Origin of the sequence: Altericroceibacterium indicum (assembly GCF_009828105.1) — a bacterium.
GTDB classification, from domain to species: Bacteria; Pseudomonadota; Alphaproteobacteria; order Sphingomonadales; family Sphingomonadaceae; genus Altericroceibacterium; species Altericroceibacterium indicum.
In genome coordinates, this window is the sequence record NZ_WTYQ01000001.1 from 454,696 (window position 1) to 568,935 (window position 114,240).

Annotated in this window: 109 protein-coding genes and 1 tRNA gene (2 of these 110 cut by a window edge); 71 read left to right on the top strand and 39 right to left on the bottom strand. The window is 55.8% G+C overall.

Going from position 1 to position 114,240, the window contains the following annotated elements:
* Together purB and radC are read right to left on the bottom strand one after the other, a co-directional pair.
* A protein-coding gene (purB, locus tag GRI39_RS02295; protein WP_160738067.1) for an adenylosuccinate lyase crosses the window boundary here: on the bottom strand, window positions 1–760 show its 5' portion. It extends 551 nt beyond the left edge of the window; only the first 760 of its 1,311 coding nucleotides appear in the window; its start codon is at window positions 758–760; its stop codon lies off the left edge, out of view.
* Window positions 761–858: 98 nt separating this feature from the next.
* On the bottom strand, window positions 859–1,566 hold the full coding sequence (gene radC, locus GRI39_RS02300; RefSeq protein ID WP_160738068.1) for a RadC family protein: 708 nt from the start codon (window positions 1,564–1,566) through the stop codon (window positions 859–861).
* A gap of 104 nt (window positions 1,567–1,670) precedes the next feature.
* Here radC and GRI39_RS02305 point away from each other — a divergent pair, with 104 nt between their 5' ends.
* From GRI39_RS02305 to GRI39_RS02340, 8 genes are all read left to right on the top strand, one after another.
* Entirely contained in the window at window positions 1,671–4,883 is a 3,213-nt protein-coding gene (locus tag GRI39_RS02305; protein ID WP_160738069.1) for an intermembrane phospholipid transport YdbH family protein, read from the top strand.
* On the top strand, window positions 4,880–5,125 hold the full coding sequence (locus GRI39_RS02310; protein ID WP_246204831.1) for a YnbE family lipoprotein: 246 nt from the start codon (window positions 4,880–4,882) through the stop codon (window positions 5,123–5,125). The genes GRI39_RS02305 and GRI39_RS02310 overlap by 4 nt, the downstream gene beginning before the upstream one ends.
* Window positions 5,126–5,163: 38 nt before the next feature.
* Window positions 5,164–5,565, top strand: coding sequence for a YdbL family probable chaperone protein (locus GRI39_RS02315; protein ID WP_160738070.1), 402 nt, complete (start codon window positions 5,164–5,166; stop codon window positions 5,563–5,565).
* 137 nt (window positions 5,566–5,702) lie between these two features.
* Window positions 5,703–6,020 carry an AtpZ/AtpI family protein gene (locus GRI39_RS02320; RefSeq protein WP_160738071.1) on the top strand — a complete coding sequence of 106 codons (318 nt, stop codon included), beginning with the start codon at window positions 5,703–5,705 and terminating at the stop codon, window positions 6,018–6,020.
* A 55-nt stretch (window positions 6,021–6,075) separates the two neighbouring features.
* Window positions 6,076–6,864, top strand: coding sequence for a F0F1 ATP synthase subunit A (locus GRI39_RS02325; RefSeq protein WP_343033274.1), 789 nt, complete (start codon window positions 6,076–6,078; stop codon window positions 6,862–6,864).
* Between the two features lie 47 nt (window positions 6,865–6,911).
* A complete protein-coding gene (locus GRI39_RS02330; protein ID WP_160738072.1) occupies window positions 6,912–7,139 on the top strand; it encodes a F0F1 ATP synthase subunit C in 228 nt (75 codons plus the stop codon).
* Between the two features lie 88 nt (window positions 7,140–7,227).
* Window positions 7,228–7,722: a F0F1 ATP synthase subunit B family protein gene (locus GRI39_RS02335; RefSeq protein ID WP_160738073.1), complete on the top strand. Its 495-nt coding sequence runs from the start codon at window positions 7,228–7,230 to the stop codon at window positions 7,720–7,722.
* Window positions 7,715–8,290 carry a F0F1 ATP synthase subunit B family protein gene (locus GRI39_RS02340; protein WP_160738074.1) on the top strand — a complete coding sequence of 192 codons (576 nt, stop codon included), beginning with the start codon at window positions 7,715–7,717 and terminating at the stop codon, window positions 8,288–8,290. The genes GRI39_RS02335 and GRI39_RS02340 overlap by 8 nt, the downstream gene beginning before the upstream one ends.
* Before the next feature lie 122 nt (window positions 8,291–8,412).
* Here the strand turns inward: GRI39_RS02340 and gloB are convergent, their stop codons facing one another.
* The 3 genes from gloB to rpsA all read right to left on the bottom strand — a co-directional run bounded on the left by gloB (window position 8,413) and on the right by rpsA (window position 11,389).
* Window positions 8,413–9,177, bottom strand: coding sequence for a hydroxyacylglutathione hydrolase (gloB, locus tag GRI39_RS02345; protein WP_160738075.1), 765 nt, complete (start codon window positions 9,175–9,177; stop codon window positions 8,413–8,415).
* Window positions 9,174–9,593, bottom strand: a complete 420-nt coding sequence (locus GRI39_RS02350; protein ID WP_160738076.1) for a GFA family protein — start codon at window positions 9,591–9,593, stop codon at window positions 9,174–9,176. Before GRI39_RS02350 ends, gloB begins: the two co-directional genes overlap by 4 nt.
* Before the next feature lie 92 nt (window positions 9,594–9,685).
* Window positions 9,686–11,389: a 30S ribosomal protein S1 gene (gene rpsA / locus GRI39_RS02355; protein ID WP_160738077.1), complete on the bottom strand. Its 1,704-nt coding sequence runs from the start codon at window positions 11,387–11,389 to the stop codon at window positions 9,686–9,688.
* Between the two features lie 539 nt (window positions 11,390–11,928).
* Here rpsA and GRI39_RS02360 point away from each other — a divergent pair.
* Together GRI39_RS02360 and GRI39_RS02365 are read left to right on the top strand one after the other, a co-directional pair.
* Window positions 11,929–12,069: a hypothetical protein gene (locus tag GRI39_RS02360; RefSeq protein ID WP_160738078.1), complete on the top strand. Its 141-nt coding sequence runs from the start codon at window positions 11,929–11,931 to the stop codon at window positions 12,067–12,069.
* Window positions 12,070–12,080: 11 nt separating this feature from the next.
* Complete coding sequence (locus tag GRI39_RS02365; RefSeq protein WP_160738079.1) at window positions 12,081–12,389, top strand: DUF3291 domain-containing protein; 309 nt, start codon at window positions 12,081–12,083, stop codon at window positions 12,387–12,389.
* 10 nt (window positions 12,390–12,399) lie between these two features.
* Here the strand turns inward: GRI39_RS02365 and GRI39_RS02370 are convergent, their stop codons facing one another.
* From GRI39_RS02370 to aroA, 3 genes are read right to left on the bottom strand one after another with little or no spacing between them, the layout of a single operon-like run.
* Window positions 12,400–13,017 carry a (d)CMP kinase gene (locus tag GRI39_RS02370; RefSeq protein WP_160738080.1) on the bottom strand — a complete coding sequence of 206 codons (618 nt, stop codon included), beginning with the start codon at window positions 13,015–13,017 and terminating at the stop codon, window positions 12,400–12,402.
* Window positions 13,014–13,304, bottom strand: a complete 291-nt coding sequence (locus GRI39_RS02375) for a CBU_0592 family membrane protein (RefSeq protein WP_160738081.1) — start codon at window positions 13,302–13,304, stop codon at window positions 13,014–13,016. Before GRI39_RS02375 ends, GRI39_RS02370 begins: the two co-directional genes overlap by 4 nt.
* Window positions 13,304–14,623, bottom strand: a complete 1,320-nt coding sequence (aroA, locus tag GRI39_RS02380) for a 3-phosphoshikimate 1-carboxyvinyltransferase (protein WP_160738580.1) — start codon at window positions 14,621–14,623, stop codon at window positions 13,304–13,306. Before aroA ends, GRI39_RS02375 begins: the two co-directional genes overlap by 1 nt.
* 233 nt (window positions 14,624–14,856) lie before the next feature.
* On the opposite strand from aroA, the gene GRI39_RS02385 reads away from it, so the two are divergent.
* From GRI39_RS02385 to GRI39_RS02475, 19 genes are all read left to right on the top strand, one after another.
* The gene (locus tag GRI39_RS02385; RefSeq protein ID WP_160738082.1) at window positions 14,857–15,174 is read left to right on the top strand and encodes a TIGR02300 family protein; all 318 of its coding nucleotides are present in this window, start codon (window positions 14,857–14,859) and stop codon (window positions 15,172–15,174) included.
* Between the two features lie 220 nt (window positions 15,175–15,394).
* A tRNA-Ala gene (locus GRI39_RS02390) sits at window positions 15,395–15,470 on the top strand.
* A 347-nt stretch (window positions 15,471–15,817) separates the two neighbouring features.
* The gene (gene ffh, locus GRI39_RS02395) at window positions 15,818–17,266 is read left to right on the top strand and encodes a signal recognition particle protein (RefSeq protein WP_160738083.1); all 1,449 of its coding nucleotides are present in this window, start codon (window positions 15,818–15,820) and stop codon (window positions 17,264–17,266) included.
* A 33-nt stretch (window positions 17,267–17,299) separates the two neighbouring features.
* The gene (gene rpsP / locus GRI39_RS02400; protein WP_160738084.1) at window positions 17,300–17,710 is read left to right on the top strand and encodes a 30S ribosomal protein S16; all 411 of its coding nucleotides are present in this window, start codon (window positions 17,300–17,302) and stop codon (window positions 17,708–17,710) included.
* Entirely contained in the window at window positions 17,710–18,207 is a 498-nt protein-coding gene (gene rimM / locus GRI39_RS02405) for a ribosome maturation factor RimM (RefSeq protein WP_160738581.1), read from the top strand. Before rpsP ends, rimM begins: the two co-directional genes overlap by 1 nt.
* A 16-nt stretch (window positions 18,208–18,223) precedes the next feature.
* Window positions 18,224–18,613: a DUF5818 domain-containing protein gene (locus GRI39_RS02410; protein ID WP_160738085.1), complete on the top strand. Its 390-nt coding sequence runs from the start codon at window positions 18,224–18,226 to the stop codon at window positions 18,611–18,613.
* A 43-nt stretch (window positions 18,614–18,656) separates the two neighbouring features.
* Window positions 18,657–19,394, top strand: coding sequence for a tRNA (guanosine(37)-N1)-methyltransferase TrmD (trmD, locus tag GRI39_RS02415; RefSeq protein WP_160738086.1), 738 nt, complete (start codon window positions 18,657–18,659; stop codon window positions 19,392–19,394).
* 5 nt (window positions 19,395–19,399) lie between these two features.
* The gene (rplS, locus tag GRI39_RS02420; protein WP_160738087.1) at window positions 19,400–19,783 is read left to right on the top strand and encodes a 50S ribosomal protein L19; all 384 of its coding nucleotides are present in this window, start codon (window positions 19,400–19,402) and stop codon (window positions 19,781–19,783) included.
* A 110-nt stretch (window positions 19,784–19,893) separates the two neighbouring features.
* On the top strand, window positions 19,894–22,173 hold the full coding sequence (locus GRI39_RS02425) for a S9 family peptidase (protein ID WP_160738088.1): 2,280 nt from the start codon (window positions 19,894–19,896) through the stop codon (window positions 22,171–22,173).
* A 6-nt stretch (window positions 22,174–22,179) separates the two neighbouring features.
* Window positions 22,180–23,385 carry an APC family permease gene (locus tag GRI39_RS02430; RefSeq protein ID WP_160738089.1) on the top strand — a complete coding sequence of 402 codons (1,206 nt, stop codon included), beginning with the start codon at window positions 22,180–22,182 and terminating at the stop codon, window positions 23,383–23,385.
* A gap of 76 nt (window positions 23,386–23,461) precedes the next feature.
* Window positions 23,462–24,487, top strand: a complete 1,026-nt coding sequence (locus tag GRI39_RS02435; protein WP_160738090.1) for an aspartate-semialdehyde dehydrogenase — start codon at window positions 23,462–23,464, stop codon at window positions 24,485–24,487.
* Window positions 24,488–24,586: 99 nt separating this feature from the next.
* Window positions 24,587–25,348, top strand: a complete 762-nt coding sequence (locus GRI39_RS02440; protein WP_160738091.1) for an alpha/beta fold hydrolase — start codon at window positions 24,587–24,589, stop codon at window positions 25,346–25,348.
* Between the two features lie 67 nt (window positions 25,349–25,415).
* Window positions 25,416–27,761 carry a heavy metal translocating P-type ATPase gene (locus GRI39_RS02445; protein WP_160738092.1) on the top strand — a complete coding sequence of 782 codons (2,346 nt, stop codon included), beginning with the start codon at window positions 25,416–25,418 and terminating at the stop codon, window positions 27,759–27,761.
* Window positions 27,758–28,186, top strand: a complete 429-nt coding sequence (gene cueR / locus GRI39_RS02450; protein WP_160738093.1) for a Cu(I)-responsive transcriptional regulator — start codon at window positions 27,758–27,760, stop codon at window positions 28,184–28,186. The genes GRI39_RS02445 and cueR overlap by 4 nt, the downstream gene beginning before the upstream one ends.
* 222 nt (window positions 28,187–28,408) lie before the next feature.
* Window positions 28,409–29,521: an acyl-CoA dehydrogenase family protein gene (locus tag GRI39_RS02455; protein WP_211371440.1), complete on the top strand. Its 1,113-nt coding sequence runs from the start codon at window positions 28,409–28,411 to the stop codon at window positions 29,519–29,521.
* 2 nt (window positions 29,522–29,523) lie between these two features.
* The gene (locus GRI39_RS02460) at window positions 29,524–31,125 is read left to right on the top strand and encodes a carboxyl transferase domain-containing protein (RefSeq protein WP_160738095.1); all 1,602 of its coding nucleotides are present in this window, start codon (window positions 29,524–29,526) and stop codon (window positions 31,123–31,125) included.
* Complete coding sequence (locus GRI39_RS02465) at window positions 31,122–32,999, top strand: ATP-binding protein (protein WP_160738096.1); 1,878 nt, start codon at window positions 31,122–31,124, stop codon at window positions 32,997–32,999. The genes GRI39_RS02460 and GRI39_RS02465 overlap by 4 nt, the downstream gene beginning before the upstream one ends.
* A complete protein-coding gene (locus tag GRI39_RS02470) occupies window positions 32,999–33,445 on the top strand; it encodes a MaoC family dehydratase (protein WP_160738097.1) in 447 nt (148 codons plus the stop codon). Before GRI39_RS02465 ends, GRI39_RS02470 begins: the two co-directional genes overlap by 1 nt.
* Window positions 33,446–33,447: 2 nt before the next feature.
* Window positions 33,448–34,278 (top strand): HpcH/HpaI aldolase/citrate lyase family protein, encoded by an 831-nt coding sequence (locus tag GRI39_RS02475; RefSeq protein ID WP_160738098.1) that lies wholly within the window; start codon window positions 33,448–33,450, stop codon window positions 34,276–34,278.
* 45 nt (window positions 34,279–34,323) lie between these two features.
* Here GRI39_RS02475 and GRI39_RS02480 read toward each other — a convergent pair whose 3' ends face one another.
* The 5 genes from GRI39_RS02480 to GRI39_RS02500 form a co-directional block, all read right to left on the bottom strand.
* Complete coding sequence (locus GRI39_RS02480) at window positions 34,324–35,763, bottom strand: AMP nucleosidase (RefSeq protein ID WP_160738582.1); 1,440 nt, start codon at window positions 35,761–35,763, stop codon at window positions 34,324–34,326.
* A 139-nt stretch (window positions 35,764–35,902) separates the two neighbouring features.
* Complete coding sequence (gene rplI / locus GRI39_RS02485; RefSeq protein WP_160738099.1) at window positions 35,903–36,514, bottom strand: 50S ribosomal protein L9; 612 nt, start codon at window positions 36,512–36,514, stop codon at window positions 35,903–35,905.
* A 12-nt stretch (window positions 36,515–36,526) separates the two neighbouring features.
* Window positions 36,527–36,751: a 30S ribosomal protein S18 gene (rpsR, locus tag GRI39_RS02490; protein WP_160738100.1), complete on the bottom strand. Its 225-nt coding sequence runs from the start codon at window positions 36,749–36,751 to the stop codon at window positions 36,527–36,529.
* A 1-nt stretch (window position 36,752) separates the two neighbouring features.
* Window positions 36,753–37,109 carry a 30S ribosomal protein S6 gene (gene rpsF, locus GRI39_RS02495; RefSeq protein ID WP_160738101.1) on the bottom strand — a complete coding sequence of 119 codons (357 nt, stop codon included), beginning with the start codon at window positions 37,107–37,109 and terminating at the stop codon, window positions 36,753–36,755.
* A 264-nt stretch (window positions 37,110–37,373) separates the two neighbouring features.
* Window positions 37,374–37,796: a hypothetical protein gene (locus tag GRI39_RS02500; RefSeq protein WP_246204832.1), complete on the bottom strand. Its 423-nt coding sequence runs from the start codon at window positions 37,794–37,796 to the stop codon at window positions 37,374–37,376.
* Window positions 37,797–38,060: 264 nt separating this feature from the next.
* On the opposite strand from GRI39_RS02500, the gene GRI39_RS02505 reads away from it, so the two are divergent.
* Complete coding sequence (locus GRI39_RS02505; protein WP_211371405.1) at window positions 38,061–39,089, top strand: amidohydrolase family protein; 1,029 nt, start codon at window positions 38,061–38,063, stop codon at window positions 39,087–39,089.
* A gap of 4 nt (window positions 39,090–39,093) precedes the next feature.
* Here the strand turns inward: GRI39_RS02505 and GRI39_RS02510 are convergent, their stop codons facing one another.
* The gene (locus GRI39_RS02510; RefSeq protein ID WP_160738102.1) at window positions 39,094–40,518 is read right to left on the bottom strand and encodes a glutamate ligase domain-containing protein; all 1,425 of its coding nucleotides are present in this window, start codon (window positions 40,516–40,518) and stop codon (window positions 39,094–39,096) included.
* 85 nt (window positions 40,519–40,603) lie between these two features.
* On the opposite strand from GRI39_RS02510, the gene GRI39_RS02515 reads away from it, so the two are divergent.
* From GRI39_RS02515 to lepA, 6 genes are all read left to right on the top strand, one after another.
* Complete coding sequence (locus tag GRI39_RS02515; RefSeq protein WP_160738103.1) at window positions 40,604–41,431, top strand: LD-carboxypeptidase; 828 nt, start codon at window positions 40,604–40,606, stop codon at window positions 41,429–41,431.
* 26 nt (window positions 41,432–41,457) lie between these two features.
* Complete coding sequence (gene fabD, locus GRI39_RS02520) at window positions 41,458–42,396, top strand: ACP S-malonyltransferase (RefSeq protein ID WP_160738104.1); 939 nt, start codon at window positions 41,458–41,460, stop codon at window positions 42,394–42,396.
* Entirely contained in the window at window positions 42,396–43,148 is a 753-nt protein-coding gene (gene fabG, locus GRI39_RS02525; protein WP_160738105.1) for a 3-oxoacyl-[acyl-carrier-protein] reductase, read from the top strand. Before fabD ends, fabG begins: the two co-directional genes overlap by 1 nt.
* A gap of 202 nt (window positions 43,149–43,350) precedes the next feature.
* Window positions 43,351–44,478, top strand: coding sequence for a DNA polymerase III subunit beta (gene dnaN, locus GRI39_RS02530; RefSeq protein WP_160738106.1), 1,128 nt, complete (start codon window positions 43,351–43,353; stop codon window positions 44,476–44,478).
* Window positions 44,479–45,098: 620 nt separating this feature from the next.
* Window positions 45,099–47,858 (top strand): putative bifunctional diguanylate cyclase/phosphodiesterase, encoded by a 2,760-nt coding sequence (locus GRI39_RS02535; protein WP_246204883.1) that lies wholly within the window; start codon window positions 45,099–45,101, stop codon window positions 47,856–47,858.
* 86 nt (window positions 47,859–47,944) lie between these two features.
* Window positions 47,945–49,747 carry a translation elongation factor 4 gene (gene lepA, locus GRI39_RS02540; RefSeq protein WP_160738107.1) on the top strand — a complete coding sequence of 601 codons (1,803 nt, stop codon included), beginning with the start codon at window positions 47,945–47,947 and terminating at the stop codon, window positions 49,745–49,747.
* A 91-nt stretch (window positions 49,748–49,838) separates the two neighbouring features.
* Here lepA and GRI39_RS02545 read toward each other — a convergent pair whose 3' ends face one another.
* Window positions 49,839–50,921: a choice-of-anchor A family protein gene (locus GRI39_RS02545; RefSeq protein ID WP_160738586.1), complete on the bottom strand. Its 1,083-nt coding sequence runs from the start codon at window positions 50,919–50,921 to the stop codon at window positions 49,839–49,841.
* 325 nt (window positions 50,922–51,246) lie between these two features.
* Window positions 51,247–51,849 (bottom strand): TetR family transcriptional regulator, encoded by a 603-nt coding sequence (locus GRI39_RS02550; RefSeq protein ID WP_160738108.1) that lies wholly within the window; start codon window positions 51,847–51,849, stop codon window positions 51,247–51,249.
* Window positions 51,850–51,964: 115 nt separating this feature from the next.
* On the opposite strand from GRI39_RS02550, the gene GRI39_RS02555 reads away from it, so the two are divergent.
* The 4 genes from GRI39_RS02555 (at window position 51,965) to ligA (ending at window position 57,903) form a co-directional block, all read left to right on the top strand.
* Entirely contained in the window at window positions 51,965–52,867 is a 903-nt protein-coding gene (locus GRI39_RS02555) for a CmcJ/NvfI family oxidoreductase (protein ID WP_246204833.1), read from the top strand.
* 130 nt (window positions 52,868–52,997) lie between these two features.
* Entirely contained in the window at window positions 52,998–53,807 is an 810-nt protein-coding gene (locus tag GRI39_RS02560) for an outer membrane protein assembly factor BamD (protein ID WP_160738110.1), read from the top strand.
* A 154-nt stretch (window positions 53,808–53,961) separates the two neighbouring features.
* Complete coding sequence (gene recN, locus GRI39_RS02565) at window positions 53,962–55,626, top strand: DNA repair protein RecN (RefSeq protein WP_160738111.1); 1,665 nt, start codon at window positions 53,962–53,964, stop codon at window positions 55,624–55,626.
* Between the two features lie 93 nt (window positions 55,627–55,719).
* Window positions 55,720–57,903 carry an NAD-dependent DNA ligase LigA gene (ligA, locus tag GRI39_RS02570; protein ID WP_160738112.1) on the top strand — a complete coding sequence of 728 codons (2,184 nt, stop codon included), beginning with the start codon at window positions 55,720–55,722 and terminating at the stop codon, window positions 57,901–57,903.
* 39 nt (window positions 57,904–57,942) lie between these two features.
* Here the strand turns inward: ligA and GRI39_RS02575 are convergent, their stop codons facing one another.
* The 5 genes from GRI39_RS02575 to GRI39_RS02595 all read right to left on the bottom strand — a co-directional run bounded on the left by GRI39_RS02575 (window position 57,943) and on the right by GRI39_RS02595 (window position 61,783).
* Window positions 57,943–58,395, bottom strand: a complete 453-nt coding sequence (locus GRI39_RS02575) for a carboxymuconolactone decarboxylase family protein (protein WP_160738113.1) — start codon at window positions 58,393–58,395, stop codon at window positions 57,943–57,945.
* Between the two features lie 82 nt (window positions 58,396–58,477).
* Window positions 58,478–59,182, bottom strand: a complete 705-nt coding sequence (locus GRI39_RS02580) for a TIGR02117 family protein (protein ID WP_343033275.1) — start codon at window positions 59,180–59,182, stop codon at window positions 58,478–58,480.
* Window positions 59,155–60,066, bottom strand: a complete 912-nt coding sequence (locus GRI39_RS02585) for a 50S ribosomal protein L11 methyltransferase (RefSeq protein WP_160738114.1) — start codon at window positions 60,064–60,066, stop codon at window positions 59,155–59,157. The genes GRI39_RS02580 and GRI39_RS02585 overlap by 28 nt, the downstream gene beginning before the upstream one ends.
* A gap of 90 nt (window positions 60,067–60,156) precedes the next feature.
* Window positions 60,157–61,077, bottom strand: a complete 921-nt coding sequence (gene bla, locus GRI39_RS02590) for a subclass B3 metallo-beta-lactamase (protein ID WP_160738115.1) — start codon at window positions 61,075–61,077, stop codon at window positions 60,157–60,159.
* Window positions 61,067–61,783, bottom strand: coding sequence for an SDR family NAD(P)-dependent oxidoreductase (locus tag GRI39_RS02595; protein ID WP_160738116.1), 717 nt, complete (start codon window positions 61,781–61,783; stop codon window positions 61,067–61,069). Before GRI39_RS02595 ends, bla begins: the two co-directional genes overlap by 11 nt.
* A 131-nt stretch (window positions 61,784–61,914) precedes the next feature.
* On the opposite strand from GRI39_RS02595, the gene sdhC reads away from it, so the two are divergent.
* The 3 genes from sdhC to sdhA are packed head-to-tail and all read left to right on the top strand — an operon-like array spanning window position 61,915 to window position 64,510.
* Window positions 61,915–62,292, top strand: a complete 378-nt coding sequence (sdhC, locus tag GRI39_RS02600; protein ID WP_160738117.1) for a succinate dehydrogenase, cytochrome b556 subunit — start codon at window positions 61,915–61,917, stop codon at window positions 62,290–62,292.
* 11 nt (window positions 62,293–62,303) lie between these two features.
* Window positions 62,304–62,690: a succinate dehydrogenase, hydrophobic membrane anchor protein gene (sdhD, locus tag GRI39_RS02605; protein WP_160738118.1), complete on the top strand. Its 387-nt coding sequence runs from the start codon at window positions 62,304–62,306 to the stop codon at window positions 62,688–62,690.
* Window positions 62,690–64,510 (top strand): succinate dehydrogenase flavoprotein subunit, encoded by a 1,821-nt coding sequence (gene sdhA, locus GRI39_RS02610; RefSeq protein WP_160738119.1) that lies wholly within the window; start codon window positions 62,690–62,692, stop codon window positions 64,508–64,510. Before sdhD ends, sdhA begins: the two co-directional genes overlap by 1 nt.
* Window positions 64,511–64,590: 80 nt before the next feature.
* Here the strand turns inward: sdhA and GRI39_RS02615 are convergent, their stop codons facing one another.
* Window positions 64,591–65,247 (bottom strand): peptidylprolyl isomerase, encoded by a 657-nt coding sequence (locus tag GRI39_RS02615; protein WP_160738120.1) that lies wholly within the window; start codon window positions 65,245–65,247, stop codon window positions 64,591–64,593.
* 119 nt (window positions 65,248–65,366) lie between these two features.
* Between GRI39_RS02615 and GRI39_RS02620 the strand changes: the two genes are divergently transcribed.
* Together GRI39_RS02620 and GRI39_RS02625 are read left to right on the top strand one after the other, a co-directional pair.
* Window positions 65,367–65,756 carry a BlaI/MecI/CopY family transcriptional regulator gene (locus tag GRI39_RS02620; protein WP_160738121.1) on the top strand — a complete coding sequence of 130 codons (390 nt, stop codon included), beginning with the start codon at window positions 65,367–65,369 and terminating at the stop codon, window positions 65,754–65,756.
* Complete coding sequence (locus tag GRI39_RS02625; protein WP_160738122.1) at window positions 65,753–67,450, top strand: M56 family metallopeptidase; 1,698 nt, start codon at window positions 65,753–65,755, stop codon at window positions 67,448–67,450. Before GRI39_RS02620 ends, GRI39_RS02625 begins: the two co-directional genes overlap by 4 nt.
* 91 nt (window positions 67,451–67,541) lie before the next feature.
* On the opposite strand, the gene ypfJ is transcribed toward GRI39_RS02625, so the two are convergent.
* Window positions 67,542–68,411, bottom strand: a complete 870-nt coding sequence (gene ypfJ / locus GRI39_RS02630) for a KPN_02809 family neutral zinc metallopeptidase (protein WP_160738123.1) — start codon at window positions 68,409–68,411, stop codon at window positions 67,542–67,544.
* Window positions 68,412–68,524: 113 nt separating this feature from the next.
* Between ypfJ and GRI39_RS02635 the strand changes: the two genes are divergently transcribed.
* From GRI39_RS02635 to GRI39_RS02655, 5 genes are all read left to right on the top strand, one after another.
* Window positions 68,525–69,280, top strand: a complete 756-nt coding sequence (locus GRI39_RS02635; protein ID WP_160738124.1) for a 3-hydroxybutyrate dehydrogenase — start codon at window positions 68,525–68,527, stop codon at window positions 69,278–69,280.
* 110 nt (window positions 69,281–69,390) lie between these two features.
* Complete coding sequence (gene guaB / locus GRI39_RS02640; protein ID WP_160738125.1) at window positions 69,391–70,848, top strand: IMP dehydrogenase; 1,458 nt, start codon at window positions 69,391–69,393, stop codon at window positions 70,846–70,848.
* On the top strand, window positions 70,848–71,093 hold the full coding sequence (locus GRI39_RS02645; protein WP_160738126.1) for a hypothetical protein: 246 nt from the start codon (window positions 70,848–70,850) through the stop codon (window positions 71,091–71,093). Before guaB ends, GRI39_RS02645 begins: the two co-directional genes overlap by 1 nt.
* Window positions 71,090–72,268, top strand: coding sequence for an RsmB/NOP family class I SAM-dependent RNA methyltransferase (locus tag GRI39_RS02650; RefSeq protein ID WP_160738127.1), 1,179 nt, complete (start codon window positions 71,090–71,092; stop codon window positions 72,266–72,268). Before GRI39_RS02645 ends, GRI39_RS02650 begins: the two co-directional genes overlap by 4 nt.
* Window positions 72,269–72,332: 64 nt before the next feature.
* Window positions 72,333–72,836 (top strand): tetratricopeptide repeat protein, encoded by a 504-nt coding sequence (locus tag GRI39_RS02655; protein ID WP_246204834.1) that lies wholly within the window; start codon window positions 72,333–72,335, stop codon window positions 72,834–72,836.
* 53 nt (window positions 72,837–72,889) lie between these two features.
* Here GRI39_RS02655 and GRI39_RS02660 read toward each other — a convergent pair whose 3' ends face one another.
* From GRI39_RS02660 to GRI39_RS02670, 3 genes are all read right to left on the bottom strand, one after another.
* A complete protein-coding gene (locus tag GRI39_RS02660; protein WP_160738129.1) occupies window positions 72,890–73,378 on the bottom strand; it encodes an RNA pyrophosphohydrolase in 489 nt (162 codons plus the stop codon).
* The gene (locus GRI39_RS02665) at window positions 73,378–74,325 is read right to left on the bottom strand and encodes an alpha/beta hydrolase (RefSeq protein WP_160738130.1); all 948 of its coding nucleotides are present in this window, start codon (window positions 74,323–74,325) and stop codon (window positions 73,378–73,380) included. The genes GRI39_RS02660 and GRI39_RS02665 overlap by 1 nt, the downstream gene beginning before the upstream one ends.
* A gap of 70 nt (window positions 74,326–74,395) precedes the next feature.
* Complete coding sequence (locus tag GRI39_RS02670) at window positions 74,396–74,884, bottom strand: phosphatase PAP2 family protein (RefSeq protein WP_160738131.1); 489 nt, start codon at window positions 74,882–74,884, stop codon at window positions 74,396–74,398.
* 268 nt (window positions 74,885–75,152) lie between these two features.
* Between GRI39_RS02670 and GRI39_RS02675 the strand changes: the two genes are divergently transcribed.
* On the top strand, window positions 75,153–76,544 hold the full coding sequence (locus tag GRI39_RS02675) for a cryptochrome/photolyase family protein (protein WP_160738132.1): 1,392 nt from the start codon (window positions 75,153–75,155) through the stop codon (window positions 76,542–76,544).
* 31 nt (window positions 76,545–76,575) lie between these two features.
* Here the strand turns inward: GRI39_RS02675 and GRI39_RS02680 are convergent, their stop codons facing one another.
* The 5 genes from GRI39_RS02680 to GRI39_RS02700 all read right to left on the bottom strand — a co-directional run bounded on the left by GRI39_RS02680 (window position 76,576) and on the right by GRI39_RS02700 (window position 81,281).
* A complete protein-coding gene (locus GRI39_RS02680; RefSeq protein WP_160738133.1) occupies window positions 76,576–77,289 on the bottom strand; it encodes an SDR family NAD(P)-dependent oxidoreductase in 714 nt (237 codons plus the stop codon).
* The gene (gene purF, locus GRI39_RS02685; RefSeq protein WP_160738134.1) at window positions 77,282–78,760 is read right to left on the bottom strand and encodes an amidophosphoribosyltransferase; all 1,479 of its coding nucleotides are present in this window, start codon (window positions 78,758–78,760) and stop codon (window positions 77,282–77,284) included. The genes GRI39_RS02680 and purF overlap by 8 nt, the downstream gene beginning before the upstream one ends.
* Window positions 78,761–78,887: 127 nt before the next feature.
* Entirely contained in the window at window positions 78,888–80,066 is a 1,179-nt protein-coding gene (locus GRI39_RS02690; RefSeq protein ID WP_160738135.1) for a glycosyltransferase family 4 protein, read from the bottom strand.
* A 112-nt stretch (window positions 80,067–80,178) separates the two neighbouring features.
* Window positions 80,179–80,670 (bottom strand): winged helix-turn-helix transcriptional regulator, encoded by a 492-nt coding sequence (locus tag GRI39_RS14745; protein ID WP_160738136.1) that lies wholly within the window; start codon window positions 80,668–80,670, stop codon window positions 80,179–80,181.
* 152 nt (window positions 80,671–80,822) lie between these two features.
* Entirely contained in the window at window positions 80,823–81,281 is a 459-nt protein-coding gene (locus GRI39_RS02700) for a MarR family winged helix-turn-helix transcriptional regulator (RefSeq protein WP_160738137.1), read from the bottom strand.
* A 260-nt stretch (window positions 81,282–81,541) separates the two neighbouring features.
* On the opposite strand from GRI39_RS02700, the gene GRI39_RS02705 reads away from it, so the two are divergent.
* Window positions 81,542–84,442, top strand: coding sequence for a TonB-dependent receptor domain-containing protein (locus GRI39_RS02705; protein ID WP_160738138.1), 2,901 nt, complete (start codon window positions 81,542–81,544; stop codon window positions 84,440–84,442).
* 32 nt (window positions 84,443–84,474) lie between these two features.
* Window positions 84,475–86,148, top strand: coding sequence for a CocE/NonD family hydrolase (locus GRI39_RS02710; protein ID WP_160738139.1), 1,674 nt, complete (start codon window positions 84,475–84,477; stop codon window positions 86,146–86,148).
* Window positions 86,149–86,167: 19 nt separating this feature from the next.
* Here GRI39_RS02710 and GRI39_RS02715 read toward each other — a convergent pair whose 3' ends face one another.
* Entirely contained in the window at window positions 86,168–86,659 is a 492-nt protein-coding gene (locus tag GRI39_RS02715; RefSeq protein WP_160738140.1) for a DUF3237 family protein, read from the bottom strand.
* Between the two features lie 131 nt (window positions 86,660–86,790).
* Between GRI39_RS02715 and GRI39_RS02720 the strand changes: the two genes are divergently transcribed.
* The 10 genes from GRI39_RS02720 (at window position 86,791) to GRI39_RS02765 (ending at window position 96,064) form a co-directional block, all read left to right on the top strand.
* Window positions 86,791–87,174, top strand: coding sequence for a nuclear transport factor 2 family protein (locus GRI39_RS02720; RefSeq protein WP_160738141.1), 384 nt, complete (start codon window positions 86,791–86,793; stop codon window positions 87,172–87,174).
* A 142-nt stretch (window positions 87,175–87,316) separates the two neighbouring features.
* Window positions 87,317–88,645: an MFS transporter gene (locus tag GRI39_RS02725; RefSeq protein ID WP_160738142.1), complete on the top strand. Its 1,329-nt coding sequence runs from the start codon at window positions 87,317–87,319 to the stop codon at window positions 88,643–88,645.
* Between the two features lie 13 nt (window positions 88,646–88,658).
* Window positions 88,659–89,060: a nuclear transport factor 2 family protein gene (locus GRI39_RS02730; protein ID WP_160738143.1), complete on the top strand. Its 402-nt coding sequence runs from the start codon at window positions 88,659–88,661 to the stop codon at window positions 89,058–89,060.
* Window positions 89,061–89,099: 39 nt separating this feature from the next.
* The gene (locus tag GRI39_RS02735) at window positions 89,100–90,062 is read left to right on the top strand and encodes a MarR family winged helix-turn-helix transcriptional regulator (RefSeq protein ID WP_160738144.1); all 963 of its coding nucleotides are present in this window, start codon (window positions 89,100–89,102) and stop codon (window positions 90,060–90,062) included.
* Window positions 90,063–90,219: 157 nt separating this feature from the next.
* A complete protein-coding gene (locus tag GRI39_RS02740) occupies window positions 90,220–91,686 on the top strand; it encodes an aldehyde dehydrogenase family protein (protein ID WP_160738145.1) in 1,467 nt (488 codons plus the stop codon).
* Between the two features lie 29 nt (window positions 91,687–91,715).
* Window positions 91,716–92,216, top strand: a complete 501-nt coding sequence (locus tag GRI39_RS02745; protein ID WP_160738146.1) for a nuclear transport factor 2 family protein — start codon at window positions 91,716–91,718, stop codon at window positions 92,214–92,216.
* Window positions 92,217–92,220: 4 nt separating this feature from the next.
* Window positions 92,221–93,327, top strand: a complete 1,107-nt coding sequence (locus GRI39_RS02750) for an NAD(P)-dependent alcohol dehydrogenase (RefSeq protein ID WP_160738147.1) — start codon at window positions 92,221–92,223, stop codon at window positions 93,325–93,327.
* Window positions 93,324–94,196, top strand: coding sequence for an alpha/beta hydrolase (locus GRI39_RS02755; protein WP_160738148.1), 873 nt, complete (start codon window positions 93,324–93,326; stop codon window positions 94,194–94,196). Before GRI39_RS02750 ends, GRI39_RS02755 begins: the two co-directional genes overlap by 4 nt.
* Before the next feature lie 13 nt (window positions 94,197–94,209).
* Complete coding sequence (locus GRI39_RS02760; RefSeq protein ID WP_160738149.1) at window positions 94,210–95,667, top strand: carotenoid oxygenase family protein; 1,458 nt, start codon at window positions 94,210–94,212, stop codon at window positions 95,665–95,667.
* 94 nt (window positions 95,668–95,761) lie between these two features.
* Entirely contained in the window at window positions 95,762–96,064 is a 303-nt protein-coding gene (locus GRI39_RS02765; RefSeq protein ID WP_160738150.1) for a hypothetical protein, read from the top strand.
* Window positions 96,065–96,217: 153 nt separating this feature from the next.
* Here GRI39_RS02765 and GRI39_RS02770 read toward each other — a convergent pair whose 3' ends face one another.
* Entirely contained in the window at window positions 96,218–98,602 is a 2,385-nt protein-coding gene (locus GRI39_RS02770; protein ID WP_160738151.1) for a TonB-dependent receptor, read from the bottom strand.
* A gap of 310 nt (window positions 98,603–98,912) precedes the next feature.
* Here GRI39_RS02770 and GRI39_RS02775 point away from each other — a divergent pair, with 310 nt between their 5' ends.
* Window positions 98,913–99,992, top strand: a complete 1,080-nt coding sequence (locus GRI39_RS02775; RefSeq protein ID WP_160738152.1) for a TauD/TfdA family dioxygenase — start codon at window positions 98,913–98,915, stop codon at window positions 99,990–99,992.
* Window positions 99,993–100,062: 70 nt separating this feature from the next.
* Here GRI39_RS02775 and GRI39_RS02780 read toward each other — a convergent pair whose 3' ends face one another.
* Entirely contained in the window at window positions 100,063–100,659 is a 597-nt protein-coding gene (locus GRI39_RS02780) for a nitroreductase family protein (RefSeq protein ID WP_343033276.1), read from the bottom strand.
* Window positions 100,660–100,693: 34 nt separating this feature from the next.
* Window positions 100,694–101,539, bottom strand: a complete 846-nt coding sequence (locus tag GRI39_RS02785) for an oxidoreductase (protein WP_160738154.1) — start codon at window positions 101,537–101,539, stop codon at window positions 100,694–100,696.
* A 170-nt stretch (window positions 101,540–101,709) separates the two neighbouring features.
* Between GRI39_RS02785 and GRI39_RS02790 the strand changes: the two genes are divergently transcribed.
* From GRI39_RS02790 to GRI39_RS02820, 7 genes are all read left to right on the top strand, one after another.
* Window positions 101,710–102,630: a ribokinase gene (locus tag GRI39_RS02790; RefSeq protein WP_160738155.1), complete on the top strand. Its 921-nt coding sequence runs from the start codon at window positions 101,710–101,712 to the stop codon at window positions 102,628–102,630.
* Between the two features lie 79 nt (window positions 102,631–102,709).
* Window positions 102,710–103,834, top strand: coding sequence for an LLM class flavin-dependent oxidoreductase (locus tag GRI39_RS02795; protein WP_160738156.1), 1,125 nt, complete (start codon window positions 102,710–102,712; stop codon window positions 103,832–103,834).
* Complete coding sequence (locus GRI39_RS02800; RefSeq protein ID WP_160738157.1) at window positions 103,827–104,483, top strand: cysteine hydrolase family protein; 657 nt, start codon at window positions 103,827–103,829, stop codon at window positions 104,481–104,483. Before GRI39_RS02795 ends, GRI39_RS02800 begins: the two co-directional genes overlap by 8 nt.
* Window positions 104,484–104,500: 17 nt before the next feature.
* A complete protein-coding gene (locus GRI39_RS02805; RefSeq protein WP_160738158.1) occupies window positions 104,501–105,748 on the top strand; it encodes an MFS transporter in 1,248 nt (415 codons plus the stop codon).
* A gap of 97 nt (window positions 105,749–105,845) precedes the next feature.
* Window positions 105,846–107,120: an MFS transporter gene (locus GRI39_RS02810; RefSeq protein ID WP_160738159.1), complete on the top strand. Its 1,275-nt coding sequence runs from the start codon at window positions 105,846–105,848 to the stop codon at window positions 107,118–107,120.
* A 2-nt stretch (window positions 107,121–107,122) separates the two neighbouring features.
* Entirely contained in the window at window positions 107,123–108,514 is a 1,392-nt protein-coding gene (locus GRI39_RS02815) for a zinc-binding metallopeptidase family protein (RefSeq protein WP_246204835.1), read from the top strand.
* A 114-nt stretch (window positions 108,515–108,628) separates the two neighbouring features.
* Entirely contained in the window at window positions 108,629–110,959 is a 2,331-nt protein-coding gene (locus GRI39_RS02820) for an acetamidase/formamidase family protein (RefSeq protein WP_160738160.1), read from the top strand.
* A gap of 40 nt (window positions 110,960–110,999) precedes the next feature.
* Here GRI39_RS02820 and GRI39_RS02825 read toward each other — a convergent pair whose 3' ends face one another.
* The 4 genes from GRI39_RS02825 to GRI39_RS02840 all read right to left on the bottom strand — a co-directional run.
* Entirely contained in the window at window positions 111,000–111,812 is an 813-nt protein-coding gene (locus GRI39_RS02825; RefSeq protein WP_160738161.1) for a TauD/TfdA dioxygenase family protein, read from the bottom strand.
* Complete coding sequence (locus GRI39_RS02830) at window positions 111,805–112,806, bottom strand: bile acid:sodium symporter family protein (RefSeq protein WP_160738162.1); 1,002 nt, start codon at window positions 112,804–112,806, stop codon at window positions 111,805–111,807. The genes GRI39_RS02825 and GRI39_RS02830 overlap by 8 nt, the downstream gene beginning before the upstream one ends.
* A gap of 74 nt (window positions 112,807–112,880) precedes the next feature.
* On the bottom strand, window positions 112,881–113,807 hold the full coding sequence (locus GRI39_RS02835) for a helix-turn-helix domain-containing protein (RefSeq protein ID WP_160738163.1): 927 nt from the start codon (window positions 113,805–113,807) through the stop codon (window positions 112,881–112,883).
* 79 nt (window positions 113,808–113,886) lie between these two features.
* Window positions 113,887–114,240 carry the 3' end of an acetamidase/formamidase family protein gene (locus GRI39_RS02840; protein WP_160738164.1) on the bottom strand. 738 nt of this gene lie beyond the right edge of the window, so the window shows 354 of its 1,092 coding nt (coding positions 739–1,092); the start codon falls outside the window, past its right edge — the gene reads right to left on this strand; its stop codon occupies window positions 113,887–113,889.

Consider the following 114,240-nt stretch of genomic DNA (forward strand, 5'->3'; position numbering starts at 1 on the left):
CGAGAACTTCGGTGCGTTGCAGGTGGCGCACTTCAACCGACAGGCGTTCGATTGAGCTGGCGATGACACCAAGGGTCGCAAAGAACATCGCATGGCGATCACGCGGAATAACCTGCGTGGAGACAGGCTCAATCTTGAGGCCAAGTGCATCGGCAACATGCTGTTCCACTGAAGGGTCGATATTGGCGAAAGTGCCTACAGCACCCGAGATGGCGCAAGTCGCGATTTCTTCCCGCGCTGCGACAAGGCGAGCGCGGTTGCGTGAGAATTCAGCGTAGGCTTCAGCCATTTTGAGGCCAAAAGTGACGGGCTCTGCGTGAATGCCGTGGCTGCGGCCGATGGTCGGTGTGTATTTATGCTCTTCTGCGCGGCGCTTGATAGCGGCAAGCAGCAGGTCGAGGTCTTGCAGCAACAGGTCTGCCGAGCGGGCAAGCTGCACAGCAAGAGTTGTGTCCAGCACGTCCGAACTGGTCATGCCCTGGTGCATGAAGCGCGCTTCATCGCCGACATTTTCCGCAACCCAGGTGAGGAAGGCGATCACGTCATGCTTGGTGACCGCTTCAATCGCGTCAATAGCATCGACGTCGACTGTGGGGTTGGTGTTCCACCATGCCCACAGCGCTTCAGCGGCGCTTTTTGGGACAACGCCCAATTCACCCAGCTTTTCGGTCGCATGGGCTTCGATTTCAAACCAGATGCGATATTTCGCTTCCGGCTCCCAGATAGCAGTCATTTCCGGGCGGGCGTAGCGAGGGACCATGAGTAACTCCGAAAAGCGTGTCGTTGAGAATTAAGGATTGGTTGCGCGGCTAGTCTGACATGGCCGCGATGGCAAGGCTTTGGGCGATGGCGAACATATCAAATCAATCCCTTCGCTCGTAAGGATACATGCCCTTCGCGCCCGACAATGACATGATCGTGGATCGAAATACCCAATAATCTGCCTGCTTCAGCGATACGATTGGTGATCTGAATGTCAGCCTTGCTGGGTTCTGGATTACCACTGGGATGATTATGAACGAGAATGAGCGCGCTTGCGCCAATCTCCATGGCTTTGTGGATCACTGTACGAGGGTGAATAGTTGCCTCGTCCACTGTTCCATCTCCCAGATGATGATCGAGAATAAGGCGATTTTTATTGTCGAGATAGAGGATGCGGACGCGCTCCACTGTCAGATGGGCCATATCGATGGCTAAATAATCAAGTAGTGCCTGCCAACTTCCTAAAACTGGTTTTTCCTGCATTTCACTACGGGCCATGCGCCGGGCGGCAAGCGCGACGATTTTTAATGAAGCTGCGCTGACTTCGCCCATGCCATTTTCACTGGCGAGCGCTTTCCAATCTGCATTCAACACCCGTGAAAGGGAGCCAAACCGGGCGATGAGTGCCTTGGCAGTGGCCTTGGTATCCCCGCGTGGGCGTGCGGCGAAAAGGAGATATTCCAGCACTTCATAGTCTGCGAGTGCTTCAGCGCCGCCTTCCAGCAAACGCTGGCGCAATCTTGCTCGATGGCCAGTGCCGGAATGTTTGGGCGTGGTCGTCAGGGGAGGGGTGCTGTCTGACATTCATCAATCCACTCTCTGGTCTCTGGCCGTATTTTTTCGCTTTATATACGAGCTTTATCAAAGTTGGATTGCCTTTAGCGATTCTTCCGCGCAAGTGTCGCCCGATGCCGCCACATGGTCAGGATCGGGACAATCAGGCGAAGGATAGCCTAACCAAACGCCATTTTTGGCGATGGTTTGCTGCTGTTTGCCTGTTTCTTATCTCTGCAGTGCTTCTGGTCACATGGGTGAATCGGGAGACGATTGTCGATGGATTGATCACAAGTCAGCTCAAATCCATGGGGCTTGATGCAAGCTATGAGATCGAGGAAATCGGCCCGCGTCGGCAGGTGCTACGGCATGTCGTGATCGGTGATCCTGCTAAACCTGACTTGACGCTTGACCGTGCCGTTGTTCTGATCAGCCCGCGTTTTGGCATTCCCGGCATTGATGAGATTGATTTGGAGGGGCTGCGCCTTTTCGGTTCCTACCGTAAGGGTAGTCTAAGCTTTGGAGCGCTGGACCCAGTGCTCTTTTCTGGTGATGGCGGCTCTTTTGAATTTCCGGACTATCGGTTGAAACTGGATGATGCGCGGGCGAAAATCGAGACTGATTACGGCAATGTCGGCGTAAAGCTGTCGGGCGCTGGCAATTTGCGCAGTGGTTTTGCTGGCGAACTGGCCGCTGTAGCGCCGCAGCTCGATGCCAAAGGCTGCCAACTGGACCGCGTATCGCTTTACGGCAAAGTTGGAATCGATTCGCAGCAGCCTGTATTCAAAGGGCCGCTCCGGTTGGAGAGAGCACATTGTAAAGCGCTCGATCTCAATCTGAATGCGCTGGCAATGCAGCTTGACCTAAAAGTCGATAAAAGCCTGAAAGGAATAGAAGCTGAAGGCAGTGTAAGCGGTAAAGTGCTGAAATTCAGTGATTATCACGCGCGAAACTTGGGTGGCGCACTGCGGTTTACTTTTCGCAATACCGATATAACGGCACATTACGATGTCGGCGTAGGTCAAGTGATCACGCCTCAGGTGCTGGCGGACAAGCTTTCGGTCGATGGAGAGTTGCGGACCCGCCAAAAATTCCGCCAGATTGCCCTGTCAGGGGAGATCGACGGTAAGGGCGTTCGTCTTGGCGATGATTATAAATCTCTGCTCCAGCAGGCCGGGCAATCCAGCCAGAAGACGATGTTGGGGCCCATTTTTGCCCGGATCGACGGAGAGTTGGCAAAGCAGACGCGCAACAGTTCTTTGACTGCCGACTTCAAGGTTCAGCGCGATGACAATGTTGCAAGCCTGGTCGTGCCGCGGGCAAGTCTGCGCAGTTCCGATGGCGCAACATTATTGTCCCTATCACGATTTCAGATGGGCCTTTCATCATCTGGAACGCCTCGCTTGTTCGGCAACTTTGCGACTGGGGGTGACGGGCTTCCTCGTATCGCCGGGCGGATGGAGCGCCTGGCATCAGGCAAAGCTTATCTGCGCCTTCGGATGAACCGTTATGAAGCGGATGGCGGCAGTATTGCCTTGCCCCAATTGCTTGTTACCCAATCGGCAGACGGCCCGATTGGATTTAGTGGCGCAATTCTGGCGGATGGGGCTTTGCCGGGCGGCTTCACCAAGGCGCTGGAAGTTCCACTTTCCGGGAGTTGGTCATCATCGCAAGGCCTGTCCTTGTGGCGAAAATGTGCCGAATTGCGCTTTGACCGGCTTGAATTGGCAAGCCTCGCATTTGATCATGAACGCCTGCAACTCTGTCCATCGAGAGGGGAACCGATTTTGCGTTACGGCAAGGACGGTTTGAAGGTTGCAGCTGGAACACCATCAATCGACTTAAGCGGAACTCTTGGTGAAACGCATATTGCTATCGAAGGTGGGCCGCTCGGTATCGCCTATCCTGGCACTGTTTCAGCGCAAGATGTTACAGTAACGCTCGGCCCTGATGAGGCGGCCAATCGCTTCCAGCTCAGTGATTTTATAGCCCATATCGACAATAAAGTTAGCGGGCAATTTGCTGGCGCAGACGTCAAACTTGCGGCTGTTCCTCTCGATATCATCCAAGCGGGCGGGGACTGGAAATATACCGATGGTATCCTTCATCTGGAGCAAGGGCACTTTCGCCTGAAGGATCGGGCATCGCCCCATCGCTTTGAACCGCTTGTCTCACACGGGGCAGAACTAACACTGAATGATAACCTCATTACAGCACATGCAGACCTGTTTGAACCAACCAGTCAGCGCTTGGTAACGAAACTGTCCATCCGGCATGATCTGGGCAATGGCAGCGGCCAGGCTGATATCAAGGTGCCGGGCCTTGTTCTGGACAAGGATCTTGAAATTACGAAGCTCACGCCACTTGCGCTGGGTGTGGTTGCTAATGTCGTTGGTGTGGTGACAGGTGATGGCCGGATCGACTGGAATGACAAAGGTGTTACCAGCTCAGGCCGTTTTTCTAGCTCTGCACTGGATTTTGCCGCTCCATTCGGGCCTGTTCAGGGCGTTTCCGGCACGCTGGTTTTCACTGACCTGCTGGCGCTGACCACGGCGCCCGATCAGCAAATTACCATCGCTTCGGTTAATCCGGGTATTGAAGTCTATGACGGCAAAGTCGATCTTCAACTGCGTGATGCGACCTATCTGGATGTGAAGGGAGGCGTATGGCCGTTTCTTGGCGGCACGCTGCAACTGGACCCTGTGACAGTCACCTTTGGTAAAGATGAAATACGGCGCTACACCTTTCATATCCGGGGGTTGGATGCTGCACGCTTCATCGAACAGATGGACCTTGGTAATCTCAATGCGACAGGCACTTTTGATGGTCAGTTGCCTGTGGTTTTTGAAGGTGAGACTGGCCGCATTGAAAATGGGTTGCTGGTTTCAAGGCCTCCGGGCGGCAATGTTTCTTATGTCGGGGAGCTCACTTATGAAGACCTGTCGACAATGGCGAACTTCGCTTTCAACACACTGCGTTCACTTGATTATTCGCAGATGCGCATTGCTGTTGATGGTGACCTGACAGGCGAGCTTGTAACGCGAGTGCGCTTTGATGGCGTCAAACAGGGTAAAGGCGCGAAAAGTAATTTCATTACGCGCAGGATTGCCCGCCTGCCGATCCGGTTTGACGTCAATATCCGTGGCCGGTTCTACAAACTGCTGGGATCACTGCGTTCGCTCTATGACCCTACTGCTGTGCGTGACCCGCGCGAATTGGGTCTGCTGAATAGTGACGGGACAATTATACGACATCAGACTTCGGGTGAGGCTGAAGAAAAGACAGATGGGGCAGAAATGAATGGCAAAAAAACCATTCAGCCCCCCGAAAGCGAGGAAATGCCATGATGCATGCCAGATCGAATGACCGGCTGCCGCCAAACAGATTGCCAGGCTTTCTTTTCAGGCACAGTGCGGTGACAAACGGAATGCTGGCGCTCAGTGCGATGTCGCTCGGCGGGTGTATCTCGGTCAATGCACCGGAGAAGCCGATCGTCATCGAGTTGAATATCAACATTACGCAGGAAGTAATATATCGTCTGGCAGAAGATGCTGGAAACACGATTAAGGAAAATTCTGACATTTTCTGAAATGTCTGTCAGATCATATTGGCAACAGGATGCAAATGATGGCGAAAACAGAACGCAAATGGACACGATCAGCGCTTATGAGCGCGATGGCTGCTGTCGCTCTTGGCGCTGTGGCTAGCCCTGCCATGGCTCAGCGAGACCCGGCCTACGAAAAGGCGCGCGCATCAGGGCAAGTCGGTGAAAAAACCGATGGGTACCTTGGTATAGTCGGGGCTGGGTCCAGCGAATTGCGGGCCATGGTTGATGACATCAACATCCGCCGCCGTGCAGTTTATGCAGATAAAGCCAAGGCTGCCAACGCAACCCTGCAGGAATATGCTTTTACTGCAGGCTGTCTGGCGATTGCACGGACAGATATTGGTGAAAAATACCAGGCGCCAAGTGGCGAATGGAAAACACGCACAAGCGCTGCGCCAGATCGCGATTCGCGTTGCCCATAAACCTGCCTGTGTTGCATTAAAGTATCTCTCAAGCGCTCTCAGCCGGTTGACTTGAAAACACCCCCCGCCTAAGGGGACGGCGCCCTCGGCGAGGAGCATGTTTGCTTGTGCCGTTTTCTCCTTTAAGGAGTACGGTTATGAGTGAAAAGAAACTCGCAGAGGACCCCATCGGCGAGGATGCGCGCATCGACACGCTTGATGAGCGGCTTAAAGCTGCTCGAGAGCGGGAAGATAAACGCAACCAGCCACGAGCGAAGGGTGCAGATGCGAGCTATCGCATGGGCAACCGGGTTCTTGCGGAATTGCTGGGGGGTCTGATAGGTGGTGCTGCGATCGGTTGGGTGATCGACCTGGTAGCTGGTACAGAGCCTTGGGGACTGTTGGGAATGCTAGCCCTTGGGGTTATCGTTGCCTTCAGGAATATAATACGGATTTCGAGCCGACCTCCTGAATAGTCCTAACGGATTCGGGAGGTTGAGTTTTAGGCGTTTAGGGTAGGGACGCGATCAAGTGGCAGCCGATCAAGCCAAAATTGACCCGATGCACCAGTTTGCGATTCAACCGCTTTTCGGTTCGCAACATTGGGAGCTCGCAGGGTATAATATTGCTTTCACAAACAGCGCGTTGTGGATGGGCATCGCTGCCCTTGCGCTGTGGATATTTGTGTTTGGCGGCATGAAGCGTCAGCTGGTTCCGGGCCGCTGGCAAATGGCGGTGGAAAGCTTCACCGGTTTCGTCGATGATATGCTCGAAGCAAATATCGGCAAAGCCGGGCGCAAATATGTGCCTTATGTTTTCTCGCTCTTCATGTTCATCCTCTTTGCCAACTTGCTGGGTCTTGTCCCGCTTGGCGTTGTGGGTGTTCATCCCTTCACCTTTACCAGCCATTTCACAGTAACCGGCATCTTTGCACTGATCTCCTTTTCGATTGTGCTGATCGTCGGCTTTGCGAAGCATGGCTTGCGCTTTTTCTCTCTTTTCATTCCGCATGGCACGCCTGTGCTGATGATGCCGCTGATCTTTTTTGTTGAACTGGCGAGCTTCATGGTGCGCCCGTTCAGCCTTGCGCTGCGTTTGTTTGTCGCCATGATGGCTGGTCACCTTTTGCTGGAAGTGCTGTCGAGCTTTGTCATCGCCGGCTTCAATAACGGCCTGTTGACCAGCGTGATTGTTGTGATCCCGACCTTCCTGTTGATGATCGCGATTTGCGCATTGGAGATCCTGGTTGCTGGCATCCAGGCATATGTTTTCGCATTGTTGACTTCGCTTTATATCAATGACGCTGAAAATCTTCACTGAGTTTGAGAACCAACCTAGTTACACGAATTAAACAAAGGAGTTTAGTAATGGACGCAGAAGCTGCAAAGCTGCTCGGTGCTGGCCTTGCCGCGATTGGCGCAGGCATTGCCTCGCTGGGTGTGGGTAATGTTTTCGCCAAGTTCCTCGAAGGTGCACTTCGTAACCCAGGTGCTGCAGACGCGCAGCAGGGTCGCCTGTTCATCGGCTTTGCTGCCGCTGAACTTCTTGGCCTGCTGTCGTTCGTTGTCGCGATCATCCTGCTTTTCGTCGCTTAACACCGACTGATTGCACTGACAGAGCCGGCCGGATGATCATTCCGGCCGGACCTCTCAATTTGTTCCCGCACATATTCGGATGTGACCGATGCCCCAGATAGCACAGCTCGCTGATACATATTCGAGTCAGATATTCTGGCTTCTGGTCTTCTTTGGCCTAGTCTTCTTTCTTGTTGGGCGCGGTATGGTGCCTAAGGTGATGGACACTGTAGCGCAGCGTGACAGCCAAATTTCGGCTGACCTCGCGGCTGCTGAAGCTGCTCGCAATGAGGCCGATACTCAGGAAAAAGCCTGGCGCCAGCGGGAAAATGAAAATCGTGCTCAAGCGCATGCTATGGTGAATGAAGCCAAGGATAAAGCCGCGCATGAGACCGAAGAGAAATTGGCTGCTGCTCAGCAGCAGATCGATGCGCAACTTGCAGAAGCTGAACACCGCATTGAAACTGCCCGTTCGGCGGCTGAAACTGAAATTCAAGCTGTTGCCAGTGATGCTGCTCAAGACATCGTCTTGCGCCTTACCGGTATGCAGATCGCTGAAGCCAGCGCTTCGGCCGCGGTCAGGAAAGCTATGATCCATGGCTAATGCGCCCGAAACCATTTTTACGACGCAGGATACACCCGTGGAAACACATGCTACCGTTGAACATGACGTGACCGTGCATGAAGAACCCACCGCTTTTGGCCTTCAGGCTTTTCAGTGGGTTTCCGTTTCCATGCTGGTTCTGCTGATCATCGCTTTTGCGGTCGGCAAGGTTCATAAGGCCATTGGTGGTGGCCTTGATTCCCGCATTCAAACCATCCGTGAACAGCTTGATGAAGCGAAGAAACTTCGCGCAGAAGCTGAGGTTTTGCGGCAGGAATATGCCGATAAAATTGCCGGCGCGCAGAAAGATGCAGAAGCTATGCTGGAACATGCCCGGACGGAGGCTTCCGCCATTGTCGAGCGTGCCCGGACTGATACGGAAGCAATGATTATCCGCCGTCAGCAAATGGCCGAAGACAAGATTGCTGCTGCTGAACGCGGTGCAATTGAAGATCTTCGTGCAGAGGCTGCTTCGGCTGCTGCACTGGCAGCGCGGGGGCTGATCGCTGAAAATTATCAGGCTGAAACGGACCGTCAGAAAGTGGATGAAACCATCGCAGCTTTGTGATCGGTTTAGACTGTAAGCAATTGATAAAAGGCGGCTTTCAGGCCGCCTTTTTCATGTCCGGAGCAGCTTCCGATAACGGACACACAGCGTGACACAAGGGTGCCTGAAAGCCGTCTAAAGGTTCAGAAGCTGTCCTTAGCGGCTCTGAGAGCGGCAAAAGTCTCATCAGGCTGAGTGCCGCCCCAGCGGGCCTGCATTTGGGGGACATCTGACCTCAGGAATGGATTGGTTTCCAACTCTCGGCCCAACAATGTTGGAACCGTCGGCTGACCCTTCGCCCGCTTGTTGGAAATCTCTTGCACATATTCGGCAAGCGCCCTGTTTTCCGGATCAGCATGAAGCGCGAACTTCGCATTGGCCGCAGTATATTCATGCGCGCAATAAATCAGCGTATTGCTGGGAAGGGTTTTGAGCCGTGAGAGGCTTTCCCAGAACTGAGGAGCGGTGCCTTCAAACATGCGGCCGCAACCCAGCGCAAAAAGCGAATCGCCTACGAAGGCCATTTCAGCTTCGGGCAAAAAATATGCGATGTGGCCAAGCGTGTGGCCGCCGACATCAATCACCTGTGCGGCGTAATTTCCAATCATCACCTGATCGCCGCCGCTTACTGTTCGATCAATTCCCGCAATCTTAGCTGCATCGCCAGCCGGTGCGGTGATGGAGCAGCCAGTTGCGGCCTTGATCGCTTCATTGCCGCCAGCGTGATCGGGGTGCCAGTGGGTGTTCCAGATTTGCGTGATCGCCCAGCCTTTTGCCTTGGCTTCGCGCAGATATGCATTGGCATCGGGTGTATCGATGCAGACGGTTTCTCCACTGGCATTGTCATGCAGCAGGAAGCCGTAATTATCGGACAGGCAAGGGAATTGGTGGATGGTGAGAGTAGTCATGAGCCGTCAGTTCCTCGCTGATATGTTTTGAGCCCGGTGGGCAGGGTGATCCAGCTATGCTGATCCTGCGCCCAGACAGCCCGCAATGGCGCGGGGAAGGTTGGATCGGCAAAAGCGCCCACCGGAATGCCCAGCAGGTCGGGTTTGCGCTTGAGCTTGACGTAGAGTGTGCTGCCGCATTGCGGGCAGAAGCCATTGGTGAGTTCGCTACCGGTTGCCGTCCTGCGCGAAAATTCCTTTGCCTCGCCCGTCACTTCCACAGCATCGCGCTGGAAATAGGCTGCAAGGCCAAATGGGGAGCCAGAACGTTTCTGGCAATCGCTGCAATGGCACAGCACCGTCTGATGCTCTGCCCCCGGTTTGATGGCGGCGGAAAGGACACCGCATTGGCAGCTTGCGTGGCGGGGTTTGTCCATCCCTCCAATCTAATCCCTGTTACCCATAAGAAAAGGCCCGGCAACCGAAGCTGCCGGACCTTTCTCAAAAACCCTTGAAGGGGCAGGGGACCTTAGTCGTCCTGCTGCTTCAGTGCTTCGCTGAGGATGTCGCCAAGTGATGCGCCCGAATCGGACGAACCATACTGAGCCACAGCCTGCTTTTCTTCGGAGATCTGCATCGCCTTGATGGAGAAGTTTGGCTTCTTCGAACGATCGAAGCCAGTGACCATCGCATCGACCTTCTGGCCGGTCTGGAAGCGATCAGGACGCTGTTCGTCACGATCACGGCCAAGATCCGAGCGCTTGATGAAGCCGGTTGCGCCATCTTCGCCAACCTGAACTTCGAGGCCGCCATCGCGAACTTCGAGAACGGTGACGGTGACGATGGCACCGCGCTTCAGCGAATCGGATGCGCCAGCGGCTGCCGGTGCGCCCTTCTCAAGCTGCTTCATGCCGAGGCTGATGCGTTCCTTCTCAACGTCCACGTCGAGAACAACGGCTTCAACTTCTTCACCCTTACGGTGCAGGGCAAGAGCGTCTTCACCCGAGATGCCCCAAGCGATGTCGGACATGTGGACCATGCCGTCCACGTCGCCATCGAGGCCGATGAACAGACCGAATTCGGTCGCATTCTTGACTTCGCCCTTGACGTTCGAACCCACCGGATGCTTGTCGGCGAATTCTTCCCAAGGATTGCGCTGAGCCTGCTTGAGGCCGAGGCTGATGCGGCGCTTTTCGGCGTCCACTTCGAGCACAACCACTTCGACTTCCTGCGATGTCGAAACGATCTTGCCGGGGTGAACGTTCTTCTTCGTCCAGCTCATTTCGGAAACGTGAACCAGGCCTTCGATGCCAGCTTCGAGTTCCACGAAAGCACCATATTCGGTGATGTTGGTAACCTGACCGGAAACCTTCATGCCCACCGGATATTTGGCGCCAACGCCTTCCCATGGATCGCTTTCAAGCTGCTTCATGCCGAGGCTGATGCGCTGCGTGTCAGCATTGATGCGGATGATCTGAACAGTGGCGCTGTCACCAATGTTGACCACTTCACCTGGGTGATTGACGCGCTTGTAGCTCATGTCGGTGACATGCAGCAGGCCGTCAATGCCGCCCAGATCAACGAAGGCACCGTAATCGGTGATATTCTTCACAACGCCTTCGATAACCTGACCTTCAGCCAGCTTGTCGATCAGTTCGCTGCGCTGTTCGGCGCGGGTTTCTTCCAGAACGGCACGACGCGAAACGACGATATTGCCGCGGCGACGGTCCATCTTGAGGATCTGGAAAGGCTGCGGCATGTCCATCAGCGGGGCAACATCGCGCACGGGGCGGATATCGACCTGGCTGCCGGGCAGGAAGGCCACGGCACCGTCGAGATCAACAGTGAAGCCGCCCTTGACGCGGCCGAAGATGCGGCCTTCGACGCGCTTGCCTTCGCCAAATTCGCTTTCCAGCTTGTCCCATGCAGCTTCGCGACGTGCACGGTCGCGGCTGAGCATGGCTTCACCGTCAGCATTTTCAACGCGGTCAACGAAAACTTCGACTTCAGCGCCAACGCTCAGGCCGTGATCGTCTTCACCACGCATGAATTCTTTAAGAGAGATGCGGCCTTCGCTCTTGAGGCCGACATCGACGAGCGCCATGCCGTTTTCGATTGCGGTAACGGTGCCCTTAACGACGCGGCCTTCAAAGCCACCATCGTCAGCCGAGCCAAGCTGTTCGTCGAGTAGAGCCGCGAAATCATCGCGGGTTGGGTTTGGCGAAGTTGCCATAGAAAATGGGTTCCTAACACTATTATATTCCGGCCAAGCGGTTGTCTCCGCTGGTCTTTTGGCCGAACTGCCCACATGACCGGACGCCATTGCAGGCGTTCTTGGAGCGTGTGGCTTGATTGGGAAACTGGCTAAGGGCGTGAGCATCGCTGAGGTGTAAACCGGCGAGGGCGCATATCCGCATGTATCTTGAAAGACCGTCTCACGCGGCCCTGCCATTTCCGAAGCGGGCCACAAACCCGTCGAACGGGGCGCGCATAAGCGATTATGTTGGGAAATGCAAGGTTTGGGTGATTTTCGGGGTGAGGCTTGGCTGTTTCTCTGGATTCCCGCCTGCGCGGGAATGACGAAGGTTTGGGTGCAGGGGGCGTATGGCTGCTGTTGAGAGGCTTGGTGTGTCCCCCCATATCGTCATTCCCGCGAAGGCGGGAATCCAGTCACTGTCTGAACTGCATGCAGGCTCTCATCTTTATGCCCATGTGTGTGACAATCAATGCTATGCCGGATCAGTGCTTCTGACGAGAGAATGACCCTATCCTATGCCGTTCCTTAGTCTCACTCGCCTGCGTATTCGCTCACTTCGCTTTATGCCGGGCTTTGGCTTTTACGCATTGAAGACCACCACTCAAACGCGCCGGGCAGAAGGTTTTTTGAAGGGTGCATTGCAGAAGGTTTTTTGAAGGGTGCATTATTGCCAGATCGTCAGCGGACGTTCTGGACCATGACGCTTTGGCGCGATGAAAGCGATATGCGGGCGTTCATGAAAAGCGGGGCACATGCCAAAGTCATGCCCAGGCTCATGCATTGGTGTGATGAAGCCAGCGTGGTGCATTGGCATCAGGAGACGCAGGCTTTGCCGGATTGGACTGAAGCAGACGCCCGGATGCGGGAAGCGGGCAGGCCATCAAAAGTGCTTCACCCAACGCCTCAGCATCGTGAATTGCGCTATCGCGCACCGCGAACTACCCGTTCGACTCCCATTTCACCGCGGGGTGAATAGCAGTAACGCTTTATTGCGCCGCTTCCACCACCTCGATCGCTGCCTGAATAGCGTCATCCTTACCCAAGGCGCTGGTGTCGATCAGATAGGCATCGCGGGCGGGAATAAGTGGCGCTTGTGTACGATTGCGGTCGCGCAGGTCGCGGGCTTCGAGATCTTGCGCAATGGCGTTGAGGGTGACCGTCTCGCCGCGCGCCTGCATTTCGAGAAAGCGGCGCTTTGCGCGGGCTTCGACACTGGCGGTGATGAACAGCTTTACCTTGGCTTCGGGGGCGATCACCGTGCCGATGTCGCGCCCGTCCAGCACTGCGCCGCCAGCCTGAGTGGCAAAGGCGCGCTGACGTTCGAACAGGGCCTGGCGGACTTGTGGGTGGACCGAAACTTTACTGGCGAGGCCACCGGTTTCCTCTGAGCGCAAGATGGCTTCGCCCAGCAGGCTTTCCGGGAAAGCGCAGGCGGCAAGGGCATCTGCTGGATCATCCGGATTGCCGCCGTTCAGCACCACTTGCCGCCCGACCGCGCGATAAAGCAGTCCGGTGTCGAGATGGGGCAGGCCGAAATGCGCAGCGAGGGCTTTGGCGATGGTGCCTTTGCCCGAAGCAGTGGGGCCATCAACTGCGATAATCATGCCTGGCGGTCCTCTATCGGATTGGCTTTGGTGATGTGGGCCTGTTTACGCTCTCGCAAAGCGCGAAACAGGCCATAGATCGCAATTGCACCCCAAAAAAACTCCAGCGTCAGCGACGCCGGATTGGTGTTCACCAGCAGAGATACCGTCAGCAGCAAGGCGCCCGTCAGATTAACCCCATGCTGGATGAAGGGGTTGGGAGCGGCTTTCATTGTGCCATAGCCATAGGCAAAGATAATGCAGAACATGCCTGCAAAGCCGAAGATATTGGCGGTTGCGGGAGACATTAGCCGGCCTGCAACTGGTCAAACAGGGGCTGGAAATTGGGGAAGCTGGTGGCGATGGGGCGCGTGTCATCCACCATAATTCCGCCTTGTGTGACAAGGCCTGCCACGGCCATGCTCATGGCAATGCGGTGATCGAGGTGGGTGGTGACCGGGGCATTAGCCCCTCCGGCCAGTGGTGCGCCGCCGGTGCCCTGGATGGTCAGCCCATCTTCCTGTTCGGTGATCTGCGCGCCCGATGCGATGAGCGCGGTGGCCATAGCGCTGAGGCGGTCCGATTCCTTGACCCGCAATTCATCGAGGCCCGAGGTAATGGTGGTGCCCTCTGCCACGCTGGCGGCAACGAAGAGGATGGGAAATTCGTCAATCATGCTTGGTGCGATGGCGGGATCGACGACAATACCCTTCAGCGCGGAATGACGGACGCGGAGGTCTGCCACTGGTTCGCCGCCCACTTCGCGTGGGTTCACCTCTTCGATACTGCCGCCCATCTGGCGCAGCACCTCAAACAATCCGGCGCGGGTGGGGTTGAGGCCGACATTCTCGATCAGCACATCGCTTCCCGGCACGATCAGCGCGGCCACGGCAAAGAAGGCGGCGGAGGAGGGGTCTCCCGGTACGGCGATGGTCTGCGGTTGCAGCTCTGCTTCGCCGCGAATGGAAATGACACGCTCGCCATTTTCTTCCTCAACCCACAGATCCGCCCCAAAGCCTTTGAGCATCCGTTCCGTATGGTCACGGGTGGGGACAGGTTCGATCACGCGGGTGATGCCTGCGGTGTTAAGGCCAGCGAGCAGGATGGCACTTTTGACCTGTGCCGAGGCGACTGGCAGGCGGTAGGTGATCGGCACGGCCGGGCTGATCCCGCGCAGCATCAGCGGCAATGTGCCGCCAGGGCTGGTGGTGAATTCTGCCCCCATTTGCGATAAGGGTTCGCTCACCCGGCCCATCGGGCGCTTGGAGAGACTGGCATCGCCAATGAAGCAGGCGGTGATCGGGTGGCTGGCCACCAGGCCCATCAGCAAACGGGTGGACGTGCCGCTATTGCCCATATCCAGCGCTTCGCCCGGTTGCAGCAAGGAGCCGACTCCGACGCCATCGATGGACCATTCGCCTTCGCCGGAGCGGGTGATGGTGGCTCCCATGGATCGCAACGCGGCCGCGGTTGCCATCACATCTTCGCCTTCCAGCAGGCCGGTGACAGTCGTTTCGCCTACCGCCAGCGCGCCAAACATCAGCGAGCGGTGGCTGATGGATTTGTCTCCGGGCACGCGGATCGTGCCTTTGAGGGCACCTGCCGGCGAGAAGCGGCGGGGCTGCATGGCGTTTTCGGCGGAGGAAGAATGGGACACAGGCGTTCTATCTTTGTTATAAGGAGATGAGGGGCGGCTTTTGACAGCGCGATTGCCCTATGGCAAGGCGCGCCAGCCTGTGATGGAAGCTCATGATCATCCTTGTGATTGAGGTGCTTGATTCTGGAGCGATCTGTCACCATCAAGTCAGACTAAGTTTTGCGCGCGCGCCGAGAAGGTGCTGCCAGTTTAAGGATAATGGAATGGTCAAGGCTGAATGGGGGTCCAAGCGTAGCTGCCCGAAATGCGGCGAACGCTTTTACGATCTGACCAAGGACGAGCCGGTCGTCTGCATTGAATGCGGCAATGAATGGTATCCTGAGCCGGTGCTCAAATCCAAGCAGCCGGTCCCGTTTGAAGAAGAAAAGTCCAAGAAGGAAGAGCCGGATTCGGATCTTGCAGATGATGATCTGGAAGATATCGATGACGATGATGATTCGCCCGATAATGATGTCGATCTTGGCGGCGATGATGATCTCGGCGTTTCCAGTTCGAAGGATGACGATGAAGACGAAAACTGATCGTCACGCATTTTGCTGAATATATCCGGCCCTGCCTGTGAAGGCGGGGCCGTATTGTTTCTGGCCAAGTGATAATTTCAGCGAAAAGTCTGAAATTTGTCAAAAAGGCTCTTGCCAAGAATCAGCCACCCGCATAGATGGCGGGCCTCCAACGCAGGAACACACTTCCTGAAGTCGGAAAACGGCACATTCTCCCAGAATGTGCTGCTTGAAATGAGATGGGGCCTTAGCTCAGCTGGGAGAGCGCTACAATGGCATTGTAGAGGTCAGCGGTTCGATCCCGCTAGGCTCCACCATTTTATCAACCTACCGCTTTGCTGCTTGAGGTTTTTTCTGCCTATCGCTTCGCTGCTTGAGGCGTGGTCTTCTCCGCAATCAATCAATATCTAAGCAAGTCTTGCTGCTGATCTGTGCCTTTTGCGTTTGCCGGATCTATACATATTGCCGCTTCGCGCAGTTTTGCTTGCTTTTTATAGGGGCTTGTGGTTTTAGGCCCCCGAACGCGGCCATAGAACCGGGTTTGATTGATATACATCGCGGGGATAATCCCCACGCTGGCCGACGAGGTTTCGTCCGCCGGCGTTTTTCGCGTTTGACGCCTTTAGCTTTTCTTGAAGGCGCCGGGCAGGAGTAAAGGACGGACATGTTTGACAGCCTTTCTGATCGTCTGACCGGCGTATTTGATCGCCTTCGTGGCCGTGGCGCACTTGGTGAACAGGATGTGCGCGATGCCATGCGTGAAGTGCGTATCGCGCTGCTGGAAGCCGATGTTGCGCTTCCCGTTGCCCGCAGCTTCATTGATGCGGTCACTGAAAAAGCCGTTGGCCATAGCGTTCTGAAATCGGTCACGCCGGGCCAGCAAGTCGTCAAGATCGTCAATGACGAGCTGATCGCCATGCTGGGCGGTGAAGACGCCGCACCGCTCGATCTTGATGCCAAGCCGCCGGTCGTCATCATGATGGTCGGCTTGCAAGGTTCTGGTAAGACGACGACGACAGCCAAGCTCGCCCGGATGATCCGTGAGAAGCATGGCAAGAAGGCCCTGATGGCCTCGCTCGACGTCAACCGTCCCGCAGCGCAGGAGCAGCTCAAGGTTCTGGGTGAGCAGGTGGATGTTTCCACTCTGCCCATCATCACCGGGCAGCAGCCAGTGGATATTGCCAAGCGGGCGATGGAATCGGCCCGTTTGCAGGCCGCGGATGTGCTTTTGCTCGATACGGCGGGCCGCCTGCATGTCGATGAAGCACTGATGGCGGAAATGAAGGCCGTCGCATCGATCTCCAAGCCGCATGAAGTGCTGCTGGTGGTCGATTCGCTGACCGGTCAGGACGCGGTGAATGTCGCGCAGAACTTCAGTGAAGAAATTGATCTGACCGGTGTGATCCTCACCCGGATGGATGGCGATGCGCGCGGCGGTGCGGCGCTGTCCATGCGTGCGGTGACGGGCAAGCCGATCAAATTTGCCGGTACGGGCGAAAAGCTCGATGCGCTGGAAGCCTTCCATCCGAGCCGGGTGGCCAATCGTATTCTTGGCATGGGCGATGTCGTCAGCCTTGTGGAACGTGCGGCACAGGTCGTCGAAAAGGAAGATGCTGACCGTATGGCCGAGCGGATGATGAAGGGGCAGTTCGATATGAACGACCTTCGCACCCAGCTTCGCCAGATGCAGAATATGGGCGGCCTTGGAATGCTTGCCGGGATGTTGCCGGGCATGAAGAAGGCCAAGGCAGCGATGCAGCAATCAGGCATGGACGATAATGTGCTGGTCCGGATGGATGCGATCATCGGTTCGATGACGGCCAAGGAACGCGCCAATCCTGCCTTGCTCAACGCCAAGCGCAAGCGCCGTGTGGCAGCCGGCTCGGGCACTCAGGTGCAGGATATTAACCGCCTGCTCAAGATGCATCAGGAAATGGGCAAGGCGATGAAACAGATCAAGAAGATGGGCGGCCTCAAGGGGCTTGGCGCATTGTTCGGCAAGGGCGGTCTTGATGCTGCCATGCCCGGTCTTGGCGGGGGCAAAGGTGGCCTTCCCGGAATGGGTGGCGGCCAGATACCTGCCGACCTCCAGAATTTATTGAAAAAGAAGTAATCTCAAAGATTTAGTTTAGAAAGGTTAGTTTACATGGCAATTGGTCTTCGTCTCGCACGTGGCGGCGCTAAGAAGCGTCCTTATTACCGGATCGTCGCAACCGACACCCGCAGCCCGCGCGATGGTAAGTATCTTGAGCAGGTTGGTATCTACAACCCAGTGCTCGCCAAGGATGATGAAAACCGCGTGAAGCTTGATGAAGATCGCGTGCGTTACTGGCTCGGCGTTGGCGCCCAGCCATCTGACCGTGTTGCTCGCTTCCTCGACAAGGCTGGCATCAAGGAACGCGCGCCGCGCAACAACCCCAAGAAGGCTGAACCTGGCGAAAAGGCCAAGGAACGCGCTGAAGAAAAGGCTGCTAAGGTCGCTGAAGCTGCAGAAGCTGCCAAGGCTGCTGCAGAAGCTCCGGCTCCAGAAGCCACCGAGGAAACGACTGAAGGTTGATTTCCTTGGACCGGACCAAACCCGTTACGCTGGCAGCCGTCAGCGGTGCCCATGGTGTGACGGGTGAAGTCCGTCTGAAGCTGTTCGGTGAAGGCGTTGATGCTCTCAAGAGCTACAAGGCCTTCAACGACGGCGCTTTGACGCTGAAGAAAATTCGCAGCGACAATAAGGGCGGCGCGGTGGCGCGTTTTGCCGAAGTGGCGGACCGCAATGCAGCCGAAAAGCTGCGCGGCACGGTGCTCACTGTTCCGCGCTCGCAAATGCCGGAATTGGCAGAGGGCGAATTCTACCACGCCGATGTGCTGGGGCTTCTGGCTGTCAGCGATAGCGGCGAAGAATTGGGCCGCGTGGTGGCGATTGATAATTTCGGCGCCAGTGATGTGGTCGAAATCGAACGACCTGATGGCAAGCGCTTCATGATTCCGATGAGTGTTGAAGCGGTTCCTGAATGGAATGCAGAACGTCTTGTTGTGGCCGCTGAGTTCACCGATCTCTAAGCTCGTCTGAGCGTTCTTGCTGGCACAAAACGGCATCTTGCTGGTTTTGCCTCACATGAAAATCACATTTCCTCTTTTTACGCTTTGCCTTGTCTGGGTTGTGAGCCTCTCTGGCTGCGCCAATGAAGGCACTGCCAGCACCGGACATCCGCCTGCTGATGCTGGTAATGGCGGCGAATCGGAGATGATCACCAAGCAAGGTTGGGTCAGGCAGGGTATCGAATGCCCGGTGCTGCAGACCGATGATGGCGAGATGTGGGCGCTCAGTCTCGGTGATTCCGGAGCAAAAATTGGTGATTATGTGAAAGTCAGCGGCAACGTTGCCGCCATGAGCATCTGTATGCAGGGCAAGGGCACGATTTCACCGACCAAGATCGAAACACTCAAAGCGCCGGCCGAAGACTGAGCCCTCTGGCTCTTCGCGGCGGAGCGGGCTAGGGGCTTGCTCCATGAGTTTTGCAGCAACCATTCTGACCCTATATCCTGAGATGTTTCCCGGAGCCTTGGGCGTTTCCCTTGCAGGCCGCGCGTTGGAACGCGGCGACTGGTCGCTCGATTGTGTTCAGGTGCGTGACTTTGCCACTGACAAGCACCGCACGGTGGATGATACGCCGGCAGGCGGCGGGGCGGGCATGGTGCTGAAAGTGGATGTGCTGTCCGCGGCGATTGACCATGCGCGTGAACGGCAGCCTAATTGCCCGGTGCTCGCCATGACCCCGCGCGGGAAGCCGATTACGCAAGCGCGTATCCGTGAACTGGCAGCAGGGCCGGGGGTGACGATTCTATGCGGCCGGTTTGAAGGATTTGACGAGCGGATCTTCGAAGGGCGCGAGGTTGAAGAAGTAGCGGTGGGCGATATCGTCCTGTCTGGCGGAGAGCCTGCGGCACTGATGATTCTCGATGCTTGCATTCGCTTGCTTCCCGGCGTAATGGGCGCCTCTGATAGTGGGACTGAGGAATCTTTCGAAGAAGGATTGCTCGAATATCCCCAATTCACCCGACCTGTTGAATGGGAAGGGCGCAGGATCCCTGAAGTGTTGCGATCGGGGGATCATGCGAAGATTGCCGCGTGGCGAAAAACACGCGCGCATGAAGACACACGGTTACGCAGGCCGGACCTTTGGGAGCGCCATGGTGGTGTTCGGGACCTGTCTGCCTCTGGCGCGCAGCAAGATCATAAGGAATAGGTCTCATGAACCTTATCCAGCAGCTCGAAAAAGAACAGATCGAGCAACTTAGCGAAGGGAAAGACATTCCCAACTTCCGCGCAGGCGATACCGTCCGCGTGGGTGTCCGCGTTGTCGAAGGCACGCGCGAACGTGTCCAGAATTTCGAAGGCGTGTGCATTGCCCGGTCGAACCGCGCAATGGGCAGCAACTTCACTGTGCGCAAGATGAGCTTCGGTGAAGGCGTGGAACGTGTGTTCCCGCTCTATTCGCCTAACCTCGATTCGATCACCGTGGTTCGTCGCGGTATCGTTCGTCGTGCGAAGCTTTACTATCTGCGTGGCCGCACAGGTAAACGCGCTCGTATTGCTGAGCGGCGTGATGCACCAGGCGCCAACAAGGGAAAATAATCCCTTAAACCGCTTGAAGCATTTTACGAAAAGGGCGCCTTGGCTTAACCAGCTAAGGTGCCCTTTTTGCATTTCTGCCTGACTGAACTTTCCGGGGACTGGCTTAACTCATGATTTCTATCCGCTTTCTCGCCACTGCCAGCCTGCTTGCTATGGCCTCTTTGCCCATTGCGGCTGAAGCCAAAACGTCAACCTCAACCGCGACCAAGCAGGAACCAGCCATGACCAATCAAACATCCCATGATCTCTCGCTGGAACGGCTGTTTGCTAGCCCTTCAATTGCGGGGCCATCGCCGCGCGGGGTGAAGCTTTCGCCTGACGGGCGCTATCTCACATTGCTGCGCAATCGCGATGATGATCGGGAGCGGTATGATCTATGGGGTTTTGACCGGGAAAACGGCCAATGGACCATGTTGGTGGACAGCGAAAAGCTCGGTTCTGGCCGCGCTTTGTCTGAAGCAGAAAAGATGCAGCGTGAGCGGCTGCGGATTGGCGATCTCAAGGGCATCGTGACCTATGAATGGGCCGCTGATGGCAAATCCATTCTGGTTCCGCTTGACGGTGATCTTTACCTCGCCCGGCTCGATGGCACCGTGCAGCGTCTTACCGATACGGAAGAGGCGGAACTCAATCCCGCGCTCAGCAAGACCGGGGCCTATATTTCCTTCGTTCGAGATGGACAGCTCTATGCTGGCGATGTCGGTGCAGAGGCGCGGGCGATCACACCAAAGGAAGGCGATACGGTCCAATGGGGTGTGGCGGAATTTGTCGCACAGGAGGAGATGGACCGGCATAAGGGTTTTTGGTGGTCGCCCGATGACCGGCGGATCGCGGTGGCCCGCGTGGATGAAGCCCCGGTCGGCATTGTGACCCGTGCATCCATTGGTGCCAGCGGCACCAAAACATTCGAACAGCGCTACCCGGCGGCGGGCACACCTAATGCTGATGTGCAGCTTTTTGTGATGGACCCTAACGGTGGGAACCGGGTGAAAGTGGACCTGGGCCCCAATGAAGACATTTATGTCGCCCGCGTCAATTGGGCACCCGATGGCAAGACGCTCTATGTCCAGCGCGAAAATCGGGATCAGACGCAGCTCGACATGCTCAGCGTCGATCCGGCGACTGGCAAGTCGAGCATTCTGTTCAGCGAGAAGGCGCGCGATAAGAGCTGGATCAATCTGACGGATAATTACCGCTTTCTCGATGATGGCAGCCTGATCTGGTGGTCAGAACGCAGCGGCTTTGGTCATCTCTATCACTTCAGCAAGGGCAAGTGGCAGCAACTCACCTCTGGCGACTGGGTGGTGACGAGCCTTGACGGGTTGGACCAGAAAACCGGCCGGGTGACGTTCACCGCCAATCGCGACGATGTGCTCGCTACACAGGTCTATGCGCTCAATCTGGCAGACCCTTCCCATATCGAGATGCTGAGCGATCCTGCTTATGTGAACAATGCCAAAATGGACGATGCGGGCAAGACGCTGATAGTCAGCCGTTCATCGCAAAACCAGCCGCCGCAATCCTATCTGGCCGATGCAGAAGGCAAACGCCTGACCTGGATCGAGGAAAACGCGCTGACGGCCGATCATCCCTATGCGCCTTATCTTGCCAGCCATCGCCCGACGCAATTTGGCACGGTGAAGGCAGAAGACGGCACGCCGCTGCATTATATGATGATCACGCCCAAGCTGGAGAAGGGCAAGATCTACCCTGTGATCTTCTCGCATTATGGCGGGCCGCATGTGCAGGTGGTCACCAAGGCCTGGCAGGGCGGCCTGCCGCAAGCCATTGTCGACAAGGGCTATATCTATTTTGCGATCGACAATCGCGGCAGCAATAATCGCGGCGTCGATTTTGAAAGCGCGATCTGGCACGCCATGGGCTCTGTCGAAGTGTCTGACCAGAAGCAGGGTGCGAAATATCTCAAGAGCCTGCCATTCGTCGATGCGGATAAGATTGCGATCTATGGCTGGTCCTATGGTGGCTATATGACGCTGAAGATGCTGGAAGAAGATCCCGGCTTTTATGCTGCCGGTATTGCCGGTGCGCCGGTTACGCGCTGGGAACTATATGATACCCATTACACCGAACGCTATATGGGCAATCCCACAAGGGATAAGGCCGCTTACGACGCGTCATCGGCCATTCCCGAAGCCGATAAAATCACCGACCCGATGCTGCTTATTCACGGCCTTGCCGATGATAATGTTGTGTTTGAAAATTCGTCTGAACTGATCGGCAAGCTCCAGCATGATGCCGTGCCGTTTGAAATGATGCTCTATCCGGGCCAGACCCATAGTGTGAAAGGGCCGAAGATCAGCGTCCATGTGTGGGATACGATTTTCGACTTCCTCAAAGATAAGGGAGTAGCGCCCGACAGCGCTGATTAAAGTATAATGAGTGTGAATAAAGGACGAGCGGGCGCAAGCAGCCCGGCCATGGGGCTGGGCGGGGCCTGGGCGATGGCGGTTGGTGGCATGATCGGCGGGGGGATATTCTCCACGCTGGGCGTCGTTATTTCCGTTGCCGGACAATGGGCCTGGATCAGCTTTCTGATTGGTGGGCTGGTGGCGCTGGCTTCGGGCCATTCCTATGCCGTCTTGACCACCCGATTTGAAAAGTCGGGTGGTTCTTATGCCTATCTGATGGAAACCGGCTGGCCACGGGTGGCGCGCGCAGTCGCGTGGACTTTGGTGATTGGCTATACGCTGACCATATCGGTTTATGCCGAAACCTTCGGGGCCTATGCTGCCTATGCAATTGGCGCGCCGCATTGGGTGACCAAAGCGGCCGCCATTTTGGCCATTGTGGTTCTGCTTGGCGTCAATCTGCGCGGCGCAAGCGAGGCGACCAGTCTCGAGATTTTCGTGGTCTGGGGCAAGCTTGTCATTCTGCTCGGCCTGGCAGGTCTCGGGATTTACCATTGGGCACCGGATAATCTTCACTTCGATCAGGAACACCCGGTGGGCATTGGGGAGGCCTTTATCGGCATGGGCGTGGTTTTTATGGCTTATGAGGGGTTCCAGCTCCTGAGCTATGATTACAACGAAATGCGCGACCCTTCACGCACCATCAGCCGCGCGATGCCGCTTGCAATAATCGTGACCACCATCACCTATATGGTGGTGGCTGTGGGGGCCGGAATGCTGGCCGGTGCCTCCAACATCGTGGCAGAAAAGGAAGTCTCACTGGCCTTGGCAGGGCGGCAGGCGCTGGGGTCATTCGGCTTTATTGCTGTTTCCATCGCGGCGGTGTTTTCTGCTGGCTCGGCCATCAATGCAACGATTTTCGCAACCGCGAGACTGGCCGAAGGTGCTGCGCAAGACGGCAATATGCCCAAACTCTTTGCCAAGCGTGATACACGCAATGTGCCTTGGTTTGGTGTCTCGATCATCTCGGCGGGGGCGATCCTGCTGGTGTTGATGGGCGAGATAGCCTCGCTGGTAGAAGGGGCGAGTTTTGTTTTTCTGCTCATCTTTGCCCTGGTGAATTTCATTGCCCTGTCGCTCAAAGTCCGGCGGCGATGGATTTCCGTCCTGGGCCTATTGGGATCGATTGCCGGTGCCGTGATGCTGGTTCTTTATCAGATTGGTGTAGTCTGAGCTTGTTTTGCGTCCTCAAGCTGGTAACGCGCCACTTAAATTTCAAAATACGCACGTTTGAAGAAGGATTATTACGATGGGTTACCGGGTAGCGGTCGTCGGCGCGACGGGAAATGTCGGACGTGAGATGCTCGCCATTCTGGCAGAGCGCGAATTTCCGATGGACGAAGTCGCCGCTGTGGCCAGCTCGCGTTCAGTGGGTGTGGAAGTGGATATTGGCGATTCCGGCCGTACGGTGAAGTGCAAGAATCTTGAGCATTTTGACTTTTCCGGCTGGGATATTGCCCTGTTCGCTGTAGGCTCTGCCGCGACGAAGGAATATGCACCCAAAGCCGCTGCGGCGGGTTGCGTCGTGATCGACAATAGCTCGCTTTACCGGATGGACCCGGATGTTCCGCTGATCGTACCGGAAGTGAACCCGGATGCGATTGACGGCTATACCAAGCGCAACATCATCGCGAATCCCAACTGCTCGACCGCTCAGCTCATGGTGGCCCTGAAGCCGCTGCATGATGCGGCCGGGATCAAGCGCGTGGTGGTATCGACCTATCAATCCGTTTCAGGGGCAGGCAAAGCCGGCATGGACGAATTGTTCGAACAAAGCCGTGCGATCTTCGTCGGCGATCCGGTCAGCACCAACACTTTCACCAAGCAAATCGCCTTCAACGTGATCCCGCATATCGATGTCTTCCTCGATGATGGTTCGACCAAGGAAGAATGGAAGATGGTGGTGGAAACCAAGAAGATCCTCGATCCCAAGATCAAGCTCAGTGCCACCTGTGTGCGTGTTCCGGTTTTCGTGGGCCATTCGGAAGCGGTAAATATCGAATTCGAAAGCGAAATCAGCGCAGATGAAGCCAAGGACATCCTGCGGGAAGCGCCTGGCTGCATGTTGATCGATAAGCATGAAGATGGTGGTTACGTAACACCGGTGGAAGCCGCTGGTGACAGTGCCACCTATATCAGCCGCGTGCGCGAAGATCCGACCACGGAAAATGGCCTCAATCTGTGGTGTGTTTCCGATAACCTCCGCAAGGGCGCTGCTCTGAACGCGGTTCAGATCGCCGAACTGCTGGGCCGTCGCCACTTGAAAAAGGGCTAAGCCTTTTTGATTGTTCCCACCCGCTGGCTCAGGCTTGCGGGTGGTGAGCCCCAATTGGGGCTTGCAGGTGCGTGTTCCCCTCTGCGATAGGCATGGGGTATGAACAGCACCACTTTTGCCAGTTTCGATGGCACTCAACTCGCTCTCCATCGCATCAGCCCTGAAAATGGCACGGCAGGGCGAACTGTCATTCTCCTCCATGGCCTGTTTTCCAGCGCCGAGATGAACTGGGTGCGTTTTGGCCATGCCAAGAAGCTGGCTGAATCTGGCTTTGATGTCGTGATGCCCGATCTGCGCGCCCATGGAGAAAGCGCTGCGCCGCATGGGGCCGAGGCCTATCCCCCCGATGTTCTGGTGCGCGATGCCAAGGCGCTGGTCGATCATCTGGCGCTGGAGGATTACGATCTTGTCGGCTTTTCTCTTGGCTCCAGAACCGCCGTGCGCGCGGTGATCGCCGGGCTGACCCCGCGCAAGCTGGTGCTGTGCGGCATGGGGCTGGAAGGCCTTGCCGGATGGGACAAGCGGGCGGCGTTCTTCATTGATGCCATTGATCGCTTCGATGATGTGAAGCGCGGTGATCCGGCCTTCATGGCAGTGTCTTTCATGAAAACCATGAAGGTAGACCGCGAAGCTGCAAGGCTTCTGCTCCAGTCTGTCGATGACACTTCAGCCGATGAACTCGCCGCCATCACGATGCCCACGCTGGTCGTCTGCGGGGATCAGGACAATGACAATGGCTCAGCCGAAAAGCTCGTCGCGGCTCTGCCTGACGCGCACTTTGCCGAGGTGCCCGGTACGCATATGAGTTCTGTCACCGAAGCGGCATTGGGCGATGCGATAAGGGACTATCTGATCGATTGATGCACTGCGCTTGACTCTAACATAATGTAAGGGTTCATAAGCTATCCCTCATGCGAGGAGATACAGGATGACGCAGAGCCATCAATGCCATCACAATCATGGCCACGGCCCTGATGAGGAAAGCCATCTGGTGCGCGATCCCGTCTGCGGGATGAGCGTTAATCCTGAGACAGCAAAATACACCACCACCCATGCGGGTGAGGCCTATTATTTCTGCAATCCCAAATGCCTCGCCAAATTTGAAGCTGACCCGGAGCGCTATCTGAACCCATCAGATGAACCGGAAGATGTGCCTGAGGGCACAATATGGACCTGCCCGATGGATCCGGAAATCCGGCAGGACCATCCCGGTTCCTGCCCGATTTGCGGCATGGCGCTGGAACCGGAAATGGTCAGCCTCGATAGCGGACCCAATGAAGAGCTGCTGGATATGACCCGGCGCTTCTGGATCGGTCTGGCGTTGGCGCTCCCGGTGTTCTTGCTGGAAATGGGCAGCCATCTCTTCCCGGCGCTGCATCATCTAGTGCCACCACATATCTCTGTGTGGATTCAGCTTGTTCTTGCTACGCCGGTCGTGCTGTGGGCCGGGGCACCTTTTTTCCAACGCGGCTGGGCGTCAATCCGTTCGCGCCATCTCAATATGTTTACGCTTGTCGCGATGGGGGCAGGCGTGGCCTGGGTCTATAGTATGGTGGCGGCGCTGGCACCCGGCCTTTTTCCGCCGAGTTTTCGGGGTGTCGATGGCACTGTAGCGGTCTATTTCGAAGCGGCAGCGGTCATCACCGTGCTGGTGCTGCTGGGGCAAGTGCTGGAATTGAGAGCGCGGGAACGCACATCCGGCGCGATCAAGGCCCTGCTGGGGCTGGCTCCAAAAACTGCCCGCCGAATTGATGCGGACGGCAGTGAAACAGAAGTTCCATTGGAAGATCTCGCCATTGGGGACCGCCTGCGTATCCGTCCGGGCGAAAAAGTGCCGGTTGATGCAGTGGTGGAAGAGGGCCGTTCTGCGCTGGATGAAGCGATGATTACCGGTGAATCCATGCCTGTCACCAAAGCTCAAGGGGACCGAGTTATCGGTGGCACCATCAATCAAAGTGGTTCGCTGATCGTTGCTTGCGAAAAAATCGGGCGTGACACGATGCTGGCCCGGATTGTGCAGATGGTGGCTGATGCGCAGCGTTCACGCGCGCCCATTCAGGGGCTGGCCGACAGGGTGGCCGGCTGGTTTGTCCCGGCTGTGTTGTGTGTGGCGGTGCTGGCTTTTGCGGCATGGGCGATCTGGGGGCCGGCCCCGCGCTTTTCTCATGCGCTGATTGCGGCCGTGTCGGTTGTGATTATCGCCTGTCCCTGTGCGCTAGGCCTGGCCACGCCCATGTCGATCATGGTCGGGATTGGCAGAGGTGCGAGCTATGGCGTGCTGATCCGCAATGCCGAAGCGCTGGAGCGGTTCGAAAAGGTCGATACGCTGGTGCTGGACAAGACCGGAACGCTGACTGAAGGCAAGCCATCGGTGACGAAGCTTGTCGCGCTCGATCCGTGGAGTGAAGATGAACTGCTGGGGCTGGCAGCAGCGGTTGAGCGCGCATCCGAGCATCCACTGGCGTCAGCAATTGTGGTCAAGGCTGAAGAGCGCGGGCTTGATTTGGCATCTGTCAGTGATTTTGACTCACCCACTGGCAAAGGTGCCTCGGGGACGGTGGATGGCCATCAAATCCTGCTGGGCAATGCGCGCTTCCTTAAAGAAAGTTCAGTCGATCTCTCTCTGATCGAAAAGCAGGCCGATGATCTGCGCGAACAAGGTGCAACCGCGATTTTCGTGAGTATTGACGGGAAAGCGGCCGGCATCATCGCCATTGCCGATGCGGTGAAAACCACCACAAAGCAGGCGCTGGCTAACTTGCGTAAGGACAATGTCCGCGTCGTCATGCTGACAGGCGATAATCGGACCACAGCGCAAGCCGTGGCCGGGATGCTCGGCATTGATGAAGTGGAAGCCGAAGTCCTGCCCGATGAAAAAAGCAAGGTGGTGGAACGCCTGAAGGCTGAAGGCCGCATTGTTGCTATGGCCGGGGACGGCGTGAATGACGCGCCGGCTCTTGCCGCTGCTGACGTGGGGATTGCCATGGGAACGGGCACTGATATTGCGATAGAAAGTGCTGGTGTGACTTTGCTGAAAGGCGATCTCACCGGCATTGCGCAGGCCCGCCATCTAAGCCGAGCGACCATGTCCAACATTCGGCAGAATTTGTTCTTCGCCTTCATCTATAATGCGATTGGGGTGCCGATTGCAGCAGGCGTGCTCTATCCTTTCTTCGGGATTTTGCTGTCGCCGATCATTGCCGCAGCGGCCATGTCGCTATCTTCGGTCAGCGTGGTGACGAATGCCCTCAGGCTCAATAAGGTGCATCTGTGAATATTGGTGAAGCATCCCGGGCCAGTGGCGTATCTCAGCGGATGATCCGTCATTATGAGCAGATCAAGCTGATCCCTGAGCCTGTGCGGCGGGATAGTGGCTATCGTGATTATGCGCCGAGCGATATTCACCGGCTGCTTTTCATCGCCAATGCGCGCGATCTTGGCTTCTCCGTTCCTGAGATCAAGGAATTGCTGGATTTGTGGGCAAATCGGGAAAGAGCCAGCAGTGAAGTCAAATCGCTTGCCCAGCGCCACATCGCTGACCTCAATGCCAAGATTTCTCAGCTTGAAACCATGCGTAATACGCTGCGGGAGCTGGCCAGCAATTGCCAGGGCGATGACCGGCCCGATTGCCCGATCCTGCAAGGCTTGGCGCAAGGGTTGGCGGGTGATCCATCATGCCCTGCCCATTCAGGTGAGTGAGTCGCTGCACTGCGCTTGAATGGTCGGCAGTGCCTGGCAATTCCGTATGCTGCCATTACGCGCTCACAATGCCGGAACCTATGCGTCTCCCATGCGCTAAGTAATATAATTACAAACTAAGGATCAGCTAGCAGATCCTTCCAAAACTATGTTACTTTCGAAACCAAATTGGGAGAGAGAAAAGTGACTGGATTGAATTTCATCCTCGGTGAAACCGTGGATATGATCCGCGATTCGACCGAGCGTTTTGCTCGCGACAAGCTCATGCCCATCGCGCAAAAAGTGGATGCGGAAGATTGGTTTCCGCGTGACACTTTCGCTGAAATGGGCGAGCTGGGCCTGCATGGTATTACCGTAGCGGAAGAATGGGGCGGGCTTGATCTTGGCTATCTCGCTCATGTTGTCGCGCAGGAAGAAGTGGCACGGGCCTCGGCTTCTGTAGGCCTCTCTTACGGCGCGCATTCCAACCTTTGCATCAATCAAATCCATCGCTGGGCGAATGATGAACAAAAGCGCCGCTATTTGCCGCAACTGATCGCGGGCACCCATATTGGTGCATTGGCGATGAGCGAAGCGGGTGCTGGGTCAGATGTGGTTTCGATGAAGCTGCGGGCCGATAAAAAGGGCGACCGCTATATTTTGAACGGCACGAAATATTGGATCACCAATGGTTCGGAAGCCAATGTGTTGGTGGTCTATGCCAAGACTGATGCGGATGCAGGGCCACATGGCATCACGGCCTTTATCGTCGAGAAAGACACGCCCGGTTTCTCGATTGGCCAGAAGATCGAGAAGATGGGGATGCGTGGTTCTCCTACCGTAGAGCTGGTGTTTGCAGATGCAGAGATTCCGGCGGAAAATGTGCTGGGTGAAGTGAACAAGGGCGTGGGCGTTCTGATGAGCGGGCTTGATTATGAGCGCACCGTTCTTGCCGGTGTCCAGACGGGCATTATGCAGGCCTGTCTCGATGTGGTGATGCCTTATCTCATGGAGCGTCAGCAATTCGGGAAGCCGATTGGGGAGTTCCAGCTGATGCAGGCCAAGGTTGCTGACATGTATGTCGCGCTCAATTCCAGCAGGGCCTATCTCTATGCTGTTGCGAGGGCCTGTGATGAAGGGCTGACCACCCGTTATGATGCGGCAGGCGCTATTCTGCTGGCCAGCGAAAATGCGGTGAAGGTCGCTCTGGAAGCTGTGCAGGCATTGGGCGGGGCAGGTTATACCAAGGATTGGCCGGTCGAACGCTTTCTGCGCGATGCCAAGCTGCTCGATATTGGAGCGGGAACCAATGAAGTGCGCCGGATGCTGATCGGCCGTGAATTGATGAAAGGCTGAGGATGAGCGGACCCATCATTCCGACCATGCTTGATACCGCCTCCAAGGAAGCGCAGGCGAGGGCAAAACATAACCGCGCATTGGCGGATGCATTGCGCGCAAAAGTTGCCAAGGCAGCGCTTGGCGGTAGCGAGCGTTCGCGTGAGAGACACCTTTCGCGCGGCAAACTCCTCCCGCGTGACCGGGTAGAGCGTTTGCTTGACCCCGGCACGCCATTTCTCGAAATCGGGCAGCTTGCCGCTGGCGGGATGTATGACGATCAAATCCCCGGTGCGGGCCTGATCGGCGGTATTGGACGGGTTTCAGGCCGTCAGGTGATGGTGCTCGCTAATGATGCGACGGTGAAGGGGGGGACCTATTTCCCGCTCTCGGTGAAGAAGCATCTGCGGGCGCAGGAAATTGCCGAACAGAACCAGCTTCCTTGCATCTATCTCGTCGATAGTGGTGGAGCGAATTTGCCCAATCAGGCCGAAGTTTTTCCGGATAAGGATCATTTCGGGCGGATTTTTTACAATCAGGCCAATATGAGCGCGAAGGGCATTCCCCAGATCGCTTGTGTGATGGGAAGCTGCACGGCAGGCGGGGCCTATGTTCCGGCGATGAGCGATGAAAGCGTGATTGTCCGCGAACAGGGCACGATTTTCCTTGCCGGTCCACCCTTGGTGAAAGCCGCGACAGGGGAAGAAATCAGTGCCGAAGATCTCGGCGGTGGCGATCTCCATGCGCGCAAATCCGGGGTGGTCGATCACCTCGCTGAGAATGACGAACATGCGCTGACTATCTTGCGCGATATTGTCAGCCATTTGGGCGCAAAAGAAACTGCGCAGACTGATTTGCGCGATGTGCGCCCGCCCAAATATGCGGCTGAAGACCTCTATGCGCTGATCCCAGAAGATGTGCGTCAGCCCTATGATGTGAAAGAAGTGATTGCGCGGCTGGTCGATGGCAGCGAATTTCATGAGTTTAAAGCACTCTATGGCACAACCCTCGTCTGTGGCTTTGCCCATATCTGGGGAATGCCGGTGGCGATCCTGGCCAATAATGGGGTGCTGTTTTCGGAAAGCGCCGTGAAGGGTGCACATTTCATTGAACTGGCCTGCCAGCGCGGCATTCCGCTGCTGTTTCTCCAGAATATCTCTGGTTTCATGGTCGGCGGGAAATATGAAGCCGAAGGCATTGCCAAACATGGCGCCAAGCTGGTGACGGCAGTGGCGACCGCTCAAGTGCCCAAGATTACCGTGCTGATCGGTGGCAGTTTTGGCGCGGGCAATTATGGCATGGCGGGCCGGGCTTACAATCCGCGTTTTCTATTTAGCTGGCCCAATAGCCGCATCAGTGTGATGGGCGGCGAACAGGCGGCCAGTGTGCTCGCCACCGTTCACCGCGATGCCGATGGCTGGAGCGAAGCAGAAGCAGAAGCCTTCAAGGCGCCGATCCGGCAGAAATTCGAAGAAGAAGGCGATCCCTATTACGCCACTGCAAGAATGTGGGATGATGGCGTTATTGACCCTGCGCAAACCCGCGATGTGCTGGGCTTAAGCCTTGCCGCTTGTCTCAACGCCTCAATCGAGGAGGCGCCCCGCTTCGGGGTGTTCCGCATGTGATCCAGTCTTTGCTTATAGCCAATCGTGGCGAAATCGCCTGCCGGATTATCCGCACTGCGCGTGCCCTTGGTGTGCGCACTGTGGCGGTTTATTCTGACGCAGACGCCCATTCTCTGCATGTCCGCATGGCGGATGAAGCGGTGCATATCGGGGCGTCACAGGCATCTGAAAGCTACCTCAAAGGCGATGTCATCATCGCTGCGGCAAAGGAGAGCGGGGCGGAAGCTATCCACCCTGGTTATGGCTTCTTGTCCGAGAATGCGGAATTTGCCCAAAGTGTGACCGATGCTGGCCTTGTATGGGTTGGGCCTAAGCCAGATAGCATCCGCGCTATGGGGCTGAAGGATGCTGCCAAGGCTCTGATGGCTGAGGCGGGTGTGCCTGTGACGCCGGGCTACTTCGGTGACAATCAGAACGCCGATTTCCTACAGAAACAGGCTGAAGAGATCGGCTATCCCGTGCTGATCAAGGCCGTTGCTGGCGGAGGCGGCAAGGGAATGCGCAAGGTTGATGATCCGGCCGATTTTGCTGATGCGCTCAGCTCTTGCCGGCGCGAAGCCAAGGCAAGTTTCGGCAATGATGTGGTGCTGATCGAGAAATGGATCGATGCGCCCCGACATATTGAAGTGCAGATTTTCGGCGATAGCCATGGCAATGTCGTTCATTTGTTTGAACGCGATTGTTCGCTCCAGCGGCGCCATCAAAAGGTGATCGAAGAGGCGCCTGCTCCGGGCATGGATGAAGCGACACGCAATGCCATCTGCACGGCCGCCGTCAGAGCAGCACAGGCAGTGGAATACGTCGGTGCAGGGACGGTGGAATTCATCGCGGATGCTTCCGAAGGTCTACGCGCTGATCGCGTGTGGTTCATGGAAATGAACACGCGCCTGCAGGTCGAACATCCGGTAACTGAAGAGATTACGGACGTCGATCTGGTGGAATGGCAATTGCGTGTGGCGAGTGGTGAACCCGTTCCGCTGAAGCAAGAAGAACTGGCGATCAAGGGCCATGCTATAGAAGCACGGCTCTATGCTGAAGATCCTGCAACGGGTTTCCTTCCCAGCACCGGGCGGCTGGAAGTCTGTCAGTTCCCGAACCAGCCTATCCGGGTAGAAACAGGGGTTGAGCAGGGTTCGGAAATCAGCCCGTTCTATGACCCCATGATTGCCAAATTGGTGACCCATGCTGATACTCGTGAACAGGCTATTGGCCAGATGCGAGGCGGGCTGGATGCGCTGACTGTCTGGCCGGTCAAAACCAATGCTGCATTTCTTTATAACGCGCTGGCTCATCCGACATTTGGTGAAGCGGCGATTACGACTGGTTTTCTGGGTGAGTATCAGGATGAATTGATTGCCACGGGCGCGCCTGATGCGGTGGTGCTGGGGCAGGCTGGGCGCGCCATTGCCGAGCGTTGGAATACTGGCCCCTTGGCTGGCCTTTCTGGTTTCCGCCTGAATGCGGCTTCACACCGCACAATGCCGCTTGCCGTGGATGGTGAGGAATATGATGTGCGGGCTGATCGCGAGCCTGTCTGCGATGTTCATGTCACTGTGCTTGATGATCGCGGTGTGCTGGTAACGCGCCATGGCCGTACTTTTGCTGTCATGATGAAGCGCGGTGAAAGCGTGGGCGGCGGGGCCGCTTCCAACGGTGCGATCCTTGCGCCGATGCCGGGCAATATCGTCTCGGTTGACGTGTCTGAGGGCGAGCAGGTGACAGCGGGGCAAAAGCTGCTGACGCTGGAAGCCATGAAGATGGAACACACGCTCACCGCACCTTTTGATGGCATTGTGGCAGAACTCAGCGCAAAACCGGGGGCTCAGGTGCAGGTGGAAACGCTGCTTGCCCGGATCGAAGCAGAGGACACATAATGGCGGGACGGTTTTTCGATCAATGGCAGGTGGGGGATACCATCGCCCATGAAATCCGCCGCACGGTGACGGAAACGGATAATCTGTTATTCTCCACCATGACGCATAATCCGCAACCACTGCATCTTGATGTGGAGGCGGCGAAGGAAAGTGAATTTGGTCAGATCCTCGTCAATGGCACTTTCACCTTCGCGCTGATGATCGGCCTGTCCGTAGGCGAAACGACATTGGGTACGCTGATTGCCAATCTCGGTTATGACAAATTGCTGCATCCCAAGCCGACTTTCCTTGGCGATACTTTGCGTGCAGAAACCAAAGTGGTGGAAGCCCGTGCGAGCAAATCGCGCCCAGGTGCGGGAATCGTGACCTTTCATCATCGTTTGCTCAATCAGCGTGATGAAGTGGCTTGTGAATGTTTGCGTATGGCGCTCATCAAGGGAAGTTGAAAATGAGATTGCGTTCGCTGCTTTTCGTGCCGGGTGACCGGTCTGATCGTTTTGCCAAGGCGGTGGCGAGCGGGGGCGATGCGATAATTCTCGATTTTGAAGATTCCGTCGCACCTGAGCGGAAAGGCATAGCGCGGGCTGCCGTCGCTGATTTTCTGAAAGCTTCGCGTCAGTGCACTACCTTGGTCCGTATCAATCCGCTGTCTCACCCAGAGGTGCAGGATGATCTCGATGCCGTGCTGAAACATGTGCCTGATGCGATTATGCTCCCCAAGGCAGAAGGCGCTGCGAGTGTACGCCAGTTGATCGGGCGTGAATGGCATGGGGACGTGCCGGTCCTGCCGATTGCGACCGAAACCCCTGCGGCTATTTTTGAGCTGGGCACATTTCGTGAAGTTTCATCGCATTTGCTTGGCCTGACGTGGGGAGCGGAGGATTTGCCTGCCGCTATTGGTGCAAGCACTTCGCGCGGAAAAGACGGAGCTTATACGCCGCCCTATGAAATGGCCCGTTCGCTGGCTTTGTTTGCCGCCCATGCTGCCGATGTCCCAGCAATTGAGACGGTTTACCCTGATTTCCGCGATGAGGAAGGATTGGCCGCCTATGCGGCGCGCGGGCGGCGCGATGGCTTCACCGGCATGATGGCGATCCATCCGGCGCAAGTACCGATCATCAACGCAGCTTTTCAGCCCAGTGCTGAAGAACTGGCGGAAGCGCGTGCGGTGGTGGAAGCCTTCGCTCACAACCCGGAGGCAGGCGCACTCAGCATCAATGGCCGCATGGTGGACCGGCCGCATTTGCTCCAGGCGCAGCGGCTTATCGCACAAGTTTGAGAAAGTGGCGTCCGGTGAGGTGCCCCCACACCGGACATCATTCGATCACCGGAATGGTGGTTCGTTAAAGGCGCGCAGCTTGCGGCTGTGGAGGCCGGGGCCTTCCGCGCGGAGCCGTTCACAGGCGCGAATGCCGATCTGTAAATGGCCGCTAATGGCCTCTTCGTAGAATTTGTTGGCCTGGCCCGGCAGCTTGATTTCACCGTGGAGCGGCTTGTCTGACACGCATAGCAGTGTCCCGTAAGGCACGCGGAAGCGATAGCCCTGCGCTGCGATGGTGGCGCTTTCCATCTCAATCCCAACGGCGCGGCTTTGAGAAAGGCGCTGGCCCATCTGGCTATAACGCAATTCCCAATTGCGATCGTCAGTGGTGACGATAGTGCCGGTCCGCATCCGTTGCTTGAGATCAGACCCGCGGGTGCCGCTGACTTCTTCTGCTGCACCAGCCAGAGCCTGCTGCACTTCTGCAATAGCGGGCAGGGGGATTTCTGGCGGGAGCACGGCGTCGAGCACATGATCGTCACGCAGATAAGCATGGGCTAGAACGAAGTCGCCAATCTTCTGGCTGGGGCGCAGGCCCCCACAATGACCAATCATCAGCCATGCTTCGGGCCGCATCACAGCGAGGTGATCGGTAATCGTCTTGGCATTGGAAGGGCCGACGCCGATATTGACCAGTGTGATACCCATGCCATCTTCTGCAATGAGGTGGTAGGCAGGCATTTGGTGGCGGCGCCATGCGGTATCCGAAAGCTGCATTCGCGCATTCTCAGTCCGCTCTTCGATGAACAGGCCACCAGCACCAGCAAGCGCGGTATAGCGGCCCTGCCCGACCTGTTCAGCACCCCAGTCGACGAATTCATCGACATAGCGATGATAGTTAGTGAACAGGATAAAGCGTTGGAAATGTTCCGGCCGTGTGCCTGTGTAATGCGCAAGACGCGCAAGCGAAAAATCCGTCCGCAAACCGTCAAACAGCGAAAGAGGGAAGGGATCGCCGGGCTCCCCCAGCTCCATCCCGTCAGCCAGTTCGTCTCCAATCAGAGCAAGGTCGGTGGATGGGAAGAATTTGGCCAGTTCCGGTGGGCTGATATGCGCCATCGCCGCACCTTCCGCGCCATCGAGCACGTAAGGGAAGGGGATTTCCTGCCGCGAAGGACGTACTTCTACTTCGATGGCATAATCATTCAGCAGCAGGTCGAGCTGTTCGGTCAGATAGTCCGAAAAGAGCGCTGGCCGGGTGATGGTGGTGGCATAGGTGCCGGCTTCAGTCAGCCGCCCAAAGGCGCGCGAGCGCATGCTTTTGGGTTCTTCCCCATTATAATGGATCAGCAATTCAGGATAGCAATAACTGCCGTCAGCGCGCCGTTCAGGCGGGGGCAGTGTGCCATGTTCACCAAATGCGAGAATGTCGCGCCGCAACGTGGCGACGGCTTGTGTGTGTAGGGCCGTTAATTCGGCGATTATCTTTTTGCTGTTGTTCATCGTAAACAATTAAGCGGTCTTTTCTGACATTTCAAAGGCAAAGCACCACTTATGCGTTTTTACAGCAAAAAGGGCGCAGGTTTCTGGTGAAACCCACGCCCTTATCACTTTTGGCCGAATGGCGCGAAAGAGGCTGGCCTTAAGCCTGTTCTTCTTCCGTTGCGCCTTCTTCGAGCATGTCTTCGGGGATTTCACCCGGCTCTGCATTCGGATCCTTGGCTTCGGTGAAGCCATCGCTTTCAGCATGATCATCATCGAACATCTGTGCCATGACATCCACGCCCTGGCTCTGCAGTTCAGCTTCATCGTCCGAACGGGCGACGTTAGCTTTCACGAAAACGTGAACTTCAGGATGCAGCGCGATGCGAACCTGCGTCATGCCGATGCTCTTGATAGGATGCTCAAGAACGACCTGTGACTTACTGATGTCATGGCCCTTTTCGACCAGCTTCTCAGCAATGTCACGCACGCTTACGGAACCATAAAGCTGGCCGGAGTTGGAAGATGCACGGATCAGAACGATCTCAGTACCTTCAACAGCCTGACCCTGCGTTTCTGCAACAGCACGCTTTTCCGCATTTTCTTTTTCAAGACGTTCGCGGTTGGCTTCGAAGACCTTCTTGTTCGCTTCGTTAGCGCGAAGGGCTTTCTTGTTCGGAAGCAGGAAGTTACGAGCGTAACCGTCCTTCACGGTGACAACATCACCGATTGCGCCGAGCTTCTCGATACGTTCGAGGAGAATGATATCCATCAGTGCTTCTCCTTATTTCACGACGTAGGGCAGCAGGCCCAGATGACGAGCGCGTTTGATGGCGCGGGAAAGTTCACGCTGCTTCTTGCCGGAAACGGCAGTAATGCGGCTAGGTACGATCTTGCCACGCTCGGACATGAAGCCCTGGAGCAAGCGTACATCTTTATAATCGATCTTCGGCGCATTCTTGCCAGAGAAAGGGCAGGACTTGCGACGACGGAAAAAAGGACGTGCCATCTTAGCTTTCTCCTCCACGGCGCTTACGTTCACGGTCGTTCTTGCGCATCATGACGGATGGAACAGTTTCGTGTTCATCAACGGCAATGGTCAGCCAGCGAAGGACGTCTTCGTTGATGCGGTTCTGACGTTCGAGTTCCGCGACGATTGCGCCGGGGCCTTCGATGTTCAGCATCACGAAGTGTGCTTTGCGGTTGCGGTCAATCTTGTAGGCGAGGTTCTTGAGGCCCCAGGTTTCCGTCTTGGTCACCTTACCGTCAAGCTTCTCGACGATTTCCGTGGCTGCTGCAGCAAGTGCATCGACCTGAGCCTGGCTCAGGTCCTGGCGCGCCAGGAAAACATGCTCGTAAAGAGCCATGCTTTATGTCCTTTTCTGTTCCACCGATCGCTGACCTTTGCGCGGATCGCAAGAGGCCCCTCCGGCTTTCTTCAATAACCCACCGCAGCAAACCCATTCGAGTCCATAGCTGCGGGGAAGGGGCGCTCATACGCGTTCCGCTGGTAAAAGCAAGCAATGAGGTTTGCCTGAGTATGAAAAGCGGGTTTTTCCACTGCGTTCGATGGGAATGTGTGGTCCCGCCATTTGCGCTCAAAAGCGAAATGGCGGGGTGGCACAGGGCAATCAGAACTTCGCTTGCAGGCCTGCGGAATAATAATCGTCACCAATATTCCCCTTGACGCTCAGCATTGGGAGCAGGGGATAGGAGATTGTGCCATACGGGCGAACTTCATGCGCAAAACGCGCGCCAATGCCCAATGTGACAGAGGCCGGGATAGAGTAGCTGGCCTCAACGCGGCCATAAAGCTGGGTTGAGGTATCGCCAGAGCCATCATTGTCATGAATATATACGCCGGCTCCAGGAGTGAGGCTGAAGCCACCTGCATTCAGCAGGCTGTACCCGGCGCCCAGTTCGGCGCCCCAGTCTCCATCCTCACTGGCAAGATTTGCTTCAGCCGAAATCTGCTGCGCTGCAGCCGGGTTGGCTGCAAACCCTGCACCAGCGGCGAGGGCAAGGGCTAAAAGGCGAGCGGATAGGCGGTTCATGGGTAAAAAACTCCTTATTCAATACTTACTCGTGCGTGTCTTTAGGTGGGCGTTCCCTTGGGGAATAGTCTTACCGGCTCCTCATATCGCATTTCACGCTCCACCTGCCTTTTCCTGACGGCTGTTGGGGCGGGCGGGGATGCGTTTTGTGGATAGATCAAGACCGTTTGTGTATTGGACTTCATTCACATCATGTGATTTCTGCTGCCCTTCTTGCTGACCAATCGAAATGGTCTGCGGAGAGATATAACAGGAGGGGAGTTGATGAATATTCGGTGCTTTACGGGGCTTGCTGCCCTATGTCTGACGGCAGGTCTGTATGCGCCGGCGATGGCACAAGGCGCGCCAGCCTTCACGCCTAAAAGTGATGAATTGCCGCCCATTATCGATGTACATTTTCATGCCGGGATCGAGAGCTTTCCAGGCTTGCCGCCCATGTGTCCGAATGCTTCGCAATTCCTCGCTTCCGATCCTGATGATGGGCCGGAAGCGCCGATTGGCTGGTCGGACGAAGATTGTTCTCCGCGACTTTATCCATCCAAACCGGGTGAATATCTCAGCGATATGATTGCGGAGATGGAGCGGCTGAATGTTAAAGCGGTCGTGTTTGGCAAGCCGGATGATGTAAAGAAATGGGTTGAAGCGGCGCCTAACAGAGTTATTCCGGGGACGAGTTTCGATATCGGTCCGAATGTCGATAAAGCGCAGCAATTGAAAATGCTGGAAATGGCCTTCACCCAAGATGGCTTCAAAGTCATGGGGGAAATCGGCCTGCAATATGCGGGTATGTCACCCAGTGATATGAGCGTGGACGACTATTTTGCGCTCGCTGAAAAGCTCGATATTCCTGTAGCGATCCATATGGGGACTGGCGGATCGGGCCGGGCCAATATCGGTACGCCGACCTATCGCGCATCGATGGGCGACCCGCTCAAGCTGGAAGATTTGCTGGCACGCCATCCAAAGCTGCGGGTGCAGGTCATGCATGCAGGATATCCGATGATCGACAATATGCTCGCCATGCTGGGTGCGAACAGCCATGTCTATGTCGATATTGCAGGTTTGATCTGGAGCTACCCGCTCGAAGAAGTGAACCGCTATATTGAGCGTCTCGTAGATGCTGGTTTTGAAGACCGTGTGATGTTTGGCACCGATCAGATGATGTGGCCTAAACTCATGTCCTATTCGATCAGCATTATTCAGAACGCTGACTATCTCACCCCGCAGCAAAAGCGAGATATTCTCTACAATAATGCCGCGCGCTTTCTGCGGATCGACAAAGAGAAGAAGTAAGAGATCAGGCCAACCGGTCGAGGATATCGCGGGCGAATTGGCTGAGCGTGTCATCGCGCGCGCCCATCACCACGATGCGATCGCCCGGTTTAGCTATGGCTGCAATATGCTGACCGCATTCCTCGCGCGAAGGAATGTACGCAGCATCGCCGCCAGCGCTCTTAATAAGCTGGACGATTCTTTCACTTCCTTCGGAACGGTCCACCGTACCGCCGAAGTAAACCGGGTCGCACAGAATTGTTCTGTCTTCACTCCCGAGTAGATGGGCGAAAACCTGAGCCAATTCGTGTCCCATTTGCTTGAGTGGGCCATAGCCGTGGGGCTGAAAAAAGGCGATCACGCGCCCTTCCTGCTGTTTCAAAGTGCGCAAGGTGGCCGCGCATTTTTCAGGATTATGGCCGAAATCATCAATCACCGTAATGTTCGACGCGCTGGTTCCGATGATATCGAAACGACGGGCGAGGCCCGTAAAGCTCGCCAGAGCACTGGTCGCTTCGCCGGGGTCGATGCCCGCCTGAACCGCTGCGGCCACCGCCGCCAAGGCATTGGAGAGATTGTGCTGCCCCGGCATTTTAACATGTAGCGGATAACCCGTGTCACTGCGCCGATCGACCATCAGTGCAGAAATGCCAGTGGCGCTCTGTTCGATTGTGCCCGGTTCAATACCAATATCAGCTTCGGGGTTGGTGATGCCGAAAGATAGAACAGCCGGCAATTTTTCGCCCAGATAGCGGGCCTCGTCATTGTCCCAATTGACCGCAGCTTTTTCACCCGCCTTGATGAAATTACCAAACAAAACACGTAATTGTTCGATACTCTTGTGATCGAGACTGACGTTCAGCAGCAGCGAAACGGCTGGCTTGTAAAGTGCAATCGAGCCATCACTTTCATCCACTTCGCTGACAAATACGCCGCTCTGGCCGACACGGGCACTAGCAAAGGGGACGTCGGGCGAAGTGAAGTTCTTCATCACCGCACCGTTCATGATCGTCGGGTCCTGTTCGCAGGAATAGAGGATCCATCCCAGCATTCCGGTGACGGTCGATTTGCCGGAAGTGCCGCCCACAGCAATGTTGCAAGGCGCTGCATTGAAGAGTGTGGAGAGCAATTCGGCGCGGCTCATCCGTTGGCAGCCAAGCTCTGTCGCGCGAATGACTTCCGGCACAGTGTCTTCCACCGCAGCGGAGGCAACCAGCACCTGATCGGCTGAGTGGATACCGCTGCCATCTTGTGGAAAGAGCGAAAAACCTTGTTCTTTCAGCCAGTTGAACTTGGCAGGTGTGCGGCCTTGATCGTAACTGCGATCAGACCCGGCCACTTGCGCACCCTGTCCTTTGAGGATCATGGCCAGCGGCAGCATTCCCGAACCGCCAATGCCACAAAAGAACCAGGGGTGAGATGCGAGCGCGGCGCCGGTTTTAGTCGTCATATTCCAAGGCCTAGGGGCTTTGAGGTAAGCGATCAATACACACTTCATGGGTGACGAGAGCAATTTGCCGGATTAGGCAGTATGTATGAAGCGAATTGCTATTTGTGCGCCTGCAACGCCTATAACCCGCGATGAGGCGGGCTGGGCCTATGCCTTTGCGAAAGCTGCATTTCCTGACGTGGAGCTGCTGTTTCACGAGCAATGCTATGCCGAGGAAGGCCATTTTGCTGGCTCGGATGCGGTGCGGCTGGCGGCTTTGCTGGAATGTGCCAATGATCCTTCCAGCGATGCTGTTTGGTTTGCTCGCGGCGGCTATGGCGGTAATCGGATTGCGGCGTTGGCGGTGGATCAGCTCCACGGTTCGGCTAAGTCCAAGACTTATTTGGGGTATTCTGACAGCGGCTACCTTCTGGCCGCGCTTTATCGGGCGGGGATAGGCACGCCTGTGCATGGTCCCATGGTCATTGATGGCAGCAGTAGCGGGAACACAGAAGCACTCAGCAGGTCCTTAAGCTATCTTATAGGGGACAGAAGCGGGCTTGAGTCGAGCCTGGATGATCGGCCAACGGTTGCCTTTAATCTGATGACGCTGGCGATGATTTGCGGCACTGAATTGATGCCTGATCTTTCCGGCCATGTGGTCATGGTGGAGGAAGTTTCGGAATATCTTTATGCGGTGGACCGGTTGCTGTTCCATGTGACGCAGCACCTCCATGGCATCGCCGGATTGCGCCTTGGGCGAGTGTCGGGTGTACCTGAAAATGTCCGTCCCTTTGGCGCTACACCTGAGCAGATGGCGCGTTATTGGTGCGGGCGCGAAGGCATTCCTTTTCTGGGAATGGCTGACATCGGGCATGACCAAGCCAACAAAATCGTGCCATTCGGCCTTGCAGGACGGGCGTCGTGCTCATAATCCGCCCCCAATATTAGGAGATTATCATGCGGGCATTCGTATTTCCGGGGCAAGGAAGCCAGAAAGTCGGCATGGGCGCCGATCTTGCCCAAGCCAGCGCCTTTGCGCGCGAAGTGTTCGAAGAAGTGGATGAGGCTCTTTCGCAGAACCTCTCTAAAATCATGCGCGAAGGTTCGGAAGAGGAACTGACCCTTACCGAAAATGCGCAGCCTGCGATTATGGCCAATGCCATTGCCACTTTGCGCGTTCTGGAAAAAGAATGCGGTGTGTTGCTGGCCGATAAGGGCGATTGCGTCGCCGGGCATTCTCTCGGTGAATATACGGCGCTGTGTGCTGTGGGTGCGTTCTCTTTGAGCGATACGGCCAGGCTGCTTAAGCTGCGTGGTCAGGCGATGCAGGCCGCTGTGCCGGTGGGTGAAGGTGCCATGGCGGCGCTTCTGGGGGCTGACATCGAAAAGGCGACTGCATTGGCCGAAGCTGCGGCTGAAGGCCAGCTCTGTCAGATCGCCAATGACAATGATCCGGGGCAGGTGGTTCTGTCCGGCCACCGCGAAGCGATTGAGCGCGCCGTTGCCATGGTGAAGGATCACGGGATCAAGCGCGGCGTGCTGCTGCCGGTTTCCGCACCTTTCCATTGCGAATTGATGAAGCCTGCTGCCGATGCGATGGCTGAGGCGCTGGAAAAGACCCCGCCGCAACCTCTGCGCCTGCCGGTCTATTCCAATGTCACCGCTACGCTCACCAGCGACCCTGCGATTGAGCGTGATTTGCTGGTTGAGCAGGTTTGCGGACGGGTGCGCTGGCGCGAAAGTGTGATCGCCATGCAGGCAGCGGATGTGAATGAGTTTATTGAACTTGGCGGCAAGGTGCTTGGGCCGATGATTGGTCGCACCGCGAAAGATGTAACAATTACCAGCGTCGTAACGATGGAACAGATCGAAGCGCTGGCAAAGGAGATTGGTTGATGTTTGATCTTACTGGCATGACTGCCCTTGTAACCGGCGCCAGTGGCGGCATCGGTTCATCCATCGCTCGTAGCCTTGCAGCACAGGGTGCGCGGCTGGCGCTGTCTGGCTCCAATGCTGACAAATTGCGTGCCTTCCGTGAGGAGCTGAATGATGAATTTGGCCATGACCACGTCGAGATCACCTGCAACCTATCCGATTCAGAACAGGTTGATGGACTGGTTCCAGCGGCGGTCGATACGCTCGGCAAGCTCGATATTCTGGTGAACAATGCTGGCATCACGCGCGATAATCTGGCGATGCGGATGAAGGATGAAGAATTTGATGCTGTCATCAAGATTAACCTTGAAGCCGCTTTCCGCCTGATGCGCGCGGCGACCCGCCCGATGATGAAAGCGCGCTTTGGCCGCATGATCAACATCACCAGTGTGGTGGGGGCAACCGGCAATCCGGGTCAGGCCAATTACGCCGCGGCCAAGGCAGGGCTTGTGGGCATGTCCAAATCCTTGGCGCAGGAACTGGCTGCGCGTGGGATTACGGTGAACTGCGTGGCTCCGGGCTTTATCCGCACCGCGATGACTGATGTTCTGCCAGATGCACAGAAAGAAGCGCTGAACGCCCGCATTCCGATGGGGCGCATGGGCGAAGGCGATGATATTGGCGCCGCTGTTGCCTATCTCGCATCGAAAGAAGCGGGTTACATGACCGGCCAGACACTGCATGTGAACGGCGGCATGGCCATGTTTGCCTGAGGCTTTGAGCCTTGGATTTGCTATTTGCTGACAAGGGGCCGGGCAGAAATAACGAGCTTTTGCCCGGTTTTATCCCCAGTTTCGCGTCGCGCCTTACGGTTCACCCTTGCCGCGCGAAGCACTGGCGGTAAGAATTACAGGCGAACTATCCGGCGTTCACACGCGATTCCGCTAAGGGGCGCATGAGGGGAATGAGAGTATTATGAAGGCCACCATCGAACGCGCGACGCTGCTTCGCTGTCTGTCTCACGTCCAGTCGGTGGTGGAGCGGCGCAACACGATCCCTATTCTGTCCAATGTGCTGATTGAAGCGGACAGCAGTGGGATGCTCAAGATCATGGCAACCGATCTTGATCTTCAGGTCGTGGAAAGCCTCTCCGCCGTTTCGGTTGAGACGGCCGGTGCGATTACTGTTTCGGCGCATCTCCTGTTTGATATTGCCCGCAAGCTGCCCGATGGCAGCCAGGTGAGCATGGAAACGGCTGATAACCGCATGACGGTGAAGGCCGGGCGCAGCCGTTTCTCGCTGCCCACGCTCCCACGCGATGATTTCCCGACCATCGTGGAAGGTGATCTGCCAACCAGCTTCGAGCTTCCAGCGAAGAAGCTTGCCGAACTGATTGACCGCACGCGCTTTGCCATCTCGACCGAAGAAACCCGTTACTATCTGAACGGCATTTTCCTTCACGTCGCAGAAGATGAAGAACCTGTGCTGAAAGCTGCGGCCACCGATGGTCACCGCCTTGCGCGCTTCACTCTGCCACGCCCCGAAGGCGCAGAGGGAATGCCCGACGTGATCGTGCCGCGCAAAGCTGTGGCAGAACTGCGCAAACTGCTTGAAGAAGCACTCGACGGTAATGTGGCCATCGAATTGTCGGCCAGCAAGATCCGCTTCTCCATGGGCGGGGAAGGCGGCGTTGTGCTGACGTCCAAGCTGATTGACGGCACATTCCCCGATTACAGCCGCGTTATCCCAACCGGTAACGACAAATTGCTGAAAGTCGATCCGCGCAGCCTCTATGACGGTGTGGACCGTGTGGCGACCATCGCCACCGAAAAGACCCGTGCTGTAAAGATGGGCCTCGATCAGGACCGGGTGACGCTCTCTGTCTCCTCACCTGACAACGGCACGGCCGCTGAAGAAGTGCCGGCGGATTATTCAGCCGAAGGCTTCGAAATCGGCTTCAATGCCAATTATCTCAAAGACATTCTCGGCCAGATCGAAGGGGACAGCGTTGAGCTGCATCTCGCTGATCCGGGCGCGCCGACACTGATCCGTCAGAATGATAAGAGCCAGGCACTCTATGTTCTGATGCCAATGCGTGTCTGATGAACAGGTAGGCAGGCTTTTGCCCTGCCGATTGCAAAAGCCTTGCGGCTTTCCTCGCTGACTTTGGCAGTGGGCTGCTCGGCTTTTGCACTATTGGGCTGGGAACGGCGTAATTTGACGGCATCTGCTGTGATAGGGGAAAACGGAAGCGCTTTTTCCTGATCGGGATGGGGCACTGGACTCGTTTTTGTGGTTTTGTGCTCTCAAACAGGCGAGGCATCATCGCCACATTTCACTCAACCATTCTTTGCAATCAGGATATTTGTCTTACCGCAATGCGGTTTGCGCATTTGTATCTATTTACCCCTTTACAACGTCCCTCTGTGCAGTGGTCTGCATAGAGGCTTTACGCATGATACCAATTAATCAAAATAGCGGGGTTTTTCTGCTCAGAAATTAAGCTTTCGTAGTGCACTGGGTTGAGGTTTCAGGCGCAAAACTTTTACGCAAAAAAACGGTTGAAAAAACTAAATTTTGTGCCTTCATTCAGTAATTTGGCATTGTTAATGCGCTGGAGCTGAAGATGTGTACCGTGGGACCTTTTGCGACAGGTATCTGCATAGTCTTTTAAGCAAATATCAGTTAACCTTTTTTCAAAGATACTGGTCCAGTTGAGCCATATGGCATTCAGCGCGGCACATGAGAAAAATCAGCATGATGATGCTGCACCCGCAATAGAATTGGGGCGTGATATGCGCCCCGCAAGCCTTAAGGCCGTTCCTGCCGAAATGGCAGACACGCAGAGCATAGATTCCCCGGATGAGGGCGTCCCCTCTCCGGGTATTGACCGCCGCCGTAACCGGAGCCGTCAATCGGCTTCCAGTCCGATGACGGGCCTTCTCAAAAGATCTTGGGTGCCACGTACCTGGCCTATTGTTGTCGGTATTATGTCAGCAACAGTCCTTGTCGCGATGTTGATGACCGGGTCTTTCCCGCCAAAGGCTGCACTCATCCCTTTAGGCCTGGCTCTGCTCACCGGCGCAGGTATGCAACTTGCATTTGTTGCAATTGGGGAAGGCAATGGGCGGTGGTTCGCGAAATATTCAGCCATCGCCCTGACAATCGTTCTGCCCAACTTGCTTTACGGCTTGGGAATGACGGTTTGGGTAACAGGGGGCATGCTGACCTGGCCAGTGGTGATCACAGCCATTGTATGCGTCGGCACCTCTGCCTCCATATGTCTGAGGCGATTTCCGGCACTTATCTTCGTTGTATCGGCATCCCTTTGGTTGCCGGTGATCATGGCATTTCCAACCTGGTCAGCCTTTTGCGCTTTGTTTCTGGCCATGGTGACCACTTTGATCGTCGCGCGCCGCCAGATCCGTATAGACCGGCAGGAAGCAAACCAGGTCGCAGCAGTAGACCGTTTGCGTCAGCGCGCGCAGGACATTCTGACCGATTACGAAGACACAGGACAGGGCTGGTTCTGGGAAACTGACCGGCGCGGCCAATTCACCTATATTTCAGAGCCTGTTTCGCAGATGCTTGGCTATGATGCTGATGATCTGATCGGCCGCCCGCTGACTGAAATTTTTGATCTTGGCGATCATTCGCGCACCGGGGAACGGACCTTGATGTTCCATCTGGCGGCGCGTTCATCCTTTCAGGAACTTCCGGTTCGCGCGGCGATCCTTGGGGAAGAACGCTGGTGGTCGGTAAGTGGCCGGCCGAGTTTTGATGAATATAATAATTTCACCGGTTTTAGAGGGTCCGGAACAGACCTCACCGAAAAACAGCGCAATCAGCAATGGGCGGCAAGGCTGGCGCATTACGATTCGCTTACCGGCCTTGCCAATCGTTTGCAGATATCTCAATCGCTCAACAAGATTTTGGCGATGCCAATCGAAGCGGATCGATGCTGCACCCTGATGCTGCTTGATCTCGACCGGTTCAAACAGGTGAATGATACGCTGGGGCATCCCGCTGGCGACGAACTCTTGAAGCAGGTTGCGCAAAGGCTTGAGAATGGCGCAGGCCGGGTGGGGCAGGTGGGCCGTATCGGGGGCGATGAATTCGCGGTTATCATTCCGGGCCAGGTCCCTAAGGAAAGCGCGGTGACACTGGCCAAGGAAATAATACGATCGATCAGCCAACCCTATATGATTGATGGGCAGCGCGTGGTCATTGGTACGTCCATCGGTATTGCAACCTCACCAACCGATGCTGTGGCCCGCGAAGGTCTGGTGCGCAATGCCGATCTGGCGCTTTATGCGGCCAAGGGGGCAGGGCGGTGTAACTATTACTTTTACGCTCCCAACCTCCACACGGAAGCCAAAGAGCGCCGTGCGCTTGAGATGGATTTGCGTGCGGCGATTACCTCAGGCGATCTGCAATTGCATTATCAACCGATCGTAGCAGTAGCGACAGAAGAAATTACCGGGTTTGAGGCATTGTTGCGCTGGAAGCACCATGAGCGTGGCTGGATTTCTCCGGATACATTTGTTCCATTGGCGGAAGATAAGGGCCTGATTTCATTGATTGGCGATTGGGCATTGAAAGCGGCATGTCACGACCTTGCCAAATGGCCTGAACATATTCGCGTGGCGGTTAACATCTCCCAATTGCAATTCGCCAACCCTCATCTTCCCGCTATTGTTGCCAATACCTTAGCCCAGACTGGCATTGATCCCTCACGTCTTGAACTGGAAATTACCGAAAGCGTCTTTCTGAATGATAATGGCGGCGCCACCGCCATGTTCGCTTCGCTCAAGCGCCTAGGTGTGCGGCTGGTTCTGGATGACTTTGGGACAGGGTATTCCTCGCTCGGCCATATTCAGCGCGCGCCTTTTGACAGGATCAAAATTGATCGGAACTTCCTGCGTGAAGCCACGCAAGAAGGGAGCCGCAACGGTGCGATCATTGCCGCGATCACCAGTCTTGGGGCGGCTCTCGATATGGAAACGACCGCAGAGGGGGTGGAAACCTTTGAGGAGCTTGAGCTCATCCGAATGCATGGCTGCAGCCATGTGCAAGGCTTCATCTATGAACCCGCGCTAGATCGTGAGGCGGCGACAGCGCGTCTCGCCTCCGGACTGACCGCTGTGGTTCAGGGGGACAATGCCCACAAATCCAAGCCTCACCGGAATGTTTGCCGGGTCGTGCTCGAAAATGGTGGTCAGCGTTATAATGCAACATTGCGTAATCTCTCTCGCAGTGGGGCATTGATAGAGGGGTTGTGGAATGTGCCGCCCCAAACGACCTTCACTTTGTATTTTTCCGAGGGTGTTGGCGTGAAGGTGACGTCACGATGGTGCCAGGAGGATATGATCGGCGTGGAATTTGCCACCCACATCAATATCGGTGCAGACGGCAAGCCCATCATCAGTGGTGCAGCGGTGAATGTCCCCAGAGGGGCCCCTGCGATGCAGGTTGCGGGCTGAAATACACACCGGGAAATCGTGCGTAACCTCCCGTGGAGTGCATTTGCTATGCTGACAGCGGCGGCAGGGCAAGCTAGAGGGCCGGGATGACCGAACTTTCGCTGATCCGTAACTTTTCGATTATCGCCCATATTGACCATGGGAAAAGCACCCTTGCCGATCGCTTGATTCAAGTGACCGGGGGCATGACCGAGCGTGAGCTTAAGGAGCAGGTGCTCGATAATATGGATATTGAGCGTGAGCGCGGGATCACGATCAAAGCACAGACCGTGCGGCTCGATTACACCGCATCTGATGGCAAGACCTATGAGCTGAACCTCATGGATACACCGGGCCATGTCGATTTCGCCTATGAAGTGTCGCGCAGCCTTGCTGCTTGTGAAGGCGCTTTGCTGGTGGTCGATGCGGCGCAGGGCGTGGAAGCGCAGACGCTTGCCAATGTCTATCAGTCGATCGAACATGACCATGAGATCGTGCCGGTCATCAATAAGATCGATCTGCCTGCGGCTGAACCTGAAAAGGTGAAGGCCGAAATCGAAGAGGTGATCGGGCTTGATGCAAGCGATGCGGTGATGACATCAGCCAAATCAGGCATTGGCATCGAAGAAGTGCTCGAAGCCATTGTGCAGCGCATTCCGCCACCTCAGGGTGACCGCGACAAGCCCTTGAAAGCTATGCTGGTGGATAGCTGGTATGATCCCTATCTGGGTGTGGTCATTCTCGTCCGCGTGATGGATGGGGTGATGAAGAAGGGCCAGCAAATCAAATTCATGCAAGGCGGCACGGTTCATCTGGTGGACCGGGTTGGCTGTATGCGCCCGAAAATCGAGCAATTACCGGAACTCGGACCGGGTGAGATTGGCTTTATCACCGCACAGATCAAGGAAGTGGAGCAGGCCAAGGTTGGTGACACGATCACGCTCGCCAAGGGCGGAGCGACTGAAGCGCTGCCGGGCTATAAAGAAGTGCAATCTGTGGTTTTCTGCGGGCTGTTTCCGGTTGATGCTGCGGATTTCGAGAAGCTTCGGGAATCGATCGGCAAGCTTCGCCTCAACGACGCCAGCTTTACCTTCGAAATGGAAAATTCAGCGGCCCTCGGCTTCGGCTTCCGCTGCGGTTTCCTGGGGCTGCTCCATCTAGAAATCATTCAGGAGCGCCTGACGCGCGAATATGATCTCGATCTGATCACCACGGCTCCGTCCGTTGTCTATCGCTTGACGATGACAGATGGCAGCACGCAGGAATTGCACAATCCTGCTGATATGCCCGATCCGGTGAAGATCGATACTATGGAAGAACCGTGGATCAAGGCCACGATCTATACGCCGGACGAGCACTTGGGCAGTATTTTGAAGCTGTGCCAGGATCGCCGGGGCATCCAGCTTGATCTCACCTATGTCGGTGGGCGCGCTCAGGTGGTTTATGAATTGCCGCTCAATGAAGTGGTGTTCGACTTTTATGATCGGTTGAAGAGCATTTCACGCGGCTATGCCAGCTTCGATTATGAACAGATTGGCCTGCGCGAAGGCGATCTGGTGATGATGAACATTTTGGTGAACAACGAGCCAGTCGATGCCTTGAGCATGGTGGTGCATCGCAGTCAGGCCGATCCGCGTGGCCGCGCGCTGTGTGAGCGGCTGAAGGATCTGATCCCCCGGCACATGTTCAAGATCCCCATTCAGGCTGCGATTGGCGCAAAGGTTATTGCCCGTGAAACCATCAGCGCTATGCGTAAGGATGTGACCGCGAAATGCTATGGTGGCGATATTTCGCGTAAGAAGAAACTGCTGGAGAAGCAGAAAGAAGGTAAGAAGCGGATGCGCGAATATGGCAATGTGTCTATTCCGCAAGAAGCCTTCATTGCCGCTTTACGGATGGGTGACGAGTAAGCTGCCACACAGATTTCACCTGTCTAGCTGGCTGCTTATCAGTCAGGTTACGAGCTAAAAAAACGGGGCCGATTGGCCCCGTTTTATTTGGTCAAGCAAATTTGCGGCGGCGTTGCCAGAAGAACAAGCCAGCGAGTGCGGCGCCGAAGAGAACTAGTGTGCCGGGTTCTGGAACGGGTGTGCCCCCGCCTGAAGAGGAACTGCTGGTGGAGGAAGAGCTGCTGCTCGATGTGGATGTTGAGCTGCTGCTGCTGCTGCCACTTGGTGGGATGTATCCGCCGGTGTAAGTACCGATGTGGAATTCACCATTCTGCTGGAGGTTGCCGAATACAGCCGAACCTTGAATATAGTTCGAAGTCGCTGCCGTGGCTTCGGGAGCCAATACAGAACCGCCCCAAGCCGTGCTGAGCGAAAGGGTCTTTGCTTCGTAGAAATTCCAGATGACGTGCTCCCCCAGATTGTTGGTGCCGCCGAGGAAATTATCATTGAGATTGATATTCGCGCCGGAAACATTGACCACCACAGTATCCGCGCCGTTCAAATTGAATTGAATTTCGCCAATCTTGTCGAGGTCACCAGAGCTGATGTTGAACACAGCCACACCGTCAGCATTCGGCTTCGCATTGAACGTACCGCGGTTTCCGCTAATGCCAAGCGTGCTGTTGGCAGGTTCAGTGCTCATCGAATAGGACAGATTTCCCATCGATGTTTCGATCAGGCTCTTTTGCTGCGTCAGGTTCTGCATAAAAGCAGGGTCTGAAGACGCCAGATCTGACTTCACTGTATTGCTGTTGACGTTGGTATTGCTGATCTTGCCGCCGACGAGAACAGTTTGCGGAGCACCATTGAGGTTGAATCCACTGTTCACATTACCACCAACAACCGCACCGGACCCATTGTTCAGGTTCTTATGGTTGCCAGTGACATTGCCCACCACCGTAAGGCCGGGCGTATCAGTAGGGGATGCTGGCAGCGGGCGGATGTTATAATTTGACGAATTGCCGGTGAGATTGCCGCCGACAAAGGTGCGTCCTTCCACTTCGGAAGAGGAATTGAGGTTGCCCAACACCACCAGGTTCCATGTCTTCAGCACATCCACACCGGAAATCAGTGAGGAAGATGATGCCATGGCTGGCGTTACGGCTAGGCTCAGAGCGAGTGCCGCAAGCGGCATGGCGGTGTGACGAAACTTGAACACGGACGGCAACCTCTTTCGGTGAAACTGAATGTGATGCTGTTCTAGCGGACGAACTTCTGAAATAGCACATACGGTTTGAATACGTTTCATTTCGAAACGATTAATGGTGAACCAAATGGTCTTTAATTCTCGTGTGTAGTACACGCAATATTTCATACCCCATGAAAAACAGTGGTTAAGATAGTTAACTTTTGGCTAGTTCTTGACGGGGTGCATTAACCAAGAAATTCAGCTGCTGAAATCGGCACCAATATTGTTGAGAGAAAAGAGCTTTTTGGAGCAATCATGATGCAGGAATCGCCTAGTGGTATGCCGGGGATAGTGCTGCCTGGGCGAACCGGATAAGCTGATTTTCGGCTTCCTCGCCACTATTGGCAAAAACGCCTTCTCGTCTCAATCGGCTCCGTGGCGGCGGACCAAGTGATGCGCTGGCTATGAAACGCAGGCGTGCCATCAGTTCGTGAGGTGCCAGATGCTGGCAATATGGCAGGGCAAGCTGATAGATTTTGGCGGCCAGGCTTGTCATTTCCTGTGTCAGTTTCTCGCTCAATACGCCATTCTCGCGTGATACAATCTCATCAATGACTGACAAGGCACGTCCTGTCGGGGTGAAGGCTGCTGGAAAAAGCAGGGGTGCCAGCCAGCGGCGGATCAGAAGCTCGAACCCTCCTTCACCAGAAGGCAGGGGGGCATCAAGGCTCCGCCATGCTTCGCGCATCGGAGCGATATTATCTTCGCACAGCCTCTCAAGCAGGCCCGCAACACCGCCAAAATGATAGGTGATGAGCGCCGAGTTCAATCCTGCCAAATCGCCAATACGGCGAATGGTTAGCGATTGGACGCCTTGCTCAATCACAATCCGCTCTGCTGCTTCAAGAAGCTTGGTCTTGGTTTTGTGGCTCACGTTTTCATCGTGCTGTTGCTAAATTTAATCACTTGCATAAATTTCTCATATCGGAGATTTCTGTGCGTGCAAAGCGCGTTTATAAGCGCAAACCAAGAGGAAAGCTGAAATGGCCATGACGAAGACGTCCGAGATTGAAGAAACGGCGCGGCAGACGCGCACGATGATCCGCTATCTTGCCCCTGGTGACTTTGTAACACGGCGTTATGTTTCCCAAGGTGAAGAAATGAACACCGGCGAATATGCCGATTATGAGATGATTATTCGCGATGGGATGCCGATTCGCGATCATTTCGAATTGGATCACCATGGCTTCATGCTGGCTTCTTCACCTACCGGGGTCAGTGATTTTCACGATAAGGATGAAGTGTCCGCCAAATACGAGCGCGAAACGGAAGAAGCCATCAAGCGGCTCACCGGCGCAGACAAGGTGGTTGCACGAGGGTGGATGATCCGCACGTCACTCGACCTCAGTGAACACATCAAGAAAAAGCAGGCAAACTATCAGCATACGGGCGGTATTCAGCCGCCGGCCGGGGAAGCGCATATTGATTTCAATCCCCACACGGCCCGTATGGTGGCTGAAAAGACCTATCAGGAAAACTTCCCTGATGGTCCGGGCTTCAAGCGCTTTATTGCGACGAGTTTCTGGCGGACATTCTCCCCCGGCCCGCAGGATGTACCTTTGGCCGTTTGTGACGGCGCTTCTGCACCGCTTGGAAATGAAGCATCCAACACCTTGTTTATCGTAGATGAATTTCCTGAGGGCGATGCTCTGACCGCTCCGGTCGACGGAGAGGGTGAGATGATCGCCGCGACCATCTTTCGACACGATCCGAATCACCGCTGGTGGTATTTTTCGAATATGAACGTTGATGATGTGCTGTTCTTCAAATTCTATGATTCTGATCAGAACACCACCTGGCGTTGCCCACATACGGCCTTTGTCGATTCCAGTTTTGCCGATGCAAAGCCGCGTGAAAGTATCGAGCTGCGGTCGATCGCATTTTTCGAATGATAGAACTCTGCCGTCTTTTACGGGGTGGTTTGGTTAGGTCGAATGCGCAGTTCAGGCATTTTGAGGCAAAAAGCGGTGAGCTGCGCAACTTCACTTGGCGTTCATCCAGAGGCTGGCTATAGGCTCTATCATGTCATCGCCGACCACGAAAAATCGTTCGCTCATTCGCCCCGTGATGCTGGCTACGGCCACGCTGGCGACACTCCTCACTGCAGCATGTGGCGGGGGGCAGAAGCGTGAGGAAATGGCCTATGTCGCTCGCGATGTAGATTCGCTCTACACTGCGGCCAAGGATCGCCTCGATCAGGGCAATGCCAAGATGGCAGCGGCTCTGTTCGATGAAGTCGAGCGACAGCATCCCTATTCGCCATGGGCGCGGCGGGCGCAGTTGATGAGCGCTTTCAGCTATTATGTGGCGCGCGATTACAACAAAGCCATCCAGTCAGCGCAGCGTTTTCTGTCGATTCATCCGGGCAATAAGGATGCGCCTTACGCTTATTATCTGATTGCCTTGTCCTATTATGAGCAGATCAGCGATGTTGAGCGGGATCAGAAAATCACCGAACAGGCGCTCACAGCCCTGACAGAGGTGGAAAGACGTTTCCCGGACAGCCCTTATGCGGCAGATGCCCGCTTGAAGACTGATCTGGTTTACGATCACCTTGCGGGCAAGGAAATGGAGATCGGGCGCTTCTATGAACGCTCCGGCCGTTGGTTGGCTGCGGAAATTCGTTTCCAGAACGTGATCAAGAAATATGATCAGACAAGCCATACTCCTGAAGCATTGTTCCGTTTGACGGAAACCAATCTTGCTCTTGGTATCCCGAGTGAAGCGAAGAAATATGCTGCGGTGCTGGGGGCTAATTACCCTGGCAGCAAATGGTATGAGCGAGCCTATTCGCTGATGGAAAGCAAGGCTCCACAAGTCGCGGCCAATTGAGCCTGACACGACAAAGCAGCCTACGGGCTGCTTTTTTGTTTGTACGTCAAGATTCGTGATGGAGTATCGGTGCGGATCATTTCAAGAACATTTATCGCGCAAAGTGCTGAGAACAGGTGACGCGGGGCTTCACTTGGGCTAATTGCCAATATCGATGCTAACCGCACTGACCATTCGCAACATTGTCCTCATCGAGGCGCTTGAATTGTCTTTCGGGCCGGGATTGGGCGTGCTCACCGGGGAAACCGGGGCGGGCAAGTCAATTCTGCTCGATGCTGTCGGGCTGATCCTTGGTAATCGCGCGGATAGCGGGCTTGTTCGGGCAGGAGAGGATCAGGCCAGCGTTACCGCCAGCTTTGATTTTTCCGCTTTGCCAGATGCGATTCACAAGGCGCTTATCGACGCTGAAATCGATCTGGAAGCGGGCGAACCGCTGATTATTCGCCGCCGGGTCAAGGCTGATGGCGGCTCCAAGGCGTTCATCAACGACCAGCCTGTGGGTGTTGCTCTGCTGCGCGAGATTGCGCCTGCTTTGGTAGAGCTTCACGGTCAGCATGATGATCGGGGCCTGGTTAACGCCAAGGGGCACCGCGCTTTGCTGGATCGCTATGCGCTGGTTGATCTGGCCGAAATCGAAGCTGCATGGAAAGCATGGCGAGCGGCGGAAAACCGTCTGGCAGATGCGCGCGCGGCGATTGAACAGGCCAAGGCTGAAGAAGATTTGCTCGGCGCGCATCTGGCAGAGCTGGAAGCGTTAGATCCGCAAGTGGGTGAGGAGGAAGAACTCGCGCTTGCCCGCGCTGATATGCAGAAGGGTGAAAAGCTCGCCGGTGATCTCGAAGATTTGCGCCATCTGTGGGACGGTTCCGATTCGGCTCTGGCGATTTTGCGCAGTTCTGCGCGGCGGCTGGACCGGATCGCGTCCGAACATGCTTTGCTTGCCGAAGCCCTGGCCGCGCTTGATCGGGCCGTGATTGAAGCAGGCGAAGCGGAAGAAAAGCTCGAAGCGGCGGCGCAGGCTTTGCAATTTGAGCCAACCGAGCTGGACCGGATCGAAACGCGCCTGTTTGAAATGCGTGCGCTGGCCCGCAAACATGGTTGTCAGCCTGATCTTTTACCAGCGCGCCTTGCTGAAATGCGCAAAGCGCTTGCGTCGATTGAAGGCAGCGAAGCAGAAATCTCTCAACTTGAACAGGTGGCGCGAGCTGCGGGCGAGCTTTACCGCACCTTGGCTGAAAAGCTCCACGCTCAACGTGTTGAAGCGGCAGAGCGGCTGGATAAGGCTGTTGCTGCTGAACTGGCCCCTCTTAAGCTCGATGCCGCACGTTTCCGCACTGCAGTCACGGCATTGCCAGAGGACCGCTGGGGGCCGCTGGGGATGGATGCGGCGGAATTTATGATTGCCACCAATCCGGGGGCTGACTTTGCGCCTTTGGCCAAGATCGCCAGTGGTGGTGAGTTGTCGCGCTTTATCCTCGCGTTGAAAGTGGCGCTGGCGGAGCAGGGCGGGGCGGCTACGGTGATCTTTGATGAAATCGACCGAGGTGTTGGCGGCGCGGTGGCTTCAGCCATTGGTGAAAGGTTGGCGCGCCTTGCCAGCAGTGGGCAATTGCTGGCCGTTACGCATAGCCCGCAGGTCGCAGCGCGTGGCAAGATGCATTATATGATCGCCAAAAGCTCTGAGGGTACTGTGACCCGAACGGGTGTCGCACTACTCAGCGATGCGGGCCGTCAGGAAGAAATCGCGCGGATGTTATCTGGCGCAGAAATTACCGAAGAAGCGCGTGCGCAGGCGGACAGGTTACTGGAAGCAGTCTGAATTTGCGCAGCATTTTTGCCGCCGCAGCAAGATCATGTGAATGGACGCGGCTGACCTCTGGCATGGTCGCTCATTTCGCGCCATAGGAAGCCGATGCCTCAGGATATTGACCCTTTTAGCGAAGCCGAAGCCGCCAATGAATTGATGCGGCTTGCGCGCCAGATCGCCAAGCATAACCGTCTCTATCATGCCGAAGACGCGCCTGAGATCACGGATCAGGAATATGACGCGCTGATCCGGCGTAATGCTGAGCTTGAAGAGGCCTTTCCGCATCTCATTCGGCCGGATTCACCATCCAAAGTCGTCGGCCATGACATCACCGCATCGCCATTGTCCAAGGTAACGCATGAAGTGCGTATGATGAGCCTCGACAATGCGTTCAATGACGAAGAGGTGGCGGATTTTGTGGCTCGGGTGCGGCGTTTCCTGCGCATCGCATCAGATGAGCCCTTAAGCTTTACGGCAGAGGACAAGATCGATGGCTTGTCCTGTTCGCTGCGTTATGAGCAGGGCAGGCTGGTGCTCGCCGCGACGCGCGGGGATGGGCAGGTGGGTGAAAATGTCACTGCCAATGTCGCGCATATTGCTGATATTCCGCAGGAATTGTCCGGCGATAGCTTCCCCGATGTGTTCGAAGTGCGGGGTGAAGTTTATATGGATAAACAATCCTTTGCGGCGCTTAATGAAGATTTGCTCGAGGAGGCTCGAGCCAAGGCTGAGCTGAAGGGTGAGGCTTTCGACCCAGCTATCGCGCGACAGTTTGCCAATCCGCGCAATGCCGCTGCCGGATCTTTGCGGCAGAAGGATGCCAGCGTTACCGCCAAACGATCCTTGCGGTTTTGGGCACATGGTTGGGGCGCGGTGAGCGAGGGCGGCATTCCCAGTGATACGCAATGGGGCGTGATGCAGCGACTGGCGCAATGGGGCCTGCCCATTTCGCCCGATCTCAAACTTTGCGACACCACAGAGGAGATGCTGGCGCATTATCGCGGCATCGCTGAACGGCGGGCTGAGCTGGGTTATGACATTGACGGGGTGGTCTATAAGGTCAACCGGCTTGATTATCAGCAGCGGTTGGGCTTTGTCGCCAAGGCTCCGCGCTGGGCAATGGCGCATAAATTCCCAGCAGAAAAAGCGCAGACCACGCTGGAAGCGATCGACATTCAGGTCGGGCGGACGGGGAAACTGACCCCGGTTGGCAGGCTGGCTCCAGTGCTGGTGGGCGGGGTGACGGTCACCAATGTCACGCTGCATAATCGCGATGAAATTGGCCGGTTGGGTGTTCGCCCCGGGGACCGGGTGGTGATCCAGCGGGCGGGCGATGTTATCCCGCAAGTGGTTGAAAATTTGAGCCGGGATGATGGTCGCCCAGCTTTCCAATTCCCCGATCATTGCCCAGAATGTGGCAGTGAGGCAGTGGCGGAGGAAGGCGAAGTGGATGTGCGCTGCACAGGGGGCCTCATCTGTCCGGCACAGCGAACCGAGCGGCTGGAGCATTTCGTCAGCCGGGGTGCGCTCGACATTGAAGGCCTGGGCGAAAAGACTATCGCGCAATTCTTCGCACTGGGTTGGCTGGAAAGCCCGGCCGATATTTTCCGGCTACGGAAACGTCGCAAGGATATCCTGGAGCTGGAAGGCTGGCAGGAAAAGTCTGTGGATAATCTGTTGGCCTCTGTGGAAGCCAAGCGTTCACCTGATGCGGCAAAACTGTTGTTTGGCTTGGGAATCCGGCATGTTGGTGTCGTCACTGCGCGTGATCTGATGAAGGGACTGGAAGATATCCACAGGCTGCCGGAAAAAGCGGCCGAATTGCATCGTTACTTTGAAGAGAGCCCCCGCGCTGAAGGGGAGTCTGACAATAAGTTCCGTGAACGGTTGACCGACAAGGTGAAGCAGATCCTGGAGGTCCGGGCTGACGGGATTGGCCTTGCAGTAGGTGAAGCCCTGGCTGATTTCTTCCATGAACCGCATAATATGGCGGTTTGGAACGATCTGATGGCCGAACTTGATCCTCCGCTGTATGTAGTGGAAACCAAGGACAGCCAAGTGGCGGGCAAAACCGTGGTGTTCACTGGCAAGCTTGAAACCATGAGCCGCGATGAAGCCAAGGCTCAGGCCGAGGCGCTAGGGGCCAAGGCAGCAGGGTCTGTCAGTGCGAAGACCGATCTTGTGGTCGCCGGACCCAATGCAGGTTCCAAGCTCAAGAAGGCTGAGGAATTGGGCATCGAAGTGATTGATGAGGCGGCTTGGGCGGAAATCGTCAAAGCGGCGGGGTAGGCGCGAAGCGATGGCAGGAATGGCTTCGCGCCTGTGCCGTTATGCCGTCAGGCTTTTTGGCGGCGTACGGAAGCTCACCGCCATGCGGTTATAGGCCCCCATCAGGCCGATTGCCATGGTCAGATCGACGACTTCCTTGTCATCAAATTCCTCCCTCACATTGTCATAGGCTTCATCGGGCACATGCGTGTCACCGGCATAGGTGACGATTTCGGCCCATTCGAGTGCTGCCTGTTCACGCGATGAAAACAGGCCTTCCATTTCATCCCAGACAGACACCAGATTGATCTTGTTTTGTGGCATTCCCTCTTCGATCAGGGCGCTGCAATGCGTGTCGATGCAATAGGCGCATCCATTGATCTGGCTGACGCGGAGATAGACCAGCTCAATGAGAATGCGGGGCAGGCCGCATTTTGAAATATAATTGTGAACCCCAGCCATGGCCTTCATGCCTTCTGGCGATATTTGGTGATATTTGAGTCTCGGCTGCATTGGGCTTTTCCTTTGGCTATTACGAAAAACGTAAGCCTGCAGGTTGCGGGTGCAAGATGACATTTTGCCCGCTTAACCTGTGTCAGCTTTGCCCTTCAGGAGGGCGCGCAATCCATTTCATCACTCCGCCGGCAAAGGGTGTCCACCATCCGGTTTTGACGCCCGCGGCGGCGAGCATATTGCTGGTCCACTGATTGCAGGTGTTGCGGGCGGTATATTCGCCTTGCGTGTCATAGAAGACATCCTGCGCAAAATAGCCGTGGTGGCGGATGCGTGGGCGTTTTGGGACGGAGCGCTCTATAGCAGTAACGAGCCTGGCGTATTGGGCACGGGTCAGCATGATGGGGCGTACTGTGTCTGATGGGGCGGGGCGCACATAATGGCTCACATGCAGCACGCCTTTGCCGCCGACACCGATAATCCGCAGAACGGTGAGTGGAGACAGATCAGCCCATGTGGGTGTGTTGAGAAACACTTCATGTTCGCCCCAACTGATCGAGAGGTGGGTGTAGGGGGCATAGGGATCGGCAATGTCCTCAGCCGGGAAATCGCCGCGCCAATCCTTGATGTCATTCACCAGTGGGACGATCAGAGATGTGTGCACGCCATTGGTTTCCACCATGACTTCCATGCCGTGATCCGGCTCCACCCAATCAGCATTGCGCGGGATGGAGGAACCGATCCAACTGCCCAGCAAAAACAGTAGCACAGCCGCGATCACGCCGATGAGAACGGCGCGCAAGGCCTTGAGAAAGCGGCTTAGCGTAAAGATCGGCGGCGAAGCCACAGGATCGACCAGTCTCCATTGACAAGGCGTGAAGCAAGACGGAAGCCGACGCGGCTATAGGCTTTGCGGACCGTTTCTTCCTGCGTTGTGAGCAGCCCGGCGAGCAGCAAATGGCCGCGCGGCGGCACGCTGTCAGCAAAATCCTTCGAAAGTTCAACCAGCGGGCCAGCCAGGATATTGGCAATCAGCAGATCATAAGGGCCGCGTGATTGCAGCAAAGGGTGGGCCATGCCATCGGCAATCACCATAGTCGTTTCACCCGGCCCAGCGCCCAATTTCAGGCCATTCAAGGCGGCGTTTTCAATCACGACCTGCGCACAAACATCATCAATATCGCTCGCCGTGGCTTTTGCACTGGGCCACAGGTCCAGCGCGGCGAAAGCCAGCAAGCCGGTGCCAGTGCCAATATCAGCGATATTGCGTGCCACCACGCCACGCTTTTTCATGGCGGTGAGCATGGCAAGGCAGCCTGCCGTGGTTTTGTGTTGGCCGGTTCCAAAAGCCTGGCTTGCGGGAATGGCGAAATCGGTGATGCCTGTTTCATGCAAAGGCGGGTGATCTGGCGTGTGGATATGGAAACTGCCCGCACGAATGGGATCGACGCCCTTCTGGCTTTCCGTGACCCAATCGGTTTCAGGGAGTTTCTCAACTTCTAACGAAGGCGCACCATCGGCGAAGAGGGCCTGAACGGCGGCCTTGTCAGCCTTGGTGGGGTTACGCGGAACCCATGCTTCGAGAACCCAATCATTCGGTCGGGCTTCTTCAACTTCCCGCCCGGAAATAACGATATCAAAATCCCAGTCGAGAACATCTTCATGCGCCAAAAGTGCATCCTGCACCGTTTCTTTCGGCGCGAAGAGGCTGATTTTCCAACTCGTGGCCATGTGAACTCCATTTGCGCGACCTGACCTGAGATTTTTCTCCGGCAAGCGCTCACATGCGCAGAAACTACAGTTATTGCAATTTTTTCGCGCTTATCCGGGCTTTTCTTCGTTTAATCTGGCGTCCAGCCGCTCGGAAATTCCGCTCGCATAGGCGCGGCAGGATGGTTCGCCGAATGGCGTGCCAAAGGAAAAGCGTTTCCACATCTGGCTGGCAGATGGGTGAGGCGTGAGCAGGATGGTGCAATCAAGCTGGGCGAGGTGAGCCAACCCTTCACGAAAGCTCTCAACATATTCAGGGTGATCGCTGAAGCGATAGGAGCCCGTTGATATGGGAGAGAGACTGTCTGCATAGACCATTGCCGCGCATGTTTCGCCTGCGCAGGAACGCCATTGCCAGCTTGTCGCCCCCGGTGTGTGGCCGGGTGTTGCATGGGGCATGATCGCGATGGAGCCAAGCAGCAAAGGCTTCGCATTTTCCAGCGTGCCAACAACATGAGCGGGTTCAAACGAACCATCATCGGATTTTTGCGGATCGCCCTCAGAGGGGTGTCCGCTTTCCATGGCAGCTTTCGCTTCGGGCATGACCATCAGCTTGGCGCCCGTCTGTCGCTGCAATTCGGCAATTCCACCCACATGGTCGAAATGCTCATGGCTGATGAGCAGCAATTTTATGTCGGAAAGTTTGAAGCCAAGCTTTCCGATATTGGCTGCGATGAGGCTTGCCCCCTCCTTGGTTCCGCCATCGATCAACACATGGCCCTTATCCCCAGTGATGAGGATTGCTGAAATTCCGCATGTGCCCACGTAGTAAGTGTTGCCGTAAATCTGGAATGGCGGGCCGGGTTTGTCCCAATCGTCCCATTGTTTGCATTGCTTTGCCCATGCCATTTGCCCGGCGGCATCCCAACCAGGTTGGTCGGCCTGCTCAACCTGTGCGCTTGCAGCTAAAGGGCTGCCCAAAGTGAGTGCGGCAATGGCAAGGCAGTGCCGTTTCAAGGATTTAACGGACATAGCTCGCTCCATTGGCATCCAGCGTTGCGCCGGTCATGCTTTCAGGGGCGTCGAGCGCGCAGAAGGTCGCGATTTTGGCAATTTCCTGTGGCGTGGCCACCCGGCCAAGAGGAATGTCTTTGAGCAAAACAGGTCCGCCCCGGCTTTCCAGAAAATCACCGTTCACTGCGGTATCGGTGAAGCCCGGCGTAATCGCATAGCTCATAATTCCATCCGCTGCATAAGCGCGTGCAATGGTCTTATGCATGGCCAGCATTCCGCCCTTGGCTGCAGCATAATGCCAATGGTCAGGCGAATCGCCCCGGTGGCCTGCGCGGCTGGCAATATGAACGATCCGGCCACTAACGCCTCTTTCCTGCCAATGCTGAACTGCAAAGCGACAGAGCTGTGCAGCGGAGGTCAGGTTGATGCGCAAGGTTTCTTCCCAGCCATCAAGCCATTCAATATCGGACGAGTCGACAGGGTTGGCAGCAAAATAACCAGCATTATTGATCAATACATCGATTCGGCCGTCACTGCGGGCAAGCGCTTCCTGCCAGAGAATTTGTGCGGCGCTTGGTTCACTGAAATCGGCAGAAATTATGTCGCTGCTATAAGGCTTTGAGGCGTGGCGAAGTACCCGTGCCCCTCGCAATTGCAGCAATTCCACGGTTGCTTTACCTATTCCGCGGCTGGACCCGGTGACGAGTATCGTTGGTTGTTCCATAGGGTTTCGATAGGCGGAACATGGCCTTCAGCCAAGTCGTTGGCTTGCTTCGGGGCTGGATTTCGTTAAGGGAGAGCCATCTATCTGGCGCGTGGCTGGCACGCGCGGTCACATTCTGGGTTAGGCGAAACATGGCGAACCGTCCGCTCTCACCGCATCTGCAAGTCTATAAATGGGGCCCGCATATGGCGGCCTCGATCTTTCACCGGGCTACCGGGAGCGCATTGTCTTTGGCGGCGCTGCCGGTTCTGCTCTGGTGGCTGGGTGCTCTGGCCAGCGGGCCGGACGCTTATGCAACCTTCAGCGCGGTGGCGACATCGTGGATTGGTATCATCGTTCTGATCGGGATTAGCTGGTCTTTTTTCCATCATAGCGTTTCCGGTATACGCCACTTCGTCCTTGATTTGGGGGCTGGCTTTGAGCTGAAGGCGAACCGTGCAGGTTCTGTCGCTACCTTTGTTATCGCGCTTGTGCTGACCGCTGCCTTCTGGGCAGCGATTCTGCTTTAAGGATCACTACTATGGGTAATGGAACCTCTATTGGCCGCGTTCGTGGCCTTGGCTCAGCCAAGCAGGGCCCGCATCACTGGCTGCTCCAGCGCTTCACGGCCGTTGGCAACCTTCTGCTGCTCGGCTTCTTTGTTGTGTCTTTGCTGCTTTTGCCTGATCTGTCTTATGCCTCTGTGGTGGAATGGATCGCCCGGCCGGTCCCGGCCACGGCCATGGCATTGCTGGTCATTTCGGTTTTCTGGCATGCTCGCCTCGGCCTTCAGGTCGTAATCGAAGATTATGTGCATGAAGCTGGCAATTATTTCGCTTTAATCATCGCCCTTAACCTCGCCCTCTTCGGCGGCGCGGCTTTCGGTGTGTTCTCAATCATTCGCCTTGCTCTTGGAGGAGCCGCCTGATGGCAACTTCCGCAAAAACCGAGTCTTCTTACAAGATTATTGACCATACCTATGATGTGGTGGTTGTGGGTGCTGGTGGTTCGGGCCTCCGCGCCACGATGGGCTCGGCTGAAGCTGGTCTGAAAACAGCCTGCATCACCAAGGTCTTCCCAACCCGTTCGCACACTGTTGCGGCACAGGGCGGCATTGCTGCCTCGCTTGGCAACAACACGCCTGATCACTGGTCCTGGCACATGTATGACACCGTGAAGGGGTCTGACTGGCTGGGCGATCAGGATGCCATTGAATATATGGTCCGCGAAGCGCCGCAAGCTGTGTATGAGCTCGAACATGCTGGCGTTCCCTTCAGCCGCAATGATGATGGCACGATCTATCAGCGCCCCTTCGGCGGCCATATGCAGAATATGGGTGAAGGCCCTCCCGTGCAGCGCACCTGCGCCGCGGCTGACCGCACCGGCCATGCCATGCTTCATGCGCTCTATCAGCAGAGCCTGAAATATGACGCGGACTTCTTCATCGAATATTTCGCCATCGACCTCATCATGGAAGATGGCAAATGCCGTGGTGTGATCGCATGGTGCCTTGATGATGGTTCGATCCATCGCTTCCGGGCGCATTCCGTGGTGTTGGCAACCGGCGGTTATGGCCGTGCCTATTTCACTGCGACCTCCGCTCACACCTGCACAGGTGATGGCGGCGGGATGGTTCTGCGTGCAGGCCTTGCGATGCAGGATATGGAATTTGTCCAGTTCCACCCGACAGGCATTTACGGTGCAGGCGTGCTCATCACTGAAGGTGCGCGCGGTGAAGGTGGCTATCTCACCAACTCCGAGGGTGAGCGCTTCATGGAACGCTATGCTCCTTCCGCGAAGGACCTTGCCAGCCGTGACGTTGTGTCACGCTCTATGGCTCTGGAAATTCGTGAAGGTCGCGGTGTTGGCCCGAATAAGGACCACATCTACCTGCATCTTGATCACATTGATCCAGAAGTGCTGGCTGATCGCCTTCCGGGTATCACCGAAAGCGGCAAGATTTTCGCTGGTGTCGATCTGACCCGTCAACCGCTGCCAGTTGTGCCAACAGTGCATTACAACATGGGCGGTATCCCTTGTAATTATCACGGCGAAGTCATCAATCCGACGGCTGAAGATCCAGAACATGTCGTTCCGGGCCTGTTCGCCGTGGGTGAAGCGGCTTGTGTGTCGGTCCATGGTGCAAACCGCCTTGGCTCCAACTCGCTGATCGATCTCGTGGTGTTTGGCCGTGCAACCGGCCACCGCCTGAAGGAATTGATCAAGCCAGGCACGGCGCATGACGAACTGCCCGCAGACAGTGCCGATCTTGCGCTCAGCCGCCTTGACCATTTCCGCAATGCCAATGGCTCCACATCAACGGCTGAACTGCGTCTTGAAATGCAGCGGACCATGTCGGCCCATGCTGCTGTGTTCCGCACAGATGAACTGATGGTGGAAGGCAAGGAACAGCTTCACGCCACTTATGAGAAGATGAAAGACATCAAGGTTTCTGACCGGTCGATGATCTGGAACTCTGATCTGGTGGAGACGCTGGAGCTGGACAATCTCATGGCTCAGGCGCAGGTGACGATGCATTCCGCGCAGAACCGCAAGGAAAGCCGCGGCGCCCACGCGCATGAAGACTTCCCTGATCGCAACGATGCCGAATGGATGAAGCACACCGCCGTGTGGTTCGAAGGCTGGGGCGGCAAGGACGGCAAGGTCACCATCGGCTATCGCCCGGTGCATGATTATACGCTCACCGATGATGCAAAATATATCGAGCCCAAGAAGCGCGTTTACTAAGCGCCCGCTTTCAAGCTCATTAAAAAAAAGGCCGCCTTGCATGGAGCAGGGCGGCCTTTTTATTGGTTTGAATGATCGGTTTATGGGGCAGGGGCCGCGCTCGCTTTCACCCTGTGAACATCGATAATCTTGACCGGATCTGCCAGCATTTGCCCTTTCAGAAATCCTTCGCCCTTTTCAGGATCAGTGGGGGATTCAAAAATCGCTTCCACCACATCCATTCCCTTCACCACATGGCCGAAGACCGCAAAGCCTGCTCTGGCCTCGTCATTGTCGGCATCCGGGTTGGCATCAAGCCCGGTCATATTGCCGAGCATGATCGAAAAATCGCCCGTCGCGGTGCCGGGGGCGAAGCGCGCCATGGAAATGGCACCCCTCGTGTGGCTGAGGCCGGTTTCGCTGGTTGGTTCGTGGGCGATGGGTTTCAAAATACGCTTCGGATCATTCTGCGTGCCGCCTTGCAGCAAGCCGTTGGGCTGATCTCCCCAATCGACCTTCATTGCCCGGTAGAACACCGTGCCATCAAACCGATTTTCATCCGCATAGCGCAGGAAATTGGCTGCCGTGATCGGCGCGCGTTCGGTTTCGATGGCAAGGGTAATGTCCCCGCGTGTGGTTTCCATGACCACCAATTGTGTGGCCGGTTCAGGGCTGGACGGTTCGGGTGGCGTCTGGGCGAAGGCTCCCGTGGCGAAAAAGCATAAGGGAGCGGCGATAAGGGCGATTTTGCGAAACATGAGGGGATGATGCCAAGGGAAATGTCGTCTGTCGATGGCGATATGCGCTCCGTAGTTGAGTTGTGTTTACAGGTGTAGTCGAATCGGTTACATCTGTAGTCGTCAACACGGAGCATGATATGAGCCATTCCGACACTTCAACGACCGAACGGATCAGCGACGCTGAATATGCCGTGATGGAAGCCTTGTGGGAGCGTGCGCCTCTGTCTGCCGCCGATGTTTGCAAAGCGGTGGGTGGTTCGCGTGACTGGAGCCTTGCGACAGTGAAGACGTTGCTGTCCCGGCTGGTCAGCAAACAGGCAGTGGCAACGCAGCCCGATGGCCGTCGCTTTCTTTACACCCCTCAGATTGCCCGCAATGACTATGTCGGCACCGAAAGCCGCCGTCTGGTAGATCGGTTGTTCGGCGGACGTGCGGCGACGCTGGTAGCACATCTGGCCGAAGCCGAAGCGCTGAGCGATGATGATATTGATGAAATGGAACGCTTGCTGAAGGAGTTGCGGAAATGACCGCTCACCTGCTCGATTTTCTGCTCGACACATTCATCTATAGCGGCGTGCTGATCGCGCTGGTGCTGATATTGCGCCGCCCGGTCGCGCGGCATTTCGGTGCCTCTTATGCCTACGCTCTATGGTCCTTACCACTCTTGCGCTTTTTGATGCCACCGATTGTGCTGCCGGCCAGTTTTGCACCGGCCGTTCAAGCAACCGATATCGCGATTACACCTGCGGCCAGCGCCACTTTTGATACCGGGCCGACGGTAGAGCCGGTGATTACGGCGCAAGGCTGGCTGAGTGGTTGGTCTGCCAGTGACGCGCTTCTATCGCTTTGGCTGCTGGGTGCGCTGGGTTTCCTGGTGTGGCGCTGGGTCAGCTATCACCAGATGCGGGAGCAGCTTCTGGCCGATGCCCGCCCTGTGGGTGAAGCCGGCAAGGTTCGGCTGGTTGAAACCTCCGCTGTGCGCTCCCCTGTGGCTTTTGGGGTGCGCGATCAGGTGGTGGCTTTACCCGACCTGTTCATGGCACATCCTGACCGCCGTGCCCGAGATCTAGCCATTGCGCATGAGCTGGCACACCACCGCGGGCGTGACCTCTTGGCCAATATTATCGCTCAGCCTCTTCTGGCGCTTCATTGGTTCAACCCGCTGGCATGGCTCGGCTGGCGCGCTATGCGCCGCGATCAGGAAGCTGCCTGTGATGCAAGGGTTATGGCTGGCCGGAACCGGGAAGACCGCGCAGTTTATGCTCATGTCATTGCCGGATTTGCCAAGGGCGAGCACCTTGCATTGGCAGCACCGATGGCTTGCCCAGTACTAGGGGAAAAGTCGATCATCCATCGTTTGCGCAGCCTGACCATGGACGAAATTTCAGAACGTCGCCGGTGGGTTGCGCGCGGGCTGATTGGCGCCGGTGCGCTGGCTATCCCGCTTACCGCCTCAATTTCCTATGCCGAGGCCCGGCATGACCATGCCAGTGCCGAAATCCCGGCAGCACCCACAGCGCCAGAAGCACCCGCAGCGCCTGAGATGTCAGACTTAGGCTCTGTCCCTGAAGCGCCACCTGCGCCAGCAGATGTTGATGATATGCTTTCGGTTCCGCCAGCTCCTCCAGCGCCGGGCACCTATACTTACACTTACTCGCACAACATCGATCCGCAGGTGCTGAAAGATATCCGCGCGACCGCAGCCAAGAGCCGGAAAATTGCTAAGGCTGCACAGATCGCGCGGGCACGTGGCACATGGAGCGATGAAGACGAAGCCCGGTTTGAGCGGCAGATGGATCAGATGGAGCGGGAAATGGACGCTCAGTCTGATCGTATGGATGCAGAGGCGGACCGGGTTGAAGCGCAAAGCGATAGAATGGCCGCACAGGCCGAAGCAGCGGCTGAACGTGCTGTTGCAATCAGTGAAAAAGCGCAGGCCAAGGCTGAACGCCAGCGCGCAGTGGCGATCGCACATGCTGCTTCAGCCAATGTTCGTGTGAACACCAAATGCTCCGGCAATGGCAAAGTGACCAGCACCAGCACCCGCAATGGCCAAGCGGTGATTTCGATCTGCCAGAGCGCAGCCAAATCTGCTGCTGTTCAGGGGCTTCGGGCAGCACGGCAGAGCATTTCCAGCAACGGCGCGATCCCCACTGCGCAACGCCGGGAAGCAGTCGCAGAAATTGATCAGCAAATTGCGGAAATGTCCCGCGAAAGCTGAGCTGCATTATTACATATTGGCAAAATGGAGAGGGCATCGAAACCGCAAGTCAGTTTCGATGCCCTTTCCATTGGAAAAACCTGCCGTTAATTTAATTAAGGTCAGCGAATGTGTCGCATTGGTCCTCATCGCCGCTCTTCAGCCCTACGGTCAGCCAATGCATCCTTTGCTCACTGGTGCCATGGGTGAAACTTTCAGGGCTAACGCGCTGGCCAGCATTGCGCTGCAGTGTGTCATCACCGATAGCGCTGGCGGCCGTCAGGCCTTCCTCCATATCGCCTGGTTCAATGAGTTTGCGATTTTTTGCGGCCCAGACACCGGCATAACAATCGGCTTGTAGCTCCATTCTGACTTGAACGGCATTGGCCGCTTGTGGGTTTTGTTGTTGCAACTGGCGCACCTGCCTGTCCACGCCGGTGAGGTTCTGGACGTGATGACCATATTCATGCGCCACAACATAATAGCGGGCAAAATCACCCCCAGCACCAAGCTGCTTATGAAGCTGGTCATAAAAGCTCGTGTCGAGATAAATTCCCTGATCTGCCGGGCAATAGAATGGCCCCATGGCGCTGGAGGCTGCGCCACATCCAGACCTGACATTGCCATTGTAAAGCACCAGATCGGGCTGCTGAAAAGGAATATTGGCCTGCTGAAACAGCGGTTTCCAGGTGTTGTTCAGGGAATCGAGCGCGTTGCAGCTTTCGAGCGAATAGGCATCGGAATTGCACAAGGCTTCCGCGCTTTGATCCTGTCCAACCGTTTGTGTGGAAGGGCTGCTCTGTTGCATTGCATCCATCGTGCCCAGCATTTGTGCTGGATCGAGCCCGAAAACAGCAGCGCCGATCAAAACGATCACCAGCCCGCCGCAGCCTAATTTTCCGCCGCCGCCGCCCGGAAAACCGCCGCCGCCGCCGCCGCCACGGACGCTGATATTGGACGGATTGAACCTCTTGAGACGCATTTTGGAACTCCCCGTTCGTTCTGGCGCTTTTCAGACATGGCAGAACGCATATATCTATACCGATGGCCTGTTTGATATGCGATCTTTGCACAGGCTAATTTCAGGAGTCGATAATGTTCCTCAGCGGAAAACGTGCCCTTGTTACCGGATCAACTTCAGGGATTGGGCTGGCAATAGCTCGATCGCTCGCAGCCGAAGGGGCGGAAGTTATCTTGAACGGTTTTGGCGATAAGGATGAAATCGCTGGGTTATGCAAGGCTCTTGATGCCACCCATGTCGGTGCTGATCTCACCAGTGCAAAGGGCGTGGAAGAACTGATGGAAGGCGCAGGGGACTGCGATATTATCGTCAACAATGCTGGAATGCAGCATGTTGCACCGGTAGAAGAATTTCCGGTTGATATGTGGGACAAGATTATCGCGCTGAACCTGTCGTCCGCATTTCACACCGCCCGGCTAGGCGTGCCCTATATGAAGAAGCAGGGATGGGGACGCATCATCTCGACCGCCAGCGCCCATTCCTTGCGAGCATCGCCGTTCAAGTCTGCTTATGTTTCGGCCAAGCACGGGCTGGCAGGGCTGACCAAGACAATCGCTCTCGAAGTTGCGCAAAGCGGGGTTACCGTCAATTGCATTAGTCCGGGCTATGTCTGGACGCCGCTGGTTGAAAACCAGATCCCGGATACGATGAAAAGCCGCAAAATGAGTCGCGAAGAAGTGATGAATGACATTCTTTTGGCCAAGCAGCCGACCAAGCGCTTCGTCCAGCCAGAGGAAATCGGAGCGTTGGCAGTGTTTCTTTGCCGCGATGAAGCCGCCAATATCACTGGTTCCAACTACTCAATCGACGGTGGATGGACGGCGGAATAACAATATTGCGCAAAAGGCCTGGTATTTATTCGCCAGCCCACTAGCGACTCTGGCTCCATGCGGTTACATGGGCCGCCACAATTTGTCTTGGACAGGAAACGGTGGCAATTATGAAAATCGAGACCGGCCTCACTTTTGATGACGTCCTCCTGAGGCCGGCCGAAAGTGACATTGTCCCTTCGCAGGCCAACACGCGTACCCGGCTGACGCGCGGTATTGAACTCAACATTCCGGTTCTTTCTGCTGCGATGGATACCGTGACAGAAGCCGAAATGGCGATTGTCATGGCGCAGATGGGCGGCATCGGTGTGCTTCATCGTAACCTCACCATTGAAGAACAATGCGATGCGGTTCGCAGGGTCAAGCGCTTTGAAAGCGGCATGGTGGTAAACCCTATCACTATCGCGCCTGATGCAACGCTGGGCACGGCGCAGGAAATGATGCTGCGTCACCGGATCAGCGGTATTCCCGTGGTCGATGCTGGCGGCAAGCTGGTGGGTATCCTCACCCACCGCGATGTACGCTTTGCGGACAATCCCTTGCAGCCTGTTCGTGAGTTGATGACCAGCGATAACCTCGCAACGGTTCGTGAAGGTGTCAGTCAGGAAGAGGCGCGCCGATTGCTGCATCAGCGCCGGATTGAAAAGCTGATCGTGGTGGATGATGCGTTTAAATGCATCGGGCTCATCACGGTGAAGGATATCGAAAAGGCCGTTCTTTTCCCTAACGCTACCAAGGATGAAGCAGGGCGTCTGCGCGTCGCTGCGGCTACCACGGTAGGCGACAAGGGCTTTGCCCGTACCGAAGCGCTGGTGGACGCTGGTTGTGATGTTGTCATTATCGACACAGCGCATGGCCATAACCGTGATGTTGCCAAGGCGGTTGAACGCGCCAAGCAGCTTTCCAATTCGATCCAGATCGTGGCTGGCAATGTAGCGACGGCAGAAGCAACCCGCGCATTGGTTGATGCCGGGGCGGATGCCATCAAGGTTGGCATCGGGCCAGGCTCCATCTGCACCACGCGCATTGTTGCCGGTGTTGGCGTGCCTCAGCTGACCGCAATCATGGAAAGTGCTGAGGAAGCCGCGAAGAGCGGTGTTCCGGTGATCGGCGATGGTGGCCTTCGGACATCGGGCGATGCCGCCAAGGCGCTTGCTGCTGGTGCATCCACGGTGATGATCGGTTCACTGCTGGCCGGCACGGAAGAGGCACCGGGTGAAACCTTCCTTTACCAGGGCCGTGCTTACAAAGCCTATCGTGGTATGGGCTCGGTTGGCGCTATGGCGCGTGGTAGTGCCGATCGCTATTTCCAGCAGGATATCAAGGATCAGATGAAGCTGGTTCCTGAAGGCATCGAAGGGCAAGTGCCGTTCAAGGGCCCTGCGCGCGATGTGGTGCATCAACTGGTTGGCGGCGTAAAGGCTGCAATGGGTTATACCGGATCGGCAACGATCAAGGATTTGCAGACGAAAGCCAAATTCATCCGCATCACCAATTCAGGCCTTGCGGAAAGTCACGTCCATGACGTGTCGATTACCCGCGAAGCACCGAATTACCCAACACGCTGATGGTAGAATTCCTTCCCTATCTCCTGATCCTTGTGGGCTGGCAAACAGCCGACCCACAAGGCTCCATGGATATCCAGCAAAGCTTTGTGGCGAGCGAGGATATCTGCGAAGAGAAAGGGAAGGCATTTATGGACCGTCAGTCACAGGAAGCCTCCGACAAATATAGACTGGAGGCCTATCGCTATTTCTGCGTTCAGGCGCCGCGACCGGAAGAATATCAAGAATTGTTTGAGCAGCTCAAGTGACACCAGCAGCCCGGCTTCAAACTGCGATTGAATTGCTGGATGATATTATCGCAGCCGCCCGCAACAAAGGCGCACCTGCTGATCGTATTCTGGCAGAGTGGTTCAAGTCACACCGCTTTGCCGGATCAAAGGATCGCCGCGCCATCCGTGAACTGGTTTATGGTGCTATCCGTGCCTGTGGACCTATCCCTGAAAACGGCCGTGCTGCAGCGCTTCGCTTGGCGGATGCTGATCCGGTGCTGATGTCCTTGTTTGATGGCTCCAATTATGGCCCAGCGGCGCTTGAGGACGGCGAAGAGCCAGCACGGGGCGGTGTAGCTCCTCAATGGCTGGAAGATCGCCTTGAAGCCTCCGGTGTCGCAGGTGAGGAAGCTACGGCCTTGTTGGACCGTGCAGCACTTGATCTGAGGATCAACGCCCTCAAAACAACGCGTGATTCGATTGATTTGCCATTCGACACAGAAGCTCTCTCTGCTCCTCACGGTGTGCGGGTTGCATCGGGCACACAGGTTGAACAGACGCAGGCCTTTCGGGAAGGTCTGGTCGAAATTCAGGATGGCGGAAGCCAGCTAGCCTGTGAAGCAGTTGCCGCAATGCCAGGTGAGACGATTATCGATCTTTGTGCAGGGGCAGGGGGCAAAACCCTCTCTCTGGCTGCTGCGATAGGCAATAAAGGCCGTTTGATCGCTGCCGATACCGATCGTTCACGTCTATCGCGTCTGGCCCCCCGTGCAGAACGGGCAGGGGCGCTGATTGGTGAAACGGTACTGCTTAATCCAGGGCGTGAGCTGGAGGCGCTGGCAGAATTTTGCGGGCAAGCTGATGCGGTGCTGGTTGATGCGCCCTGTTCGGGCACCGGTACATGGCGGCGCAACCCTGAAGCGCGCTGGCGTTTGGATGAAGGGCAATTGGCCCGTTATGTCGAAACGCAGTCTTACCTGCTAGACATTGCAACCAAATTGGTGCGCCCCGGTGGCCGGCTGATTTACGTCACATGCTCCTTGCTCGATGAAGAGGGTGCCCATCAAGTCGATGCTTTTCTATCCCGCCATGAAGGGTGGGAAGGAGAGCCATTGTCACTGCTCGCAGGTCGTGCGAGAAAAGGTGGATGGCGGCTTTCACCATTTCACGATGGCACAGACGGATTTTTCATCGCGCGCCTAGGAAAGAGATGATAGTCTGAGCGTTACGATGGCAGTTCAAAATCATAAACCGCTGCCCGCCCTTAAGGAGATCGTGATGCGTTATACCCCCGCTGCTGCTGCCCTTTCACTGCTTTTTGCGGTGACGGCTAGCGTGGGATATGCTGGTGACCGGGAACCGGACCCTCGTGCAGCCCAGCTTTTGAGCCAAGGCCAGACCCTTCTCGATCATGGTGAGATTGAAAAGGCTATCGATTCCTTCGAGGCCGCGCTGGCAGTCGATCCTGCCTATACAAAGGTCTATATTGAGCTGGGGGATGCAGCGCGCAAACAGGATTTGCAAGGCAAGGCAATCCATTATTACCGGGCAGCAATGGCCCGCGCACCGGGTGATCTTGCTGCAATTGCCGGTGAAGGCGAAGCTCTGGTGGAGAAGGGTGCGGTTGAAAAAGCCAAGCGCAATCTCGCCCAGCTGGAATCGATGTGCGGCACGGGATGTGCGCAAACCGAACAGCTCGCTGCCGCGATTGAACGTGGTCCAAAGCCCTCTGTCATGACAGCCGAAGCTGTCGATCCTGATAGCGATGTTGTGAAAAACTAGAACATCACTTCAAGGCAGGGATGCGATATTTGTATTCCCTGCCTTCGAATGGTTCACAGGTTAATGTCGTCCCGGAAACCGTTGACCACCTCAGAATAGACAGCGCGTTTGAATGGCACGATCAGATCGGGCAGGGTTTCGGCCTCCACCCATTTCCATTCGCAGAATTCTGCCGGATCATGGGCTTCGAGATTGATGTCATCATCCGTGCCGGTAAAGCGGGCGAGATACCAGATCTGACGCTGGCCGATATATTTTCCACCCCACAATTTGCCCTTCAGTTCAGATGGCAAGTCATAGAATATCTCGCTGTCGAGCCGGGTAATGAGTTCCACATCATCGCGGGTCGCACCGGTTTCTTCCTCCAGCTCGCGATAGGCCGCATCTGATGGTTCTTCACCCTTGTCGACACCGCCTTGCGGCATCTGCCACCAGTCGCCTTCCCGATTATCGATCCGCTTGCCGACAAAGACTTGTCCCTCTTCATTAACCAGCATGATCCCAACGCAGGGCCGGTAATCGAGTGGGTTTCGCTCGTTCATCAGAGACGCTCCAAAGTGTTTTTCAATGCACCCAAAATCGCCAGAAGGTCTTTCTGGGCGCTTGGGATAGCTTTCCGTAAATTCGCAAAGGCGTGAATATTTCCGGACATTTCGAGATAAGTGACATCGCAGCCCGCCTGGATCAACCGTGCTGCGAAATTACGCCCAGAATCTCGCAAGGGGTCCAGTCCGGCCGTTGCCAAAATCGTCGGCGGTGTGTTTTCCAAGGGCCCAAGGATTGGTAGATTCCGGCGGTCCCCAGGGGTTGGGTTATAACATTCAGTGAACCATTTCATCGCACGGCTAGTAAGCAGATAGCCTTCGCCAAATTCGGTGTAAGAAGGGTGGCCGGCGATATCGTCAGTCAGAGGATAGAGCGGAACCTGTGCGATGACCGGAACGGTGGCCGGTTGGAGCATCAGCGATTGCGTGGTCACAAGTGTGAGATTGCCACCTGCACTGTCACCCATCGGGATCAACCCGGTGACAACTCTGCCAAGTGCGGTGGGGCTTCCCGCGGCCCAGCGCGCGGCCGCTTCAACATCGTCTGGCGCTGCCGGGAAAGGGTTTTCTGGAGCCAGTCGATAATCAACCGACAGAACCGGCAAATCTGTGCGCAGGGCTATCTCGGTGCAAAGGTTGTGATAGGAATCGAGATCGCCAATCACAAAACCGCCGCCATGGATGAACAGGATCACCGGGCCGGGTGCGCGCACATCGCGTGCATCATAGAGGCGGAGAGGAATATCTCCCGCCGGACCAGGGCAAGCGAGGTCTTCAATCACCGCCAAATCATGCGCAGGCAGCTCTACCAGTTCCTGCATGCCATCCATCGCCCTGCGCGCCTGATCAAGCGGTAAAGTATCCAATGGTGGTTGTTCAGATGCAGCCATCATTTTCAACACAGCAGCCACATCAGGGCGAACAAACGGTGTTTCATCAGGCATAGTCATCTCCCTTTAAAGCGAAGGTAAGTGCGCTGGCGGCACATTTCCATGACGCTTGGTGGATTGATTGTCATTCACATGTTTCTGTTGCGGTGTGTGGACCAGAAGTTGCAAAAAATTGCGCTGAGCAAAGCGCCCATGCGGTGCCTCCAAGCCATCCGGCCATCACGTCGCTCACATAATGAACGCCCAGCCACACCCGGCTGAAAGCGACAAGAAAACTGAGGGCGACGGCGGTACACACCAGAAATTTTCGCAGAATCGGTGTGTTTACGAAGGGGGTAAAAGCGAGCGTCAAGGCAAGAGCGACCAAAGCTGCGTTAAAAGAGTGCCCGCTGGGAAAGCTGGGGCCACCAGCATGAGTAAGCTGGCCAAGAATATCGGGCCTTGCCCGTTCGACCGAGTATTTCACTGCAGTTTCGGCTAACCAACCGCTCAGGATGATCATTGCCAGTATCGCTGCCTGCCGTTTCTGATGGAGCAGGACCAGCGCGGTAATGCCGATGAGAGCAGCGATATTGCGTAAGGCTACGCCGCCCATGGCGGTGATGTCACGCATGGTTTCCTGGAGCACTGGAGGCGATGTGCCTATTGGTCTGATCCACATGGCAAGACCGTCAAGCGGAGCACTGTGTCCGGTGATGACCAGAGCTGCAATAGAGGCAAAACCTAAGCCACAGAGAAGGGCGGGCAATTGAAACTGGCCGTATGAAGCCTTCCTCTCTGGCAAATTCGCTCTCTCTTAGTCCGGCTTCGCTCTTGAGGGAACCACAGCGGTGCGTTTCCTGTTCCCTGATATATCGTAAACCTTTATCCCCGGAGAGACCATGCCCAAGCCACAGATCGTCTGGTTCAGACGGGACCTTCGATTGCGTGATCAGCCGGCACTTTACGCGGCAGCGCAACGGGGGCCGATTATCCCAGTCTATGTGCTTGATGATGAACGGGCGGGGGACCGAAAGCTGGGCGGAGCATCACGCTGGTGGCTGCATCATAGTCTGGAATCGCTGGCTACCGGACTGGCACGCCACAACGCAAAACTCACGCTTTTGCGCGGGGATTGCGTTGAAAAGCTGAGCGAATTGGCTGAGGCAGTGGGCGCCGAGACGGTCCATGCAATCAGCCATTACGAACCTTGGTGGCGAAAGGCGGAAGAGGAACTGGCTGATCGGCTCGAACTGGATCTGTATGATGGCAATTATCTGATGCCGCCGGGTTCCGTGACGACCGGTTCTGGCGGAACTTACAAGATTTTCACCCCGTTTTACAAAGCCTTGCAGAAAGCTCTTCCGACTTTCGATCCATTGGAGGAGCCCAGCTTTACCCTGCCGGATAGCTGGCCGCAGTCCGACCGATTAGAGGATTGGGACTTGCTGCCGACCAAGCCCGATTGGGCGGCTGGCTTGCGTAAAACATGGGAAGTGGGCGAAGGTGCTGCGCATGAAAAGCTTTCTTATTTCAGTGATATAGCAAGTGATTATGAGAAGGGCCGGAACTTGCCTTCGGTTGAAGGCACATCGCGCCTGTCGCCCCATTTGCATTGGGGGGAAATCTCTCCGGCGCAGGTCTGGAAAGCACTGGAAGGCAAACGCGGGCAGGGTGTGGAAGTGTTCCGTTCCGAGCTGATCTGGAGAGATTTTGCGCAGAATATTCTATTCCAGTTTCCGCATTATCCTGAGGAAAATTATCGTGAGCGTTACGATGGCCTGGAGTGGCGCAATCCCAACCGTGGACATCTGATTGAAGAGGATCTGAAGGCCTGGCAGCAAGGGCAGACGGGCTATCCCATCGTTGATGCCGGAATGCGCCAATTATGGGCCACCGGATGGATGCATAATCGCGTGCGCATGATCGTGGCGAGCTTTCTAATCAAGCATTTACTGATTGATTGGCGGCATGGCGAAAAATGGTTCTGGGATACGCTGGTGGATGCGGATTACGCGAGTAATGGCACCAATTGGCAGTGGGTTTCCGGCACTGGCGTAGACACGCAGCTTTATACCCGCATCATGGCGCCACTGTCGCAAAGCGCCAAATTCTCAGCAGAAAATTATATTCGTGAATGGGTGCCTGAACTGGCTCATCTATCTGATGAAGATATCCACGATCCGTCTGCGGAGAAACGCCCAGAGAGTTACCCAGAGCGACTGATCGAACACACAGAGGGACGTGAAAGGGCTTTAAACGCCTATAAAGCGATGAAGGCTGCCGAGGATTGATTGCGCGCCAAAAACACGCGAGCGAGTGAAATTATTCCACCCGCTCACGATGGGCTACAGGGAAATCTTCCTGCATCAATGCAACGATCCGATCGGCCACCACTTCAGGTGCTTTGACCGTTTGGGGGTCTTCACCCGGATAGGCCTTGGCGCGCATCTGTGTGCGGGTGGCACCGGGGTCGAGGATCGCCACGCGAACGTTTGAAATGCGTTCCACTTCCTGCGCATGGCAGGACAGAAGCGTGTCGAATGCAGCCTTGGTTGCGCCATAGGCTCCCCAATAGGGACGAGGCGTAGCGCCAACCGAACTGGTAAGGCCGACGATCCGGCCTTTGTCAGCGCGTTTCAGCAGAGGATCGAAAGCGGCCAACAGGGCCTGCGTTGCCAGGACGTTGAGCGTCAGCGCTTGATTGAAGCCTTTTGGCTCGATCTGGATAACCGGGGTCAGTACGGGCAGGTTGGCCGCATTGATGACCAGCATGTCGAGCTTGTCCCACCGTTCACCCACAGCTTGCGCGAGGCGAGAAATGCTTTCGCTTTCAGTGAGGTCAAGCGGGGCAATGGTGGCGGTGCCACCCAGAGCGAAGATTTCTTCTTCGATCTTTTCAAGGTCCGCAGCCTTGCGCGCTGTCAGAACGACATGCGCACCAGCCGCCGCCAGCGCCTTGGCTGTTGCCGCGCCGATACCACGGCTGGCACCTGTCACAACTGCAATCTGACCTTCAAACACTTGTGCTTCAGCCATGTACTTTGGTCCCGGCAGAGAGCGGAAGCTGCGGCGAATTGCCTTCGCGTTCCATCAGATCGGTCAGCTTGGTGGGGTAATCGCCGGTGAAGCAGGCATCGCAATATTGCGGGCAGCTATCATTGCGTTCTTCAAGGCCCACCGCACGGTAAAGCCCGTCAATCGACACAAAGGCCAGGCTGTCTGCCTGAATGAATTCGGCCATCGCGGCAACATCCATCCGGCCTGCCAGAAGCTTGGAGCGTTCAGGCGTATCCACACCATAATAGCAGCCATAGCCGGTGGGGGGGCTGGCGACGCGGAAATGCACTTCCTTGGCCCCGGCATCGCGCATCATTTGCACAATCTTGAGGCTGGTGGTGCCGCGCACGATGGAATCGTCAATCAGGACGATCTTCTTGCCTTCCACCAGCAGGCGGTTGGCATTGTGTTTGCGCTTCACGCTGGAATGGCGAACACCGTCTGATGGTTGAATAAAGGTCCGGCCGACATAATGCGAACGGATGATACCCAATTCAAACGGGATGCCGGATTGCTGCGAATAGCCGATCGCTGCAGGCACGCCGCTATCGGGCACCGCCACCACCAGGTCGGCATCGACCGGGCTTTCCATCGCGAGCTGAACGCCGATCTGCTTGCGCGATTCATAGACCGAGCGCTTGTTGAAGATCGAATCCGGGCGGCTGAAATAGACATGTTCGAAAATGCACGGGCGCGAAGGCACGGTGCCGAAGGGATGGTGTGAAGTGATGTTGCCGTCAAAGTCGACGCTGATCAATTCACCTGGTGCCACCGGGCGGAGGAATTCCGCGCCCACAACATCAAGCGCCACGGTTTCACTGGCGAAAACAATGGCTCCACCAATCTTGCCCATCACCAGCGGTCGAATGCCCAGTGGGTCGCGGCAGGCAATCATGCCTTCTGGCGTGGTGCAGATGAGCGAATAGGCCCCTTCCACCATCCGCAAGGCATCGACAAATTTATCGAGAATGGTCGGGTAACGGCTGGTAGCGGTCAGGTGAATGATAACTTCCGTGTCCGATGTGGACTGGAAGATCGCACCCTTGCGCACCAATTCGCGCCGCAATGCCATTGCGTTGGAGATATTGCCATTATGCGCCACGGCGAAACCGCCGCTGGCCAGTTCGGCATAGAGCGGTTGCACATTGCGCAGGCCTGAGCCGCCAGTGGTGGCATAGCGCACATGGCCAACCGCCATATCGCCGGGCAATTCTGCAAGGGATTCTCCGGAAGCAAAATTATCCGCCACATGGCCCATGCCACGTCGCGTATAAAATTCCGTTCCGTCGAAGCTGGTCATTCCGACCGCTTCTTGTCCGCGATGCTGCAGAGCGTGGAGGCCGAGGGCGCAGATGACAGATGCGTCGGTTGCGCCGATTACGCCGAAAACGCCACATTCTTCGTGGAGCTTGTCGCCGTCATGATCAAGTAAAGGATGGGTAAGATTCATGTGTCCCGCTTGGGTCTCTGAATGAGGCACCCCCTTGGCGATATTACGCTGAAATTACAAGTCTAGCGGTATGTTTTGTGCAACCGGGTTCGCGACAGACGCCTTTCAACGCAGACAAATGGCTCGGTTATGCGGCCTTCAACGCTGCTGCGCGGTTCAGCAAATTCGCTATTTTCGGGACGATTCTGGGCAAGGTGAATTCTTTTTCCACTTTTGCCTTTCCTGCATTGCCAATCTTTCGGCGCAAATCGGCATCTTCAAGCAGGGCGTTTAGTGCGCTGCACCATTCTTCCTCGTTTGAGGCAAGAAAGCCGTTGACCCCATGTTCTATGATCTCTCCCTGTGCGCCGAGAGGCGATGCGATGACCGGAACGCCGCAGGCCATATATCGCATGATCTGATAGCCACTGGCGGCTTCGCCAAGCGGGCCATTCTCCAACGGGGCGAGGGCCACATCCATAGCGGTAATCTGATCGGTTTCAGCACCGGGAGTGCGCGGGTGATAATCCAGAAAGCCACAGCGTGATCGGCCTGCTCGGGCGCCGACCACTCTGGCAACGGCGTTCTTTTGGGTGAAGATTGGACTGAGCGAACGGAACAAAGGTTCTGCCTCGCGGGTCCAGGCAGGCGCAGTGCCAATCCATCCTACCCGCAATTTGCAGTCAGCATGGCTGCGCTGGACAGGGTTTACGGTGCAGGGGGTGATCGCGGTTGGCATGACTTCGACCCAAGTAGCCCCGGCCTGTTTGGCGCGTTCCATCATGTGAGAATTGCCCGCCATCACCAATGTAGCATTTCTCATCATTTGCGTGGCTTTATCGGAGAACATATTCCGCAGAACGCTGCTCTCATTCTGGCTCTGTAGTTGAAGATCCATGTCCCCCAGATCGGTGATGATCGGGATATTGGCGGGGAGCAGGAATTTCTCAGCCAGCCATGGCATATGAGGGAGCGCTTCCTTTTCGATCCACACCAGATCGATATCGTCCCGCAGATGGCGTAAGGAATGAAACCGCTTGTTCAGGCTGCTGGCGAGTGTTTGCCCACCGTCATATGCGCAATGTTTGAGGGAGCGCGGCGGTGGGCCATAAAATGGTAGAACTTCGCAGTGAATATTTTCCCGTTTGAGCGCATGAACATATTGCAAAATGCGGCGCTGGGAGGTTCTGTTGCCGCAATCGCTGTGGAGCAGGATCATGACATGCAAAGGGCGCGACTTCGGCAGATCGGCACGCGCTACAACAGGGTGTTCGCCCCCGAAATTGTCAGCCAGTGTTTGGCTGCCTGTATCACTGAAAAAATCCATTCCGTATCAAAGCCTCTGTTTATATCAGCTTGTACCTTAAAGCATAATATACTGAAGAAGCGTTATCGCACTGGAATGTAAGAGTATTTATAAAAAGCCTGTACTGGTATTGCTACTTATCGGCGCTGGGGTTGCCTTGTGGCAGTGGCAATTGATGGGTGTTCTTCAGCTCAAGCAAAGTTGCGGTGGAGCGAACATCTTCAACGCCGGGCAATTCAAGCAGAACATTCAGAGTGAATTCCTGATACCAGCTGATGCTGGGAGCCAGCACTTTGATCATCACATCCATTTCGCCAAACAGAGTATAGGCTTCGGTGATTTCGGGAATAGCGCTCAGGGCTTTGGAAAAACGCGCATACATCTCTGTGTTCATGCGCGTCATTTTGAGTTGCGCGAAGATATAGATGCTGTCGCCAAACTTCTCCCGATCGAGAATGGCGACCTGGCCTTTGATATAGCCGTCTTCGCGTAAGCGTTGCATTCGCCGCCAGCAAGGAGATTGAGACAGACCTACATGTTCCGCAATTTCGCTTGAAGATTCCGACGCATCCATTTGCAGGCGTTCAAGAATCCTGAGATCAAGCCTGTCGAGATCAGACGTCACAAATTATGCTCCCAATGGCATGTTTATACAAAGCCAATGTAGCAGGTGAGGCTATTGAACAGGTTTCGCAAGCTGTCCGGCTCTTTTTCCGCATGGCTGTGCCATGATTGAACAGCAAATTTGCCAAGCACTTGCGACGCGTGGGCGGGTATTCAGTTTCTCTCGCGATCTACCGCAGTCGCAATAATTTCTAGTGAATGGCTTAATTCGTCTCTCTGCTTTTGGCTGAGATTTGCGGTGATTTTGCCGAAATAGCCTTCGCGCTCCACGCGCACTTTGCTGAACAGTGCTTTGCCGCTTTCCGTGGGCATGATGATCTGGCGCTTCCGGCTGCCTTCGGCGAATTCTCTTTCGACCATCCCCTTGTCGAGCAGAGCTTTCACCGCGCGGCTGATTTCGGCCCCGTCAATCTCTGCGGACTGGCTGAGGTTTGCGCCTGTGGTCGGACCGAAAGTGCAGATAAACGCCAGAACCCGCCATTGGGCGACAGACATTCCAAACTGTTCCTGAAGGCTGCGCGAACTGACGCGATCGATCATCTTTGCCAGCAGCAAAAGACGATGCGGCAGCTGGTTAGCTCCAAAGAGATTCCATGTTTCAGGCAGTGTCATCGTGCCATTTTGCTGCCTGCTGAGAGGAATGAATGCAAGTTCAAAATCGTGTATTAAGTAAAAAAGATGATCAATCATGATAATTGAGTGAGAGAGAACATCCGATGTCGTTACATATAATCTTGACTCCTCAACGAAGTTGACCGAGGCTGCGCATTCGGAAGACCAACCTTGAAAGGCGGCTTCCGGGGAAAAGGCGTCCGGCTCAATCCTGGGGCCGTAAAACCGAGCGGGCGTAGACCTGCATGAAGGAGGGAGAGATGACCAAGCGATTGTCCGCGAGCATTTTTGCGCGCACATCATGCAGTTGCATCGGACTGGCGGCATTAGCTGCCGGTGCCGGGCTGGGAGCGTCCACAGCCCAGGCTCAGGAGCAAAGTGCCTCAGCCACTGACACAGACCAGCTGGGCGGGCCAAATGGTGAGACCCGGCCTGCATCTAGCGACCCTCAAACCATCGTGGTGACCGGATCGCGCTTGTCTCAAGCCGGGTTTGATGCGCCGACGCCAGTCACTGTGCTGGGCGCTGAACAGATCGACCGTCAAGGCGCGAGCAATGTGGCGCAGGTTCTGAATGACATACCCGCATTTCGTCCGCAGAGCACGCCTTCGACCACCGCGATTTTTCTGAACAATATTGGTGCGAGCACGGCTGATTTGCGCGGCCTAGGGGCAAACCGCACACTGGTCCTGATCGATAACCGCCGAGTGGTGCCTGCTACTGTTGCGGGCAGTTCCTTTGCTCCGGCCGGGGCTGTTGATCTCAATCTTGTACCCACTTCGCTGATCAAACGGGTTGAAGTCGTCACCGGTGGTGCTTCGGCGGCCTATGGTTCCGATGCTGTGGCAGGCGTGGTCAATCTGATCCTCGACACTGACCTCGAAGGGATCAGGGCATCAGCGCAATATGGTGTGGCCGATGCAGGTGATGATGACGAATATGTGTTGTCTCTGGCAGGCGGGTCGCAATTTGCCGGAGGGGCAGGGCGGATCGTCGCCGGGGTCGAATATGTCAATGATAAGGGCACGGGCGATTGTTATTCGCGCTCATGGTGCGCCAAGTCCTATAACACGGTCAGCAATCCCGCGCGCGTCGGCGGGCAGGCCGGAACGATCATTATGCCCAATACGCGCGTGGCTTTGGCCAGCGTTAACGGCCTGATTATCGGAAGCCCTCTGCGGGGGACGGAATTTAATCCGGATGGCACCACATTCCAGCATGATTACGGCACATATTATAATGCCGGACTGTTCCAGAGCGGGGGTGGTGATCCCAGGAATGCGTTTTACGAAGGCTTTGCGATCTCATCGCCCAGTGAACGGATCAACAGTTTCGCCCATGTCGAATATGATCTGTCTTCCGCCGTCACGCTCTTTGCCGAAGGGTCATACGGACGGGCGACTGCTCATACCATAGGCGCTCAGCGCCGCGACCTCGCCAACCGGACGATAACCCGCGACAATGCCTTTCTGCCGGCCAGTGTGGCTGCGCAAATGGACGCCCTTGGCATTGCGGCCTTTCCCATGGGCCGGATATGGAATGATATTGGTCCGACACTCGGCAGTGTGAAACGCGAAACCTATCGCTTTGTCGGAGGTGTGGAAGCGCAATTGGGCAGCGGCTGGAGCCTGGATGGCTATTACCAGTTCGGCCAGACCGATTATCACCAAAGCTCTGCCAACAATACGATCAATTCACATATGAATTATGCCCTCGATGCGGTGATAGATCCGGCAACGGGCAATGCGGTTTGCCGCGCAGTGCTGCAAGGCGTTGCTGCAGCACAGGGATGCCAGCCGCTCAATCCTTTTGGTGAGGGCAGTCCTTCTGCTGAAGCGATAGATTATGTCACCGGAACTTCGGTTCAGGACACCACGCTTCGCCAGCATGTCGCGTCGCTGACGTTGCATGGCACCCCTTTCACCCTGCCGGCAGGCCCGGTGGCTTTGGCAACCGGCGTCGAATTTCGCCGCGACAGTGCGAGTGGCACCGCCGATGCCATTTCGAGGGCGCTGGATTTCTACACCGGGCCGGGATCTGCGATTGATGGTTCGATGAATGTCTGGGAAGGCTTTGTTGAACTCGGGGCTCCCATCGCGCCGGGGCTTGATCTCAATGGCGCTGTACGGCTGACGGATTATAGCACCAGCGGGTCCGTTACCACATGGAAGCTTGGCGGGACATGGGAAGCAACCGACTGGCTGCGCCTGCGCGTCACCCGTTCGCGCGATATTCGCGCGCCTAATGTGTTTGAACTGTTTGGCCCGCCGCAAAGCTCTTTCCAGTCCATTCTGGACCCCAGAACAGAAGCGCAGGTGTTGTCTTCCGTTCTGATTGGCGGCAATCCCGACTTGTTACCGGAAAAGGCCAATACGTGGACTGCGGGCATTGTTTTCCAGCCCAATGTCGGGACAGGCAATCTCAAACTGTCGGTCGACTATTTCGACATCAAGTTGAACGGTGCCGTGTCCACCCTGGGGGCGCAAGTGATCGTTGATCGCTGCGAAGCAGGGGCTGCTGACTTGTGCACTCTGGTGGACCGGGATGCCGGCGGCACGATTACACAAGTTCGCAATTACAACCTCAACCTTAACACGCTGATTACGCGTGGTTTTGATGTGGAAGCCTATTATTCTGTGCCGCTCTCTGCATTTTCTGATGGCATGGGCGGTAATGTGTCTTTGCGCCTGCTCAGCACGATTGTAGATGATCTCATCACCGAAGATTCCAGCGGTACATCAGTGGATCGTGCGGGGATGAACGGGTCTCCCGTTTCTCAGCCATCGGGTGTGCCGCGCTATATTATCAATGGCTATCTCAGCTATTCCAACGATCCCTTTGCCGCGCAAATTCAGGTTCGGCATATTTCCGGCGGGCGCTATAATACATCGCTGATCGGGCCGGATGAAGATGGCTATGATCCGGCTTTGCCCAACAGCATCAGCGACAATAGCGTGGGCGCATGGACCTATCTCAATCTCAATGCGAGCTATGATGTGTGGCGTGATGGAGAGCGAAATTTGCAACTGTTCGGCGTCATCAACAATCTGTTCGACAAAGACCCTCCGGTAGATTTGCCGTCCAGTTTCGGCCCGACCAATAACGTTCTCTATGATGTTGTTGGCCGGACCTACAAAGTGGGCGTGCGCTTCAAATATTGATCATTGGTTGAGGGAGCTAACGGGAGACCGGCATGGAAAGCAGTAATTTTGAATTGATCATGCGCGATGGTGTCGATCCGCACTCAGCTCCCAACAAACCGCCATTGCCGCCACGAGGCTATGATCGAAGAATTGAAGGTGATCTGTTAATCGAACGCAATTGCGAAGTAGCTTTGCGCGATGGCACGACGATATTGATCGATATTTACCGGCCGGTCGATCAACTGGATGAAAAGCTGCCCATTCTGCTTGGCTGGAGCCCTTATGGTAAGCATGGGCTTTCCGATCAATTGTGGCCACCTTCGGGCGTGCAGCATGGCTGGATGTCACGATTTACCGCTTTCGAAGCACCCGATCCGATGTTCTGGTGCGCAGCAGGCTATGCGGTAGCCTATGCCGATCCGCGCGGGGCATGGCTGTCGGAAGGCGATTTGCGCCACAATGGCATGGGCGAAGGTCAAGATTGCTACGATTGCATCGAATGGCTGGCGGTACGCGATTGGAGCAATGGCCGGATCGGGATGACAGGCGTCTCCTATCTGGCGGCGATCCAATATCTTGTCGCCTCGCTCAAACCGCCCCATCTTGCTGCTATCAATCCATGGGAGGGCTTTTCCGACTGGTATCGCGAATTTGCCTATCATGGCGGCATTCGTGAAACGGGGTTTTTACCGCGTGGGTCTGATAATTTACGTTTTTCGCTTGGCCAAACCGAAGATACCAACGCCAATGTTCAGGCGCATCCGCTCTATGACGATTATTGGCGGAGCAAGGAAATTGACCTCGAAGCGATTGATATTCCAGCCTATGTGGTGGCAAGCTGGTCCGATCAGGGACTGCATTCGCGCGGGACAATTGAAGCCTATCGCCGGATATCATCCTCGCAAAAATGGCTGGAAGTTCATGGGCAGAAGAAATGGGCGCATTTCTACCAGCCTTCCAGCCGTGAAAAGCAGCGTGTCTTCTTTGACCATTTCCTGAAGGGCCGTGAAACTGAGGTCACCACATGGCCTCCTGTGACCATCGATGTGTGCGAAACGGCACATAAGCGGGTCGTCCGGGGTGAGCCTGCATGGCCGCTTGTGGGAACGGAATATCGCCGCCTTTATCTTGATGCCGGAACCAGTAGCCTGCTGGATGCACCCTGCCAAAATGAGGCTGCCGCTCGTTATGACCCGCTTGATGAAGCAGGCGAAGCGACATTCCTGTATCGTTTCGAAAAAGACACTGAGATCACCGGCTATATCAAGGCCCGGCTATGGGTGGAGGCTGAGGGCGCTGAGGACATGGACCTCTTTATCGCGCTTCAGAAAGTGGATGCCCATGGTAATCCGGTGGGCTTCCATTTCTACGCTTTCTACGATGATGGGCCGATGGCGCTGGGGTGGCTCAGGGTCAGCCACCGGGCATTGGATGAACAGCGCTCAACCGACTGGCAGCCGGTTCACAGCCATCTGACGGAAGAGCTTTTGCAACCTGGACAAGTGGTGCCGGTTGATATCGAAATCTGGCCAGCCTCCGTGCTTTTCCGAGAAGGGGAGAGCCTGCGTCTGGTGGTCAAGGGAATGGATATTTACCGCGAGAGCCTGCCCAATCTTCCCTTCGCCCGCCATGAGGAACTGCGCAACAACGGCCACCATATCATTCATACTGGCGGCCGCTATGAAAGCTATTTGCAGCTCCCTGTGATCCAGAAAGGTGATTGAGGGTGCGCGCCGCCCGCCCTCACAAAAGCTGGAAATAATGGATGCGATTGGCCCCTGGCACCTTCTCTGCAACGCCAACGAAGATGTGTTTTCCAAGCCAGTCATGAGGCCCTTCAGGAACATCGAATTTGGGCGAGACACGCATGTAATATTCATCCGGCGCAACCGGTTCATTGCGCGCCATCCGGTCCATCGCATCTCCCTCGGCCCAACGATAGCCACGGCTTTGCAGGTAAATCGGAGTACCATCATCGGCTTCGAGGAAATAACGCGCGTCAAAGTCGATCACGCCATTGGGGCGAACCAGTGGGAAGTCTCCGCCGCTCATCGGGATCACCCGGCCTTTGATCCTTGGCCCTTCGAAATGCCCTTCCTTCGCCCAGATCCCGGCGCGTGTCTGGCCCATGCTGGACGGTTCCACCCACACCGGGCGGGTCAATTCTATGCTGACCGTAAAAGCAAACTCAAATTTCGGGGCAAAAGGGTGAATATCAGACGGGGGATGTGGCAAGGTTCTCTCCATCAAGGCGCCGCAATTTTTGCTGCTTGCGAAAATCCTAGAGAGATGATGTTGATTAATCAACATCGTTGTGTAGCCATGTATGAAATGGCTGAAACATTGGTCTGTAATGGGAGCGTAGGGTGACGAAAGAGGAGTTTCTGGAGAATTACATTGGCGCATTCAATCGCGGCGATCTTGATGGATTTACCCGGTTTTATGACGAAAATGTTGTGCTTGATCTTGGTGGCAAGAAAACCATTCATACACGCGAAGGCATCCGGGCATTCTACCGCGAAGTCTTTGTCAAAATTCGTGAAACGCTGATCGTCGATCAGCTTGTTCTCGACGATGATGGATTGGCCTGCATCATCTCAACGGAATTTCATGCCCTTGCAGACTGGCCTGATTTCATGGCCGGCCCGATTGAGGCGGGGCAGTCAATCCATATCGAAAGCTTCATTTTCTATACCTTCGGAGCGGATGGAAAATTCACCCATATCCGCACCACCCGCTCCAAGGGGTGATGGCATGACCATGATCACAGGGTTGACTCCATCGATCGAAGTGGCACGGGCTGGGACACCGCAACTAGAGATTGATTAATCAATAAATCGCTGTTTCAATCACCAAGCAGCATTGCAAAGATGCGCGCAGGGAGCGGACGTAATGAACCAATTCGATATCGAGGCTTTTGTTGACCGGCAGAAAGTGGGCGCAAAGCAACTCACAGTCCTGCTGGTTTGCGGCCTCGTCTGCTTCATGGACGGATTCGATATTTTCATGATCGGCAAGATCGCCCCTGCGATTGCCGAAGGTTTTGGTGAGCCACCGGAAGCGATGGCCTTCCTGTTCGTTTGCCAGCAGATCGGGCTGGCCCTTGGCGCGTTCATCGTCTCGCCGCTGGCTGACAGGTTCGGGCGACGGCGAATGCTGATGTTGGCCTGCGCATCCTTTGGCGCAATCACTTTGCTGAGCGTCTATGCCGAGACGTTGTTTCAGCTTTCCATCATGCGCGCAATTGCCGGGCTGTTCATGGCAGCCGGGCTACCCATGGCCTTGTCGCTTATTGCAGAGACCACGCCTGCTCGCCGCCGTTCCACCTTTATTGCTCTGGCGCTGGCGGGCTATTCCAGCGGGAGCGCAGCCAGCGGCGCAGTCGCAGCCTGGTTGATCGACATTTATGGCTGGCAAAGCGGCTTCTGGATCGGCGGCATTGTACCCATCCTGTGTATTCCTCTGCTGGCGTTGTTTGTGCCGGAGTCTTTGAAATTTCGTGCTGAACGCAACCCCAATGATCCGACGATTGCCAAAACGCTGCGGCGTATGGACCCTGATGTCGCGCTCAATGGCGATGAAGTTTTCGTTCTGGGAAGTGGCAATAAGAAGGGCCAGAAAGCCCGCCTGTCCGATATTTTCACCGAAGGGCGCGGTTTGATGACTGCCATCTTGTGGGCAGCCTGCCTGCTGTCCATGACCAATATCGCCTTGCTCGGCGCATGGCTCCCGACGTTCTTTCAGGAAATGGCCAATATCCCGATCCAGCGTTTCGCGATTTCGGCCATGATCGCCTATCTTGGAGGGGTCACCGGTACGCTGACGATTGGCTATCTGATGGATCGCTTCACCGCCACCAATCTCATTCCGTTGGTTTATATTGGCCTTGCCGCAACGATGATAGCGCTTGCCTACATTCCCTTTGAATCGCCCATATTCATTGTCGTGATGATAGGCTGGAGCTTCCTGCTCACCGGTGGGCAGGCTGGGTTGAACACTTTTATCACTCAGATCTATCCGCCAAGAATGCGTTCCACCGCGCTTGGCTGGGCAGGGGGCGCGGGGCGTATCGGCGGCGTTCTGGCACCGCTCTATGGCGGCATGGCGATTGACCAGAGCTTCACCCTGCAGCTTACACTCGGCCTTGCAGCGTTGGTGCCGCTGGCCGTGGCTGCCCTCGTCTTCCTGCTCGGGCGGACAAAGTATGAGATGGCAACGTGAAGAGGGACTTTAAGTGACGGACTCTCTTACCATCGGCTCAGAGCGTTGGTTTGTGCGTTATGTTGAGCTTTTCAATCAGGCAGACTTTGCCGGGTTTGGAGCCTATTATGCGCCAGATGTCGAATTTGCGGGCAGGGCAGCTACGCTGCGTGGGCGCGAGGCTGTGCTCGACTTTTATCGCAATATACGCAGCCGACTGGATGAACGGATTGAATGCCTGTCTTTCATCGGGTCTGAGCAGCGTTGTGCCGCTGAGATCTGCACCACTCTGACCCCGCATGAAGATTGGCCGGATTTCCCGACCGGCCCCTTGTTGAAATGGGTGAAGCGGCAGAGCGTAAATTTCGTTTTCTATGATATGGAAGCAGGATTGTTTCAACGCATCCGTTCAGCAGGGTTTAGACGTCTGGCGTGATGCTTTGTCAACTTACCGGGGGAGGGGGAGCCTTTGGGTATGAGAAAAGAAAATTCTGATTCTGGTTCGATGTCAGCAGATGTGCGGATCATGGCACATTTTCTTGCCAAGCCGGGCTTTTTGTTAGCCCGGGTCGATCAGATTACCACCGCGCTCTTTTCCTCACTTTGCCAGACGGTAACACTCAATCAAGCCGAATTGCTGCTCCTGCTGGAAAGGCTGGGGCCGATGGCACAGATCACGCTGGCCCGCTCGGCCGGTGTGGACAAGTCCACCACCGCTTATATTCTCGATAATATGCAGGCACGCGGCTGGGTGAAGCGGGTTGATTGTGAACAGGACCGGCGACGGGTGCAGGTTCATCTGACGTCGGATGCCAAGCTGATATTGCCTGAAATATCGGAACATTTTGCAAATTTACAGCGACAGTTCGAAAGCCCGTTAGAGGAGGCATCACTGCTTCGGTTGAAGCGCATCTTAAAGACACTTGGCTGCGATCCGCTTGGCCCTGCTCCCCTATGGCACCCGGCCAAGGAGAGTGCGCAAGCTGTTCTGGATGAGGCGAGCAGTTTTCTGATGAGGAGAGCGCTGCAATCTATGCAGTCGCATTTTGTAACCGCAACGCAAGGTGCTGGGCTTAGCGCTCGGCAATTTTCTTTGCTGTTCATTCTGACCAAGCGCGATTCAATCACGCAGATCCAGTTTGCGCGAATGTTTGGGTTGGACCCATCCACTTGCGCGGTGATTATCCGGGGGTTGCTGAAACGCCGATTGCTCAAGAGCGCGACAAGTCCACAGGATCGACGTGCACGGTTGTTTTGCTTGAGCCATGAGGGGGGGAAAGCGTTGGCAACCGTTCACCAATTGATGGATGAATCCGAGCGTGCCAGTTTCGAGAATGTCTCTTCTGAGGATAAGGCATTCCTGATCAACCAACTCCGTGTAATCGTGAAATCCCATAGCCATTTGTTGCGCTTTCCAGGGGCGATAGACAGCCTTTGACGGCTTTCTGAAGAAGGCTGGCGCAGAATTGCGGCTGCTTTAGTGTAATTGACAGATCAATTATTAGCCTGCTTGACAGTTCTTTTTGCTGATATACAACTATGTCGGACGAAATGGTCAGAAGCCATGTAGAGTTTCAGGCCAAGGGAGAATTGCGATGGCTGATGGCGAGGCACGGAGCTTGCCCCTGCGCAATCCGCGCAATGGATTGATCGAAGCGCATTGGCCTGTGGCAACACCGGCGCAAGTCAGTGCCAAGGCTGCGACATTGAGAGCCAATCAGGCTGGCTGGGCGGCTCTGCCACTCAGCAAACGGATTGATGTTATGCAGCGCTGGCTGGCAGAAGTGGCCAAACGCAAGGATGCCATTGCCGAAGCTGATGCTGCCGATACAGGCGGCTGCCATACGTCCTATCTCCAGGGTTTCATCACCATGGGAAATATTGGCGGCTGGATCGAAGATGCCAGAGCGGCACTGGGTCGGGCCGCTTTTCACGGGCCATCCACATCCATGCCGCAAGTGGAGGTGCGCTCCCAGCTTGTGCCCTATCCACTGGTGAGTGTGATCAGCCCATGGAACGCGCCGATGATGCTGGCGCTATTGGACGCGATCCCGGCACTGTTTGCTGGCTCTGCAGTGTTGCTCAAACCTTCCGAAGTGACCCCACGCTTCACCGGGCCTTTGTTCGACAGCGTTCGTGCTGTGCCAGAGCTGGCAGCGGTGTTCGACTTTGTGTTTGGTGATGGCGAGACCGGACAGGCCTTGGTCAATAAAGCGGATCTCGTGTGCTTCACTGGCAGCGTGGCAACCGGGCGCAACATCGCTATTCGCTGCGCTGAAAGGCTGATCCCCTGCTTCCTTGAACTGGGCGGGAAAGATCCGGTGATCGTTACAGAGAATGCTGACCTAGAGCGTGCGGCTACGGCGGTTTTGCGGGGCGCTGTTCATGCCAATGGCATGGTTTGTTTCTCAGTTGAGCGGGTATATGTGCAGGACAGCATTCACGATGCTTTCGTGGCGCTGCTGGTTGAGAAGGCACAGGCTGTTCGCCTGAATGCAGACAACCCGCGTGGCGGGCATCTCCACCCTTTCACCTTCGCTCCGCAGGCGGATATCGTGACGTCTCATCTGGCTGATGCTGTGGCGAAGGGAGCCACGATCCTGACGGGCGGGAAGGTCGAAAATATCGGCGGTGGGCTTTACATGCGGCCGACCATTCTCATCGATGTGACGCATGACATGGCCATCATGCGTGAAGAGACTTTCGGGCCGTGCTTGCCGGTGATGCGCTTTGGCACGGTAGAACAGGCCATTGCGCTCGCCAATGATACGCAATTTGGCCTCACCGCCTCGGTGATCGCGGGGAGCGAAGAAGAGGCGCTGCCGATTGCTGAACGGATCAATGCTGGTGCCGTGTTCATGCAGGATAGTTTCCTGACCTTCGGGAAGAACCGCACCATCGGAACGGACAGCTTCGGCGTGTCAGGCCTCGGGGGATCACGAACAGGCCCGGAATCGATCCTGCGCTTTGTCCGGCGCAAGGCGCTGATGACCCAGCATGGCCCGGTAGCTGATATTATGGACGATCATCATTTGGGAGCGGCGCCACCCTCAAAGGGGTGATCCGTTTCCACGAGGGAGAGAGATGAGATATGGCTTGGCAATTGACGGCGCTCGACCGGCTCGAAATTCAGGAGCTTTACGCGCGCTATGCCTGGGGGATCGATCTGGCTGATCTCGACTTGGCACTCTCCACCTTCACGCAGGATGCGGGTTTCGATCACCTTTGGCAGGGGCGTGTGGAAGGCCATGAAGCGATTGCGGAGAATTTGCACTCGCTTTGGAATGATCGGCAGCATTGGTGGTATGGTCGCCAGCATCTGATGAACCATTTCATCATGGAGCCACGCGCTGAAGATGGCGAAGTGGATGTGCGCTGCTTCTTCCAGATTATTCAGTTCCAGACCGATTACCGCACCAATTTCGTTTTCGGCATCGGCACAAGGGTTGATCATGTCACCAACCGTGAAGGCCCGTGGCGCTTTCAATCACTGAAAGTAAATGCCTGGACCGAAGCCGATCAGGTGCCGTGGAAGGGCGAATTTCTGATGGCAGAACGGCCCAAACATACACCCCCACCGGTGCGGGGTTAGAGCAATGCATATCACTGCTGCTGTCAGCCGCCCTGGAGAGCCTTTCCCGAAGATTGAACAGGTGGAGCAGAGTGAGCCAGGCCGAGGCGAGATGCGCATCCGCATTCACGCCGTCGGCATTTGCCACACGGATTTGCACGAGCACCCCGGCCGCCATGCACCGCATCCGATCGTGCTGGGCCATGAAGGGGCCGGTATTGTCGAGACATTGGGCGAAGGCGTGAACGGCTTTGCGGTGGGCGATCATGTTGTGCTGTCTGGCAGTTCCTGCGGGCATTGCCCCTCCTGCCTCGCCAATCGCCCGACCTACTGCGACCTTGCCATGCCGCTTTGTTTTGGTGGGAAGCGGCTGGAGGGATCGACCGCACTGTGCGCTGATGGCGAGGTGTTGCATTCGCATTTCTTCGGTCAGTCTTCCTTTGCCAGCCATGCGATTGTGCCCGAACGCACTGCCGTCAAAGTGCCCAAGGGTCTGCCGCTGGAATTGCTCGCGCCATTGGGCTGCGGGATCATCACCGGCGCGGGTGCTGTGATTGAAGCGCTTCAACTTGGCTTTGGGCAATCGTTGGCGGTGTTTGGTGTCGGCGGGGTGGGGTTGAGCGCGATTATGGCCGCCCGGTTGGTGGGCGCGCAGCATATTGTGGCGGTGGACATCAATCCGGAGCGGTTGGAGCTGGCGCGCAGCTTGGGGGCAACGCATACCGTGCTGGCGACGGGTGATGATACGGTGCAGCAGATCCGCCAGATCACCGGACGCGGCGTGGAATTTACACTTAACACCACCAATGCGGAAGCGGTCCATTCCATTGCGCTGGAAGTGCTGGCGATGAATGGCACTGCCGGGTTTGTTGCTGCGCCGCTGGGGCCGTGGAACGCCCCGATGTTTCCCATGCTGGCAGGGGGCAAGCAATTGCGCGGTATTCTCGGTGGTGATGCAGCGCCTCGACTCTTCTTGCCCAAATTGATCGACTATTGGCAGCAGGGGCGCTTCCCCTTTGACCGGCTGATCAAGACCTATCCTTTTGGAGAGATTGCTACAGCCTTTCATGATGTGGAGGAGGGGCACGTGATCAAGCCGGTGCTTATCCTGCCACAAGGAGGAGCCACATGACCCCCGATATTCGCAAGCAAATCCGCGCCCTGGGCTGCAATCTGACGCCGGACATGATGAAGGGCACGCAAAGGATTTTTGCTGCCAGCTATGGTGGATGCGCGGCCGACACAGTGATTTCGCGTGATCATCAATATGGCTCTGATGAAAGGCATCGGCTGGACATCTTCCACAAGGCTGACACGCGCGATGCGCCGGTGCTGGTATATGTCCATGGTGGCGGCTTCGTGATGGGGGACAAGCGCTCAGACGATTGGCCGTTTTACGACAATGTCGGAGACTTTGCTGCGCGACACGGCATGGTCGGGGTGACGGTGACCTATCGTCTCGCACCCGCTCATCGCTGGCCGTCCGGGCCGGAGGACATGGCCTCCATCGTGACCTGGCTGCATGAAAATATCGCGGAATTTGGCGGCGATCCTGCGCGGATTTTCCTGATGGGTCAGTCTGCCGGGGCCGTGCATGTGGCAAGCTACCTTGCTCATTCCTGCTTTCATGGAACGGGCGGGGCGGGCATTGCCGGGGCACTGCTATTGTCTTGCATCTATGACATTGCCAACGCCGATGCGAATGCCTTTCATCAAGCCTATTTTGGCGAGGATGAAGCAGCTTATCCCGCCTGTTCTTCTGCACAGGGCCTGATCGAAAGTTCTGTACCATGGATGGCGAGCCTGGCTGAGTTTGATGTCCCGGACTTTCAGAAACAGGCTGGGCATTTTGTTTCGCGTCATGTGGAACAGACCGGCCGCTATCCGCCGATCCATTATCTGAGCGGGCATAACCATTTATCTCCCGCGCTTGAAATAGGCTCACCTGGCGCGACGCTGGAGCCGGTCATTCTTGATTTCATCGCTTCGCAGACGGTTTGAGAAGGGAACCACCATGGAACCGATCCGATTTTCCGACAATGCTCTGTTCAAGGGATGGGGTAGCCCCATGCGCAGCGAAAGCACGATTGACGGGCTGGAGGTCATTCAGGGGGCAGTCCCGGAGGGGCTTGAAGGCACGCTCTACCGCAATGGTGCGGACTGGCAGTACCCCTCAGGCCGAGATGACGACATTTTCATCGATGGGGAAGGCATGTTTCACATGTTCCGCTTCGAAGATGGGCAGGTTAGCTATCGCAGTCGTTGGGTTCATACCGAGCGTTATGAAATGCAAGCCCGGGCGAGGCGCGCCCTGTTTGGTCGTTATCGCAATCGCTATACCAATGCGCCTGAAGCAGCGAATGCCAATATGGGCTCAGCCAATACCACAGCGATGTTCCATGCAGGCCATCTCTATGCGCTGAAGGAGGACGATCACCCTTACGAGATTGACCCCGATACGCTGGCCACCATTGGCCGTAGCGACATGAATGGCCAGATCAGTGCCAGAACCTTCACCGCGCATCCAAAACTCGATCCGATCACCAACGAACTGCTGGCCTTTGCATATCAGGCGCGCGGGGATGGTACGAAGGATATCGTCTATTACCTGTTCGATAAGGATGGGAAGCTTGCCAATGAAGTGTGGTTCGAAATGCCCTATGCGGCCTGTGTCCATGATTTTGCGGTGACAGATGAATGGATTGTCTTCCCCTTCTTCCCACTCATCACCGATATGGATGTGGTGAAGAAGGGCGGAAATTACTTTCAGTGGAACCCTGATCAGGACACCCATATTGCGCTCGTACCGCGCAATGGCGATGCCAGTGGCATTCGCTGGTTCAAAGGTCCGGCCAGTAGCGCCGGCCATATGATGAATGCGGTGCGCGAGGGGAGTAAGGTTCACCTTGATCTGTGCCTTTATGAAGGCAATTGCTTCCCCTTCTTCACCACTCCGCAAGGTGAAGTGACGCCGCCTGTGCCACCTTTCCTCACCCGGATGACACTTGACCTTGCCAGCAATGATGGTGCGATTGCGAAAGAGCCCCTGCTGAAAGTCAGTTGCGAAATGCCGCGCACTGATGATCGCTATCAGGGGCGGCCTTATCGCTATGGTTATATGATCGTTTACCGCTCTCCCGATGGCTCAAGCTCAACCGGGCGGCTGGATATGGAGACGGGTAAACTTGACGTCTGGTCTCCGGGGCCGGGGGACACCGTGCAGGAATGCCAGTTCGTGCCTCGCAGGCCCGATGCGCTGGAAGGGGATGGTTGGCTGTTGGTGCCGGTTTCACGTGTGTCGGAAGGGCGCAGCGATCTGGTCGTGCTTGACGCGCTGGATATTGAAGCGGGGCCGGTTGCCACGGTGAAACTGCCTGTGCGGGTGCGCTCGACCTTCCACGGAACATGGGTTTCGGCTGAAACGCTTGCCAGCGGCCAATATCCTTATGAACTGAGTTCCGGCTCAGTCTGAAGGGAGATCGCGAAGGCAGACAGTTTTGTCTTAAACTTGCAAGTGACCAGCAGGGTAAAATCGGCTACCAATCGGCAAACGAGAGGAGCCTTGAATGACTATTGCCCTTGGTGAACAGAAAAAACTGCATTACGATCTGACCGATGTGGGGCTGCGCGCCCAAGCTACGGCCGTTGGCCTTTTGCAACTCTGCCTGGAACTGCGGAAGGTCGATGTGTTGAGCGATGCTGCGATCGACCGGATTAAAGAGGCTATTACAGATGAGATTGTGGTCTGCGCCCCGCGGGCTGTCAATAAGCAGGAATATCGCAGGGATGCGCGTGCGCGGCTGGATCGCCTGTTTGCAGGCGAACAGAAGATGGGTTCGGCAGATGAGCTTGCTCCCCAGCACTCCTGACAACCGGAGGCGATATCACGAGAGGATGAGGAAAGCTTGCACCAGACCGATCCGCATTCTGGCCGTCGTTTTGGTGCCACAACTTACTGATTGGTAATAGAGAACTGGACGCGGCACAGGTGTGCCGCGTCGCAGAACTATGGCCGGAGTGGATTAGAATTCAAATCCGACAGTAAAGATGGCCTGACGTGGCGGAATATAGGTTTGCATCGTCTGGGCACTGCCATAAGGGTCTGAGAAACGGGAATTGACACCAGCTACGTCAAAGAGGTTGGTGACAGTGAAAGAAAAATCTACCGGCAATTGTTCAGGGTCATATTTGAAGAACAAATTGACCTGTTTGTAAGATGGTGTGATGTCATATTCTGAATTGTTGAACAGGCGGTAATTGTACTTTCCACGGTAGATAATCTGCGCACGCGCGGTAAAATCACCATCAGCTATGCGATTGGTATAGGTGATGGCAGCCTGACCTGAGAAATTCGGAATTTTCGGGACTTTGTTGCCATTGATATTCTGGCGAGCGCCATCACGTGCTTCTACTGCCGCGTTGAAATTCATCCAATAGAGATAGCCTGGAAAGCCAGCGGCAATTTGCGCAGCGGATGCTTCTGCCGGATCGAGAGCATAATAATCTTCGGTGAACTTGCCCTTCAAAAATGAAGCCGAGCTGTCGATTTTCCAGTGATCGTTCAGCAGCCACAGGCCTTCCAGTTCCAGACCGTAGATTTCGGCCTTGGGGGCGTTGCTGGTGCCTTCACCATACAGCATCGGATCTTCTTCAAGAAACTGCATGTCTTTGTAATCATAATAAAAGGCAGAAAGATTCAACTGAGCAGTGCGATTGAGAAATTTGTTCTTTGACCCGACTTCGAAGGAATTGACGACTTCAGGCTTGTAGGTCGGCTTGATGGACATGGAATTGCCACCTGAAGCCGCACTATTGATACCACCTGGTTTGAACCCTCGGGTAAAGCTGGCGTAAACCATGTTATCCGGTGTCAGTGAGTATTCCAGTGCAAGCTTACCGGTCCATTCTGCAGTGGAATAACCGCCTGTAGATTCTGGCTGAAGGAACGGACCAGATGCATAAACGTCGCTATTGGTTGCGCTTTCACCGGTGTATTTATCATGGTTGTAGCGCAGCCCTGCCGTGAGCTTGAGCTGATCGGTCATATCATAAGTCGCCTGCGCATAAGCGGCCCATGCTTTCCGGGTGATTGAAGACAGCTCGGCATAGGTGATCGTATCAAGCGCGGGCGTGCCGACCTCCGTATCACGTGGCAAAACTGGCGGCACGAGATTGTCGTCACTGCCGCGGAATTCCAGTACATATTGTTCATTGGTCGACTTGAGATAAACAGCGCCAGCAATCCACGACAGCGGACCGGAGCCATTGGAGGAAATATTGAATTCCTGTGTCCAGCTCTTGGTGTCACTTTCCCATGCGGCCACATGGTCATAGCGCGTACCGCCAAAGGTCAGCGGGCTGTATGTTTCTGCCTCGAACAGATCGGCTGTCAGGCCATCAGCATCCCATGATTGTTCGCTATGCAGCTTTTGATAGCTGGTAATGGACTTGGCAGTCGCGAAGCCCAGGTCAAGCGCCACGGTGCCATAATAGAGCTGCGTATTGACGATTGCTTTGCTGGGAAAGTCCTGTGTCAATTCACGCGGGTCTGGATTGGGATCAAGAATGTTCTTCTGGGCCGTGCCATGCGTATTGCTATTATATTGCGTGGCATTGAGCATGATGGAAAGGTTGCTGGTTGGTTCCCATAGCGTGGCCAGACGCCATGCAGTGTTCTTTTCGTCATCCAGCGCATAATCACCAATATCGACGACATCGGTTGCCTTGGCATAGCCATCATGCTGAGTATGCTGAACATAGCCACGGACGGCGAATGTGTCACCGACTGGAACATTGAGGCCCATGTTCCCTTGAAGGTAACCGTAATTACCGAAGCCGACCTGCCCGTCCGCGCTTGGTTGGCCAAGTTTGGGCTTTTTGGTTACGACGTTAATCGTGCCGCCGGTTGAGCCTTGACCAAACATAGTACCTTGCGGACCGCGTAGCACTTCAACCTGGTCCACATCGATGAAGGCCGCGCTCGCTGCGATAGAGTTGAAGATGTAAACGCCATCGACATGGTAGGAGACACCGGGCTGAGAATTGGTATTTTCGGGTGTTTCGGAACCGATCCCGCGAATGGTGATGATGCGTTCACCGCCGCCGCTCTTGGCGACAACCAAGCCGGGCACTACGCCATTAAGACCAGTGATGTCGGTGATGTTGCCTTCTTTCAGAGTGTCGGCACTGATGGCAGAGACAGCAAGTGGGGCGTCCTGAAGCGTCACATTCCGGCGCTCAGCCGTCACCACGATATCACCGATCTGGCTTTGCTCAGCACCTGCATCTGAAACCGGTGCTTCAGCGGTAACGTCCTCAGCGCTCGCTGCAAATGCCGCAGCTGGCGCGAATGCGAGCAGGGATATCCCCGTTGTCAGCAGCGCTTTTGTGCAAAAATCATTCTTCATCGCTTGAACCCCCAAAAATGGATACCATCCTCCTTGCCGCTCATCTGTGTGTGCGGTTTGATGGTTGCATAGAGCCACGGGTTGGTCATCCAGTCTTGAACTTGAGCGCAAAAGTAGTTGACGCCTATGTCATGAACGGGCTGTTTTGTCGAAAAGTGCACCATATTGTGCGTGAGCGAGAAACTTGTTTTGCACCAGGAAGCAAGACGTTTGATAGATTTTTCGCTAATTCAAGTGGAATAATAGGGTGCAGGTCTGGCAGCTTTTGCCGCAGGGCACCATATCCGGACACTGTATGAAGGAACAGCAGATGACAGTTATTGAAACCCTGCCTGAAGTGACCACCGAGGCGGCCTGGCGTGGTGATGTGCTCAGTCAATCGCAGGATTGGATCTATCAACTGTCCGATGCAGAACTGTCCGAATTGGAAAATATTGGACACAAATTCATGGCGGATGATCCTGATCTGCGGTTTGTGCAAAAAGGCGACTATCCGCTGATCGAATGTGCTGATGCAGTGAAGGCGTGGGGTCAGGATGTCGATTATGGCCGCGGTTTCGTGCTGGTGCGGGGCCTTCGCACGGACTTGTATTCTGACGCACTATCCTCTGCGATTTATTACATCCTCGGCCTTCATATGGGGGACCCTATTCGCCAGAACGAAATGGGCGATCTATTGGATCATATTTACGCAACATCGGATAAGACGATGGATGACCCGACTGCGCTTTCTTCCAAGGTGAGAGATAAGCTGGTCTATCATTCAGACAGCTCTGATATTGTGGCACTGATGTGCTTGCGTCCAGCCCGGGAAGGTGGGCTATCCTGCCTCGTATCGGGCGCAGAAATCTATAATGAGATTGTCCGCCGCCGTCCGGATCTTGCCCCATTGCTGCTTGAGCCGTTCCATTGGGATTGGCGCCGGCAGGATCACGAAGCCCCTGCAAATACCTACACCTCACCCATTGTGAGCATGGAGGAGGGGGTATTCTCCATGTATGCGGGCTCGCTCTATATTCTTACCGCGCAGGAATATCCTGAAGCTCCAAAGTTGACGCCGGAACAGATCGAAGTCCTCGAACTCTTTGATGCAATTACCTATGAAGAGGGTATGGCCATTGCGATGGATTTTCGCCCCGGTGATATTCAATGGCTGTCCAACTATGCGGCACTTCACAGCCGCACGGAATTTTTCGACTATCCCGAACCGCAGCGTAAACGGCATTTGCTTCGTCTTTGGCTCAGTCGCAATTCTGGCCGCCCTGTGGTGGAAGGTTTCGGGAAAAACGGTGTTGTGCAGCATCGGCAAGCCCCGCGCGATGGCGGTGCAGAACATGCTGATGCCCATTTCAAAATCCGCGAAATCGCGGTTCCGCGCATGATTTCCTGATTGTTCAGCTCAGCGATAAAGTGAAGGGCGGCTCTTGCAGGAGCCGCCCTTTGCATAGGCTGTTATATGATCAGGCTGAAAGTGGGCCGTGACGGGCTATCTCGCTTAAAGGTTTGCGATCGCTTGGGGCTTCTCTTTCCCGTAGGCCGTCAGGCAGGCTTGAAGCATCTCCCATTGTGCCAATCGCGATAGCGGCCTCTACCTTGTAGCCTTCCGGCACGTTCAAGGTTTTGATGGCTTTGGCGGAATCAAATCCAGTCATTCCGTGAACATGAAGCCCGTCAAATGTGGCCTGTAACGCAAGTTGGGCCCATGCTGCCCCCGCATCGAAGGAATGGCTGGGGGAGATGGCCTTGGGCGAGCCATCCTTTTCGCGGGTAAATGTGTCAGAGATCACAAATATCAATGCGGAGGAATTTTCGGCCCAGCTTTTGTTGAACGGGATCAATATGTCGAGAAAGGCATCCCAATTTTCATCACCCCTCAGCGAATAGCAAAATTGCCATGGCTGAATATTGTAGGCTGAGGGTGCCCAGCGTGCTGCCTCGATCAGTCGTAAGACAGCACTTTCCTCCAGCATTTTGCCGTCAAATGCGCGAGGGGACCAGCGGTCCGTAAAAATGGAGTGAATATCGTGAGTGGGAACGCGGGGGGTGGAACTGCTCACTGTTTTTCCTTGTGATGAGTGGGGTTGGGTAATCTCATACGGTGGTTTCAGCAGCAAATGCCGTGGAAAGCGATAGGTCTTTCCATCGTTCCATCTCTGCTTCAACCATCTCCAGATGTTCATGTGTGTGGAGCAATGCGTCTTTACCAAGAAAGAGGTGTTTTGGCGGTTCCTCCATTGCCACGGCTTTCAGGATAGCTTGTGCACCGCGTATCGGATCGCCGCTTTCCTTGCCGCCGCCTTCAAAAAGAATATCGCGGTTCTGGCGGACGGGTGTTTCATCATAATCGCTGATGGGGCAATCCGCTTCAGCCAGCGCTTTTCCGGCAAAGCCTGTACGGAAGCCACCCGGAGCGACGTTTGTGACCTTGATCCCGAAGCAGGCCACTTCTTGCGCCAGCGTCTGGCCAATACATTCCATGGCATATTTGCTCGCCCCGTAAACTCCGGTACCACCCCAGGGCGCAAAGCCACTCATGCTGGTGATATTGACGATATGGCCCGCCCGCCGCTGTCGCATCTGGGGAAGGATGGCCTGGATCATGGCAATAGGCCCCATCAGATTGACTTCGAACAGGTTACGGATCTGATCGAACGGCGTTTCTTCAATCGCTCCAGTCAGGCCAAAGCCCGCATTGTTGACCAGAATATCAACCGGAGGCAGCTCGGTTAAAGCCTCCTCGATGGTGGATTTGGCGAGGTCAGGAAGGGACAGGTCGATGAGGATACCAGTAGCGCGCTCCGGTGACATGGCCTCAAATGCCGCCTTATCGGCTATCTTGCGCATTGTGCCCGTGACGCGATCACCTTTTTGAAGTGCTGCCTCACCAAGCGCTTTGCCAAGCCCGCTGCTGACGCCGGTAATAAGCCAATGTTTCATCAATCTTCCCTATCATATTGAGGAGGCAGAGTAGCGGGAGTGTCTCGCCATGCTCTTTGCAAGCAACCCCGCAAAACTTGGCTGGAGGCGCATAAGATGGCTCTACGCTTGCCCATTGGTCCCCAGCCGTGCTTCGTGAATGGGTCGATGTTCAGACAAGTGGAGCTTTCATGGCGGTCGAGATACTCGGGTCAATCAATGTGGATATTATTGCGGCGCTCGCCAACCTGCCTCGACCGGGTGAAACGGTTCTGGCGCGCAGCACCGAGAAGTTACCTGGCGGCAAGGGAGCCAATCAGGCGGTCGCGGCGAGCCGCTTTGGCGCTGATACCTATATGATCGGAGCGGTCGGCAAGGATGGGGACGGCGTCTGGATGCGCTCCATTCTCGAAACCGATGGGGTGCATCTCCTGCCAGTAGATGTCGCCAGCGGGACTCCAACCGGCATGGCCTATATTGCGTTGGATGCTGCAGGTGAAAATCAGATTATCGTCGCTCCGGGGGCGAATATGGCTATCACGGCAGATGCGATTGGCGGCGCAGCGCCGGACGCAAGGGTGTTTCTCGCTCAGCTGGAGGTTCCCATTGAAGCCATTGCGGCATTTTTCAATCCTGACCGGGTCGGGCACGGTCTGCGCCTGCTTAATTGTGCGCCAGCTATTCCAGAGGCGCGGGCGCTGTTTGCTGACACCGACATATTGATCCTCAATCAGACTGAACTTGCCGAATATGCCGAATTGGACACGGTGAACGGGGTGGATGATGCGCTTGCGGCCCGGCAATTGATTACCCGCGATGATCAGAGCATTGTCGTGACGCTTGGGGCAGGGGGGAGCTGCGTTGTGCGCCGCAATTCACACTGCCATGCACCGGCTGTAAAGGTCGTGCCGGTCGATACGATTGGCGCGGGCGATTGTTTTGTCGGCGCGCTGGCTGCCCTGCTGGACGAAGGTGCCCGTCTGGAAGATGCCTTGCCGATCGCCAATGCCGCAGCCGCGCAGGCAACACAGGTCGCAGGGGGTGTTCCTTCCATGCCCATGCGCGCAATGATCGATGAAATGCTGGCCGAGAAGCTGCGCGAACCAACTTAACATGCGCCTATTATCAAGAACAAAAGTGGCATGAGCATATCTTGCGTTTAAACATGAATTCTCAACGGGAGCTTTTTCAATGACCCAGTTTACGCCAACGCCCTATGGAATCCCCTCGGACAACGGCGGCAAGGATTTCGGTGTTTTCATGCCGATTGCGAATGGCGGCTGGATCCTTTCGGAAAACAAGCCGGAGATTGATGGCTCCTATGCCTATAACCGTCAGGCCGCTCTTCTGGCCGAAGAAGCCGGCGTGGATTTCATCATGGCGATGGCGAAATATCGTGGTTACGGCGGCAAAACCCATCAATGGGATTCCTCCATCGATTCCGTGGTGGCGATGGCTGGCCTTGCGGAAGTGACCAGCAAGGTCAAAGTCTGGGCCACTATTCACACGATCCTGCAAAATCCGGGTGTGGCGGCCAAGATGATCGCAACGCTGGATCAGATCAGCAACGGACGGGCTGGCCTGAACGTGGTGACAGGCTCTTATCGCGGCGAATTTGCCCAGATGGGCGCATGGCCCGAAGATGTGGACCACGATCAGCGCTATGATCTGGCCTATGAATGGATCCGCGCGGTCAAGGCCCTGTGGAGCGAGGATTCGGTTACTCAGAACGGGACATATTTCCAGCTCGATGATTGCGAATCCTGGCCCAAGCCGAAGAAAAAGCCCTTCACGGTGTGCGCAGGGACATCGGCCAAGGGAATGCGTTTTTCATCAAATGAAATGGACGCGATCTTTCTGTCCGGCGGTGACCCCAAGAAGCTTGCAGAGGCCAGCGCGGCCGCCAAAGCCGATGCGGCAGAGCTGGAGCGGTACATTCGCACCTATTCGATGATGACCATTGTCTTTGGCAAAACGGATGCTGAGGCAGAGGCGACCGCGCAGCATTTCCGGGAAGGTTTCGATGAAGAGGCACTGCATGGCATGATGCGGGCCTATGGTTTCCTTGATGATGAAATTGGCAAGGAAAATGACTTCACCAAGAAAGCACGCTCCAGCTTCATGGCGCCGCATATTACCGGATCGCCCCAGACGATTGTGGAGAAGCTGACAGAACTGTTCGCCACGGCCGATACCGATGGGCTGATGTTGATCTTCCCCGATTACATCAAATCGCTTCCGATCTTCGGTCAGGAAGTGCTTCCGGCATTGCGTGAAGCCTTTCCCGGAAAAGTTCCGGCGTCGGTCGATGCCTGACGCCGTTTCAGACCTGCCGCATGTCGACAAGGCTGCATTGCCTGAGATGATTTCTCCGGCACGCACAGCCTTGCTCGTCATCGACATTCAGACAGACTTTGCCTCGCCAGAAGGTCTGATCGGGCAGGCGGGGGTTGATCTCACATCTGCGCAGATAGCGATTGACCGGATTGAAGAATTGTTGGCGCTTGCGCGAAAAGTGGGCGTTACGATCGGCTTTGCGCGTGTGGTTACATCGCCGGACAGCGATTCCATCGCGCTCAAAACCCTGATGGAGCGCCGGGGCAGGCCGGGGGAAGAAGCCATTTGCCGCGCTGAAGGGGGCGGGGCAGATTATTACCGCGTTAAACCGCAAGCTGGCGAAATTGAGATCAGCAAACTTCTCTATAGCAGCTTTTCCGGCACCGACCTTGATGCGCAATTGAAGGCGCGAGGGGTTGATACGCTTGTGATCACAGGTCTCACCACGGACTGTTGTGTGGATAGTACTGCGCGCGATGCCTTCCATCTTGGGTATCACGTCTTTTTGGTGAGTGATGCCTGTGACGCCTATGATGAACAGTTTCACATTCATTCACTGAATGCGATTGAGAAGAACTGCGCATTGCTGACAACTGCCGATGCTGTCAAAGCGGCCTGGCAGAGATGAGTGCTGTGGCCGCACCCATGAGTGCTGCAACTGCTTCACCGAACGCGCGGCGCGGGGTCCTGTTCGCAGCCATCACTGGCAACGCATTATGCGCCACGGCAACGGTTCACGCGGTTTTCGGCACTTTTCTGGTCCCGCTGTCTGAAGCTTTTGCATGGCCCCGCGCCAGCATTTCGGTGGTGCTGGGCATCATCGCGCTATCTTCCGCCATCGTTTATCCGCTGGCAGGCCGGTATGCGGATAGTCATGGCACAAGGCGGATGGTGCTGATTGGCAATGTCCTTTTTGCATTGTCTGTTGGCGCATTGGCATTCAGCAATGGCAGCCTGCCGATGTTCTACGCCACCTTTTTGGCGATAGGTATCTTTGGCGGCATCCCAAGCACGGCGATCTTTTCCAAGCTGGTGGCAGAATGGTTCAGAGAAAATCGCGGCACGGCGCTTGGGATCAGTGCAGGGCTTGGGAATGGTATCGGTGCGGTTTGCCTGCCGATCCTCGCCGCTGTTCTGGTCAGCCATTACGGTTGGCAAATGGGCTATGTCGGTATTGCTTTGCTCATCGCTGTTGTCGGGACGCCGGTCTATCTCGCGTTCCTCAAAGATGCGCCGGGCTTTGGTAAGGTGGAGGAGGAGCGCGCGGATTCTGCTGACGGCCTGTCCGTTTCGCAAGCTGCGCGCAAACCAGCCTTCTGGTTCATCATGATAGCCATTGCCGCAGGAGGCGGAATTTCCACTGCCGTCCTCAGCCATGTGGTGCCGATTGTCGGGGATCGTGGGTTCAGCCTCGCCACTGGTACAGCGGTTTTGAGCGTGCTGGCACTGGTGGGGTCTATCTGGCAGATTGTGACTGGAAGAATGCTCGATAAATCCAGTGGGCCACGCATCATCGTGCCGATGTATGCACTCGCTATTATTGGCCTTTTCGCGCTGGAATATGGCCCGTCCTCAGGCTTTCTGATCGCTGGCGGTACATGTCTTGGCATCTCACTTGGGTGCCAGTTTGGTTCACTGCCGTTCTTTATTGCACGATATTTTGGCTTGCGGCATTTTGGCGCCATTCTGGGGGTGATGTATTCGGCTGTGATTGCAGCGCAGGGCACTACCCCGGTCCTGCTCGATATGGCATTCGACACATTCCACACATACCGTCCGGCGATCCATATTGCGATGGGGATCATGGCGGCTGGCAGCATGTTGTTGCTGCTTTTGCCGGCCTATCGCTCCAAGGTGGATGCGAAAGGGCTGGGGGTAAGGGTGCGGCATTAATGTTGACCACCAAGGTGAAGGGCGTCACGGATCAAGACTGTGGCACTTTAATCATTCATTCCTAGATAGACGCTGGCAATGAAAGAGAGTGAAACCCATGATATTTAGTGGCCCGGTGAAATATCTCGTGCTTTTCGCTTTTAGCGCACTCTTCTTCATGCTCAACGCCTGCACCTTCAATGGCCTTGGTGTCGTGCTTCCCTATATGATTGATGAAATGGGCTGGGCCTGGGCCGTTGCGGGCCTTGGCTTTACCTTTCTGGGCCTTTCATGCGGGCTGGCCAGCATGGCACCAGCTTTGGCTATTCGGACGATAGGCATCGCAAGAACCATGTTGCTGGGAGGGGCGGTGCTCGCCACGGGTTTCATGTGCATGGGGCTGGCGCATGTCCCGATGACCTATTTTGTTGGTACCATCCTGCTTGGTATTGGTTTTGCGCTGTGCGGCACAACCGCCGGGGTGAATGTCGTTTCCCATTCCTTCCGCCGCAGTTCGACAGCCGTTGGCATCTACTTCACAGCCGGGGGGCTTGGCGCTGTGGCCGGGCCGATGTTCGTTTATGCGACACAATCGCTCACGGGGGATTGGCGCTATTACTGGTATGGCGCGGCAGCCTGCGCGCTTGTTCTGTCCATTTTTGCCGCCATCGTCACCGCAGATCGCCCGCAGCTTAACGATACGGGTGCAGAAAAATCAGAGCCATTGCCAGCGGGTGGCTGGACTGCACGTGCGGCTCTTCGAACGATGCAATTCTATGTCGTGGTGGGGGCCTATACCGCTTTCCTGCTCATCAACACGACGGTTCATGGATTTGCGGTAAAACATTTGTCTGAAAGCGGCCTCAGCATGGGAAGTGCCGCCACGGTGATGAGCGCGATTGCGTTGATCGGTGCGGTAGGGTCTGCAGGGGCAGGTGTGGCCGGAGAACGTATGAAGCCGCGTCATCTCGCGATGCTGTCGCTGGCTGCAACGGTGATCGGCACATTGGCTCTGATTGGTGGTGGGAGCTGGCTGACACTACCCCTTGCAGTGCTGGGCCTCGGCATCGGTTTTGGCTTCAGCTATGTCAGCACGGCGATGTTGCTGATCGACCTGTTTGGAAAACGCCCCAATCTTGAGCTCTATTCTGTCATGACCCTGATTTCCACTCTGGCTGCTATTGGCCCGGCTCTTGGTGGCATGGTGCGCGATGAGGCGGGCAGTTTCTCGCTCGTCTTCATTGGCTGTGCGGTTCTGGGAACGATATTCCTGCTGTTGCTGGCCATCATGCGCCGTCCCGCTGCGCCTGCTGAAATGCTGAGTGAAACAAGACTTCAGGAGGCCAAGGCCCCATCGTCTGTGCAAACCTCTCAGCCAGTATTGGCAGCGTAAGAATGACAGATACGGATATGTCTGGCTTCGCTCATCCTGATGCTTCGCCTTATAAGGTGAGTGAAGCAGAGCGCGATGCGATTGCCGCTGCGATCGATCAGGATGAACTGGTCACGCTGGCGCTGGAGTTGGGGAATATTCCGTCTCGTTCGAAAGAAGAGGCAGAAGCTGCTCAATATGTCTATGATTGGATGGACCGGGAAGGTTTTGCCCCGAGGCGATGCGGCGCAACACCTGAACGCCCCAACATTATTGGGGAATATGGTGGCACGGGTACGGGGGCAAACCTGCTTTTCACCGCCCATCTTGATACAGAAAGCCCCAGCGGGGATAGCACGCTCGATCGGTTTCGCTATCGGGAAAGCACTATGCGCGACCCCGAATGGACGAAATGCTGGATCGATGAAGATGGCCGCTTAAGGGGCTATCCGATTTCCAACGACAGGGGGCCGCTTTCCTGCTCACTGATCGCTGCCAAGGCGCTCAAAAAAGCGGGCATCGGTCTTGCCGGAAAGACATGGCTTACCGCCTGTCCGGGTGAAATCGGACCGGAGCCTATCGAAGAATATGAAGGTATTGATTATCTCGGCAAAGATATCGGTGCGCATTATCTCTTCCATCACGGCGGGGTCGCGCCAGATTATGCCATTGCAGCCGAAGGCACCGATTTTGGCGCGACCTGGCATGGTGGTGGCTATGCCGTATTCCGCGTAAGAATATTCGGGCAGGGCATGTTCACGCCCATTCTTGAAGCGCCTGAAGTGGCAACACAGCACCCCAATCCGATTTATCGTCTAGGCCCGGTGATTGAGGCTCTTCATGCATGGGGCCGGGAATGGGAAGCAAACAGCGTCTATGAAGGGCCGGGTGGGGTGTCCCATCCAAAAGTTCAGATCGCTTCTGTGCGCGCCGGCAATCCGCTGGAATATGGCGCAGGAACAGAAGTTTGCGCGCTCTATGTGGAAGTGAGCCTTAACCCAAGGCAGAAGGCTGCTGACGCGCAGCACGGTATTCTGGCAGCTATGCGTCGGGTAGATGTGCAGGAATTTGACATTGCGCCGGTTGTCGTGCGGCACGGTTTTGAAGCAAATGCGCAGGAAGTGGCGGCTTTGGCAGGCGCAGTGGATGCCGCAACCCGTCTCGGCCGTGGTGTGGCGCTGGAAATGGCCCATCCGGTCTATTCCAGCATGTGGCGGGATCACAATGTCTTCAACATGCACCGTATTCCGGCGTTGACGACTGGAATGCCGCGCTGGCGGCCGACGCCGGATGATATGGCTTCATCCGCTCTGGTCTATGCTCTCACCATGCTGGCGGTGTGCGGCCGGGGTGAAGATCCCAAGGGAAGTGCCGGGCCATCAACCGTCTATGGTGACAATGAAACACCGTTCTGATTTACTGCTGACCTTGCGTTCAAATTGACTTGTGCACTGCAACGTGTCAGCCTCTTTCCTGTGCTGTCCGAATGGGCAGTGCCAATGATGATGCCGGCCTGATCGGTTCAATAAATGGTTGCACCTTTGCGCTTCACGACGAATGCATATCCCAAGGAAGACCGTCTCAAAGCATGGCGGTTTGCCCTTCAACGCCTCTCCATCACTGTTCAGGCAGCGATCGAGGATTCGCTTTACGGTGACCTCGTGCAGGTCAGGAGCAGTCAAGGCATCAGCTTCACGCGGATAACGGCTACAGCGCAGGAATATGTCGTTGATTTCAGCGATGCGCCTGGCTCCTTGTGGCTCGCGATATTGCTTGATGGGTCTGGCGAAGTGTTGAGCGGAGTTGACGAGCTGAAGCTCGAAGATTCCGACATGATCTGCGCCCGCTCTGACGCTGTGGTGCGCTATAAATTACCGGGTGAGCATCGCCTGCTACTGGTTCATATTCCCAAGGCTGCCATTGACCAGCGGTTGAAAACACCGATGCCCGAACAGCCGCGTCATATTGCCGCTGAAAGCGGGGCATCGCGGGTTCTTTCCGGGATGCTGCGGGCATTGGCTGATATGCTTGTCGAAGCGACGATGGACCAATTGGGACCGGTTGAGCTCTCTTTGCCGGAATTTCTCGTCGCCAGCCTGATGGACAATGCCTCCCCCCGTGCGATGGGTGGCGCGGCGGGTGTCCGCGCTGCATTGCTGGAGCGGATTTTTCAGACGATTGAAATGCGGCTGAGCGATCCGAACCTTAACTATCAGCAGATAGCGGGGGAACATGGCATTTCGCCACGCTATCTGCAGAAATTGTTTGAAAGTATCGACGACAGTTTCGGCCATTATGTGAAGGTTCGCCGGCTGGAACGCTGCCGCCTCGATTTGCGCAGCCCACTTCATGCGCAAAAATCGATTTCGGATATTCTCTTCCAATGGGGATTTAACGATAGCGCCAGTTTCAGCCGGGCATTCCGCGAACAATATGGCATGTCTCCGCGCGAATATCGCAAAATGCTTGATATCGATGAAGCGCAGGAGGAGCGGACCCGCCGCCGTGGCCGCCCGGCCAATGCCAAGGGAGCAAAGGATGAGGCGGTTGAGGAAGAGCTAAAAGGGCTCGCTTCCGACAATGTGGTTGAAGATGATCCCCGCGATGATGGCCATATCCGCCATCATTATTTACCGGTCAGCCCGGAAACGGTGCATTGGGGCTATTTCAATCGCGCATTGAAACCGGTCCTTACCGTTCGGTCAGGCGATTACATCACCATCGAAACACTCACTCACCATGCCAATGATGACCCTGAACGTATGGTGGAAGGCGATAAGGGCGCAGAAGGCGTCTATCACTGGACCAAGGAAAGCAAAGCGATTGAGCGCCGTGGCGCAGGCCCGATGGATGCCAGCGCACTTGGCCGTGGGCCGGGGGAAGGCTTTGGCGTGCATATTTGCACCGGGCCGATTGCCATTCCTGAAGCGGAACCTGGCGATCTTATCGAAGTCAGAATTCTGGAGTTGAAGCCGCGCGAAAGTGCTAATCCTCGCTTTCAGGGCAAAGCCTTTGGCAGCAATGCGGCAACCTATTGGGGCTTCCATTTTGAAGATCTGCTGACTGAACCGCATCAGCGCGAAGTGATTACCATTTATGAAGTGAATGGCGATCCGGGGCGCGTTCCCACCGCCCATGCGGTCTATAATTTTCGCTGGACGCCCCAGACCGACCCGTCTGGTAAAGTGCATGAGCGATATGACTATCCCGGCGTTCCGGTCGATCCCGCCACGATTGAGCGGAATTACGATATTCTCGCAAATGTCGAAATTCCAATTCGCCCCCATTTCGGTGTGATCGCTCTGGCGCCGGCCCATAATGGACTGGTGGATTCCGTGCCGCCCGGCCCTTTTGGCGGCAATATGGACAATTGGCGCACCGGGCCGGGGGCGAGCATCTATTTGCCCGTTCAGGTGGCTGGTGGTTTGCTTTCGCTAGGCGATCCGCACGCTTCACAAGGCGATTCTGAGCTATGTGGCACGGCGATCGAATGTTCGATGACCGGGCTTATTCAGGTGATCCATCACCCGGCTGGCAAGATGCGCGATCACTTGCGTGATCTGGATTATCCGTTGATCGAAACGGATGAGGAATGGGTCATCATGGGGTTCAGCCAGACCGATTATCTCAAGGAATTGGGTGAAAATGCCCAGAGCGAAATCTACAAGCGCGCCTCTGTCGATTCCGCGATGCGCGACGCTTTCCGCAAAGCCCGACGCTTTTTGATGACGACCAAAGATCTCAATGAAGATGAGGCGATTTCGCTCTTATCCGTTGGGGTGGACTTTGGAATTTCTCAGGTGGCCAATGGCAATTGGGGCGTTCATGCGGTGATCCGCAAGGCCCTGTTTACCGCCTGATACTCGGAGGCGGTGGAGAATATTCCACCGCCCTTGTTCATCAATAGGGTTTATCGCCGGCAATCGTCACGCGGTAGCCGGAGCGTGTATCGGGAAAATAGTCCCATGTGGCGAAATGCTGGGTGCAACGATTATCCCAGAAGGCAACCGAATGAGGCTGCCAGCGAAAGCGGACCTGAAAGTTCGGGTTCTTCACATGATCGAACAAAAAACGCAGGATCGCGTCGCTTTCGGGCTTGGGAAGCCCTTCAATCTTCGTAGTCTTGGACGCATTGACGAAGAGGCATTTGCGCTTTGTGACCGGGTGTGTGCGGATGACCGGATGGATATTCCGGGGATATTTCTTCTCCACATCCGGGAAAAGCTCCCGATAGATATGGTTGGAATCATGCACGGCCTGTAGCGGATCAAGAAACGCCTTCATCGCGTCAGACAGCGCATCATAAGCGGCATACATGCTTGACCAAAGCGTATCGCCGCCATCAGCAGGTAGCGTGTGCATATAAAGGATGCTGCCCATCGGAGGCTCTGCATCTTCGCTCAGGTCAGAATGCCAGTCTTCCCCGGCAACGAAGGTGCTGTTTTCATCGGCATGAATGCGCACGATCTCAGGGTTATCCTCAAGTCCGGATACGCCACTATGATAGGCAAATTCACCGAAATAGCTGCCAAAACGCTTATGGCTTTCATGGGTAAGGTGCTGATTACGGAAGAAGATCACCTGATATTGCATCAACGCATCGTGCAAAGCAGCCTGAACCGTCTCTCCAAGCGGTTCATTCAGATCGACACCAAAAATCTCGGCGCCGATCCTGCGCGTCATGGGGCGAACTTCAATTCCAGCTTCAGGCATGAAGGGTCTCTCTCTTGTTTTCGAGTGTGGCGGCGTAGCGCCGGGCGTAGGCCTGAGCCAAAGCCGCGCAGACGATAAGTTGCATCTGGTGATAGAGCATCAGCGGAAGCACCATCACACCGACCTGCGCTGGTTCAAACATGGCCCCGGCAATGGGAACGCCGCTGGCGAGGCTCTTTTTCGAACCGCAAAATACGAGTACGGCCTCATCCTCATGTGGTTGCCGTGTGAGCCGGGCCATCAGGCGCGAGAGCATGAGAACAATCGCCAGCAAGACGGCATCCAGCAAGAGGATGGTGGCAAGGTCGCCAATGTCAAAGCGAGACCACAACCCTTCGACAACGGCGGCGCTGAAAGCCGTGTAAACCACCAGAAGAATGACGCCGCGATCTGTTCGGCCGACGAGCGTTTTATGGCGGTCAATGAAGCTGCCAATCACAGGGCGCATCAAATGGCCGACGATGAATGGTAACAGCAAAGTGCCGCCAATCTTTACCAGCGCATCAAGGAAGAAACTGCTGTCTGCACTTCCCCCGTTCAGCAAAATGGCTGCTAGGACAGGCGTGAAGACGATGCCGAGCACGTTGGAAAGCGAAGCGCTGCATACGGCCGCAGACACATTGCCATGCGCCATAGCCGTCATTGCAATGGATGACTGAACTGTGGAAGGAACGATGCACAGAAACAGAAAGCCGGCGACGATGGCAGGGTTAAGCCATGGCCCCAATGCGGTAGTGATGCCCAATCCCAAAAGCGGAAAAATCACGAAGGTTGTTGCCAGCACCATCAGATGAAGATGCCAGGCACCAAGCCCCGCCACCACGGCAGAGCGGGAGAGTTTTGCCCCATGGAGAAAGAATAAGAGGACAATTCCGGCATTTGTCAGCCAGTCAAACCCGATCGCCGCATCCCCTTTTGCTGGCAGAAATGTCGCAAATGCGAGTGTCGCAAACAGCAGCAGCAGAAAGGGATCGAGCTTGAAGCGCGAGAACATGAGGGCACTATTCCTGTGATATTATCAGTCTTTTTGCATAAGGCACATGCGGTGTCTTGTCGCCGCATGTGCCTCTATTTGTCTGAATACGTTTGTAACAGCCTTGGTTCCAGTGCCTTGATGCGCGCATCTCTCGGGGTTTCATCATATCTGGCCCTGAAAGCGCGACTGAAATGAGCCGATTGATTGAAACCCCAGCGGAACGCGATTTCCGAAATGGAAAGCTGGGCGTGAAGCGGGCTGGTTAAATCTGCTCGAGCACGCTCCAGCCTGCGGTTCTTCACATAATTGGTGACCGTTTGATTGTTGCGCGCAAAGAGATTTTGCAGGTAACGTGTTGAAACACCCTCATCATTGGCAATGGCCCCCACGGAGAGTTCCGGATCGCCAAGTTGGGTTTCAATTCGCTGGCAAATCCGATCAAGTTGACGGGCCTTTGCCGCGGCGGATCCTCCCTTTCCGGCCGCCCCGCCCATATTGGCAAGAACTGCCACAAGTAATTCGGTCAGTGCTGATTCCATTGCATTCCATTCACCGCTGCGCGCTGCAGAAAGGCTCTTGGCGATGCTACGTAGCAAGCTCATTAACCCATATTCTAGAACGGTTTGGGGAGAAATGACCGAGACTTTGGCTTCCATCGGCGACAGCATCCTGGCATCAATGGCCACGCGGGGAATGCGCAGGAAAAGGTGCCGCCAGGGTGCTGTGAAAGTGAGGCTGGCATCGACCCCTGTTGCGCCAAGCGTCAGATGATCGGGCGTCAGCGATGTCACGCCATCGGAATGCTTCAGTCTGGCTTCACCCTCCAGCAGAAGGCCAAGCCACAGGCTGGTATTATTGTCCGGCAAGCGCCCGGCTATGGATTGCGGCCCGCCTGAAACCAGTGCAAATTCAAATCCCATGGGAGAGGTGAGGGCCAGCACCGTGCCGGCCCCTGTATCACTTGCAAGAGGATCGTCGAATGGCAGTTTTAGCCGGCGCATCGCATCAGACCAGGCCACGGCTCTTTGCTCAAACGGCAAGGCCCGAGCATCGAATGTCCACCTTGGGGGTGGGCTTTCCGTGGCCGGTTCTGAGAGGTTATTTGGGATCTTTGACACTGCCCTTGTCCGGAAAGAGGGCACGGTCAATGCGGACGTGAATGCCCTGGGTTCCGTCCACAACTTGCGTGATACCAAAATCCGCTGCGACGCTCATCAGCGAGTAAGCATCTGTTTTGCTGAGGCCTTGATGTTCGTTCAGCAGATGGAGCATGTCCATTGAGGCCCCCTTCATCGCCACATCGAGATCCTCGCCAAAGCCGTGAACAATCCAGTGATCGGGCGTTTCCAGCAGCGGGGAGGGGAATTTGAAATCCTTGCGCAGGATGATCTGGAAAAGCACGTCAAGCGATGCTTCGATGGCTGTGCCGCTGATTTCACCGTCACCCTGGCT

What these genes read in the sequence shown, in the direction of transcription:
- trmD (WP_160738086.1), top strand. Translation starts at nt 18,657, where the DNA reads ATGAGTTTTGCAGCAACCATTCTGACCCTATATCCTGAGATGTTTCCC.
- GRI39_RS02480 (WP_160738582.1), bottom strand. Translation starts at nt 35,763, where the DNA reads ATGAACAACAGCAAAAAGATAATCGCCGAATTAACGGCCCTACACACA.
- GRI39_RS02545 (WP_160738586.1), bottom strand. Translation starts at nt 50,921, where the DNA reads ATGCCGCTTGCGGCACTCGCTCTGAGCCTAGCCGTAACGCCAGCCATG.
- recN (WP_160738111.1), top strand. Translation starts at nt 53,962, where the DNA reads ATGCTAACCGCACTGACCATTCGCAACATTGTCCTCATCGAGGCGCTT.
- fabG (WP_160738105.1), top strand. Translation starts at nt 42,396, where the DNA reads ATGTTTGATCTTACTGGCATGACTGCCCTTGTAACCGGCGCCAGTGGC.
- GRI39_RS02510 (WP_160738102.1), bottom strand. Translation starts at nt 40,518, where the DNA reads ATGACGACTAAAACCGGCGCCGCGCTCGCATCTCACCCCTGGTTCTTT.
- rpsP (WP_160738084.1), top strand. Translation starts at nt 17,300, where the DNA reads ATGGCAATTGGTCTTCGTCTCGCACGTGGCGGCGCTAAGAAGCGTCCT.
- GRI39_RS02470 (WP_160738097.1), top strand. Translation starts at nt 32,999, where the DNA reads ATGGCGGGACGGTTTTTCGATCAATGGCAGGTGGGGGATACCATCGCC.
- GRI39_RS02455 (WP_211371440.1), top strand. Translation starts at nt 28,409, where the DNA reads ATGATCCGCGATTCGACCGAGCGTTTTGCTCGCGACAAGCTCATGCCC.
- rpsR (WP_160738100.1), bottom strand. Translation starts at nt 36,751, where the DNA reads ATGGCACGTCCTTTTTTCCGTCGTCGCAAGTCCTGCCCTTTCTCTGGC.
- GRI39_RS02740 (WP_160738145.1), top strand. Translation starts at nt 90,220, where the DNA reads ATGGCTGATGGCGAGGCACGGAGCTTGCCCCTGCGCAATCCGCGCAAT.
- GRI39_RS02615 (WP_160738120.1), bottom strand. Translation starts at nt 65,247, where the DNA reads ATGTTTCGCAAAATCGCCCTTATCGCCGCTCCCTTATGCTTTTTCGCC.
- GRI39_RS02335 (WP_160738073.1), top strand. Translation starts at nt 7,228, where the DNA reads ATGCCCCAGATAGCACAGCTCGCTGATACATATTCGAGTCAGATATTC.
- GRI39_RS02635 (WP_160738124.1), top strand. Translation starts at nt 68,525, where the DNA reads ATGTTCCTCAGCGGAAAACGTGCCCTTGTTACCGGATCAACTTCAGGG.
- GRI39_RS02595 (WP_160738116.1), bottom strand. Translation starts at nt 61,783, where the DNA reads ATGGAACAACCAACGATACTCGTCACCGGGTCCAGCCGCGGAATAGGT.
- sdhD (WP_160738118.1), top strand. Translation starts at nt 62,304, where the DNA reads ATGGGTAATGGAACCTCTATTGGCCGCGTTCGTGGCCTTGGCTCAGCC.
- rpsF (WP_160738101.1), bottom strand. Translation starts at nt 37,109, where the DNA reads ATGGCTCTTTACGAGCATGTTTTCCTGGCGCGCCAGGACCTGAGCCAG.
- GRI39_RS02645 (WP_160738126.1), top strand. Translation starts at nt 70,848, where the DNA reads ATGGTAGAATTCCTTCCCTATCTCCTGATCCTTGTGGGCTGGCAAACA.
- ligA (WP_160738112.1), top strand. Translation starts at nt 55,720, where the DNA reads ATGCCTCAGGATATTGACCCTTTTAGCGAAGCCGAAGCCGCCAATGAA.
- GRI39_RS02745 (WP_160738146.1), top strand. Translation starts at nt 91,716, where the DNA reads ATGGCTTGGCAATTGACGGCGCTCGACCGGCTCGAAATTCAGGAGCTT.
- purF (WP_160738134.1), bottom strand. Translation starts at nt 78,760, where the DNA reads ATGAATCTTACCCATCCTTTACTTGATCATGACGGCGACAAGCTCCAC.
- GRI39_RS02665 (WP_160738130.1), bottom strand. Translation starts at nt 74,325, where the DNA reads ATGCCTGATGAAACACCGTTTGTTCGCCCTGATGTGGCTGCTGTGTTG.
- guaB (WP_160738125.1), top strand. Translation starts at nt 69,391, where the DNA reads ATGAAAATCGAGACCGGCCTCACTTTTGATGACGTCCTCCTGAGGCCG.
- GRI39_RS02385 (WP_160738082.1), top strand. Translation starts at nt 14,857, where the DNA reads ATGGTCAAGGCTGAATGGGGGTCCAAGCGTAGCTGCCCGAAATGCGGC.
- GRI39_RS02575 (WP_160738113.1), bottom strand. Translation starts at nt 58,395, where the DNA reads ATGCAGCCGAGACTCAAATATCACCAAATATCGCCAGAAGGCATGAAG.
- GRI39_RS02515 (WP_160738103.1), top strand. Translation starts at nt 40,604, where the DNA reads ATGAAGCGAATTGCTATTTGTGCGCCTGCAACGCCTATAACCCGCGAT.
- lepA (WP_160738107.1), top strand. Translation starts at nt 47,945, where the DNA reads ATGACCGAACTTTCGCTGATCCGTAACTTTTCGATTATCGCCCATATT.
- GRI39_RS02800 (WP_160738157.1), top strand. Translation starts at nt 103,827, where the DNA reads ATGCCTGACGCCGTTTCAGACCTGCCGCATGTCGACAAGGCTGCATTG.
- ffh (WP_160738083.1), top strand. Translation starts at nt 15,818, where the DNA reads ATGTTTGACAGCCTTTCTGATCGTCTGACCGGCGTATTTGATCGCCTT.
- radC (WP_160738068.1), bottom strand. Translation starts at nt 1,566, where the DNA reads ATGTCAGACAGCACCCCTCCCCTGACGACCACGCCCAAACATTCCGGC.
- GRI39_RS02655 (WP_246204834.1), top strand. Translation starts at nt 72,333, where the DNA reads ATGCGTTATACCCCCGCTGCTGCTGCCCTTTCACTGCTTTTTGCGGTG.
- GRI39_RS02670 (WP_160738131.1), bottom strand. Translation starts at nt 74,884, where the DNA reads ATGCGTGACATCACCGCCATGGGCGGCGTAGCCTTACGCAATATCGCT.
- rplS (WP_160738087.1), top strand. Translation starts at nt 19,400, where the DNA reads ATGAACCTTATCCAGCAGCTCGAAAAAGAACAGATCGAGCAACTTAGC.
- GRI39_RS02340 (WP_160738074.1), top strand. Translation starts at nt 7,715, where the DNA reads ATGGCTAATGCGCCCGAAACCATTTTTACGACGCAGGATACACCCGTG.
- GRI39_RS02370 (WP_160738080.1), bottom strand. Translation starts at nt 13,017, where the DNA reads ATGATTATCGCAGTTGATGGCCCCACTGCTTCGGGCAAAGGCACCATC.
- GRI39_RS02305 (WP_160738069.1), top strand. Translation starts at nt 1,671, where the DNA reads ATGCCGCCACATGGTCAGGATCGGGACAATCAGGCGAAGGATAGCCTA.
- GRI39_RS02820 (WP_160738160.1), top strand. Translation starts at nt 108,629, where the DNA reads ATGGTTGCACCTTTGCGCTTCACGACGAATGCATATCCCAAGGAAGAC.
- GRI39_RS02360 (WP_160738078.1), top strand. Translation starts at nt 11,929, where the DNA reads ATGCCGTTCCTTAGTCTCACTCGCCTGCGTATTCGCTCACTTCGCTTT.
- GRI39_RS02435 (WP_160738090.1), top strand. Translation starts at nt 23,462, where the DNA reads ATGGGTTACCGGGTAGCGGTCGTCGGCGCGACGGGAAATGTCGGACGT.
- GRI39_RS02830 (WP_160738162.1), bottom strand. Translation starts at nt 112,806, where the DNA reads ATGTTCTCGCGCTTCAAGCTCGATCCCTTTCTGCTGCTGCTGTTTGCG.
- GRI39_RS02735 (WP_160738144.1), top strand. Translation starts at nt 89,100, where the DNA reads ATGAGAAAAGAAAATTCTGATTCTGGTTCGATGTCAGCAGATGTGCGG.
- ypfJ (WP_160738123.1), bottom strand. Translation starts at nt 68,411, where the DNA reads ATGCGTCTCAAGAGGTTCAATCCGTCCAATATCAGCGTCCGTGGCGGC.
- GRI39_RS02375 (WP_160738081.1), bottom strand. Translation starts at nt 13,304, where the DNA reads ATGTCTCCCGCAACCGCCAATATCTTCGGCTTTGCAGGCATGTTCTGC.
- GRI39_RS02790 (WP_160738155.1), top strand. Translation starts at nt 101,710, where the DNA reads ATGGCGGTCGAGATACTCGGGTCAATCAATGTGGATATTATTGCGGCG.
- GRI39_RS02475 (WP_160738098.1), top strand. Translation starts at nt 33,448, where the DNA reads ATGAGATTGCGTTCGCTGCTTTTCGTGCCGGGTGACCGGTCTGATCGT.
- rpsA (WP_160738077.1), bottom strand. Translation starts at nt 11,389, where the DNA reads ATGGCAACTTCGCCAAACCCAACCCGCGATGATTTCGCGGCTCTACTC.
- GRI39_RS02535 (WP_246204883.1), top strand. Translation starts at nt 45,099, where the DNA reads ATGGCATTCAGCGCGGCACATGAGAAAAATCAGCATGATGATGCTGCA.
- aroA (WP_160738580.1), bottom strand. Translation starts at nt 14,623, where the DNA reads ATGCAGCCCCGCCGCTTCTCGCCGGCAGGTGCCCTCAAAGGCACGATC.
- dnaN (WP_160738106.1), top strand. Translation starts at nt 43,351, where the DNA reads ATGAAGGCCACCATCGAACGCGCGACGCTGCTTCGCTGTCTGTCTCAC.
- GRI39_RS02440 (WP_160738091.1), top strand. Translation starts at nt 24,587, where the DNA reads ATGAACAGCACCACTTTTGCCAGTTTCGATGGCACTCAACTCGCTCTC.
- GRI39_RS02825 (WP_160738161.1), bottom strand. Translation starts at nt 111,812, where the DNA reads ATGCCTGAAGCTGGAATTGAAGTTCGCCCCATGACGCGCAGGATCGGC.
- gloB (WP_160738075.1), bottom strand. Translation starts at nt 9,177, where the DNA reads ATGACTACTCTCACCATCCACCAATTCCCTTGCCTGTCCGATAATTAC.
- GRI39_RS02320 (WP_160738071.1), top strand. Translation starts at nt 5,703, where the DNA reads ATGAGTGAAAAGAAACTCGCAGAGGACCCCATCGGCGAGGATGCGCGC.
- GRI39_RS02310 (WP_246204831.1), top strand. Translation starts at nt 4,880, where the DNA reads ATGATGCATGCCAGATCGAATGACCGGCTGCCGCCAAACAGATTGCCA.
- GRI39_RS02750 (WP_160738147.1), top strand. Translation starts at nt 92,221, where the DNA reads ATGCATATCACTGCTGCTGTCAGCCGCCCTGGAGAGCCTTTCCCGAAG.
- GRI39_RS02785 (WP_160738154.1), bottom strand. Translation starts at nt 101,539, where the DNA reads ATGAAACATTGGCTTATTACCGGCGTCAGCAGCGGGCTTGGCAAAGCG.
- GRI39_RS02725 (WP_160738142.1), top strand. Translation starts at nt 87,317, where the DNA reads ATGAACCAATTCGATATCGAGGCTTTTGTTGACCGGCAGAAAGTGGGC.
- rplI (WP_160738099.1), bottom strand. Translation starts at nt 36,514, where the DNA reads ATGGATATCATTCTCCTCGAACGTATCGAGAAGCTCGGCGCAATCGGT.
- GRI39_RS02625 (WP_160738122.1), top strand. Translation starts at nt 65,753, where the DNA reads ATGACCGCTCACCTGCTCGATTTTCTGCTCGACACATTCATCTATAGC.
- GRI39_RS02445 (WP_160738092.1), top strand. Translation starts at nt 25,416, where the DNA reads ATGACGCAGAGCCATCAATGCCATCACAATCATGGCCACGGCCCTGAT.
- GRI39_RS02755 (WP_160738148.1), top strand. Translation starts at nt 93,324, where the DNA reads ATGACCCCCGATATTCGCAAGCAAATCCGCGCCCTGGGCTGCAATCTG.
- GRI39_RS02350 (WP_160738076.1), bottom strand. Translation starts at nt 9,593, where the DNA reads ATGGACAAACCCCGCCACGCAAGCTGCCAATGCGGTGTCCTTTCCGCC.
- GRI39_RS02770 (WP_160738151.1), bottom strand. Translation starts at nt 98,602, where the DNA reads ATGAAGAATGATTTTTGCACAAAAGCGCTGCTGACAACGGGGATATCC.
- GRI39_RS02425 (WP_160738088.1), top strand. Translation starts at nt 19,894, where the DNA reads ATGATTTCTATCCGCTTTCTCGCCACTGCCAGCCTGCTTGCTATGGCC.
- GRI39_RS02760 (WP_160738149.1), top strand. Translation starts at nt 94,210, where the DNA reads ATGGAACCGATCCGATTTTCCGACAATGCTCTGTTCAAGGGATGGGGT.
- GRI39_RS02315 (WP_160738070.1), top strand. Translation starts at nt 5,164, where the DNA reads ATGGCGAAAACAGAACGCAAATGGACACGATCAGCGCTTATGAGCGCG.
- sdhC (WP_160738117.1), top strand. Translation starts at nt 61,915, where the DNA reads ATGGCGAACCGTCCGCTCTCACCGCATCTGCAAGTCTATAAATGGGGC.
- GRI39_RS02815 (WP_246204835.1), top strand. Translation starts at nt 107,123, where the DNA reads ATGACAGATACGGATATGTCTGGCTTCGCTCATCCTGATGCTTCGCCT.
- GRI39_RS02810 (WP_160738159.1), top strand. Translation starts at nt 105,846, where the DNA reads ATGATATTTAGTGGCCCGGTGAAATATCTCGTGCTTTTCGCTTTTAGC.
- GRI39_RS02710 (WP_160738139.1), top strand. Translation starts at nt 84,475, where the DNA reads ATGGAAAGCAGTAATTTTGAATTGATCATGCGCGATGGTGTCGATCCG.
- GRI39_RS02775 (WP_160738152.1), top strand. Translation starts at nt 98,913, where the DNA reads ATGACAGTTATTGAAACCCTGCCTGAAGTGACCACCGAGGCGGCCTGG.
- GRI39_RS02620 (WP_160738121.1), top strand. Translation starts at nt 65,367, where the DNA reads ATGAGCCATTCCGACACTTCAACGACCGAACGGATCAGCGACGCTGAA.
- GRI39_RS02690 (WP_160738135.1), bottom strand. Translation starts at nt 80,066, where the DNA reads ATGGATTTTTTCAGTGATACAGGCAGCCAAACACTGGCTGACAATTTC.
- GRI39_RS02705 (WP_160738138.1), top strand. Translation starts at nt 81,542, where the DNA reads ATGACCAAGCGATTGTCCGCGAGCATTTTTGCGCGCACATCATGCAGT.
- GRI39_RS02700 (WP_160738137.1), bottom strand. Translation starts at nt 81,281, where the DNA reads ATGACACTGCCTGAAACATGGAATCTCTTTGGAGCTAACCAGCTGCCG.
- GRI39_RS02555 (WP_246204833.1), top strand. Translation starts at nt 51,965, where the DNA reads ATGACGAAGACGTCCGAGATTGAAGAAACGGCGCGGCAGACGCGCACG.
- GRI39_RS02795 (WP_160738156.1), top strand. Translation starts at nt 102,710, where the DNA reads ATGACCCAGTTTACGCCAACGCCCTATGGAATCCCCTCGGACAACGGC.
- GRI39_RS02430 (WP_160738089.1), top strand. Translation starts at nt 22,180, where the DNA reads ATGAGTGTGAATAAAGGACGAGCGGGCGCAAGCAGCCCGGCCATGGGG.
- GRI39_RS02560 (WP_160738110.1), top strand. Translation starts at nt 52,998, where the DNA reads ATGTCATCGCCGACCACGAAAAATCGTTCGCTCATTCGCCCCGTGATG.
- GRI39_RS02505 (WP_211371405.1), top strand. Translation starts at nt 38,061, where the DNA reads ATGAATATTCGGTGCTTTACGGGGCTTGCTGCCCTATGTCTGACGGCA.
- fabD (WP_160738104.1), top strand. Translation starts at nt 41,458, where the DNA reads ATGCGGGCATTCGTATTTCCGGGGCAAGGAAGCCAGAAAGTCGGCATG.
- GRI39_RS02585 (WP_160738114.1), bottom strand. Translation starts at nt 60,066, where the DNA reads ATGGCCACGAGTTGGAAAATCAGCCTCTTCGCGCCGAAAGAAACGGTG.
- GRI39_RS02660 (WP_160738129.1), bottom strand. Translation starts at nt 73,378, where the DNA reads ATGAACGAGCGAAACCCACTCGATTACCGGCCCTGCGTTGGGATCATG.
- GRI39_RS02330 (WP_160738072.1), top strand. Translation starts at nt 6,912, where the DNA reads ATGGACGCAGAAGCTGCAAAGCTGCTCGGTGCTGGCCTTGCCGCGATT.
- sdhA (WP_160738119.1), top strand. Translation starts at nt 62,690, where the DNA reads ATGGCAACTTCCGCAAAAACCGAGTCTTCTTACAAGATTATTGACCAT.
- GRI39_RS02680 (WP_160738133.1), bottom strand. Translation starts at nt 77,289, where the DNA reads ATGGCTGAAGCACAAGTGTTTGAAGGTCAGATTGCAGTTGTGACAGGT.
- GRI39_RS02805 (WP_160738158.1), top strand. Translation starts at nt 104,501, where the DNA reads ATGAGTGCTGCAACTGCTTCACCGAACGCGCGGCGCGGGGTCCTGTTC.
- GRI39_RS02460 (WP_160738095.1), top strand. Translation starts at nt 29,524, where the DNA reads ATGAGCGGACCCATCATTCCGACCATGCTTGATACCGCCTCCAAGGAA.
- GRI39_RS02500 (WP_246204832.1), bottom strand. Translation starts at nt 37,796, where the DNA reads ATGAACCGCCTATCCGCTCGCCTTTTAGCCCTTGCCCTCGCCGCTGGT.
- GRI39_RS02765 (WP_160738150.1), top strand. Translation starts at nt 95,762, where the DNA reads ATGACTATTGCCCTTGGTGAACAGAAAAAACTGCATTACGATCTGACC.
- bla (WP_160738115.1), bottom strand. Translation starts at nt 61,077, where the DNA reads ATGTCCGTTAAATCCTTGAAACGGCACTGCCTTGCCATTGCCGCACTC.
- GRI39_RS02675 (WP_160738132.1), top strand. Translation starts at nt 75,153, where the DNA reads ATGCCCAAGCCACAGATCGTCTGGTTCAGACGGGACCTTCGATTGCGT.